At 38.1% G+C, this 115,343-nt stretch carries 112 protein-coding genes, 1 tRNA gene, 1 riboswitch and 2 other annotated features (2 of these 116 running past the window's edge); of the genes, 15 read left to right on the top strand and 98 right to left on the bottom strand.

What is annotated here, in order from left to right:
• The 13 genes from M2919_RS01145 to M2919_RS01085 all read right to left on the bottom strand — a co-directional run.
• On the bottom strand, positions 1–313 hold the beginning of the coding sequence (locus M2919_RS01145) for a P-II family nitrogen regulator (RefSeq protein ID WP_023605805.1). 344 nt of this gene lie to the left of the window's left edge; the window shows 313 of its 657 coding nt (coding positions 1–313); its start codon is at positions 311–313; its stop codon lies beyond the left edge, outside the window.
• Positions 313–1,791, bottom strand: coding sequence for a DUF1538 domain-containing protein (locus M2919_RS01140; RefSeq protein ID WP_248848968.1), 1,479 nt, complete (start codon positions 1,789–1,791; stop codon positions 313–315). Before M2919_RS01140 ends, M2919_RS01145 begins: the two co-directional genes overlap by 1 nt.
• Before the next feature lie 167 nt (positions 1,792–1,958).
• The gene (locus M2919_RS01135) at positions 1,959–4,271 is read right to left on the bottom strand and encodes a DNA translocase FtsK (RefSeq protein WP_248848967.1); all 2,313 of its coding nucleotides are present in this window, start codon (positions 4,269–4,271) and stop codon (positions 1,959–1,961) included.
• 85 nt (positions 4,272–4,356) lie between these two features.
• The gene (locus M2919_RS01130) at positions 4,357–6,447 is read right to left on the bottom strand and encodes a DNA topoisomerase 3 (protein WP_248848966.1); all 2,091 of its coding nucleotides are present in this window, start codon (positions 6,445–6,447) and stop codon (positions 4,357–4,359) included.
• On the bottom strand, positions 6,377–6,754 hold the full coding sequence (locus M2919_RS01125) for a DUF1033 family protein (protein WP_248848965.1): 378 nt from the start codon (positions 6,752–6,754) through the stop codon (positions 6,377–6,379). The genes M2919_RS01130 and M2919_RS01125 overlap by 71 nt, the downstream gene beginning before the upstream one ends.
• 160 nt (positions 6,755–6,914) lie before the next feature.
• Complete coding sequence (locus tag M2919_RS01120; protein ID WP_202584715.1) at positions 6,915–7,736, bottom strand: MetQ/NlpA family ABC transporter substrate-binding protein; 822 nt, start codon at positions 7,734–7,736, stop codon at positions 6,915–6,917.
• A gap of 15 nt (positions 7,737–7,751) precedes the next feature.
• Positions 7,752–8,444 (bottom strand): methionine ABC transporter permease, encoded by a 693-nt coding sequence (locus M2919_RS01115; RefSeq protein WP_023605800.1) that lies wholly within the window; start codon positions 8,442–8,444, stop codon positions 7,752–7,754.
• Entirely contained in the window at positions 8,431–9,468 is a 1,038-nt protein-coding gene (locus M2919_RS01110; RefSeq protein WP_248848964.1) for a methionine ABC transporter ATP-binding protein, read from the bottom strand. Before M2919_RS01110 ends, M2919_RS01115 begins: the two co-directional genes overlap by 14 nt.
• Before the next feature lie 57 nt (positions 9,469–9,525).
• Positions 9,526–9,776, bottom strand: a binding site (T-box leader).
• A 50-nt stretch (positions 9,777–9,826) separates the two neighbouring features.
• Complete coding sequence (locus tag M2919_RS01105) at positions 9,827–10,156, bottom strand: glycine cleavage system H family protein (protein ID WP_023605798.1); 330 nt, start codon at positions 10,154–10,156, stop codon at positions 9,827–9,829.
• 12 nt (positions 10,157–10,168) lie between these two features.
• A complete protein-coding gene (locus tag M2919_RS01100; protein ID WP_248848963.1) occupies positions 10,169–10,519 on the bottom strand; it encodes an arsenate reductase family protein in 351 nt (116 codons plus the stop codon).
• 19 nt (positions 10,520–10,538) lie between these two features.
• Entirely contained in the window at positions 10,539–11,720 is a 1,182-nt protein-coding gene (locus tag M2919_RS01095; protein WP_248848962.1) for an FtsW/RodA/SpoVE family cell cycle protein, read from the bottom strand.
• Positions 11,721–11,820: 100 nt separating this feature from the next.
• Positions 11,821–12,417, bottom strand: a complete 597-nt coding sequence (locus M2919_RS01090) for a hypothetical protein (protein ID WP_248848961.1) — start codon at positions 12,415–12,417, stop codon at positions 11,821–11,823.
• Positions 12,418–12,419: 2 nt separating this feature from the next.
• A complete protein-coding gene (locus M2919_RS01085; protein WP_248848960.1) occupies positions 12,420–12,845 on the bottom strand; it encodes a hypothetical protein in 426 nt (141 codons plus the stop codon).
• A gap of 151 nt (positions 12,846–12,996) precedes the next feature.
• On the opposite strand from M2919_RS01085, the gene M2919_RS01080 reads away from it, so the two are divergent.
• Positions 12,997–13,227, top strand: a complete 231-nt coding sequence (locus M2919_RS01080) for a hypothetical protein (RefSeq protein WP_126761598.1) — start codon at positions 12,997–12,999, stop codon at positions 13,225–13,227.
• Positions 13,228–13,254: 27 nt separating this feature from the next.
• Here M2919_RS01080 and upp read toward each other — a convergent pair whose 3' ends face one another.
• From upp to alr, 19 genes are all read right to left on the bottom strand, one after another.
• Positions 13,255–13,884, bottom strand: a complete 630-nt coding sequence (gene upp / locus M2919_RS01075; protein WP_126761596.1) for a uracil phosphoribosyltransferase — start codon at positions 13,882–13,884, stop codon at positions 13,255–13,257.
• 75 nt (positions 13,885–13,959) lie between these two features.
• Positions 13,960–15,198 carry a serine hydroxymethyltransferase gene (gene glyA, locus M2919_RS01070; RefSeq protein ID WP_248848959.1) on the bottom strand — a complete coding sequence of 413 codons (1,239 nt, stop codon included), beginning with the start codon at positions 15,196–15,198 and terminating at the stop codon, positions 13,960–13,962.
• A gap of 39 nt (positions 15,199–15,237) precedes the next feature.
• Positions 15,238–16,278, bottom strand: a complete 1,041-nt coding sequence (locus tag M2919_RS01065) for an L-threonylcarbamoyladenylate synthase (protein WP_248848958.1) — start codon at positions 16,276–16,278, stop codon at positions 15,238–15,240.
• Positions 16,278–17,138, bottom strand: coding sequence for a peptide chain release factor N(5)-glutamine methyltransferase (gene prmC, locus M2919_RS01060; RefSeq protein WP_248848957.1), 861 nt, complete (start codon positions 17,136–17,138; stop codon positions 16,278–16,280). The genes M2919_RS01065 and prmC overlap by 1 nt, the downstream gene beginning before the upstream one ends.
• Positions 17,131–18,204, bottom strand: a complete 1,074-nt coding sequence (gene prfA, locus M2919_RS01055) for a peptide chain release factor 1 (protein ID WP_023605788.1) — start codon at positions 18,202–18,204, stop codon at positions 17,131–17,133. The genes prmC and prfA overlap by 8 nt, the downstream gene beginning before the upstream one ends.
• Before the next feature lie 59 nt (positions 18,205–18,263).
• On the bottom strand, positions 18,264–18,833 hold the full coding sequence (locus M2919_RS01050) for a thymidine kinase (RefSeq protein WP_248848956.1): 570 nt from the start codon (positions 18,831–18,833) through the stop codon (positions 18,264–18,266).
• 137 nt (positions 18,834–18,970) lie between these two features.
• On the bottom strand, positions 18,971–19,660 hold the full coding sequence (locus tag M2919_RS01045) for an N-acetylmannosamine-6-phosphate 2-epimerase (protein ID WP_248848955.1): 690 nt from the start codon (positions 19,658–19,660) through the stop codon (positions 18,971–18,973).
• A gap of 2 nt (positions 19,661–19,662) precedes the next feature.
• A complete protein-coding gene (locus tag M2919_RS01040; RefSeq protein WP_222318062.1) occupies positions 19,663–21,195 on the bottom strand; it encodes a PTS transporter subunit EIIC in 1,533 nt (510 codons plus the stop codon).
• A gap of 101 nt (positions 21,196–21,296) precedes the next feature.
• Positions 21,297–22,040 carry a tRNA (guanosine(37)-N1)-methyltransferase TrmD gene (trmD, locus tag M2919_RS01035; RefSeq protein ID WP_247595644.1) on the bottom strand — a complete coding sequence of 248 codons (744 nt, stop codon included), beginning with the start codon at positions 22,038–22,040 and terminating at the stop codon, positions 21,297–21,299.
• Positions 22,027–22,551 carry a ribosome maturation factor RimM gene (gene rimM, locus M2919_RS01030; protein WP_126761579.1) on the bottom strand — a complete coding sequence of 175 codons (525 nt, stop codon included), beginning with the start codon at positions 22,549–22,551 and terminating at the stop codon, positions 22,027–22,029. Before rimM ends, trmD begins: the two co-directional genes overlap by 14 nt.
• Positions 22,552–22,650: 99 nt before the next feature.
• A complete protein-coding gene (locus M2919_RS01025) occupies positions 22,651–22,890 on the bottom strand; it encodes a KH domain-containing protein (RefSeq protein WP_023605782.1) in 240 nt (79 codons plus the stop codon).
• 13 nt (positions 22,891–22,903) lie between these two features.
• Entirely contained in the window at positions 22,904–23,179 is a 276-nt protein-coding gene (rpsP, locus tag M2919_RS01020) for a 30S ribosomal protein S16 (protein WP_023605781.1), read from the bottom strand.
• A gap of 96 nt (positions 23,180–23,275) precedes the next feature.
• Positions 23,276–24,712: a signal recognition particle protein gene (gene ffh / locus M2919_RS01015; protein ID WP_126761577.1), complete on the bottom strand. Its 1,437-nt coding sequence runs from the start codon at positions 24,710–24,712 to the stop codon at positions 23,276–23,278.
• Between the two features lie 13 nt (positions 24,713–24,725).
• Positions 24,726–25,064: a putative DNA-binding protein gene (locus M2919_RS01010; protein WP_023605779.1), complete on the bottom strand. Its 339-nt coding sequence runs from the start codon at positions 25,062–25,064 to the stop codon at positions 24,726–24,728.
• A complete protein-coding gene (locus M2919_RS01005) occupies positions 25,054–25,707 on the bottom strand; it encodes an NUDIX hydrolase (RefSeq protein ID WP_248848954.1) in 654 nt (217 codons plus the stop codon). Before M2919_RS01005 ends, M2919_RS01010 begins: the two co-directional genes overlap by 11 nt.
• Positions 25,708–25,936: 229 nt before the next feature.
• Entirely contained in the window at positions 25,937–27,112 is a 1,176-nt protein-coding gene (locus tag M2919_RS01000) for an aminotransferase class I/II-fold pyridoxal phosphate-dependent enzyme (RefSeq protein WP_248849458.1), read from the bottom strand.
• An 83-nt stretch (positions 27,113–27,195) separates the two neighbouring features.
• Entirely contained in the window at positions 27,196–29,676 is a 2,481-nt protein-coding gene (parC, locus tag M2919_RS00995) for a DNA topoisomerase IV subunit A (RefSeq protein ID WP_248848953.1), read from the bottom strand.
• Positions 29,676–31,715, bottom strand: coding sequence for a DNA topoisomerase IV subunit B (parE, locus tag M2919_RS00990; RefSeq protein ID WP_248848952.1), 2,040 nt, complete (start codon positions 31,713–31,715; stop codon positions 29,676–29,678). Before parE ends, parC begins: the two co-directional genes overlap by 1 nt.
• Positions 31,716–31,913: 198 nt before the next feature.
• Positions 31,914–33,026: an alanine racemase gene (alr, locus tag M2919_RS00985; protein ID WP_248848951.1), complete on the bottom strand. Its 1,113-nt coding sequence runs from the start codon at positions 33,024–33,026 to the stop codon at positions 31,914–31,916.
• Positions 33,027–33,185: 159 nt separating this feature from the next.
• Here alr and plsY point away from each other — a divergent pair, with 159 nt between their 5' ends.
• Positions 33,186–33,812, top strand: coding sequence for a glycerol-3-phosphate 1-O-acyltransferase PlsY (gene plsY, locus M2919_RS00980; protein WP_023605773.1), 627 nt, complete (start codon positions 33,186–33,188; stop codon positions 33,810–33,812).
• Between the two features lie 80 nt (positions 33,813–33,892).
• Complete coding sequence (gene ald / locus M2919_RS00975; RefSeq protein ID WP_126761567.1) at positions 33,893–35,011, top strand: alanine dehydrogenase; 1,119 nt, start codon at positions 33,893–33,895, stop codon at positions 35,009–35,011.
• 35 nt (positions 35,012–35,046) lie between these two features.
• Here ald and M2919_RS00970 read toward each other — a convergent pair whose 3' ends face one another.
• From M2919_RS00970 to xerC, 5 genes are read right to left on the bottom strand one after another with little or no spacing between them, the layout of a single operon-like run.
• Complete coding sequence (locus M2919_RS00970) at positions 35,047–35,922, bottom strand: aldose 1-epimerase family protein (RefSeq protein WP_248848950.1); 876 nt, start codon at positions 35,920–35,922, stop codon at positions 35,047–35,049.
• A gap of 16 nt (positions 35,923–35,938) precedes the next feature.
• Entirely contained in the window at positions 35,939–36,733 is a 795-nt protein-coding gene (codY, locus tag M2919_RS00965; protein WP_126761563.1) for a GTP-sensing pleiotropic transcriptional regulator CodY, read from the bottom strand.
• Between the two features lie 23 nt (positions 36,734–36,756).
• Positions 36,757–38,148 carry an ATP-dependent protease ATPase subunit HslU gene (hslU, locus tag M2919_RS00960; protein WP_248848949.1) on the bottom strand — a complete coding sequence of 464 codons (1,392 nt, stop codon included), beginning with the start codon at positions 38,146–38,148 and terminating at the stop codon, positions 36,757–36,759.
• 19 nt (positions 38,149–38,167) lie between these two features.
• The gene (gene hslV / locus M2919_RS00955) at positions 38,168–38,716 is read right to left on the bottom strand and encodes an ATP-dependent protease subunit HslV (protein ID WP_023605768.1); all 549 of its coding nucleotides are present in this window, start codon (positions 38,714–38,716) and stop codon (positions 38,168–38,170) included.
• A 30-nt stretch (positions 38,717–38,746) separates the two neighbouring features.
• Positions 38,747–39,637, bottom strand: a complete 891-nt coding sequence (gene xerC / locus M2919_RS00950; protein ID WP_248848948.1) for a tyrosine recombinase XerC — start codon at positions 39,635–39,637, stop codon at positions 38,747–38,749.
• A gap of 170 nt (positions 39,638–39,807) precedes the next feature.
• On the opposite strand from xerC, the gene M2919_RS00945 reads away from it, so the two are divergent.
• Complete coding sequence (locus M2919_RS00945; RefSeq protein ID WP_248848947.1) at positions 39,808–41,007, top strand: GNAT family N-acetyltransferase; 1,200 nt, start codon at positions 39,808–39,810, stop codon at positions 41,005–41,007.
• Between the two features lie 37 nt (positions 41,008–41,044).
• On the opposite strand, the gene trmFO is transcribed toward M2919_RS00945, so the two are convergent.
• From trmFO to dnaE, 10 genes are all read right to left on the bottom strand, one after another.
• Positions 41,045–42,355, bottom strand: a complete 1,311-nt coding sequence (trmFO, locus tag M2919_RS00940) for an FADH(2)-oxidizing methylenetetrahydrofolate--tRNA-(uracil(54)-C(5))-methyltransferase TrmFO (RefSeq protein ID WP_248849457.1) — start codon at positions 42,353–42,355, stop codon at positions 41,045–41,047.
• Between the two features lie 19 nt (positions 42,356–42,374).
• Positions 42,375–44,453, bottom strand: coding sequence for a type I DNA topoisomerase (topA, locus tag M2919_RS00935; RefSeq protein WP_248848946.1), 2,079 nt, complete (start codon positions 44,451–44,453; stop codon positions 42,375–42,377).
• A gap of 120 nt (positions 44,454–44,573) precedes the next feature.
• Positions 44,574–45,455, bottom strand: a complete 882-nt coding sequence (gene dprA / locus M2919_RS00930) for a DNA-processing protein DprA (protein WP_248848945.1) — start codon at positions 45,453–45,455, stop codon at positions 44,574–44,576.
• Between the two features lie 57 nt (positions 45,456–45,512).
• Positions 45,513–46,280: a ribonuclease HII gene (locus tag M2919_RS00925; RefSeq protein WP_248848944.1), complete on the bottom strand. Its 768-nt coding sequence runs from the start codon at positions 46,278–46,280 to the stop codon at positions 45,513–45,515.
• Positions 46,273–47,130, bottom strand: coding sequence for a ribosome biogenesis GTPase YlqF (gene ylqF / locus M2919_RS00920; protein WP_248848943.1), 858 nt, complete (start codon positions 47,128–47,130; stop codon positions 46,273–46,275). The genes M2919_RS00925 and ylqF overlap by 8 nt, the downstream gene beginning before the upstream one ends.
• A 106-nt stretch (positions 47,131–47,236) precedes the next feature.
• Positions 47,237–47,776: a signal peptidase I gene (lepB, locus tag M2919_RS00915; protein WP_023605760.1), complete on the bottom strand. Its 540-nt coding sequence runs from the start codon at positions 47,774–47,776 to the stop codon at positions 47,237–47,239.
• A 4-nt stretch (positions 47,777–47,780) separates the two neighbouring features.
• Positions 47,781–49,235 (bottom strand): S41 family peptidase, encoded by a 1,455-nt coding sequence (locus tag M2919_RS00910; RefSeq protein WP_248848942.1) that lies wholly within the window; start codon positions 49,233–49,235, stop codon positions 47,781–47,783.
• A 141-nt stretch (positions 49,236–49,376) separates the two neighbouring features.
• Positions 49,377–51,137 carry a pyruvate kinase gene (pyk, locus tag M2919_RS00905; RefSeq protein ID WP_248848941.1) on the bottom strand — a complete coding sequence of 587 codons (1,761 nt, stop codon included), beginning with the start codon at positions 51,135–51,137 and terminating at the stop codon, positions 49,377–49,379.
• A 53-nt stretch (positions 51,138–51,190) separates the two neighbouring features.
• A complete protein-coding gene (gene pfkA / locus M2919_RS00900) occupies positions 51,191–52,153 on the bottom strand; it encodes a 6-phosphofructokinase (RefSeq protein WP_126761542.1) in 963 nt (320 codons plus the stop codon).
• A 143-nt stretch (positions 52,154–52,296) separates the two neighbouring features.
• Complete coding sequence (gene dnaE, locus M2919_RS00895) at positions 52,297–55,623, bottom strand: DNA polymerase III subunit alpha (RefSeq protein WP_248848940.1); 3,327 nt, start codon at positions 55,621–55,623, stop codon at positions 52,297–52,299.
• 132 nt (positions 55,624–55,755) lie between these two features.
• Here dnaE and M2919_RS00890 point away from each other — a divergent pair, with 132 nt between their 5' ends.
• The gene (locus M2919_RS00890) at positions 55,756–55,938 is read left to right on the top strand and encodes a DUF2929 family protein (RefSeq protein ID WP_126761538.1); all 183 of its coding nucleotides are present in this window, start codon (positions 55,756–55,758) and stop codon (positions 55,936–55,938) included.
• Positions 55,939–55,973: 35 nt separating this feature from the next.
• On the opposite strand, the gene M2919_RS00885 is transcribed toward M2919_RS00890, so the two are convergent.
• From M2919_RS00885 to M2919_RS00840, 10 genes are all read right to left on the bottom strand, one after another.
• Positions 55,974–57,191 carry a multidrug efflux MFS transporter gene (locus M2919_RS00885; RefSeq protein ID WP_222318084.1) on the bottom strand — a complete coding sequence of 406 codons (1,218 nt, stop codon included), beginning with the start codon at positions 57,189–57,191 and terminating at the stop codon, positions 55,974–55,976.
• 124 nt (positions 57,192–57,315) lie between these two features.
• Positions 57,316–58,734 (bottom strand): glycoside hydrolase family 1 protein, encoded by a 1,419-nt coding sequence (locus M2919_RS00880; RefSeq protein ID WP_248848939.1) that lies wholly within the window; start codon positions 58,732–58,734, stop codon positions 57,316–57,318.
• A 161-nt stretch (positions 58,735–58,895) separates the two neighbouring features.
• Positions 58,896–59,744, bottom strand: a complete 849-nt coding sequence (locus M2919_RS00875) for a DegV family protein (protein WP_248848938.1) — start codon at positions 59,742–59,744, stop codon at positions 58,896–58,898.
• A gap of 84 nt (positions 59,745–59,828) precedes the next feature.
• On the bottom strand, positions 59,829–60,779 hold the full coding sequence (locus M2919_RS00870; RefSeq protein ID WP_248848937.1) for an LCP family protein: 951 nt from the start codon (positions 60,777–60,779) through the stop codon (positions 59,829–59,831).
• A gap of 61 nt (positions 60,780–60,840) precedes the next feature.
• A complete protein-coding gene (locus M2919_RS00865; protein ID WP_248848936.1) occupies positions 60,841–61,359 on the bottom strand; it encodes a shikimate kinase in 519 nt (172 codons plus the stop codon).
• Positions 61,356–62,636 (bottom strand): 3-phosphoshikimate 1-carboxyvinyltransferase, encoded by a 1,281-nt coding sequence (gene aroA / locus M2919_RS00860; RefSeq protein ID WP_248848935.1) that lies wholly within the window; start codon positions 62,634–62,636, stop codon positions 61,356–61,358. The genes M2919_RS00865 and aroA overlap by 4 nt, the downstream gene beginning before the upstream one ends.
• 7 nt (positions 62,637–62,643) lie before the next feature.
• Positions 62,644–63,819 (bottom strand): chorismate synthase, encoded by a 1,176-nt coding sequence (aroC, locus tag M2919_RS00855; protein ID WP_248848934.1) that lies wholly within the window; start codon positions 63,817–63,819, stop codon positions 62,644–62,646.
• A gap of 1 nt (position 63,820) precedes the next feature.
• The gene (aroB, locus tag M2919_RS00850; RefSeq protein WP_248848933.1) at positions 63,821–64,903 is read right to left on the bottom strand and encodes a 3-dehydroquinate synthase; all 1,083 of its coding nucleotides are present in this window, start codon (positions 64,901–64,903) and stop codon (positions 63,821–63,823) included.
• A gap of 12 nt (positions 64,904–64,915) precedes the next feature.
• Positions 64,916–65,926: a 3-deoxy-7-phosphoheptulonate synthase gene (aroF, locus tag M2919_RS00845; RefSeq protein ID WP_248848932.1), complete on the bottom strand. Its 1,011-nt coding sequence runs from the start codon at positions 65,924–65,926 to the stop codon at positions 64,916–64,918.
• Positions 65,916–66,803, bottom strand: a complete 888-nt coding sequence (locus M2919_RS00840; RefSeq protein WP_248848931.1) for a shikimate dehydrogenase — start codon at positions 66,801–66,803, stop codon at positions 65,916–65,918. The genes aroF and M2919_RS00840 overlap by 11 nt, the downstream gene beginning before the upstream one ends.
• A 354-nt stretch (positions 66,804–67,157) precedes the next feature.
• Here M2919_RS00840 and M2919_RS00835 point away from each other — a divergent pair, with 354 nt between their 5' ends.
• Positions 67,158–68,219, top strand: a complete 1,062-nt coding sequence (locus M2919_RS00835) for a YdcF family protein (protein ID WP_248848930.1) — start codon at positions 67,158–67,160, stop codon at positions 68,217–68,219.
• Between the two features lie 78 nt (positions 68,220–68,297).
• Positions 68,298–68,370 (top strand) — tRNA-Thr (locus tag M2919_RS00830).
• A 41-nt stretch (positions 68,371–68,411) separates the two neighbouring features.
• Here M2919_RS00830 and M2919_RS00825 read toward each other — a convergent pair.
• The 9 genes from M2919_RS00825 to M2919_RS00785 all read right to left on the bottom strand — a co-directional run bounded on the left by M2919_RS00825 (position 68,412) and on the right by M2919_RS00785 (position 75,979).
• Entirely contained in the window at positions 68,412–69,254 is an 843-nt protein-coding gene (locus M2919_RS00825) for a bifunctional 5,10-methylenetetrahydrofolate dehydrogenase/5,10-methenyltetrahydrofolate cyclohydrolase (RefSeq protein WP_248848929.1), read from the bottom strand.
• Positions 69,244–69,828, bottom strand: coding sequence for a 5-formyltetrahydrofolate cyclo-ligase (locus M2919_RS00820; protein WP_248848927.1), 585 nt, complete (start codon positions 69,826–69,828; stop codon positions 69,244–69,246). The genes M2919_RS00825 and M2919_RS00820 overlap by 11 nt, the downstream gene beginning before the upstream one ends.
• Positions 69,829–69,842: 14 nt before the next feature.
• Positions 69,843–70,478, bottom strand: a complete 636-nt coding sequence (locus tag M2919_RS00815) for a cyclodeaminase/cyclohydrolase family protein (protein WP_248848925.1) — start codon at positions 70,476–70,478, stop codon at positions 69,843–69,845.
• Positions 70,479–70,539: 61 nt separating this feature from the next.
• Positions 70,540–71,979 carry an aminomethyl-transferring glycine dehydrogenase subunit GcvPB gene (gene gcvPB / locus M2919_RS00810; protein WP_248848923.1) on the bottom strand — a complete coding sequence of 480 codons (1,440 nt, stop codon included), beginning with the start codon at positions 71,977–71,979 and terminating at the stop codon, positions 70,540–70,542.
• A complete protein-coding gene (gcvPA, locus tag M2919_RS00805) occupies positions 71,976–73,295 on the bottom strand; it encodes an aminomethyl-transferring glycine dehydrogenase subunit GcvPA (RefSeq protein WP_248848922.1) in 1,320 nt (439 codons plus the stop codon). Before gcvPA ends, gcvPB begins: the two co-directional genes overlap by 4 nt.
• A 2-nt stretch (positions 73,296–73,297) precedes the next feature.
• A complete protein-coding gene (gene gcvH, locus M2919_RS00800) occupies positions 73,298–73,684 on the bottom strand; it encodes a glycine cleavage system protein GcvH (protein ID WP_311864584.1) in 387 nt (128 codons plus the stop codon).
• A 27-nt stretch (positions 73,685–73,711) separates the two neighbouring features.
• On the bottom strand, positions 73,712–74,788 hold the full coding sequence (gene gcvT / locus M2919_RS00795) for a glycine cleavage system aminomethyltransferase GcvT (protein WP_248848921.1): 1,077 nt from the start codon (positions 74,786–74,788) through the stop codon (positions 73,712–73,714).
• 112 nt (positions 74,789–74,900) lie between these two features.
• Positions 74,901–75,512 carry a YtxH domain-containing protein gene (locus M2919_RS00790; RefSeq protein ID WP_248848919.1) on the bottom strand — a complete coding sequence of 204 codons (612 nt, stop codon included), beginning with the start codon at positions 75,510–75,512 and terminating at the stop codon, positions 74,901–74,903.
• 26 nt (positions 75,513–75,538) lie between these two features.
• Positions 75,539–75,979: a DUF948 domain-containing protein gene (locus M2919_RS00785; protein WP_126761497.1), complete on the bottom strand. Its 441-nt coding sequence runs from the start codon at positions 75,977–75,979 to the stop codon at positions 75,539–75,541.
• Positions 75,980–76,098: 119 nt separating this feature from the next.
• Between M2919_RS00785 and M2919_RS00780 the strand changes: the two genes are divergently transcribed.
• From M2919_RS00780 to citG, 4 genes are all read left to right on the top strand, one after another.
• Positions 76,099–77,004, top strand: coding sequence for a mechanosensitive ion channel family protein (locus M2919_RS00780; RefSeq protein WP_248848916.1), 906 nt, complete (start codon positions 76,099–76,101; stop codon positions 77,002–77,004).
• A 155-nt stretch (positions 77,005–77,159) separates the two neighbouring features.
• The gene (locus M2919_RS00775) at positions 77,160–78,248 is read left to right on the top strand and encodes a M42 family metallopeptidase (RefSeq protein ID WP_248848914.1); all 1,089 of its coding nucleotides are present in this window, start codon (positions 77,160–77,162) and stop codon (positions 78,246–78,248) included.
• Between the two features lie 90 nt (positions 78,249–78,338).
• On the top strand, positions 78,339–79,619 hold the full coding sequence (locus tag M2919_RS00770) for a purine/pyrimidine permease (protein ID WP_126761491.1): 1,281 nt from the start codon (positions 78,339–78,341) through the stop codon (positions 79,617–79,619).
• A 56-nt stretch (positions 79,620–79,675) separates the two neighbouring features.
• Positions 79,676–80,590, top strand: coding sequence for a triphosphoribosyl-dephospho-CoA synthase CitG (gene citG / locus M2919_RS00765; RefSeq protein WP_248848913.1), 915 nt, complete (start codon positions 79,676–79,678; stop codon positions 80,588–80,590).
• Positions 80,591–80,620: 30 nt separating this feature from the next.
• Here citG and M2919_RS00760 read toward each other — a convergent pair whose 3' ends face one another.
• The 5 genes from M2919_RS00760 to M2919_RS00740 are packed head-to-tail and all read right to left on the bottom strand — an operon-like array spanning position 80,621 to position 85,772.
• Positions 80,621–81,241, bottom strand: a complete 621-nt coding sequence (locus M2919_RS00760; protein ID WP_248848911.1) for a malonate decarboxylase holo-ACP synthase — start codon at positions 81,239–81,241, stop codon at positions 80,621–80,623.
• The gene (mdcD, locus tag M2919_RS00755) at positions 81,235–82,908 is read right to left on the bottom strand and encodes a biotin-independent malonate decarboxylase subunit beta (RefSeq protein ID WP_248849455.1); all 1,674 of its coding nucleotides are present in this window, start codon (positions 82,906–82,908) and stop codon (positions 81,235–81,237) included. The genes M2919_RS00760 and mdcD overlap by 7 nt, the downstream gene beginning before the upstream one ends.
• Positions 82,898–83,200, bottom strand: a complete 303-nt coding sequence (locus tag M2919_RS00750; protein WP_126761485.1) for a malonate decarboxylase subunit delta — start codon at positions 83,198–83,200, stop codon at positions 82,898–82,900. The genes mdcD and M2919_RS00750 overlap by 11 nt, the downstream gene beginning before the upstream one ends.
• 15 nt (positions 83,201–83,215) lie before the next feature.
• Positions 83,216–84,859, bottom strand: a complete 1,644-nt coding sequence (mdcA, locus tag M2919_RS00745) for a malonate decarboxylase subunit alpha (RefSeq protein WP_248848909.1) — start codon at positions 84,857–84,859, stop codon at positions 83,216–83,218.
• 1 nt (position 84,860) lies between these two features.
• On the bottom strand, positions 84,861–85,772 hold the full coding sequence (locus tag M2919_RS00740) for an ACP S-malonyltransferase (RefSeq protein WP_248848908.1): 912 nt from the start codon (positions 85,770–85,772) through the stop codon (positions 84,861–84,863).
• 129 nt (positions 85,773–85,901) lie between these two features.
• On the opposite strand from M2919_RS00740, the gene M2919_RS00735 reads away from it, so the two are divergent.
• Positions 85,902–86,795: a LysR family transcriptional regulator gene (locus M2919_RS00735; protein WP_222318187.1), complete on the top strand. Its 894-nt coding sequence runs from the start codon at positions 85,902–85,904 to the stop codon at positions 86,793–86,795.
• 205 nt (positions 86,796–87,000) lie between these two features.
• Here the strand turns inward: M2919_RS00735 and M2919_RS00730 are convergent, their stop codons facing one another.
• The 16 genes from M2919_RS00730 to M2919_RS00655 all read right to left on the bottom strand — a co-directional run bounded on the left by M2919_RS00730 (position 87,001) and on the right by M2919_RS00655 (position 102,818).
• Positions 87,001–87,387: an OsmC family protein gene (locus M2919_RS00730; RefSeq protein ID WP_126761477.1), complete on the bottom strand. Its 387-nt coding sequence runs from the start codon at positions 87,385–87,387 to the stop codon at positions 87,001–87,003.
• Between the two features lies 1 nt (position 87,388).
• Entirely contained in the window at positions 87,389–88,276 is an 888-nt protein-coding gene (locus tag M2919_RS00725) for an ATP-binding cassette domain-containing protein (RefSeq protein WP_248848907.1), read from the bottom strand.
• Positions 88,277–88,278: 2 nt separating this feature from the next.
• The gene (locus M2919_RS00720) at positions 88,279–89,172 is read right to left on the bottom strand and encodes an ABC transporter ATP-binding protein (protein ID WP_420857189.1); all 894 of its coding nucleotides are present in this window, start codon (positions 89,170–89,172) and stop codon (positions 88,279–88,281) included.
• A gap of 2 nt (positions 89,173–89,174) precedes the next feature.
• On the bottom strand, positions 89,175–90,005 hold the full coding sequence (locus M2919_RS00715; protein ID WP_248848905.1) for an ABC transporter permease: 831 nt from the start codon (positions 90,003–90,005) through the stop codon (positions 89,175–89,177).
• Positions 90,005–90,964, bottom strand: coding sequence for an ABC transporter permease (locus M2919_RS00710; RefSeq protein ID WP_248848904.1), 960 nt, complete (start codon positions 90,962–90,964; stop codon positions 90,005–90,007). The genes M2919_RS00715 and M2919_RS00710 overlap by 1 nt, the downstream gene beginning before the upstream one ends.
• A gap of 69 nt (positions 90,965–91,033) precedes the next feature.
• Positions 91,034–92,548: an ABC transporter substrate-binding protein gene (locus M2919_RS00705; RefSeq protein ID WP_248849453.1), complete on the bottom strand. Its 1,515-nt coding sequence runs from the start codon at positions 92,546–92,548 to the stop codon at positions 91,034–91,036.
• A gap of 166 nt (positions 92,549–92,714) precedes the next feature.
• Positions 92,715–93,848 carry an N-acetyldiaminopimelate deacetylase gene (locus M2919_RS00700; RefSeq protein WP_248848902.1) on the bottom strand — a complete coding sequence of 378 codons (1,134 nt, stop codon included), beginning with the start codon at positions 93,846–93,848 and terminating at the stop codon, positions 92,715–92,717.
• A 71-nt stretch (positions 93,849–93,919) separates the two neighbouring features.
• Positions 93,920–94,378: a cyclic-di-AMP-binding protein CbpB gene (cbpB, locus tag M2919_RS00695; protein WP_248848901.1), complete on the bottom strand. Its 459-nt coding sequence runs from the start codon at positions 94,376–94,378 to the stop codon at positions 93,920–93,922.
• Positions 94,379–94,401: 23 nt separating this feature from the next.
• A complete protein-coding gene (locus M2919_RS00690) occupies positions 94,402–94,917 on the bottom strand; it encodes a metallophosphoesterase (protein WP_202584761.1) in 516 nt (171 codons plus the stop codon).
• 1 nt (position 94,918) lies between these two features.
• A complete protein-coding gene (rph, locus tag M2919_RS00685) occupies positions 94,919–96,265 on the bottom strand; it encodes a ribonuclease PH (protein WP_248848899.1) in 1,347 nt (448 codons plus the stop codon).
• Between the two features lie 21 nt (positions 96,266–96,286).
• Entirely contained in the window at positions 96,287–97,099 is an 813-nt protein-coding gene (gene racE, locus M2919_RS00680) for a glutamate racemase (RefSeq protein WP_248848897.1), read from the bottom strand.
• A 171-nt stretch (positions 97,100–97,270) separates the two neighbouring features.
• Entirely contained in the window at positions 97,271–99,685 is a 2,415-nt protein-coding gene (gene pheT, locus M2919_RS00675; protein WP_248848895.1) for a phenylalanine--tRNA ligase subunit beta, read from the bottom strand.
• A gap of 1 nt (position 99,686) precedes the next feature.
• A complete protein-coding gene (gene pheS / locus M2919_RS00670; protein ID WP_023605605.1) occupies positions 99,687–100,739 on the bottom strand; it encodes a phenylalanine--tRNA ligase subunit alpha in 1,053 nt (350 codons plus the stop codon).
• 55 nt (positions 100,740–100,794) lie between these two features.
• Positions 100,795–101,005, bottom strand: a binding site (T-box leader).
• A 34-nt stretch (positions 101,006–101,039) separates the two neighbouring features.
• Positions 101,040–101,378, bottom strand: a complete 339-nt coding sequence (locus M2919_RS00665) for a winged helix-turn-helix transcriptional regulator (RefSeq protein ID WP_248849452.1) — start codon at positions 101,376–101,378, stop codon at positions 101,040–101,042.
• 88 nt (positions 101,379–101,466) lie between these two features.
• Positions 101,467–101,958: an HD domain-containing protein gene (locus tag M2919_RS00660; RefSeq protein WP_023605607.1), complete on the bottom strand. Its 492-nt coding sequence runs from the start codon at positions 101,956–101,958 to the stop codon at positions 101,467–101,469.
• Positions 101,959–102,056: 98 nt separating this feature from the next.
• Complete coding sequence (locus M2919_RS00655) at positions 102,057–102,818, bottom strand: TrmH family RNA methyltransferase (protein WP_248848893.1); 762 nt, start codon at positions 102,816–102,818, stop codon at positions 102,057–102,059.
• Between the two features lie 108 nt (positions 102,819–102,926).
• Here M2919_RS00655 and M2919_RS00650 point away from each other — a divergent pair, with 108 nt between their 5' ends.
• From M2919_RS00650 to M2919_RS00640, 3 genes are all read left to right on the top strand, one after another.
• Positions 102,927–103,202 carry an acylphosphatase gene (locus tag M2919_RS00650; protein ID WP_126761451.1) on the top strand — a complete coding sequence of 92 codons (276 nt, stop codon included), beginning with the start codon at positions 102,927–102,929 and terminating at the stop codon, positions 103,200–103,202.
• Positions 103,203–103,296: 94 nt separating this feature from the next.
• Positions 103,297–104,247, top strand: a complete 951-nt coding sequence (yidC, locus tag M2919_RS00645; protein WP_126761449.1) for a membrane protein insertase YidC — start codon at positions 103,297–103,299, stop codon at positions 104,245–104,247.
• A 95-nt stretch (positions 104,248–104,342) separates the two neighbouring features.
• Positions 104,343–104,519, top strand: a riboswitch (M-box (ykoK) riboswitch).
• A 291-nt stretch (positions 104,520–104,810) separates the two neighbouring features.
• Complete coding sequence (locus tag M2919_RS00640) at positions 104,811–105,254, top strand: GNAT family N-acetyltransferase (protein WP_248848891.1); 444 nt, start codon at positions 104,811–104,813, stop codon at positions 105,252–105,254.
• A gap of 42 nt (positions 105,255–105,296) precedes the next feature.
• On the opposite strand, the gene M2919_RS00635 is transcribed toward M2919_RS00640, so the two are convergent.
• The 11 genes from M2919_RS00635 to polA all read right to left on the bottom strand — a co-directional run.
• Positions 105,297–106,784, bottom strand: a complete 1,488-nt coding sequence (locus M2919_RS00635; RefSeq protein ID WP_222318247.1) for a HAMP domain-containing histidine kinase — start codon at positions 106,782–106,784, stop codon at positions 105,297–105,299.
• Complete coding sequence (locus M2919_RS00630; protein ID WP_023605613.1) at positions 106,784–107,470, bottom strand: response regulator transcription factor; 687 nt, start codon at positions 107,468–107,470, stop codon at positions 106,784–106,786. Before M2919_RS00630 ends, M2919_RS00635 begins: the two co-directional genes overlap by 1 nt.
• 112 nt (positions 107,471–107,582) lie before the next feature.
• Complete coding sequence (gndA, locus tag M2919_RS00625) at positions 107,583–109,001, bottom strand: NADP-dependent phosphogluconate dehydrogenase (RefSeq protein ID WP_126761445.1); 1,419 nt, start codon at positions 108,999–109,001, stop codon at positions 107,583–107,585.
• Between the two features lie 153 nt (positions 109,002–109,154).
• The gene (gene rpmF / locus M2919_RS00620) at positions 109,155–109,325 is read right to left on the bottom strand and encodes a 50S ribosomal protein L32 (RefSeq protein WP_023605615.1); all 171 of its coding nucleotides are present in this window, start codon (positions 109,323–109,325) and stop codon (positions 109,155–109,157) included.
• Between the two features lie 57 nt (positions 109,326–109,382).
• Complete coding sequence (locus tag M2919_RS00615) at positions 109,383–109,949, bottom strand: YceD family protein (protein ID WP_222318265.1); 567 nt, start codon at positions 109,947–109,949, stop codon at positions 109,383–109,385.
• Between the two features lie 101 nt (positions 109,950–110,050).
• The gene (dnaI, locus tag M2919_RS00610) at positions 110,051–110,980 is read right to left on the bottom strand and encodes a primosomal protein DnaI (RefSeq protein WP_126761441.1); all 930 of its coding nucleotides are present in this window, start codon (positions 110,978–110,980) and stop codon (positions 110,051–110,053) included.
• Positions 110,980–112,386: a replication initiation and membrane attachment family protein gene (locus M2919_RS00605; protein WP_248848889.1), complete on the bottom strand. Its 1,407-nt coding sequence runs from the start codon at positions 112,384–112,386 to the stop codon at positions 110,980–110,982. The genes dnaI and M2919_RS00605 overlap by 1 nt, the downstream gene beginning before the upstream one ends.
• A gap of 12 nt (positions 112,387–112,398) precedes the next feature.
• Positions 112,399–112,887, bottom strand: coding sequence for a transcriptional regulator NrdR (nrdR, locus tag M2919_RS00600; protein ID WP_126761437.1), 489 nt, complete (start codon positions 112,885–112,887; stop codon positions 112,399–112,401).
• Positions 112,888–112,979: 92 nt separating this feature from the next.
• Positions 112,980–113,585, bottom strand: coding sequence for a dephospho-CoA kinase (gene coaE, locus M2919_RS00595; protein WP_248848887.1), 606 nt, complete (start codon positions 113,583–113,585; stop codon positions 112,980–112,982).
• A gap of 17 nt (positions 113,586–113,602) precedes the next feature.
• Positions 113,603–114,430, bottom strand: a complete 828-nt coding sequence (gene mutM, locus M2919_RS00590; RefSeq protein WP_248848885.1) for a DNA-formamidopyrimidine glycosylase — start codon at positions 114,428–114,430, stop codon at positions 113,603–113,605.
• A 67-nt stretch (positions 114,431–114,497) separates the two neighbouring features.
• Positions 114,498–115,343, bottom strand: partial view of a DNA polymerase I gene (polA, locus tag M2919_RS00585; RefSeq protein WP_248848883.1) — the 3' portion only. Its footprint extends 1,809 nt past the window's final position; the window shows 846 of its 2,655 coding nt (coding positions 1,810–2,655); its start codon lies beyond the right edge, outside the window; the stop codon is at positions 114,498–114,500.

Genomic DNA, 115,343 nt, shown 5'->3' with positions numbered 1-115,343 from the left:
CCTTTTTTTCTTCATAATGAAGTCCAACATATTGTCCAATTCCCATTGTAAAACAAATACCTTGTCCTTTTTTATCTAATTTTAAGCATTTCCTCAAATCTTCAATTGTTTCTCTCACACATTCTTCTTTACCAATGGTTAAAACAAGCTCTTTTTTTACATCGGTCAAGGCTAATAATTTTAATAGCTTATCATTGACAGCTCCTTTTCCATAGAAAATAGTGCCCCCAGTTATGCCATGTTTTCTTGCGATTTTTAACACTTTACTGCCTTTTCCTACATCAACAATCGTTGTTAATAATAAACTTGCCATTATAGCCCCTCCTTACGTGATTTCATTTTAAAGACTATCCCTAATAATTGCAAGGCAATCAATGGCGTCATAGCAACCATTGCAATAATACCAAATCCGTCTACTAGAACATCTGCATTTGGCATTGCTTCAGCTACTCCCATTGCAAAAGATAAAATAAATGTGGCTGTCATCGGTCCTGACGCCACTCCTCCTGAGTCAAACGCAATCCCAACAAATAATTCTGGGACTAAAAAGGTTATCATTAATGATATCATGTAGCCCGGTAATAAGAAATGCCAAAGTTCCAAATGATCACTCATTATTCGAATCACAGATAACGACACTGACAAGCCTACTCCAATCGACAAAGCCAGTAAGACTAATGGACGGCGCACATAACCGTTCGTAACTTCTTCTATTTGATGCGTTAACACGTGTACAGCTGGCTCAGCTAAAATCGTCACAACACCAAATATAAAACCAATCAAGACGGTAAAAGTTGAGCTGTGTTGAGTGGCAATCGTTTGGCCAATAATTTTTCCTACGTCCATAAAACCAGCATTGACACCCGTTAGGAATAATACTAATCCAACAAACGTATAAATCAGACCGACGATAATGCGGCGAATAATTTCAGCATGGGCTTTTAAATAAAGGATTTGATATAAAAAGAAGAAAAACACAATAGGAAGTAAGGCTAGCACGATTTCTTTACTTACCGTAAGTAAAATACTGAAGTAAACACGGAAAATATGTGTCGACTGAATACTCGTATCGCCTAGCGAACCGGATAAATCTCCGGGTTGTGTCACGATGCTATAAAGCAAGACTGAAAAAATCACTCCTGCCGATGCTAATCCAAGCAAACCAAAACTATCTTCTTCAGCTGATTCACTATCTCTTTTCAAACTCGCAACACCTACTGCTAGCGCTAAGATAAACGGAACAGTCATCGCGCCAGTAGTGGAACCAGAAGCATCAAACGCAATCGCGTGAAACTCAAAAGAAGAAAAAATAGCAGCTACTAAAATGAGAAGATACGTAATAATAAACGTCATCCTTAGTTTAATATTCTTGATAATGCGTACCAGTCCAACCATAACCATAAACGCTAAGCCAATCGAGACAACAACTACCAGATTCATTTTATCAATAACGCCACTCGTCACTTCCATTACTTGTCCAGCTAATATATGTAAATCGGGTTCTGCCACTGATATGGAAAAACCTAGGATTAATGACGCTATGACAACAATCGATAACTTATTTGATCTAGCAAGGCCTTTCCCCATATAAATCCCTATCGGTGTAATCCCAATATCGACACCAAGCAAGAAAATTGTTAGACCTAGTATCAGACTCACAGAACCTAAGATAAAACGACCAAATACCGGTCCTTCTAACGGCACTATAGTAAAGTGAAGGATAACAACCAATAAGCTAATTGGCAGTACCGACATCACCACATCTTTAAATTTAGACTTTAATACACTCAAAGCATTCCCTCTTTCGTCTTATAGATTTTTGTTCCTCTCTATTGAAATTCACAAGCTACTTAATAGTATAACATACCTTAATCAAAACCTTTATTAACTTACCTATAAAAAACACAGTAGATAGACAGTAAACGAAATATCGTCTTCCATCTCTACTGTGTTTAATTTTATTCTGTTTCTTCTATTTCGATACTGCTAATCAAAACTTTACGAGGCTTACTACCTTCAGAAGGGCCTACAATACCGTTAGCTTCTAGTTCATCAATGAGTCGTGCTGCACGGTTATAACCAACTCTGAATCGACGTTGTATCATTGAAATACTTGCGGATTCCATCTCAGTCACCATCTCGACGACCTCTTGATAAAGTTCATCTTGAGACTCAGCTGGATTAGTCGTTGTCACCTCATCAGACGGCATCATATTTTCTTGATAATCTGCACCTTGCTGTTCTGTAACAAAAGAGACAATTTTCTCCACTTCTGAATCTGAAATAAAAGCTCCTTGAACCCGGGTAGGTTTGTTTTGACCCATTGGTAAGAATAACATGTCACCACGTCCGAGAAGTTTTTCAGCACCATTACTATCAATAATTGTTCGTGAATCCGTTCCACTTGATACAGCAAACGCGATACGTGAGGGAACATTGGCTTTGATAATCCCAGTGATAACATCCACACTTGGACGTTGTGTCGCTAAAATCATATGAATCCCAGCTGCACGCGCCATTTGAGCTAGCCGAATAATCGCATCCTCAACTTCATTACTCGCCACCATCATTAAGTCTGCTAACTCATCTACAATAACGACAATATATGGCAAAACAGGGCGGTTTTCACCATCTTCCAAATTATGTTGACGGACCATATCATTATAGCCCCCCATATTTCGCACACCACTCGCCGCAAAAAGTTCGTAACGACGCTCCATTTCTTCTACAACTTTTTGTAACGCTTGAGCAGCTTTTCTTGGATTTGTAACGACGGGGGTTAGTAAGTGAGGAATCCCGTTGTAGACATTTAACTCCACCATTTTTGGATCAATCATCATTAGTTTGACTTCATGCGGTTTCGCTCTCATCAGTAAACTTGTGATTATCCCATTGATACAAACCGATTTCCCGCTCCCAGTCGAACCCGCAATTAATAAGTGTGGCATCTTTCCTAGATTCGCTGAAATCACTTGCCCAGAAATATCTCGTCCTAACGGTACTTCTAATAGATGATTATCTTCAGCTGATTGCGACTCAATAATATCTCGAAAAGAAACCGTACTAACCGTATTGTTTGGTACTTCAATACCAATCAAAGATTTTCCAGGAATCGGCGCTTCCATACGAATATCTTTTGCCGCAAGAGCCAATGCCAAATCATCAGTTAAGCCAACAATGCGACTGACTTTGACCCCTACTGCGGGTTGTATTTCATATTTCGTTACCGCCGGTCCTAAACTCGCACGAACGACTTTAGCGTCCACGCCAAAACTTTGAAACGTTTGTTGTAAAATCTCAACATTTTTCTCAATCGAATCATACTCTGCACTTTGGTCGGTTAAAGGAATATCATTGAGCAATGCTGACGGTGGCAAATGATAGTCGAGATTTTCAGTTTCACCAGCTAGTTCAAATTCGACTAGCTCATTTTCTACTTCTTCTTCCTGTGCAATCTCTAGTTGTTTTTCTTCTTCTTGATAACGCTCTTGATAGCTATCTATCTCTAAAACGGTTTGTTCAGGCTCAACAGCAGATTCCGTCTCAGCTTCATCAACAAAGGTTTCTGAAAATTTTTCCTGAACTTTATTTAACATCGAAGGTGATTTTGTTTTTTTATCACGTTCAGTCGGAGCATCTGTTGTTTTTTGTTGACGCTTTGTTTTGAGTTTTTGGATAGACGTCTGACCTTTTTCCTTTATCTTACTTAAAGCGGCTAAGATTTGACTGGACTGAATATCAAATAACAAAATAGCCCCTGCTATCCATCCAATCACGCTTAAAATATACGTTCCTACTTGAGCCACTAAAAAATGTGTGACCGTATACAACGTAGCGCCAATCAGACCTGCTCCTACTGTTTGTTCTATCGTGTTAGCGCGAATATCTGTCAGCAATTTTTGAAACGTTAAACTAATAATATGCGTTTCTTCAGATATATGCCCTCTAAACCACCAAGCATGAATAAATAATAGCGAACTTAAATAAATAACCAGTATGCCATAAAAAATCTTGGGTCGTTTCAGTGAGACTTCTTTGCCCATTATCATAATGATAAAACCATAGAACATTAAGAAAATGCCCATAACTGGAAAGGTATTTCCTACTAAGAAACGTAGAACATTAGCGATTAGTATACCTAGAAATCCTAATTTAAAAATAGCTAATAAGCCGATAATAATAAAAACAAAGCCGATACCTAGATACATCAAACGTTCATCTTGCGCTTGCTGTTTTTTGGTACGCTTTTTTCTCGTTTTTTTCTTTGCCATTTTCATCCTCCTTGACGTTTCTTATTATACACTATTTTGAAGAAACACGTGACATCAAAAAAAACAGAACCACAATCGGCTCTGTCTATTTTTCTTTTTCCATTGCTTGTCGCAAAGCGATAGCTAACGGACTTTCTTCTGCTTCTGCTTCTGCTTCTTGATTATACTTCTTCATTAGCTTACGTTCTTCATGTTTTGTCATTTTCTTTCGACGTTCTTTTTTGCCTGTCATTTTTTCAGTAATCGCACAGTGCTTACATTTGAAAAAGGCACCGTTTTTACCTTCTAAAATTTCCATTTTTTTATGACACTGAGGACAGCGTTTATTCGACACTTTAGGGTCTTTACGTCGCGAATAATCACATTCTACATTTGAACAAACATAAATCATCCCATTACGTGTACGTTTTTCTCGCAATGGTTCTTGGCACTCTGGACATTTTTTAGTCGTCAGTGCAAAATCAGTATATTTTTTCTCACTTTGCTTAATCTCTTTTACCAGTTGCGTCGTTTCTTTTTCAATGTCTCGGATAAATTCCGTACGTTTCAACGTTCCAGCGGCAATTTTTTCAAGTGCTTGCTCCCAATGACTTGTCAGTTCGGGTGTAACAAGTGACGGATTCACTAATTCTAGTAATTGTTTACCTTTAGGCGTCACTTGTAAACGTGAGCGTTCGCGTAGCATTAATTCCGATTGAATTAATCGTTCAATTATTTCTGCTCGCGTGGCTGGTGTTCCTAAATTATGTTTCTCCATATGACTCAGTAACATAGATTCCGTTAAAGGTGATGGAGGTGTCGTCACTTTAGCTTCCGTCGTAATATCAAAAGGAATTGTCGCCCCTTTTTTCCATGAAGCTGTCAAATGCCCTTCTTTCTCATCTCGTCGCCAACCTAACTCTTCATAAAAACTCTCTTCAAATTTTCCTGAATACGTTCCTAATTGATAACTATAACGTTGCGTTTTTTTGACACTTGGCGGGAAAAACAAGCCTAAAAACCGCTCAACAATCAGTAAATAAATGCGTTGTTCGTCATTATCTAATTTTTCTGCACGTGCTAATTGCTCAGTCGGTATTAATCCGTGATGATCGGTTACTTTACGGTCTTGGAAAACCGCTCTATTTTTAACCGTCGCTCCTTGTTTTAAAGCTTCTTTTCCTTTCGCTGGAAGATAATGCGTAACCGCTTGTAAGCGGTCTTTCATCGTCGCTTCAATATCTTGCGTTAAGTGTTTAGAATCCGTTCTTGGATAGCTGACAATTTTATGACGCTCATACAATCCTTGCAAGATATTTAGTGTTTTCTTCGCTGAATAACCAAAGCGTTGGTTTGCTACTTGTTGCAATTCAGTTAAGTCGTACGGGAGCGGAGACCATTCTTTACGACGCTTCTCTTCGACATTTGTGATAGTTAAACTTTCATTTTTAACAGCATTTTCTACTTTCTCTGCCTCTTCTTGCGAACGAAACGACAAAACGTTATCTTTTAAAGTCAAGCGAGAGCTTAATCCACCTGACACGACTTTCAACTCAAAATAATTAACTGGACGAAAGGTTTCTATTTTTCTTTCTTGTTTTCTCACCATCGCAAGCGTCGGCGTTTGCACGCGACCCGCTGACAAGCTGTCTTCATATTTGACCGTTAAAGCACGACTGACATTTAGACCTACCAACCAGTCCGCTTGAGAACGAGCTAAAGCTGATTCATATAACGCGTCAAATTCTTGTGAAGGGCGTAGTTTTCTAAAGCCGTCTTTTATGGCCTTATCTGTTTGAGAAGAAATCCACAAACGCTTAACCGGACCCTGATACCGCGCATATTCTAAAATCCAACGCGCCACTAATTCACCCTCACGTCCAGCGTCAGTTGCAATGACAACTTCCTTAATATCCGAGCGTTTCAATAATTTTGAAATACTTTGCAGCTGTCCACGTGTTTTTGGTAGTGGTTTTATCCCAGATTTTTTTGGAATCATCGGCAACGTTTCCATGCTCCAAGTCTTCCACTCTGGATGATAATCTTCGGGCATTTTTAATGTTAATAAATGACCTAACGCCCACGTGATAATCACATTTGGCCCTTCTAAATACGTTTTAGTTGTTTTATTCGTTCCCAGTACCTTGCCTAAATCGCGGGCAACACTTGGTTTTTCCGCTATAATAAGTTGTTTCATTAATTTCTATCCCATCCATCGTTATTTTTTTTCCATTCTTTAATAGTAGCAAGCCTTTATACTGTTGTAAATCCTCATCGCAATCTTCACAAAATAAAAGGTCGCCTTCCTTCCAAAAAGCGGCTAAAAAATAATCTTTTTCTTTTTTCATTGGATATTCACGTTCGTGTTTTTGATAGAGAGCGTGATAGTGCGTGTGCGCTGTTAAAAAATCAGAGAACTCGCTACAATCCACTATATCTTGTTCCCAATCCTCAAAAAACCACCATGGCTCACTATCTCCATACATTTCGATTACTTGATACATTCCCTATCACCTTCGTTTTTTATAGTATTACAAGTGTAGGCTTTTTTCTAAATAAGTTCAACTCTTCTACTTGTGATAAAACGCCCATTATCCTTAATGCCGTTATCAAAAAATCATTCAAGTAAGAACTTGAATGATTTTTGATAATTAAATGATGATTTTATTTTGAAACAGGTTTAATTTTTCCGTTCCATTTGTCTTCAATCCATTTTTGTGTTTCAGGATCTTGCAACGCTTTTAACAACGCATTGACTCTTGGATCATTTTCATCTTCTTTACGGACGGCTAAGATATTAGCATAAGGTGAATTATCTTGCTCAACAAGCACCGCATCTTTTTCAGGAGTTAAACCCACACCTTCAGCAAAGTTTGCATTAATTGCAATCAAATCAGCTTCATCATTTTGATACGCAGCCGCTAACAATTCTGGATTGACATTATTTTTGAATACCAGATTTTTTGGATTTTCTTCAATATCTTCAAATGTTGCTGTTAGCAAATCTGTTCCTTCTTTAACTTTGACTAAGCCTGCTTCTTGTAAAATAGTAATAATACGTCCCCAATCTGATTCTGAGTTACTCGCAATAATAGTCGCACCGTCTTTTAGTTCTTTTACATCTTTAATACGTTGCGAATAAAGTCCCATTAATTCAATATGAATAGGGGCTTTATTGACAAAGTCATAGCCATTTTCTTTCACTGTCAAATTAAAGAATGGAATATGTTGAAAATAGTTCGCATCAATCTCTTTTTCAGCTAAACTTTTATTCGGCAAGACATAATCTTCAAAAGTCACAATTTCTAAGTCGATACCTTCCTCAGCTAATTTGGGTTTCACATGCTCTAAAATTTCAGCATGTGGCGTTGGTGACGCACCTACTTTTAATACAGAATCCGAAGAAGTCTCTTCTTTTTTACCACATGCAGCAAGACTTAATACAACCCCTAATACCACGACAAAACTCCACCATTTTTTCTTCATTTTCATCCCTCTTTCTTATGAACGTTTATCTACTTTCTTAACTAACCAATCACCTAAATATTGAATCATAAAAACTAAGACTAAGATTAAAATGGTTGCGAACATCGTTACCGTCATATTTTGTCGCGAGTAACCTTGATAGTATGCAAGTCCACCTAATCCACCAGCACCAATAGCACCCGCCATAGCGGTAAAGCCAATCATCGTAATCGTTGTCACAGTTATTCCTGAAATCAAAGCGGGCTTACTTTCCGGAATTAAAACTTTGGTAATAATTTGAACTGTCGAAGCCCCCATAGATTCTGCCGCTTCTAAAACACCCTGATCAACTTCCCTTAAGGCTATTTCAACCATTCTTCCATAAAACGGTGCAGCTGAAATTACCAATGCGGGAATCGCAGCTTGCGTTCCTAAAAATGTCCCTAATAAAGCTTTTGTAAAAGGAATAATCAGAATCATCAAAATAATAAATGGAATTGAGCGGCACACGCTACTCACAATCGACACAACTTGATACATGATTTTATGTCCTAACGTATCTTTACGATTTAAATAAAAAAGGAGTAAACCAATAGTAAACCCAATTAAAATAACCAAAATCATCGAGATGACTGTCATATAAAGTGTTTCTTTCGTTGCTTGTAAAAAATCAATCTCTTTAACTTTTTCAAAGTTGAAGTACGTTTCCATAAAACTACTCGTTTTCATCGTTGGCCACCTCCACTTTTACGCCTTGTTCGTTTAAAAATTCTAGCGCACTTACAACCGCTTCGTCTGGACCTACCATCTCTACAATCAAGGTCCCAACTGAGCCTTCATGGACTGCTTGTATTTGACCTTGAATGACATTAAGTATCACATCATGGTGTTTAATCACTTGTGAGATTAATGGCTGTTGGGATTTATCACCAGTAAACGTCAGTTGCACCAACTTCCCATCTTTGAAAGATTGTGCCAATTCTTGTAAGTTTTCCTTGTCTAATGAAATGCCTGGTAATGTTTCTTTTTGAACAAAACGCTTCGTTACAGCATCTTTGGGTTGAGAAAAAACATCTAAGACGGAGCCGGATTCTACAATCTGCCCTGCTTCCATTACAGCGACATGATGACAAATCTTACGAATTACATGCATTTCATGAGTAATCATGACAATCGTAATACCCAACTCTTCATTTACTTGTTTTAATAGCTCTAATACTTCGTCCGTCGTTTGAGGGTCTAGTGCGCTAGTTGCCTCATCACAAAGTAGAATCTCTGGGTCATTAGCTAACGCTCGAGCTATCCCTACACGTTGTTTTTGCCCACCAGAGAGTTCACTTGGATAGGCATTTTCCTTACCTGTTAGACCAACAAGTTCAATGAGCTTTTTTGCCTTCGCTTCACGTTCTTCTTTATTTTTATGACTTAATTCTAATGGCAGCTGAATATTCTCCAAGACTGTTCGTGACCATAATAAATTAAAATGTTGGAAAATCATGCCGACTTTCTTTCTAAATGCTTTTAAATCATTTTTACCTAGTTCATTAATGACTTGATTATTAATAATGACTTCACCTGTCGTCGGTAATTCCAACCCATTTAGCAAGCGAATTAACGTACTCTTACCTGCACCCGAATAGCCTATCAAACCATATATATCACCTTGTTTTACTTGAAAATCGATATTTTTTAACGCATGAACCGTTCCTTTTTTTGTTTTAAACTCTTTATTAACTGTTCGTAACTGTATCATGTTGAACCCCCTCCTTCTCAGCTTTGAGTGCATAAAAAAAGTCCTTGTGTCAAACGACACAAGGACGAAACGTATAGTTCGTGTTACCACCTTTGTTTATCATAATCTTACAATTATGACCTCTATCGGTACGCATTAAAAAAATGTTATACCGAGACACGATAACGGGTGTCACCGTCATAGACTTGCGAAGTGCTCATCTATCATGCTCCAAGACCATCTTCCATCTGTATCTCACGATCTGCTTTCACCTAACCAGACTCTCTAAACGTGCCGTTCAAATGTACTCTTCTTTTCAAAGCATTGTTTGCTATTTAAAGTAATTGCATTATAGCAAGCGGTTTTTAGCTTGTCAAGTTTATAATGCTTCAAAGTCTTTCTTGTCAACACCATTTAAAACCATAAGCCAAGCAAAATCTTCATTTTTAGCATTGGCGACAGTTGGGTCGTCTAATGCCTCTTCATTAATTGCTGCCACAGTCCCAGCAAGTGGTGTTAATAATTCTGTTACGGTCTTATCCGATTCAACGTCTGCAAATGACTCGTTGACTTCAAGCTCTTCTCCAACGCGCGGTAAACTTAAGAAACTAATCGTCCCTAAATCATCTTGCCCGCGATTGGTTAAGCCAATACGATAACCTTCATCTTCTTGTTTAATCCAAAAATATTTTCCAACTAATTTTTTCATTTTATTCGACTCCTATTTTAATTGCTCATATTCAGATTCTTTAAATCCAAGTATGACTTTTCCATTATGAATGATTAATGGTCGCTTGATTAGCATACCATTTTGACTCAAGCGTTCTGCGGCTTCTTCAACAGACATGCCATCGATTTTATCTTTTAAGCCTTCTTTGCGGTACACTTGACCACTCGTATTAAAATAACGACGTAGTGGTAAATCGTTGTTGTTAATCCACTCTACAAATTGCTCTTTTGTAGGAGGTTTCTCAACCATATCTATGATATCATACTCAATTCCTTCTTGGTCTAACCAAGCTTTTGCTTTTAAACATGTTGAACAACGTTTGTACCAGTAATAAGTAATCATCTAAAATCTCCTTTATTTGTTATCGTTGTAATTTTATATAATCATCTTGTTGAAACCTCATCGAAAGCATTAGGCCTATCCCTATCATATTACCTAAGAGTGAAGACCCTCCCTGACTTATGAAAGGCAACGGAATCCCTGTCAATGGTAATAAACCAATATTAGCCCCAATATTTTCAAACACATGAAACAAAATCATCATAATAATTCCTGTCGCGATATACGCATAAAATTCATTGTTTGTATCAAAACATACACGAATCATTTGATAAATTAAAATAAAATACGTAAAAATAACAAAAACACTTCCGATGAATCCGAAATTCTCCGCAATGACCGTGAAAATCATGTCAGATTCACGAACGGGAACATACACTTCCGAAACATTGAATCCTTTACCGAAAAGGCCCCCAGATCCTATTGCAATCAAGGCCTGTGCTTGTTGCATAGATTTTCCTGCTGTATCATGAAAAGGATCTAACCATGAGTCTATCCGGGCAAACTGATACTGTTTGACCCCAACCACATCGTATAAAAACTGACGCCCATTTTCAGACAACATTAAGTAGATAATCCCTGATCCAAGTGCTATAAAAACAATGACTGTGGGTACGATAATACGCCACGAAATACCTGACATTAAAAACACGCCACCTAAAATAGCGACGAAGACAAGCATCGTTCCTAAGTCTTGTTGTAATTTCAATAGGATGGCAACAGGTACTGTTACTAAAAATAATTTACCAATCAAAATACCGTCATTTTTTAAAGTATGACTATTTTCACTGTTATGCTTGGTTACGATATAAGCTAGCATTAATATGTAAGCTATTTTCATTAACTCTGAAGGTTGAAAGGAAAGAGGCCCTAAATTAAACCAGTTTTTTGACCCCGTGCTATTGTATAGGTTTTTATCGTAAAACTTTAATAGTATCGTCATGATAAACAGACCAAAACCATAAAAATAAGGCGTCGCTTTCCATAACATTTTGGAACTAAATTGCATGACAACGATTATCGCAACAGCTCCTAATAAAAGCCAAAGCATTTGTTTTAACATTAGTGTCAAAACATTAGGATTTAGCGGGTCATTGACTAATGATACATACAATGATAACAAACCAACCAATGATAAAATAAAAACAGGAAGTATAATACCATAGTCAATTCGACTATCAAAAGTTTTTAATTTATTATTCATCTCATCGCTCATTTCTTCTAAATATCTCTTATTATCATACGTCAATCTACTATAAGTTGCTAGCATTTTATCGTGAGCTTAAAGAAAACTAATAAAACAACTAGGAATTAACTGACCAGTAAAATAAATAACTAAAATCAGAGTGATACCATAAATTTTTAGGTTTAAAAGTATTTAAACTAGCTTCGTACTTAACCGACCACGCTTTATTTTGCTCTTGTATCTCTTTCGTCAACGGGTTTAAAAGCCAGTCATATCTGTCTTTATCTGAACAAATGACCACTTCCTCGAGGTCTTCGCCCTCTAATAAAGCCATTACTTGTTGTTTAATATCAGCGTACGTTGGCTCACGCCACTGGTTTAAAGGCAAAACGAGCCATTGTTCTGTCGCTTTAGATTCTGCCACTAATAGTTTTTGCCAATCTTCCGCCTGTTTGTTACCTTCAATCACCAAAAGTTTAACCTGTTCAATAGGCGTATTCTCTCTCTCTTTGTGTTTAAAATAGATAAAATCATCAGTTTGTATTCGAGTCAACACAAGGTGTTTATTCACTTCAATTTTTTCTTCTTTAAGAACTGAATCTTCTCCATATTGAAACTGTTCTAATCGAATATACGGTGTAAAAAAATATAGCATGAGAGAAAAAGTGACTAGTGACGTCGTAACAATTAGGCTATTTTGCCAAATTTCTTTCATAATTATTTATCCTCTTCTTCTACCTTTTTTAATAAAAAACCAAAATCATGGTCAGCATGCCACAATACCACTTGCGAATCATTTTCCCATTCAAGGTCGTAGTGTAACGAGCCTTCTTGTTTTATTTGCTCTTGAAGTGCTTTCTTTGAATCTGCAAAATACAGGCGATCCGCTTTCACTTGGTAGTACGCTTTGGTGCCCGATGTTTCATGTTCACTCGTTCTAAACATTTTTCCGTTCTCATCAAAAGTCATCAAGCCATCTGATTTTTCTTCTGCCACTCCTTCATTTATTAAAGATAGCTCCCACTTTCCTATCAGTGCTTGATTATCTTTATTTTTAGCTTCTGCTTGTCTTGATGCTTGACAGCCTGTTAAAAAGAAGAGAGTGCCTATTAATAGTATCATCGTTAGTTTTAACTTTTTCATGTCTTCACCTCCATGCTATTTTACTATATTCTAAAATCTACGTCTAATCGACTCTCTTCATAAAACGTCCTAATTCGATTTTTATTAATAAATGTGCTATACTATTATTATATATGTCGTCCTATATGTTTTTAAGAAAGGTTGAGAGGCTATGTTTAGACCGACAAAAAAAGCAGTTAGTGAAGAAGGAGTAGCTTTTACTCCAGAGACACCCGTTACCTTTGTTCATGATGGTGAAGTCGAATCAGGTACGGTATTTAAACAACTCACCAACTCCGCAATCATCGAAATTGATGAAACCGAAGATAATGATGATTTAATGTTTCAAAGTGAAGGAAAATTAGTAGTAAGTTATGACGACTTACACATAAAAAAAGATTAGTCCCACAAAGACTAATCTTTTTTGTTGTTATTTTGTCCCGAATAATCGGTCACCAGCATCTCCTAGACCTGGGAAAATGTAGCCATTTTCGTCTAGTTTTTCGTCAAGTCCTGCAGTGATAATATCAACATCTGGATGAGCTTCTTGTAGTGCTTTTACCCCTTCAGGAGCGGCCACAAGACAAACGAATTTAATGTTTGTTCCCCCGCGTTTTTTAAGCGCATCAACTGCTAAGATAGCAGAACCACCAGTAGCAAGCATTGGATCCACAACTAGTAATTGACGTGTGCTAATATCTGAAGGTAACTTAACAAAATATTCAACTGGCTCTAGAGAATCATGATCACGATACATCCCAATATGACCAACTTTTGCTGCTGGAATTAATTCGAGCATGCCGTCAACCATTCCAATTCCTGCTCTTAAGATAGGAATAATTGCTACCTTTTTACCTGTTAACACGTGCTGTGTTGTTTTACCCATCGGTGTTTCAATCTCAACCGGCTCTAAAGGCATATCACGTGATACTTCATACGCCATTAACATAGCAATTTCATTAACAACTTCTCGAAATACTTTTGTCCCACAATTTTTATCGCGAATGATTGTTAATTTGTGTTGGATCAATGGATGATCCATGACTTGAAATTTTCCCATAATGATTCTCCTTTTCGTTTTTATCCTTATCTATTGTAAAGCATTCTACTTAAAATAACTACCCTAATTCCCGATTTATTTATAAAGTGGGAATTTTTCAGAAATAGCGCGCACTTCTTTTTCAATATTAGATAAAACACCTTCATCTTTAGGGTGCATTAGTGCTTGGTCGATTAATTCCGCCACACGTCTCGCATTCGCTTCTTTAAAGCCACGGGTCGTAATAGCAGGCGTCCCTATGCGAATACCACTCGTTTGGAAAGGACTTAATACTTCAAACGGAATAGTATTTTTGTTGACAGTCATATGAACACTGTCTAGGATAGCTTCCGCTTCTTTTCCTGTCAGTTTGTATTCAGAAACATCAATTAGGAGTAAGTGATTATCAACATCGCCACTAATCAATCGTGCTTTTTCTGAGCGATTAAAGACTTGAGCCATCGCTTTTGCATTAGCAATCACTTGTTTTTGATAATCAACAAACGTATCATCTAGTGCTTCATGGAAAGCAACAGCTTTTGCGGCAATCACATGTTCAAGTGGGCCACCTTGTAAACCAGGGAAAATAGCACTATTTATTTTTTTAGAAAGTGCCTCATCATTTGTTAAGATTAAGCCTCCACGAGGGCCACGCAAAGTTTTATGCGTTGTCGTTGTAACAACATCTGCATAAGGGACTGGATTTTGATGTAACCCAGCTGCAACTAGTCCCGCAATATGTGCCATGTCGACCATCAGTTTAGCTCCGACTTCATCTGCAATGGTACGGAATTTCGCAAAATCAATTTCACGACCATACGCACTTGCTCCAGCTATAATAAGGGCAGGTTTTACTTCACGTGCTTTAATGCGAACGACTTCATAGTCAATCACTTCAGTAACAGGGTCAACCCCATAAGGCACAAACTGATACGTCTTTCCACTAAAGTTCACTGGCGAACCGTGCGTTAAATGTCCCCCATGCGTTAAATCCATTCCTAAAACGGTATCCCCTGGTTGAATTAACGCCATATAAGCTGCGGCATTTGCTTGAGAGCCTGAATGGGGCTGAACATTGGCAAATTTTGCACCGAATAATTCTTTAGCACGATCGATAGCCAATTGCTCGATAACATCCACATATTCGCATCCGCCATAGTAACGTTTATTCGGATAGCCTTCAGCGTATTTGTTTGTTAAAATACTTCCCTGTGCAGCCATTACCGCCTCCGAAACAAAGTTTTCAGATGCAATTAATTCAATATTACGTTGTTGACGTTTTTTTTCATTTGCAATGGCTTGCCATAACATCGGATCTTTTTCTTTAAAACTCATATTATCGCCCTCTTTCTTGACTTTCTTTAGCTAATTGTATCACATTTTTTCATTTTCCTGTGGCCATTCATTAAAATATTGATAACTTGCTGCCTTTTTCAACCGATTCATATAGGCGACACCCTCATGTTCTTCTGGCATCATCTCAGCTAATATCACATCTAACTTTGGCTCTATTTCATCCAAGTCACGTAACCCAGCATACAGATGACTTAAAGCGGTGGAAACAGAATCTCTATTTCCCAGTGAGAACCAAACAATCTTGTTTTTATCAAGCGATTCGTATATCGAAGCCGTCGCCAAAAGCCCTACATTTAAAGGAGTTGTTTGTAACCATTCTTTAACGCTTGGCCAATCTTCTGAAGCTACCATGACGACTTGAGTATCAGGGGCGTAGTGTTTATACTTCATTCCCGGAGCTTTGGGAGCTGCTTCTTGATTTTTTAAATGCGTATCTTCTACAACTTCAGGTACCAATGGTTTTAACATTTCTAAAGTAATCGCACCTGGACGAAGTATCGTTGGAACGTCACTGCTCAAATCTAAAACAGTTGATTCAACTCCTACTCGTGTGGCGCCATCGTCGACGACACCTGCAATTTTTCCTTGTAAGTCATGTAAAACATGCTCGGCTGTCGTAGGACTTGGCTTACCTGATGTATTCGCACTAGGCCCAACAAGTGGTCGACCTGTTGCTTCTATCAATGCTAAGGTTACCTCGTTATCAGGCATACGAAAAGCCACTGTTTCCATACCGCCCGTCACTTCTTTTCCTAAAGCGTTCGGTTTTAATTTAAAAATAAGTGTGAGTGGCCCCGGCCAAAACTCTTGCATCAAAAGTGATGCTACTGGCGGCACACTCTCGGTATAATGTAACACCTCTTCAGGACTTGCTATATGTACAATCAAAGGATTATCACTTGGACGTCCTTTAGCCGTGTAAACAGACTTCACAGCTGAAGAATTTGTCGCATCCGCCCCTAACCCATAAACCGTTTCAGTTGGGAACGCGACAAGTTTTCCCGCTCTAAGAGCCTCCGCTGCCACGACTAGTTGACTTTTATCCCATTTTACTGACATTACTCTGCCTTCTTTCTATTCCAACTCATTTCAATCATGCGGTCTTGACCCGCCATATCAGGATAGCCTTTCACTTCACTATCCGGCCACTTTTTTTTCACATCTGCGATGAGCTGTGTTTGTTGTAGATAGCCGTGTTCTAAAAAAAGCGCACCTTTTTCTCCCATAACACGAGGCAATTCATTAAACAACTGATGATATATCGCGTAGCCCTCATTTTCAGCAAACAACGCGGTAGTCGGCTCATGTTTCCGAACACTTTCATCCATCACAGACCACTCACTATTTGCAATATAGGGTGGGTTAGAAATGACAATATCCGCTTTTCCTTGAAAAGATTGTAACAAATCACTTTCAATAAACACCACATCTAACTGTAACTTTTCAGCATTTTGTTTTGCCACATTCAACGCAGTTTTACTAATGTCCAATCCGATTACATGCCAATGGGGGCGGTGACGTTTTAACGCCAAAGCTATCGCTCCCGTTCCTGTTCCAACATCCACTACGGTCAGTTCTTCCTTCGTATTTGGAAAGCGTTCTAAACAAAGCGCGACTAATTCTTCTGTTTCTGGACGAGGAATCAGCGTATCTTCCGTCACGATTAACCGTTCTCCATAAAAATCACATTCCCCAATAATATATTGAGCAGGATAGTCCTGCTCAACACGTTTTAAATCGTGCTCAAGCTGACAAATAGCTTGTTTAGGCATGGGTTGACGTAAATGTATAAGTAAATCAGTTTGTGTCCATTGTTGACGTTCTCGTATTAAATAGGCTGCAATATGTGTGTCTTTCCCACACTTTTCTAAAAAAGAAGAAGCCCAATTTAGGACTTCTCCATACGTACGATTAACCATTTTGCATATTCTCCAGTTTTTGCGTTTGATCATAAATAATCAACGCATCTACAATATCATCCAATTCTCCTGAAAGAATTCGATCTAATTGCTGAATTGTGAGACCTATGCGATGATCGGTCACACGATTTTGTGGGAAATTATACGTTCTAATACGTTCAGAACGGTCACCCGTCCCGATCGCTGATTTACGATTGGCATCGTATTCACTTTGTGCCTCTTGTTGAATTTTATCATAGACACGTGCACGTAACACTTGCATCGCTTTTTCTCTATTTTGTAACTGTGAACGTTGGTCTTGCATAGCAACCACTATTCCCGTTGGCTCATGAGTCAAACGAACGGCCGATGCCGTCTTGTTAACGTGCTGACCTCCTGCACCACTTGCATGATAGATGTCGACACGAATATCTTTATCATCTAAATCAATCTCAACGTCTTCAGCCTCTGGCAATACGACTACCGTAGCAGTCGATGTATGTACGCGCCCTTGAGATTCTGTTGAAGGGACACGTTGCACACGATGAGCACCGTTTTCATATTTTAATTTAGAGTAAACATTCTCTCCTGAAATCATGACGATAACTTCTTTATAGCCACCAATCCCCGTAATATTTGCTTCCATTACCTCAAAGCGCCAACCTTGGCTCTGTGCATAGCTTTGATACATCTCAAAAAGGTCGCCAGCAAACAACGCAGCTTCATCGCCACCCGCAGCTCCTCGAATTTCCATAATGATATTTTTATCATCATTCGGGTCTTTCGGTAACAATAATATTTTCATTTTTTCTTCTAGTTCTTCTTTTTCATCTTTTAATTCATGAAGCTCTTCTTTAGCCATTTCCGCCATATCGTCTTCAAGGTTTTCTGATAACAACTCTTCAGCGTCTGCAATTCCTTGTACGACTTCTTTATAACGACGATAAACAGCAACTGTTTCACGCGTATTCGCTTCTTCTTTTGATAACTCCATAAAACGTTTGTTGTCGGTTACGACTGTTGGGTCACTTAGTAACTCCCCTAACTCTTCGTAACGGTCTTCTACTGCTTGTAACTGATCAAACATATCATTACTCCTTTATCTACTTGATTTCCTCTTTGTTTTTGTCACATGATGATGAAACGCTACAATTTAGGATCCTTGTAATGCTTACGACAAACAGGAAAATAAGCTTCATTCCCACCAATTTGAATCTGCTCGCCTGCATAAACAGGTTTGCCATCTGAAATACGTAGATTCATAATGGCTTTACGATGACAAAACCAACAAATTGTTTTTAATTCTTCAATCTTATCTGCATATAATAATAAATATTTCGAGCCTTCAAATAATTCATTCATAAAGTCATTTTTCAACCCAAACGCCATGACTGGAATATCTAGCTCATCCACAATTTCTGCTAATTGTTCCACATGATGCTTTTCTAAAAACTGTGCTTCATCAATTAACACACAGTAAGGTTTAAAATCTAACTGTTTAATATATTCAAACACATTGGTTTCGCTAAAGATAGGCGTTGCTTGACGGTCCAATCCAATTCGACTTGCCACCGTTCCAATCCCATCACGTGTATCTAAACCACTTGTCATTAACACGACCGGTTTATTCTGCTCTTCATAGTTATGTGCTACTTTTAAAATTTCAATGGATTTCCCACTATTCATCGCACCGTATCTAAAAAACAATTGAGCCACTTAACATCACTCTTTCACAGTTTCTACTCAAATTAGTATACTTGATATTTAAAAAAATTGCATCCTCTAAGAGACGTTATTTTTAAATTCATTCAAAATAAAAAAGACACTCGTTAAGAGTATCTTTTATTTATCAACTAGTTATCGACGCTTTCGACCGCTTGAGCAAAATCTTTCGCAATTAATTGTGGACGCGTAATGGCACTGCCCACTACAACCGCATGAACACCTAACTCTATCACTCGTTTAGCTTGAGCAGGCGTCTTAATATTGCCTTCTGCGATGACGGGTGTTGAAACACGGTTTAAAATAGTTTTAAGTTTTTCAAAATCATTGGCATGAAGAACCATACCTTGTGACTCTGCTGTATAGCCCATTAATGTCGTCGACAAACAATCAAAGCCTAATCTTTCTGCTTCAAATACTTCTTCCACTGTCGCACAATCCGCCATTAAGACCATGTCTGGATAAGTCGAGCGAATTTCATTGATAAACTCACTTAATGTCTGACCATTTGGACGGAGTCGGTTTGTAGCATCTAAAGCGACCATATCGCAACCTGACGCATGTAACTCATGTATTTCTTTCATGGTGGCTGTTATAAATACATCCGAATCTTCATAATCACGTTTTACAATCCCAATAACGGGTAGGTCGACTTGCTTCTTAATTTCGATAATATCTTCTTTACTATTCGCGCGAATTCCAACCGCACCGGCTTGTTTTGCAGCCACTGCCATTCTTCCCATGATAAAAGAACTGTGTAAAGGTTCATCTGGAAGAGCTTGACAAGAAACAACCAAGCCATTTTTTATTTTATTTAACATATTTATTCCCCCAGTATTTCTTCTACTTCGTTTTTAATAATTGTTACACTTGGTCCATAAATTACTTGGATACCATTGCCTTTTTTAACCAAACCTTTACTACCAGTCTCCTGTAACTCCTCATCCAATACTTTATCACTATTTTTAACTGTCACACGCAAACGAGTAGCACAGCAGTCAACATTCTCAATATTTTGACGACCACCTAAAGCGTGAATAATTTTTTCTCCTCTTTCTGTACCTTTATAGCTATTTTCTACTGACATTTTTTCTTCTCGACCAGGAGTTTTAAAATTAAACTTTCTGATTAAAAAACTAAACGTCACATAATATAAGAAAAACCAGACTATTCCTACTGGAATAACATACAACCAGTGAGTTTTATCTTGACCTTGTAAAATACCAAATAAAATAAAATCAATAAAGCCACCTGAGAAAGTTTGACCGATTGTAATTTTTAAAATATGAGCCATCATGAATGCAAGTCCATCAAAAACGGCATGAACGACATACAACGGAAAGGCGATAAATAGAAAAGAAAACTCTAGTGGTTCTGTAATACCAGTTAAAAATGACGTTAATGCAGCCGATAACATTAAACCTCCTACAATCTTCTTATTCTCTGGTTTTGCAGTGCGATAAATAGCAAATGCTGCCCCTATTAATCCAAACATCATCGTAATAAAACGCCCTGACATAAAACGAGATGTTCCTTCAAAAAATTGACTTGTATTAGGATCTGCTAACTGTGCAAAGAAAATGTTTTGCGTTCCTTGGACCAACTGCCCACCAACTTCTAAACTTCCGCCCAAAGCAGTTTGCCAAAAAGGCAAATAAAAAATATGATGTAAGCCTAATGGCCCCAACATTCTCAATATAAATCCATAAAAGAATGTGCCTATATAACCGGTTCCATTAACAATATTTCCCATGCCAAATATCAAACTCTGTAACAACGGCCAAACATAAAACATAATTAAACCTAAAACAACAGCTGAGAAAGCTGTAATAATTGGAACAAATCTAGAGCCACCAAAAAAACCTAAAATAGTCGGTAATTCTGTTTTGTTAAAACGGTTATGTAGCATTGCTGTCATAATACCTACTATAATACCACCAAATACACCGGATTCTAATGTTTGAATCCCCATCGTCATTCCTTGTCCAACAGATGCCAAGTTATCTGTTGCTAGTGTATTAGTTAAAATAAGAATAGCGTTAATTGTCGCATTCATTACTAAATATCCAATAAGAGAAGCTAATCCTGCTGTTCCCTTATCTGATTTAGCTAAGCCAACTGCTACTCCAATAGCAAAAATTATTGGTAAATTAGCAAAAACAATACTCCCTGCTGAACTCATAACTGTGAACACTGCTTGCAACCATGAAATATCTAACATTGGATAAGCTTGAACAGTATTCGGATTAGATAAAGCACCACCTATCCCTAATAATAACCCAGCTGCTGGTAACACAGCGATTGGCAACATAAATGATTTACCAAATTGTTGCGCTTGTTCAAAAAACCTTTTCATTAAAAAACCCCCTATAAGATAATTATTACCGTTATATATTAACATTAATAATTATTTTCGTAAAGCGGTTTTAAAAAAACAAGTGAGAATCTCACTTGTTTTTAAAACTCTTTTTCGTTTTTAATTTCAGCTAAATATTTTTCCATGGTGGGTGTTAATTCAAGTGTTTCCAACATATCTGGACGTCGCAAATAAGTACGTCGTAACGATTCTTTTAAGCGCCACTCTTCTATCTTTTGATGATGACCATTTAATAAGACCTCTGGTACCTTCATCCCTTCATATTCTGCTGGTCGTGTATAATGGGGATGTTCGAGTAAGCCTGTCGAATGTGAGTCAGTTACAGCCGACTCCGCGTTTCCTAAGACATCCGGTAATAATCGAACCGTAGCATCAATCATGGTCATTGCGGCTAATTCACCACCAGTTAAAACATAATCGCCAATAGAAACTTCGTCTGTCACTAAAGAGCGAATACGCTCATCATACCCTTCATAATGCCCACAAATAAAAACTAAATGCTCTTCCTTAGAAAAGTCTTCAGCTAAAGCTTGGTCAAACTTTTGTCCCGCAGGATCTAACAAAATAATGCGTTTCTGTGTTGTCGGATGTTGCGCATCTATTGCTTTTAAACCATCCGCTATCGGTTGAACTTTTAATAGCATGCCTGCTCCACCACCATATGGATAGTCATCGACCTGTTGATGTTTATTGGTAGAGAAGTCACGAAAATTATGAACAGTCATCTCCACTAGCTCTTTTGCCTGTGCCTTACCTAAAATCGATTCATTTAGCGGTCCTTCAAACATTTTCGGAAAAAGCGTCAACACATCAATCTTCATCATCTACCAACCCTTCTGGCAAGCTGACATCAATTCGTTGTGTTGTGACATCGACATTTAATACCACTGATTCAATATACGGAATTAAAATATCCTTTCCTTTAGGTACTTGGATAACCCACACATCATTAGCTCCCGGTGATAATATTTCTTTCACTTTCCCTAGTAAACCACGCGTTTCATCATAGACATCACATCCAATGATTTCATGATAATAAAATTCATGGTCGTCTAACTCTTGCGTATCCTCTTTAGCAACTTTTAAAATACCGTCACGATAAATTTCTACATCATTGATTGACGGATGGCCTTCAAAACTTAGCAAAACAAAATTTTTATGAACACGATAACTCGCAATCGTCAATGGCTTTACTAACTCATTGTTTTGAAATAAGTATAACGTATTGCCTTTTTTATAACGCTCTTCTGGAAAATCTGTGCGCGATATAACGCGAACTTCTCCTTTGATTCCTTGTGTGTTAACTATTTTCCCGACATTTAAATATTCTGTCATAAATTCACATCCTTCAATTTCATCGATGATGTTATTGTATCACGTTTATAGCGACCTCGCACACAAACAAAAAAGACATTAAGAGTCACCTCTTAATGTCTAATCGACAATGTTTAAACGCACGCGCTTGGCTCCGTCTAATCTCACAGAATAAACAATCGTACGAATCGCTTTTGCCACTCGCCCCTGTTTACCAATCACGCGACCTACATCGTCAGGGTGTACGGTCAAATTATATTCTAGAAAGTCATCAGACTCTTCTATTTCTAATTCAATCGCTTCAGGATAACTGACTAACGGACGGACAATGGTTAAAACCAAATCTTTCACATCTGTCATTTTTCAGCCCACCTTATTTTTTTTCAAATTTAGCCTCATGATGTTTTTGCATGATGCCTTCTTTTGATAAAATGTTACGAACTGTATCTGAAGGTTGTGCCCCTTTAGCTAACCAGTCTAAAATAACATCTTCTTTAATGCTAACTTTTGCAGGCTCTTCAGTTGGACTGTATGTACCTACAACTTCGATATAACGGCCATCACGTGGAGAACGTGAATCTGCTACTACCATACGATAAAATGGGTTTTTCTTAGATCCCATACGTTTTAAACGAATTTTAACTGACATATTATGTCACCTCCATCAATTTGATCACGAAAATAAGTTTACCACTATTCAAAAGAGATGTAAAGTGTTTTTTCTTTACAGCTCTATTTTTTTATTTTATTTACGTTTTTTCTTTTGTCTTAAAGCTTTTTTCTTCGCATTTCGTTGTTTTCGAGCCATTTGGTTGAGTGCCATTTTGCCCATTTTACCTTTCATGCCACCGCCTAGCATTTGGTCCATACCTGCTGGCATTTTACCATTCGTCATTTGTTGCATCATTTTGCGAGATTCTTTAAATTGTTTTATCATGCGGTTCACTTCTATCACACTGTTACCTGATCCGGCTGCAATACGACGACGACGACTCGGGTTTAGTAAGTCTGGATTCTCACGCTCTGCGGGTGTCATGGAATAAACCATTGCCTTTTTACGTTCGACATCTTTCGGATCGACTTGAATTTGGTCAATTCCCGGAACATTCGACATACCTGGAATCATCTTTAGTAAATCTTCTAATGGTCCCATACCCATGACTTGATCTAATTGCTCGATAAAGTCATTAAAGTCAAACGTATTCTCTTTCATTTTCTTTGCAAGTTCTTCTGCTTTTTCAGCGTCGTACTCTTGCTGAGCTTTTTCAATTAAAGTAAGCATGTCTCCCATACCTAGAATACGACTAGACATTCTATCTGGGTGGAACACTTCGATATCAGTTAGTTTTTCACCCGTCCCGATAAATTTAATTGGTTTGCCTGTTACAGCACGAATGGATAGCGCCGCACCACCTCGGGTATCACCGTCAAGTTTTGTGACAACAACCCCTGTAATATCTAGCTGTTCATTAAAACTTTGAGCGACATTCACGGCATCTTGTCCAGTCATCGCATCAACAACTAATAAGATTTCATCTGGCTGGGCTAACGATTTAATCTCTTGAAGCTCGTTCATCAATACATCGTCAATATGTAAACGTCCTGCCGTATCAATGAACACATAGTCATTTTTATTTTCACGCGCTTGGGCTAACCCTTGACGTACAATTTCTACAGGACTGACATCCGTTCCCATTTCAAAGACTGGGATATCCAGTTGTTGTCCGATGACTTTCAATTGGTCGATTGCAGCTGGACGATACACGTCACCTGCGATTAATAATGGACGGGCTTTCTCATTTTTTTTCAAGAAGCCTGCTAGTTTTCCAACAAATGTCGTTTTACCAGCACCTTGTAAACCAGACATCATGACAATCGTTGGAATTTTGGGTGATTTATTTAGTGGTACAGCTTCAGAGCCTAAAGTCTCTGTTAACTCTTCATCCACAATTTTGACAATTTGTTGTGTCGAAGTTAAACTCTCAAGCACTTCTTCACCTAGCGCCCGGTCGCTCACACGTTTAGTAAAGTCCTTGACGACTTTGAAGTTTACGTCGGCTTCTAGTAAGGCCAAACGTATTTCACGCATCATTTCTTTTATATCTGCTTCCGTAATTTTTCCTTTACGTTTTAAATTTTTCATTGTCGCTTGTAAGCGATCTGTTAAACTTTCAAAAGCCATAATGTCTACCCCTTTATTCTTCTATTTCTTGTAATTCTTTAATCCAGTTGGCTAACATATCCTCTTCTGGATATGTATCTTTTAGATAGTCTTTCATTTTTTCTAAAAGCGATTCTCGCATAATATAATTAGAATATAAGTGCAACTTTTTTTCATACGCTTCTAGTATTTTTTCTGTACGCTTTATATTATCATAGACTGCTTGTCGACTCACGTTAAATTCTTCGGCAATTTCACCTAAAGAAAAATCATCGGCATAGTATAATTCCATATAATTCATTTGTTTTTCAGTTAAAAGGGTGGAATAAAACTCAAATAACGCATTCATACGATTAGTTTTCTCAATGTTCATGTTTGACGCCCCTTTCTCGCGCTTGTTTTTGGTTTAATTTTTCGATTAAACTGTGGTAGTAACTCGGAGCATCTATACACATTCGAGACCGTCTGAGTATTTTCTTAGTCGGTATCTTGTTGCCTTTTTCTTGCCGGTAACCTTTTACTTCAGTCGCGTAATTTGATTGATTTACCACTTTCGTTAGTTCTGAGAGTGAGCACCAGTATAACCCTTCTACTTCTTCCTCTTGTAAAAAAGTCGCTTCCATTTCTTTCGGAGATAAAAGATAGAGATAAACATGACTAAACTCATTATCTATCCAATCCTCTAATTTGTATGAAATGGGATAAACCATGAGTGGTTCTAAGTCAGACCACATTAGAGATAAGCCTAGTTCTTCCTTTACTTCTCTAAGACCATCCTCAATCGTTTCATTAAATTGAATATGCCCAGATGCCGTCATATCAAATTGGTTAGGAAAGTCCTGTTTCTTTTGACTTCGCTGTTGCAATAACAACTCTAACTCTCCTCGATCATTATAATGATAGCCCCAAAAATGAAAAGTTTGATGCCAATCTCCATCTCGATGAACCGCTGCCCGTGATTTTTTTCCGATTACTTGTTGCTGACTATCACAAATAGCGAGATATTCTTCTTGCATATCTTCACGTCCTTTGTATTAAAAAGCAGTGCCACGTTATTATACCATATTTCTAATAAATTTAAATTGTCATTCTAAACAGTATGTGCTATAATTCCGTTATGCGATGAGGCGACACGCATTCCTTTTTATAGGAATGCCCCTTTACCATTAAGTGTTTTGTGGAAGACACGGTAAAGGTTTGGAGAAAAAGCTCATTACCTATGAATAGGTAATGAGCTTTTTCATTTTATAAATAGAGTTTTTCATTTAAAAAACGGCTCAACCGATTCATCGCATAGCGTAACGTTTCGACATCAGCAGCGTAGCTAATGCGCACGTACCCTTCTCCTCCCGGACCAAAAGCAGAACCAGCAATTACTGCCAATTTCGCACGCTCTGCCAAGCGTTCACAAAACTCATTATCATCTAGACCTAACTCTTCAGGAATTTTGGCAAAAACATAGAAAGCTCCATTTGGTTTTGCGACTTCCATATTCAAGCTAGCCAAAGCGTCACATACAATATCGCGGCGTATTTGATAAGCTTGGCGCATCTCTTCAGTTGCATCCATAGCTTCTCTCAGAGCAACTTCACTCGCCACTTGCAACATCGTGGGCGTAGACGTCACTAAAAACTGATGCGTCTTACGAATTTCTGTCGTGATATATGCAGGGGCGCAGACAAATCCTACTCGCCACCCTGTCATAGCATGGGATTTAGACAGACCTTGAACGACTATCGTTTGCTCGGGTAGAAAACGGGCAATTGAAATATGCTCAACATCGTAAATTAATTCCGCATAGATTTCATCAGCGATGACAAACACATCATGTTTTCTTAATACACGTGCCAACGCTGCTAATTCTTCCTCCGTATAGGTAACCCCAGTTGGATTGCTCGGATAATTTAAAACAATTGCTTTAATCCGTTCACCATGAGTAGCAAACGCAGCTTCTAACTGTTCAGCACTTAGCACAAAATCAGTGGATGACGTATCAAGATGAATCGCTTCCGCCCCCGCCATTGTCACGACGGGTTCATAACCCGGAAAAGTGGGTGTCGGAATCAAGACACAGTCACCCGGGTTTAAAACAGTCAGAAGTGCAGCTGCGTACCCTTCTGTCGCCCCAATTGTCACTGTGATTTCTGTGTCTGCATCATAAGATAACTGATGTCGTGCTGACATAAAATCAGCAATAGTTTCTCGCAGATTAAGTGTGCCTGCATTATGGGTATAGTGCGAATAATCTAAATCAATCGCAGATTTTGCTGCTTCTTTAACCGCTTTTGGTGTTGCAAAATCTGGCTCACCTAGCGTTAATTTGATAATTCCAGGAATCTGACTTACAGCTTGATCAAATGAACGAATTGGTGAAGGCATAATGCGATTAAGGTTATCATTAAAGTTGTTTTCTAATCTCATTTTCATCTTGTTCACTCCTTTTCATCATTTTATCATAAAAACACCTTAACCGCTCCTATTATTGAGCGATTAAGGTGTTAATTTTAGCCATTATTTATTGCTGAAGAATGACTATCTAATAAATCAGACAAGCGTTGTTGCGCATGGACACGTACTACTGCTCCTTCTTTAGATTCATCTAAAGCAAATGACCCATTTGATGTACGGTCACTTATCGGATAGTCTAACGACTTAACTGTATGCTGAGTTCCTTTTTGTGTAAGTAAAATCATCTCGTCATCACTTTCAGATTCTTTTAAATAAACTAAGCGATGAGGATTTTTCTTAAGCTCACGAATAACCATGATTCCACGTTTAGCACGACTCAACGGGCTAATCTCCTGTGCTAGCATCCGTTTCACCGCTCCACGTTGTGTCACTAAGGTAATCGGCGTATCCCCTTCTGAATATACTAATAGCCCATTGATAATGTAATCATCCTCTTTTAGATTCATCGAAATAACACCTGCGGCGCGTGGCCCAACCGTATTGACTTCCTCTAACGCATATCTTAAACCAAATCCACGATGACTCACTAGGAAAACATCTAATCCTATCGGCTCTTGCACTTGATAGACGTTGACAATTTCATCGGCTTCTTTTAAATTCATACACATTGTCGGGCGTGTCTTATACGTCCGCCATGGTGCAAACTCTTTGATTTTCGTCTGTTTTATCATACCATTACGGCTAATAAAGACAAAGGTCTCCTCTGCCATCTTCTCTTCATAAGGGAAGACAGCAATGATTTCCTCATCCGAGGTAATGCCTGTTAGAGATTGAGAGATATGTTCCCCTACATCTTTCCACCTTAATTCAGGCAACTCATGAACAGGTCGATAGAGCATATTCCCTTTTGACGTGACAAAAAGTAATTGTTCTAACGTATGATGTTGCGCTGCATAAACCACATAGTCAGACTCTTTCATTCCAATTTCTTCTGCAGCTGATGCACTGTAAGAACGCGTGCTACTACGTTTCCAATAGCCTTCGCGCGTCACACTAACTACAACATCTTCTTGCGCAACTAAAACTTCTGTTTCCACGACAATCTCTTCAATTTCTTTTTCGATTTTTGTTAAACGTGGCGTCGCATATTGTTTTTTTATTTCACGCAATTCTTTTTTTATCACGCGATTCAAAGCATGACTATCGGATAGAACATTGGTTAACGTCTCGATTTCTTCCGCTAATTCTTTCGCTTCTTTTTGTAACGCTGTAATATCGGTATTAGTTAAGCGATATAATTGTAAAGAAACGATTGCTTCTGCTTGTTGTTCTGTAAATTGATACGCGGCCATTAAGTTTAGCTTCGCATCTTTCTTATCTTTACTTTGACGAATCGTGGCAATCACTTGGTCGAGAATCGAGAGAGCTTTCATTAATCCTTCAACAATATGTTGTCTTCTCTGAGCGCGTTTTAATTCAAACTGAGAGCGTCTTGTGACAACATCTTGACGATGATTAACATATGCTAATAAAATATCGCGTAATGATACTTGCTTCGGACGTTGATTGTCAATGGCGACCATATTAAAGTTATAATTAACTTGTAAATCTGTATTCTTATATAAGTAGTTAAGAATACCTTCTGCATTTGCATCCTTACGCAATTCGATGACGACTCTTAAACCCGTACGGTCAGATTCATCTCTGACTTCCGAAATCCCTTCGACCTTTTTATTTAAGCGCATTTCGTCCATTTTTTTAACTAATACCGCTTTATTGACTTCATACGGCAACTCCGTAATGACAATCTGTTGACGACCACCTTTAATATCTTCAATGGCTGCTTTCGAGCGAAGTACAACACGGCCTTTACCTTTTTCATAAGCATTTTTCAATTCTTTTTGCCCTTGTAAAATGCCTCCTGTTGGAAAATCAGGTCCTTTGATAAACTCGTTTAATTTTTCAAGTGACGCATTAGGATGGTCCACTAAATATACTGTCCCGTCAATCACTTCTCCTAAATTATGCGGTGGTATTTCGGTTGCATAACCAGCTGAAATACCAGTCGAACCGTTGACTAATAAGTTAGGATAGCGCGCTGGTAAAACAGTCGGTTCTTTTTCAGTATCATCAAAGTTCCATACTAAGTCGACTGTTTCTTTTTCAATATCAGATAACAACTCGTTGCTTAACTGAGAAAGCCGTGCTTCTGTATAACGCATTGCAGCAGGTGGATCACCATCCATACTCCCATTATTACCGTGCATCTCAACTAAGATATTTCGCAATTTCCAATCTTGGCTCATCCTAACCATGGCTTCATAAATACTGATATCTCCATGTGGATGATAATTCCCCATAATATTTCCGACGGCTTTGGCAGATTTTCGAAATGCTTTATCGTGAGTATTACCGTCTTGATGCATCGCATATAATATCCGACGTTGTACCGGTTTTAATCCATCGCGAATATCGGGTAATGCTCGCTCTTGAATAATATATTTGGAATAACGACCAAAACGGTCTCCCATAACATCTTTAAGTGCCAATTCCTGTATAGATTGATTACGTCCCATTATTCTTCTCCACCTTCATCCATTGTTTCCTCAAACAAGCTAATTGCGGTTGCAGTTTCAAGGGAATGTTTTTCTTGGGCTTCTTCTAAAATACTTCCACTTTCTTCTAGGGTAAAGGCGACGTTGTTTTCTATCCAACGACGACGTTTATCCACTTTATCGCCCATTAACGTGGACACGATTTTTTCGTTACTACCAGATTCACCATCTTCTTCATCCAGTGTCACACGGATTAACGTCCGCGATTCAGGATTCATCGTTGTTTCCCAAAGTTGTGTCGCGTCCATTTCACCTAGACCTTTGTAGCGTTGTAACGTATATCCTTTACCGACATCTTGTGTCACTGTTTCTAGCTCGTCATCTGTCCAGGCATACGCAATCTTCTCGTTCTTCCCTCGTCCTTTAGACACTTTATAAAGAGGAGGTAACGCAATATAGACACGTCCCGCTTCAACTAACGGTGTCATAAAACGATAAAAGAATGTTAATAACAATGTTTGGATATGCGCACCATCTGTATCCGCATCGGTCATAATAATAATCTTGTCATAGTTACAATCTTCTAAAGTAAAATCAGCGCCATAACCTGCACCAATCGTATGAATCATCGTATTAATCTCTTCGTTTTTCAAAATATCTTCTAGCTTGGCTTTTTCTGTGTTAATGACTTTACCACGTAACGGTAACACCGCTTGGAAACGACGGTCCCTTCCTTGCTTAGCTGAACCTCCAGCAGAATCCCCCTCCACTAAATAAAGTTCGTTTTTCTTAGGATTTCGTGATTGTGCAGGTGTCAGTTTTCCTGAAAGCAACGCATCGGTTTTCTTTCGTTTTTTCCCATTACGACTATCTTCACGCGCTTTTCGTGCCGCGTCTCGCGCTTCACGTGCTTTGATAGCTTTTCTAATAAGCATATCACTAATGTCACTATGTTCTTGTAAATAAAAACCAAATTGCTCACTAACGAGCGATTCTACAGCCGTTCTTGCGGGGACAGTCACTAATTTTACCTTTGTTTGACTTTCAAATTGCAAAATATTTTCTGGAATTCTAACAGAAATAATCGCCGTCAGTCCTTCACGAAAATCATTTCCATCTAGGTTTTTATCTTTTTCTTTTAAAAGTCCCGTTCGTTTAGCGTATTCATTAAAACTTTTTGTCATCGCGGTTTTCATACCCATTTCGTGTGTCCCGCCATCTTTTGTCCGAACACTATTTACAAAAGATAAAATATTTTCAGAGTAGCCGTCATTATATTGAAAAGCAAATTCAATCTCAATGTCATCACGTTCACCACTAAAGTAAACCACTGGCGTCAAGTCATCTTTTTCTTCATTCAAATACTCGATAAACTCTTTAATACCTTCTTCATAGTGAAAAACATCTTCCACCACTTCTTCAGAACGCTCATCTCGTAGGGTAATTTTTAAACCTTTTAATAAGAAAGCTGACTCTCGCAAGCGTTCCGCTAAGACATGATAAGAAAAATTAGTCGTAGTAAAAATACTTGCGTCTGGTAAAAATCGAATGGTGGTCCCATTTTTTTCTTTCGTCTTCCCCATTTTTTTAAGTGTTCCATCTGGTTTTCCACCATTTTTAAAACGTTGCTCATATACAACGCCATCTCTAACGATGGTCACGTCTAGCCATTCAGAAAGCGCGTTAACCACACTGGCTCCTACACCGTGCAATCCACCTGACGTTTTATAGCCGCCTTGTCCAAACTTCCCACCTGCGTGAAGAATGGTAAAGATAACTTGTACTGTTGGAACGCCTGATTGATGCATCCCAATCGGCATCCCTCTTCCATAGTCTTTGACACCGATACTGCCATCTTTATAAATCGTGACATCAATTTGATTACCGTAGCCAGCCAACGCTTCATCTACTGAGTTATCAACTATTTCATACACTAAATGATGAAGTCCGCGCGTGTCATTTGATCCAATATACATTCCTGGACGTTTTCTTACCGCATCTAATCCCTCTAAGACTTGAATAGAGGCGTCATTATATTCATTTTGTACTTTTTTTGGCATGGTTGAGACTCCTTATATTGCAATATTCGCATAACTTATCGAAACATATGTTCCGTTTCTATTCTTTTATATCATACGCTAAAAATTATTTTTTGCAAAATCCATTGTGAATAATAGCATATTTTAATTCAATTTGACTAGTGAAAATACGATAAAAGTAAAAAACAGTTCAGTGATGAACTGTTTTTTTACGACGGCTTATTGATAGACTCTTGGTATACGTTCACTTAATAAACACAAAACTTCATAATTAATCGTTCCTAAATACTCGGCAATCGCAGTGGGAGAAATTCTTTCGGAAACTTCACTGTTGATTAAAGAAACCGCTGTGCCTTCTGGCAAGTAATATGGAAGTTTAACCATGCACTGATCCATACAAACGCGACCAATTATTTCACATGGCTGATTATCTATCATCACGATATAACCTTGCATTGCTCTTACCCATCCGTCAGCATAACCAATCGGTAGTGTTCCAATCCAATCCCCTGGTTTCGCTGAGTATGTCGCGCCATAACTTATCGACGTCTTTTCTTGAACTTGCTTAACATGTACTAATTCCGTTTCTAATTTTAAAGCGGGAAGTAATGGATGCGGCAAAGACAAGCTAGTGCCTGACGGATTTAAGCCATACATCCCAATTCCATAACGAATAATCGTTGTTGGTAAATCATCATGCCATATAGCAGTGGCACTGTTAGCACAGTGGACGTGCTGAGGAAGTTCTTCAAAACACTCGAGTAGTTGTTTAAATCTTGTGACTTGATGATTAAAATAGTCCTCATTCTCACTATCAGCCGTGGCAAAATGAGTGAAAACACCTTCTAAACTTAAGTAAGGAGAAGCCTTGACCACTTCTAACAATGTTTTTAATTCCTCACGCTCTCTGACTCCTATCCGTCCCATCCCAGTATCTAATTTAAGGTGAAAACGTAAGGTCACTTGAGATGTTTCAAGCACGGGTAAACTTGTTTCCAACCATTTAAGACTTGGCACTGTTAAAATGATATTATAATTAACGGCTAAAGTAATATCTCTGACATCCGTCACACCTAATACTAAAATAGGCGCCTCAATACCACTTTTTCTTAATGCTATAGCCTCATCTAAAATAGCCACACATAAGCCTGTCGCCCCTACTTCTAAAGCGGCTTTTGAGACAGCTTCAGCTCCATGACCATAGCCATTTGCTTTTACCACAGCATATATTTCCTGATTGTCTTTTAGTTGCTCTCGCTCATGCTGTATATTTTGTTTAATTGCGTCCAAATTAACGATAATTCGTGTGGGACGATGTGAGCCTATCGCCATACTAACCATTCCTTCCCGAACTGAGTAACCCTTTCATCACATAGTTAGTTTAACATACCGTTGAAAAAAAGTTAATCCGTCTTGAGATGGATTAGATTGTCGCTAGATGTTATTCATGATAAAATAAAACACACTAATGTACAGAAAGGACTTATTCCAATGACTCTCGTCGTTTTATTATTTGCTTACTTATTAGGATCCATTCCTTCAGGTGTTTGGATTGGCAAAGCTTTTTATCAAAAGGATATTCGCCAGTTTGGAAGTGGTAACTCTGGTACAACGAATACATTTCGTGTGTTAGGTAAAAAAGCCGGTCTCATGGTCTTATTCATGGATATTCTAAAAGGGACTCTAGCAACATATTTACCTCTTTTCTTTCACTTAAGTATTAATCCATTATGGGCTGGTCTAGCCGCTATCTTAGGCCATACCTTTCCGATTTTTGCTCATTTTAAAGGAGGAAAAGCCGTTGCAACCAGCGCTGGTATGTTATTAGCCTACTCACCTATTTTCTTTTTATATTCAGCTTCTATTTTTGTGATTACGCTTTTAATCACCAGCACTGTTAGTTTGACAAGCATGATTGCTGCCGTACTCATTACTTTGTCAACTATTTTTATTCCAAATATTGCTCCTGCTATCTTAGCGCATAAAGACCCTCTACTTATTAGCTTAGCAATAGTCATTACACTTTTTATTATTTTAAGACACCGTGAAAACATCAAACGGATTATAAATGGGACGGAAAGTCGTGTTCCTTTTGGTTTACGTAGCAGCAAAAAATAAAAAAATCAAGGTATTATTTTTAACTCATCTTTTTTCATGTTACAATTAAATGGTAGTTAAATAGAAAAGGTGGTTAAAATATGATTATCGGAATACCGAAAGAAATTCTCGATAATGAAAATCGAGTAGCTCTGACACCTGTTGGCGTTGAAGCATTTCTTAAACAAGGACATGAAGTACGTGTAGAAAAAAATGCTGGTGAAGGTTCTGGTTTTACAGATGACGCATATGAAGCAGCTGGTGCGATTTTATCAGATGACCCTGCTTTCGTCTGGCAAGCTGACATGGTCATGAAAGTAAAGGAACCAAAGCCAAGTGAATATCACTATTTCCGTGAAAATCTTATTCTCTTTACTTATTTACATTTAGCTCCAGCCACAGAATTAACACAAGCGTTAATCGATGCCAAAGTAACAGCGATTGCTTACGAAACTATTCAATTAGAAGATCGCTCACTTCCTTTACTTATACCGATGAGTGAAATCGCTGGTCGTATGAGCGTGCAAATTGGTGCTCAGCTTTTAGAAAAGTCAAAAGGGGGCAAAGGGATTCTTTTAGCCGGTATTCCTGGTGTTAAGAAAGGTAACGTCGTCATTATAGGTGGCGGAAATGTTGGGACGAATGCTGCTAAAATCGCTATTGGTTTAGGCGCAAATGTTACCATTTTAGATGTTAACCAAAAACGTTTAGCCGAACTTGATGCGTTGTTTGGGAATGAAATACAGACACTAATTTCAAATGCGCATAATATTGCTGAAACAGTAAAAACAGCAGATGTTGTCATCGGTACCGTTTTAATTCCCGGTGCTAAAGCCCCTACCCTTGTAACAGAAGAAATGGTCGCAAGTATGGGAGAAGGTTCTGTCATCGTAGACGTCGCTGTCGACCAAGGTGGTATTTTTGAAACGATTGACCACGTGACCTCTCATAGCAATCCAACTTACGTTCGTCATGGTGTCATTCACTATGCCGTACCTAATATGCCTGGTAATGTCGCACGTACTTCTACGATTGCTTTAACAAATGCAACACTTCCATATGCGATGCAAATGGCGACGCATGATTTAAATGATGTCTTACGTCAGACTCCTTCTTTACAAAAAGGCGTTAATATTTATCAAGGTGTTCTTACTAATGAACAAATCGCCGCAGCTCAAAATAGAAAATTTCAACAACTTGCCAAACTGATTGGTGAGTAATAAAAAGAGCGATACCTTTTAGGTACCGCTCTTTTTTAATCTAAACGAATCGTATAGGAATTAACTTGTGAAGCTTGAGGTGTCAAGCGTTGAATTCCTTTCTTCTCTTCTAAATTTCCATTGCTCGTAACCGTATCCGCGATACCTTGCCAAGGTTCTATACAAACAAAAGGGGCCTCTTTTGGATAAGGACTCCAAATACCAACAAAATCCATATTATCAAACATAACGGTCACAGCACGGTCCGTTTTATCTGAGCGGATGCTAAAACTATTTTCGCCAGTCGTTTGATAAATGAGAGCATCTTGTTTAAATAATTCACGTTGAATCGCGATTCGTGTATTAGTTTGACCTAGCGTTACGGCGTCTTCATCAACATATGCACCTTGCAAAGGTAATAATAGACGTGACTTCATCGGATAGAAATCTAAATAATAATCAGCAAAGCTTCCTTGTCCATCTATCGGCACATTAAAAGCAGGATGTCCGCCAACAGAGTAAAACATTTCCGTTTCACCTTCATTTGTCACATGGTATGAACATATTAGCTGGTTTTGTTCTAAACGGTATTCAATCTCGAGTTTAAATCGAAAAGGATAGACGGCTAACGTTTCTTCATCCGCGCTTAATGAAAAACGGATAAACTCATCTCCAACCTCAGTCACTTGAAATTCTTTATCACGTGCAAAACCATGTTGACTCATGTGGTACGTCTGTCCTTGATAATGATAACTATCATCTTTTAAACGACCGACAATTGGGAATAATACGGGGGCATGACGTCCCCAATACGTCGCATCACCCGACCATAAATACTCGATATCTAAATCACGACGTTTTAGACTGGTTAATTCTGCTCCTTCTGTCTTAAATGTCGCTATCACCCATTGATTTTGAATGCTGTAACTCACTGGTTAAACACACTCCTTATACGCTTTGTTTGGCTAATTCTTCTTGCAAACGCGGATTAATAATTTTTAAATATGTTCCCTTCATACCTAACGAACGTGATTCGATAACACCTGCTGATTCTAATTTTCTCAACGCATTGACAATCACAGAACGCGTAATGCCTATTTCATCTGCAACACTCGAAGCCGTAATACGTCCCTCATCATGATTGCCTAACTTTTCAATAATCGCTTTAACTGCAACCAATTCACTATAAGACAAGCTGTTAATCGCCATTTGCACGGCTGTCGTTTCACGTATATCATTTTCAATCGAACGTGAACGTTCATAAAGTATTTGCATACCAACAACAGTGGCACTATACTCCGCTAAAATCAAATCATCCGCTCCAAAGCGCTCTGAAATTCTCCCTAGAATAATCGTGCCTAATCGTTCACCCGCACCAAATATCGGAATAATTGACGTAGCCGATTCAGGATATTCATCACTAAATTCTTTAGGAAAGACTGTTTTATCATCGCTCATTGGAATATTGACTTCTGTTTTTGGTAGTCTTGATACTTCTTGAGTATAGTCGAGTGGAAACTGACGTGAATCTACCATATTTTTAACGCGTTGATTATTCACATCATGTTCGACATGATATCCTAGCACGCTACCATTTTTATCAATAATATAGGTATTGGCATCAAGCGTATCGCCTAAAATAGCTGCCATTTGATTGTACGGCAGTTCTAACTCTTCTTTAAAACTATTTTTTTGTTGTAATAACTCATTAATTTTACGAGTTTTTTCAAGTAAATTTTCCATAGATGACTCCTTATCTTGGCATATTATAAAATATAACGTGATAAATCTTCGTCTTTCACTATGTCTCCTAATTTTTCATTTACATAATTTTCAGTAATCATAATGTCACCCATATCCATATCGCCCGCTTCAAATAATAAATCTTCCAATAGACGTTCTAAGATAGTATGAAGACGGCGTGCACCGATGTTATCTGTTTCACTGTTTACTTTATAAGCAATATCCGCTAAGCGTTCAATGGACTCTTTGGTAAAGGTTACCGAGATATTTTCTGTTTCAAGTAAAGCACGATATTGTTTTATTAAGGCATTTTCCGGTTCTGTTAAGATGAGAACGAAATCTTCTGCCGTTAAATCATCAAGCTCAACACGAATTGGGAAACGACCTTGTAACTCTGGTATCAAATCACTTGGTTTACTTAAATGGAAAGCCCCTGAAGCAATAAATAAGATATGGTCGGTTGCAATGGTACCGTATTTTGTATTAACTTGCGATCCTTCTACGATTGGTAAGATGTCTCGTTGAACGCCTTCACGGGACACTTCACCAGATTGTTGTGATTTTGACGTAATTTTGTCAATCTCATCGATAAAAATAATACCACTATTAGCTGCTAATTTAATTGCTTCACTATGAATATCCGCTTTATTGACAAGTTTTTCAGATTCTTGTTGAATTAAAATATCACGCGCCTCTTTGACTGTCACCGTGCGTTTGATTTTTTTCTTAGGTGTTAGGGCATTGAGTGTGTCACCTAAATCAATTCCCATTTGTTCTAAACCGTTATTCATACTAGGCATTTTCATTGAAGGCTCTTCAATTTCAATCGTCACTTCTCGATTTTCCAATAACCCTTTATCTAACTGATCTTTTACTGTTCGACGATTTGTTTTAATCGTTTCATTGACTTCTTCTTTTTCTTCTTCCGGCGCTTGTTGGAAACTATTCATCATTTGCATCATCATTTCCATTTGATTGCGCGCTTGTTTTTGCTCTTTCTTAATGCCTGGCACTAAAATTTTAACTAATTGGTCGTTAGCTGCTTTACGTGCTCGATGGTATACCCGATCGTGCTGCTCTTTTTCCACGATACGGATACTGGCTTCTACTAAATCACGTACCATTGATTCAACATCACGGCCGACATAACCTACTTCTGTAAATTTGGTTGCTTCGACTTTTACAAAAGGAGCGTTCACAATACGCGCCAGACGACGGGCAATTTCTGTTTTACCAACACCCGTTGGTCCAATCATTAACATATTTTTAGGTGTGACTTCTCGTTGCATCTCTTCATCTAAAAGCATGCGGCGGTATCGATTACGTAAAGCCACAGCTACGGCTTTTTTTGCTTTGTTTTGACCGATAATATATTGGTCTAATTCTGCTACTATTTCTTTTGGTGTTTTACTCATGGTTTACACATCCTACCTTTTATAATTCTTCTACGATAATATTATGATTTGTATAGACACAAATGTCGCCAGCCACATGAAGCGCTTCTCGAGCAATATCGCCCGCAGTTAAATTCTCGTGACCATGACGTTTCATGGCGCGTGCTGCAGCTAAAGCATAGTTGCCACCTGATCCAATGGCTAAAATGCCGTCATCTGGAGCGATAACTTCGCCTGTCCCAGAAACAACCAACATCTCTTTATCATTCATCACGATTAACATCGCTTCCAATTTTTGCATCATTTTATCTTGACGCCATTCCATTGCTAATTCAACAGCTGCACGGGTTAAATTCCCTTTAAATTCATTCAATTTTGCTTCAAATTTATTTTCTAAATTAAACGCATCGGCTACACTTCCTGCAAATCCAACGACGACTTGGTCGTGATAGATTTTTCGTACTTTCTTGGCAGTCCCTTTCATGACAACCGATTCTCCCATTGTTACTTGACCGTCACCAGCCATTGCAAATTTTCCGTCTTTTTCTACAGCACAAATGGTCGTAGAATGAAATGTCGTATATCCCATAATCGTTACCTCTTTCATTAATAATCAGTTTTAAGCACGTGGGTGAAAATGACGATACGTGCTCTGTAAATTTTCTGTCGTCACATGTGCGTAAATTTGTGTTGACGACAGACTTTCGTGTCCTAAAAGTTCTTGGACAGTTCGCATATCTGCTCCATTATTTAGCAAATGCGTTGCAAAAGTATGGCGCAACATATGTGGATGTATGTCGGATGTTAACGTCGTTTTTTTTACCAGTTCTTTATAAATATACCTTACACCGTTGGTTGTTAATGGTTGGCCTTTCGCATTCACGAATAAGTAAGAATGTTCTGCCTTCTTCATTAACTGCGGACGTGCATGATTAATGTATTGCTGAACTGCTTCACTGGCATAGTGCCCAAAAGGAACGTAACGCTCTTTATTTCCTTTCCCATGCACAAGTAAAATATCCGTCGTCGTATCTATATCAGATAGACGAATACCGGTCGCTTCAGATACACGGATGCCCGTTGCATACATTAATTCTAATAGCGCACAGTTACGATAATCTAAAGCGCGGTCGCCAGCATAGACAACATCAAATAACTGTGTCATTTCTTTTTCATAATAGAAACGTGGCAATTTTTGATTTTTTTGCCTAATTTGCACGTATGTAACAGGATTTTCCTCAACTTTATTTTGAGAAAGTAAGAATTGATAGAAACTTCTTAAACTTGAAAGCTTGCGACTAATAGACGAACGACTGTAACCTTTATCATATAAATAAGACAGATAGATACGTAAGTCTTGATAATCAACGTTTAAGTAATTGGACTCACCTGATTCGCTTAAAAAAGAAGCATAGTCATTTAGATCTCCTTGATAAGCTAAAATGGTCTTTTCTGAAAATTGACGTGTATGTTGTAAGTCCGCTAAAAAACTTATGACATCTTCTTCCACATTTTCCCACCTCTACTTTCTACAAAATTAATGTATCACATCGTGATTTTGAATACAAACGAATAGTCAGAATTTAACTAATAATTGCAAAATTAGACACAATTTCTTCAAAAATTTCCAGAGTAATTGAGATATGTTATAATAAGCTTTATCAAAAAGGAGGAAATACGATGATTCGACGACTCTCTTCAGAGGCTGATATTCAAGCCATGTATGAATTATCGTCATATGCTTTCAAAGGTTTTACACCGGAATCATTTGACGACCAAACATATCGATTATTTCAAGAAAAAGCACTACAAGCGCATAATTATGGTTTTTTTATGCATCAAAATTTAGTGAGCAAAATAATGAGTTTTCCTTTTACAGTCAATGTTTACGATAAAGAGTATCGTATGGGAGGCATTGGAAATGTCGCAAGCTATCCAGAAGCTCGAGGGCAAGGTGCAATTCGCCAGCTTTTTACTAGCTTGTTCGATGACTATCGCGAAAATAACACTGTTTTGTCATATTTAGCGCCTTTTTCACATCATTTTTACCGAAAATTTGGTTATGCTACAGCCATGGATGAAGAAACGTGTACCATTCAAGGGAGTGACTTACCAACATTTCCAATGGATGATTGCCATAGCATTTCACGATTTTCCGTGAAAAATAATGACATATTAGAAGATTTAAAACGTATTTATAAAAAAACACTAGCGACTGAACATGGCAGTCTTCAACGAGACGACTGGTGGTGGCAATATCAAGTTAACAAGTATCCCAATCGACATGTCGCGCTGCTAAGCGTTGATGGACAAGCAGCGACATCTTACTTAATATACGAGATGAATGCAAGTCAGTTAACATTTAACGTGATTGAGATGGCTAGTTCATCCATCGATGAACTAAAATCATTGTGCTCATTTATCAAATCACATATTTCAAGCTATCATACGTTTATCTTTAAGCACGGTTTAACAAATGACTTGAGTTTTTTATTACAAGAGCCGGGAAGTGTCAAACGTCAGTTAGAAACAAGTATGATGATTCGCATCGTTTTATTTCAATCTTTTATCGAATCGTTCCCACTTGCTTTAATCGGCCCGAATCAAACACTAACGATTTATGTTGAAGATAAGTTTTGTGAGTGGAATCACGGTAATTGGGAAATCACGCGTGAAAACAACCAACACGTTTGTCGCAAAATCGATTCATCGCAAGACACTGATTTATCAGGTTCTATTGAAACTTGGACACAATTACTGTTCAACTATAAATCAGCTCAACAATTGCATGTCTCAGGCAATTTAATCGGAGACATTCAGCACCTAGACTTTTTAAATATGACCAATCAACCACAACCCTATATTTATGATTATTTCTAAAAAAAGAGAGCCTTTTCTAAAGGCTCTCTTTTTAGCACTAATCCAGTTCTTGCTTAATCATCTCAATGTGGGCTAACGCTCGTTGCGCTAGCTGCTCATTTCTCTCTTTTTTATCACGAATTCGCTCAGGTAGGTCTGCAATAATGCCAAAATTGACATTCATCGGTTGAAAATGTTTAGCGTCCGTATGCGTGATGTAGTACGCTAAAGCCCCCATTGCTGTTTCACGAGGAAAAATTAATGGTGCTTTTTCCTGCGCCAAACGTGCCGCATTAAGGCCTGCTAAAAGACCACTCGCAGCACTTTCGACATAACCTTCAACGCCTGTCATTTGCCCTGCAAAGAACAAACGCTCATCCCCCTGTGCTTGATAAGTCGGCAGTAATAATTCTGGCGAGTTCATAAAAGTATTACGATGCATCACACCATAACGCACGATTTCTGCATTTTCTAAACCAGGTATCATCTGAATAATCCGTTTTTGTTCGCCCCATTTTAAATGCGTTTGAAAGCCAACAATATTGTATAATGAGCCAGCAGCATTATCTTGACGCAATTGCACGACTGCGTAGGGACGTTTACCTGTTTTAGGATCTTCAAGCCCTACTGGTTTCATTGGTCCAAATAACATGGTTTTTTCACCACGATTAGCCATTACTTCTATTGGCATACAGCCCTCAAAATATGTTTCTTTTTCAAAACTATTTAAAGGCGCAACTTCTGCTTCTACCAGTGCCTCACGAAACGCATAAAATTCTTCTTTGCTCATCGGACAATTTAAATACGCCGCTTCCCCTTTATCGTAGCGGGATTTCAAATAAACCTTGTCCATATCAATCGATGATTTTTCAATGATCGGCGCAGCAGCGTCATAAAAGTATAAGCCTTCTGAATCGGTCATCTCCACAATCGATTTTGCTAAAGACTCAGATGTTAATGGACCTGTCGCAATCACAGTAATACCATCAGCAGGAATTTCTGTTATCTCTTCATTAACCACTGTAATGTTAGGATGATTTTTTAACTGCTTAGTCACTTCAGCTGAAAACAAATGACGGTCGACAGCCAAGGCGCCGCCTGCTGGAACCTCATGTTTGGCAGCTGCCGACATAATCAGTGAATTAAATTGACGCATTTCTTCTTTTAATACGCCAACTGCATTCCCTAGTCCTTTAGCACGAAAAGAATTTGAGCATACTAGTTCAGCAAACTGCTCCGTATGATGTGCTGGCGAGCTCTTTTTCGGTCGCATCTCATACAGCGTTACTTTAACTCCCGCATTTGCTGCTTGCCAAGCCGCTTCACTCCCTGCTAAACCAGCTCCAATTATTGTCACATGTTTTTCCATCATTCCACCTCGGTTACTATTATTTTTGAATATCTTCTTTATAATCACATTCACTACATTGTACGCGTTTGCCACCTTTTACTTTCTTTTCAACTAAGTAATGCTGACATTTTGGACAAGGACGCGCAATTGGTTTATCCCATGACGTAAACTCGCACTCTGGGTAACGACTACATCCATAGAAAATACGATTCTTCTTCGTCTTACGTTCAATTACTTCCCCTTCGTGACATGTCGGACATTTCATGCCGATTTCTTTCACAATTGGCTTTGTATTACGACACTCAGGGAAATTACTACACGCATAAAATTTTCCATAACGGCCTAATTTAATGACCATCGGATGTCCGCAAAGTTCACAATCAAATCCAGCGGGCTCATCTTTAATCTGTATTTTTTCCATTTCCACTTCAGCTTTGGCCAATTCTTTTTCAAACGGCTGGTAGAAACGGTCAATCACTGTCACCCAGTCGACTTGAGCTTCAGCAATTTTATCTAAATCTGCTTCCATTTCAGCAGTAAAGGTCATGTCCACAATCTGAGGGAAAAACTCCACAATCAGCGCATTAACAATTTCACCGAGCTCTGTTGGTTCAAAACGCTTTTGTACGAGCTTAACATAATAACGGCGTTGAATTGTTTCAAGTGTCGGTGCATAAGTTGACGGACGACCGACTCCGTTTTCTTCCAGTGTTCGAATCAGTGTTGCTTCACTATAACGAGCTGGTGGTTGCGTAAAGTGCTGTTTAGGTTCTAAATCAACTACTTTAACACTCTCACCTTTTTCCAAATCTGGCAGGATATTTTCTTTTTCCTCTTTGCCGTCATCTTTACCTTCAACATACACTTTCATAAAACCTTGGAACTTCACTTTTGAACCGTTAGCAACAAATACGACTCCGTTTTGTTCTAAAGTCACTCGCATCGTATCTAAAATCGCCGGTTTCATCCGACTCGCCACCGTTCGTGCCCAAATCAAGCTATATAGTCTGAATTGGTCTTTATCTAAGTACGATTTTATTGAATCTGGTGTTCGCATGATGCTAGAAGGTCGAATTGCTTCATGGGCATCCTGTGCGCCACTTTCTTTTTTCGTTGTGGTCGTCATGCCCAATGAGTATTCCGCCCCATAGGTTTCAAGAATAAAGCGATGAGCTTCTTCTTTCGCAACATCTGACAAACGAGTCGAATCTGTACGCATGTAGGTAATAAGACCAACTGTTCCTTGTTTGCCAAGCGAAATACCTTCGTATAATTGTTGCGCAACCATCATCGTTTTGCGTGTTCTAAAATTCAACTTACGAGCAGCTTCTTGTTGTAAGCTACTTGTAGTAAACGGTTTTGCTGGATTACGTTTACGTTCTTTTTTCGTGATAGACGTTACTTCATATTGATCATTGGTCAATCGTTGCGTAATCGCCTTAACATCTTCTTCATTATCAAGAGCTTGTTTTTTTCCATCCACGCCATAGAAACTCGCACGGAATTTTTTGCGAGATTTAATAAAATCACCTGATATACTCCAGTACTCTTGCGGTACGAATGCATTAATTTCCGCTTCCCGGTCTAAAATCATTTTTAAAGCGACCGATTGAACACGTCCAGCACTCAATCCTTTTTTGACTTTCTTCCATAATAACGGACTAATCGAGTAACCTACTAAGCGGTCTAAAATTCGACGAGCTTGTTGAGCGTCCACTAAATCTAAATTAATTTGACGTGGTTCTTTAAAGGCTTGTTTGACAGCATCTTTCGTAATCTCATTAAAAACCACACGATTTTTATCTTCTAAATCCAAATCTAACAAATGTGCTAAGTGCCACGCAATGGCTTCCCCTTCTCTATCCGGGTCACTTGCTAGATAAACTTTTTCCGCTTTTTTTGCATGTTTCTTTAAATCTTTAATTATCGGCCCTTTGCCTCGAATCGAAATGTAATCAGGTTCATAATTATTTTCAATATCAATCCCCATTCGACTTTTCGGTAGATCTCTTAAATGACCGACACTTGCGACGACCTTATAATTTCGTCCAAGATATTTTTCAATTGTCTTTGCTTTAGCTGGTGATTCTACAATCACCAAATATTTGTATGCCATGACTTTGTTACCACCTTTTACATTTTAGCAGCACATTTATCTAAAATTTCTTTTTATTTAGGAATCGTAGATAATCTTATGCTATTCGATGATGGTTTGTCAATGATTGTCCATTTTTGTTTAAAAATAATTTTGCATTTCTTCTATTATATGTTGCGGACGATAGACACATTTTGCTCCCTCTTGAATAATTTTCAAACAGCCCAATGAGTGTTCTTGCAAGCAACTACCAGGTACAGCAAAAACATCTCGCCCTTCATTTAAAGCACATTCTGCCGTTATAAACGTGCCACTACGTTCTTTTGCTTCAATAATACAAATACCATGACTGATACCAGCAATTATCCGATTGCGCGCAGGAAAATGATGTTTTAACGGTTTTGTCCCTTGACGATATTCACTTATCAGTAAATGCTCGTTAGCAACTTGCTCTTGCAACAATTGATTTTCTCTAGGGTAGTAACAATCTAAGCCACATCCAATCACACCAATGGTACTGCCGCCATTTTCTAAGCACGTCCGATGAGCGATACTATCAATGCCACGCGCTAGTCCACTCACAATAACCATATCTTCTCTGATAAGTTCTGGAACCAAGTTTTCAACAACACGTTTACCATAAACTGTACAGTCCCTAGCCCCAATTATAGCAAGGTTTGTTCTTCTTAATAACGATAAATCGCCTTGATAGAACAAACCCAGTGGCGGGTTGTATATCTCTAAAAGACGTTTTGGATAATCCGAATGAAAAAGTGAGATAAAATGATCATCGGCAAACTTTTCTTGAAAAACATCCAAATGTTCTTTGAGTGAGTGAATACTTGCAATAAAATTCGCGCGGTAACGCGTTCCAACCTTCCCAATTTCTTGTAATTCCAGCGTACTGGCTGATAAGAAACTCGCTAAATCATAATGTGCATAAAGTCGCAGTAACCCTTTATTTCCAATACCTTTCAAATGTTTTAAAATATAAGCCAAAAATTCATGTTCGATATATTCCATAAAAAAACTCCTTCCTCTCTATAACGTATATACGCAAAAAGAAAGGAAGGATACTGTTTATATCATATTTTTAATTGGAGCAAATGTTCGGCGATGAATAGGCGTGATGCCGTATTTTTCAATTCCTTCAAGATGGTGACGCGTTCCATACCCTACATTATGTTCAAAATCATATCCAGGATATGCTTGTCCATACTGACGCATCAAATCATCACGATATTCTTTTGCGACCACGCTTGCCGCAGCAACACTCAAACTTTTCTGATCGCCTTTAATAATTGCTTCCTGTCTGATAGATAACTGCTCAATCGTCATCGCATCGATAAGTAAACAATCAGGTTGCCGTTTTAGATTCTCCACCGCTTTAGCCATTGCTACTTTACTCGCTTGGTAAATATTGATCCGGTCAATTTCATCTGCCTCAACGACACCGATTCCTATTGAAATAGCTTGTTCTTTAATCGCTGCTAAAAGAGTTTTTCTTTTTTGTTCACTCAATTGTTTAGAATCATTTAACCCTAATAAGTTAACGTCTGGTGGTAAAATAACCGCTGCTGCTACCACTGGTCCAGCTAAAGGGCCTCTACCCACCTCATCAATACCCGCCACATAATGAAAGCCTTCTGCTAAATACTGACGCTCATACGTCAACATCTCTTCATGCTTTAATCGTCGCTCTTCATCTTTAGCTAAACGGTTAAAATAGCTTTTTAATGCTTGTTGGACGCCTTTACGTTTGTCTTGTTGAAATATAGCTACTTCTTCTTCCGTTGGTATCTCGGCTAATCTTTTTTTGATTTGGGCAATCGTTAACGTTTTACTCATCTTCATGCTCCCAATTTTCAACTCGGTCGAGAGTTAACCGGCCCAACTGGCCATTTCTGATTTCTTGCACAATCATCTCGCTCGCTCGCTCGTAATCATCTCGGAACCCACGTTTTTGGGTAATAGTCATCAGCTGTGCGACAGCATCTTCTGCTAACTGCTCATCAGTTAACTGATAACGCGCTTGTAATTGTTGTGGATAGTATTCATTAAAGAAACGAATCGCATATAGCGCAATATCATCCAGATGCAATAGATTGTCTTTAATCGCTCCCGTTAAAGCTAACTTTTTACCAATCTCTTCATCTTCAAATTTTGGCCATAAAATACCTGGTGTATCAAGTAACTCTAGCTCATTACCTACTTTTAACCACTGTTGCCCTTTTGTAACTCCCGGCCTATTTCCAGTCTTGGCAATATTTTTGCGCACGAGACGATTCATTAACGTTGATTTTCCAACATTCGGAATACCGATAATCATGGCACGGATAGGTTGTGGTTTCATACCACGAGCAACTTGTCGCTCTCTTTTTTCTTTGAGTAACATTTGCGAAACTGACGTAATTTGCTTGATTCCTTTACCTTCTTTGGCATTTATAATAATACTCTCGTGTCCTTCTTCCTTAAAATAACGTTGCCACTTCATTGTTTCTTCGTGATCTGCTAAATCCCCTTTATTTAAAATAACTAAACGTGGCTTATGCTGCACAATTTCATCCATCATCGGATTTCGGCTGGATAATGGTAAACGCGCATCTACTAATTCAAAAACGATATCGATATATTTTAATTTTTCAGTCACTTCTCGACGAGCTTTCGCCATATGACCTGGAAACCATTGAATTGTCATACTGAAACTCCTTTATTCTTTTTCTTCATTGTAACATATAACTTTGTTTGATAAGTTTTGAAAAGAAAAAATCCTGTTATTTTAAACAGGATTTTTCTTTAGCTATCTACATCCATTTTATATGTGAAAATGGGTAGTATACAAATCGTGCTTTGCCAATAATCGTCGATTCTTTTACTTCCCCAAACGAACGACTATCTTTACTCAAGCGTCGATTATCGCCAAGTACAAAATAAGCATCCTCACTTAACGTCTTCTGTTCTAATAATTCTTCACTATCAAAATTTGTCGTATACTGATTGCTATTTCGCTTAATTTTGGCTTGACCTAAAAAAGGTTCGTCTATTTTTTTATCATTAATATATAATTGATCATCGAGATAGGCTATATGCTCTCCTGGCAAACCAATAACACGTTTTATATAAATATTATGGTCAGGTGCTTCAAAAATAATCACATCAAAACGCTTGATTTCAGATATTTTTTCATAAACCAAAAAGTCATTTGGATGCAACGTTTGCTCCATGGAGTTACCTTCCACTTTCATAGGAATTAAGATAAAACCACGAATGATAAAAACCGTTACCAATGCGACTACCACCAGTTTTAACCAATAAATAAGTTTCTCTTTAGTGATATTATGCATCTGATTATTCACCCTTCTCACTTGATGATAACAGTGTTTCAATAGCTTTATCATATTGCGGATCGTTATCTTTTAATTTTTGAATCACTGCCATTTCAATCGCATTTATCGTATCACGATTGGCAATGCCCGTTACGCTCAAATCATGCTCTTCTTGGAAACGTGTTACAGCTTCTTGGGTAGCTGCATCAAACACTTCGCTCTCTTGACTAACCTCATAATCTAATCCAGCTAACATGCCATTTAATAGCAAAACTTGCTTCCCTTCAGCACCAAATTGATAGGAATTTTCTTTATCCATTGGATTTAAATAAGCGTAAAATGGATAGCGACTTTCAATGGTCGGTTTCAATCCCTTTTTGTGAATCCAATTCCCTTTAGGTGTTAACCATTTGTTCGTCGTCAGCTTTAATTCACTTTCGTCTGTAATAGGTTGAATACTTTGCATAGTTCCTTTTCCAAAAGTCTTCGTTCCTATTACTGGCATCTGGGCTGCTTCTTTAATCGCCGCTGCAAATATCTCAGAAGCACTAGCACTTTGCTCATCCACTAATACCACAACAGGCTCTTTCACTTTATGGCCATTGTCTAGCTTTTTATCCGCTTTGATCTCTTCTTTTTCACCATTTTTGTTTTCGATTTGTAAAATAGTCTGACCGTCTTCAACAAACATGCTTGCCATTGACAAGACAGCTGTCAGTAAACCACCTGGATTTTTTCTCATATCAATAATATAAGAGTTTGCTCCTTGTTTTTTCAAGTCAACCAAAGCTTTTTCAAAATCCGCAGCTGTGTTTTCACTAAATGTCGTCACTTGAATATAACCAACTGTTGGCTGTTCACTGTCGATATGAGCAAAAACAGATTCTACTGGAATTTTATCTCGGGTTAAAATCACATCAAAAACATCCGCATCACGTTGAATCGTTAACGTCACGTCCGTCCCTTTTTTCCCGCGTATTTTTTTTACTACGTCTGTTAATTCTTCATCTTTTGTTTCTTTTCCATCTATTTTTAAGATTAAATCATTCGCTCTTAATTGCTTTTTCTCAGCTGGTGTATCAGCGATAGGTGGTTCCGCAATCATTGGCACACCGTCTTTAATCGTCATAACGGCTCCAATCCCTTCAAAACTTCCAGAAATAGTATCATCAAGCGATTGTTTTTCTGCACCAGAATAGTATTCTGTATACGGATCATCTAGGGCATTGGTCATTCCTTTTATAGCACCTTCAGATAACTCTTTAGGCGACACTTTTCCAACATACTGGCTCATAATCTTTTGATAGGTCATCGCGACTTCCCCTAAGTCCCCACCAATCTCATTTAAAATTGCTTCTTGACGCTTTCTCGAAATGATTTGATAACTCGCTACCGTTGAAACTAACGCAACAATTAAGACCGTCACAACTAAAATAATCACATGACGTTTGAAGGAAATTTGCTTCTCTTCTTTCATGGCTATCCCTCCTATTTGACCTCACTCATAATTCTTTTATTCTATCATCTCTTTCTTAAAATAGAAAGTGACACTCTGACAATGATAGAAAAAAGCTAGGAGAAACTAAGTTCTTCCTAGCTTTTGATTTCCAATTATCGATTAATGAGAAATAGCTGTTTCACCTAAGTAGATGTCGCCACGTTTTGCATCAATCGTAATTAAAGTATCATCTTCAATAATTTCTGTTGCATTTTCAGCTCCAACCACAACTGGAATTTCTTTTGCAATTCCAACGACTGCAGCATGAGATGTTAAGCCGCCTTCTTCGACGACTAACGCACTTGCTAATTCAATAGCTGGCATATAATCTTTATCTGTTGTTTTCACAACTAAAATACAACCTTTTTCGGCTTTGCGCACTGCTTCTTCTGCTGTTTTTGCGACAACAGAGTTTGCAACAACTGATGTATCACCGATTCCTTGACCTTCTAAAAGTTTTGAACCGATAAATTGAATCTTCATCAAGTTTGTAGAACCGCGTTCACCAACTGGAACCCCTGCTGTAATGATAATCATGTCGCCTTCTTTTGCAAATCCACGATCTTTTGCAATTTCTGTTGCCATGTTAAACATTTCATCAGTCGATTCTGGTTTTTCTGTTACAACTGGGAAAACACCCCAAGTTAACGCCAAGCCGCGTGCTTTACGCTCATCAAATGTAATCGCAACAATATGAGATTTTGGACGATATTTTGATATCATCTTAGCCGTATAGCCTGACTCTGTTGCAGCCACAATTGTTTTAACGCCTAAGTTACGTGCCGTATGTCCTACAGATTGACCAATAGCTTCTGTCATATCAGATTGGCTATATTTTTTAAGGGCAAAAGCATCTTGATCGACAAGCGCTTCTTCTGTACGAACTGCAATACGCGCCATTGTTTCTACCGCTTCAACTGGGTAATCCCCTGCTGCTGTTTCACCAGACAACATAATAGCATCTGTACCGTCGTAAATCGCATTAGCGACGTCACTTGCTTCCGCACGTGTTGGGCGAGGGTTATGTTGCATAGAATCTAGCATTTGTGTTGCTGTAATAACTGGTTTACCTAATTGATTACATTTTTTGATTAATTCTTTTTGTGCGACAGGTACTTCTTCAGCTGGAATTTCTACTCCTAAGTCACCACGAGCAACCATTAAGCCATCTGAGATTTTTAAGATGCTGTCAATATTGTCAACACCTTCTTGGTTTTCAATTTTTGAAATAATTTGAATATGTGTAGCATTTTCCTGTTCTAAAATTTCAGTAATTTCCAACACATCGCTAGGACGTCGTACGAAACTTGCAGCGATATAGTCGATATCTTGTGAAATACCAAAGCGAATATCTGCTTCATCTTTCTCTGTAATACCTGGTAAGTTAATAGAGGCGCCTGGGACGTTAACCCCTTTTTTATTTTTTAATACACCTTCATTTAGAACTTTTGTCACGATTTCGCCATTCTCGTAGTCTAATTCTAAAATCTCTAAATCTACTAATCCGTCATCTAGTAAAATATGACCGCCAACTTCAACATCGTTGATTAGCTCAGGATAGCTAATTGAAAAACGCTCGTGATTTCCTAGGACTTGTGTCATAGAAACTCGAATCGTATCACCAGAATGTAAAGCAACCGCTCCATTTTCCATATCATGTGTACGAATTTCTGGACCTTTCGTATCTAAAAGAATCGCGACACGCTTGCCTGTTAATTTTTCAGCTTCACGAATATTTTTGATGCGGTTACCGTGTTCTTCAAAATCTCCATGTGAGAAGTTTAATCGACAAACGTTCATCCCTGCATTCATCAAGGCTGATAAAGTTTCAATTGATTCACTTGCTGGACCTATCGTACATACAATTTTCGTTTTTTTCATTATTAACGCTCCCATTTATGTATATTTAAAATCATTAATGATTGTCTGACTAATTAAAATGAAATTTCTTTATTGATTTGATATAGAGATAAATCAGGTTTATGTTTGCCGTTTTCTAAGGTATCAATAATATCGTTGGCAACAACTTGATTATCTTGCATACCGATACACAAGCCGCCTTTTCCTTGTTTTAACAGTTCAACTGCTTCCCAGCCGAATTTACTTGCTAACACACGGTCTCGCGCTGTTGGTGAACCGCCACGAACGACATGTCCTAAGACAGACACGCGTGCATGGAAATCTCCATGTTCTGATAATTTCTCTGCGAAGTCATGACCTTTCATGACACCTTCCGCTAAAATAATCAGACAGTGTTTTTTACCACGGTCACGTCCGTCTTGTACACGTTTGGCTACATCTGCCATATCAAACTCTTTTTCTGGAATAATAATATCATCCGCACCACCAGCAAGTCCTGCCCACAATGCGATATCGCCTGCGTCTCTTCCCATTACTTCAATAATGAATGTTCGAACATGGGAAGTGGCTGTATCACGAATTCTATCGACTGACTCCAATACTGTGTTAATCGCTGTATCAAAACCAATTGTAAAATCTGTTCCTGGAATATCATTATCAATAGTTCCTGGGATACCAATCGCAGGGAAACCATGCTTAGTTAATGCTAAAGCACCATGGTATGAACCATCTCCACCAATAACAACTAAACCGTCGATTTCAAATTTCTTAAGTTGTTCAATCCCTTTTAATTGTCCTTCAACTGTTGCAAATTCAGGGTAACGAGCTGAATATAAGAATGTTCCACCACGTTGTACAATATCTCCTACATCTGATATTTCAAGTTTTCTAATATCTCCGGCAACTAAACCTGCATAGCCATAATTGACACCAAAGACTTCAATGCCGTCATGAATAGCTTTTCGTGTGACTGCACGAATAGCAGCGTTCATTCCTGGTGCGTCTCCGCCACTTGTTAAAATTGCAATACGTTTCATCCAGTTTTCACCTCATATTTATTATACGCAATATACTTAAAGTTATTTTTACTTTAAATCTATTTCCACTCAATATTCTACCATTTTTTTCTGAAAAAGTCTTTGAAAATGAGAATAAAATTGAAAATAATCACACACTACCTTTATCGGAAGACTACATTTGTTTCTCCTAGAATATAGGATAACTCTTTTTTGGTCACTTGAGTATCGGAAACCCAAAATTCGTCACTTAATACAAATTTTTGGTCACTTTGTTCGACATAAATGATGATGGGCGTAATGCCACTATGTCTTTTAGCAATCGCTTTGATTGCCGCTAAGTCTTCCTTCTCATTATGTCCTTTTTCTATTTTCAGATAACATATTTGTTTTCCTATTTTTTCATCAAATGCTGTGGCTAGCTGTATTTCTGACGCAAGCACTTGCTTTTCTTGATTGTAGCGACTTTCTTCTACTTTTCCTTGAACAAGAATCACTCTATTTTCTTCTAGTGATTTTCGTTCTTTTCGATAAAGCTGTGGAAAAACAGTCAGTGAAATTTCTCCGGTTTCATCACTCACGGTCACAAACGCCATAAATTCCCCCTTTTTCGTTTTAATTTGACGAACTTGCTTAATATAACCTAACAACCTAACAGGCTTCCCAATTTCAATATCACTTATAGAGACGCACTGTTGCATCATTTTTAACACACGATATTCTTTAACCGGATGTCCAGATAAATAAACACCCACTAGCGCCTCTTCTTGCGCTAATTTTTCAGATAAATCATAGTCAGCTACTCGTTCTTTTTTAAGCGTCATCATCTCCAATAAATCCAGACTACCGCCACTTATCAAGATATTTTTCAAATGGCTCTCTAAATCGACCACTAACTGACGTCTGTTTTGATGAAGTTTGTCAAATGCTCCTACCTGTATTAAAGGTAGAATATAGTCCTCCTTTAGCCACTTATTATCAATTCTAAGAAGAAAATTATCTAAACTAGTAAAAGGACCATGAGCGCGACGTTCTTCCACAATATTTTGAATAAAGTCACGGCGAATACCTTTAAGACTACCAAAACCAAAGCGAATCGTGTTTTTTTTTAAGGTAAAACGAGCGAAACTCTCATTAATATCAGGCCCTACTACTTTTACTCCCGCTTTTCTTGCATCTTGAATATAGAGAATAACTTTTTGGTTATTATTTCTAACAGAAGACAGCAAAGAGACATAAAAACACGCAGGATAATGCACCTTAAAATAGGCCATTTGATATCCAACAAATGAATAGGCCATAGCATGTGAACGGTTAAACCCGTAATTAGCAAACTTTTCAATATATTGATAGACGGTCTCTGCTGTTTGGCTTGAATAGCCTTGGCGAGTGGCACCTGTGATAAACGCTTGTCTTTGCTCGATCATAGTATGTTTGATTTTTTTACTAATCGCTCGTTGTAAAATATCGGCCTGGCCAAGAGAAAAGCCCGCCATTTTTGATGCGACTTGCATAACTTGCTCTTGATAAATCATTACCCCATAAGTTACATCTAAAATGTCTTTTAAACTGTCATCTGGATACTCTATTGGTAGCAAACCATGCTTTCGTTTAACAAACAAATCGATATTTTCCATCGGACCAGGTCGATATAACGCATTAACAGCGGCAATGTCTTCAATCGAAGTGGGTTGAACTTGCCTTAAGACATGACGAATACCATTTGATTCAAACTGAAAGACACCGACCGTTTCTCCTTTTTGAAATAAAGCTAGCGTTTTAGGATCGTTCATCGGAATCTGATGATGATTAATCTCTTGACGATAGTGATAGCGAATATGTTGCATTGTTTCATCTAAAATCGATAAATTTCTAAGACCTAAAAAATCCATTTTTAATAAACCAACAGCCTCAACATCATGCATTGTAAACTGAGTTAAAGGAATTTCCTGACTCCCTGCCATCAATGGGACAAACTTTGTTAAAGGCTTATCACTAATAACGACCCCGGCTGCATGAGTGGACACATGACGAGGTAGACCTTCTAACACACGAGCGATTTCATATAATTGTTGATTGCGACCAGAAGTCGCGACTAGCTCTCGCAATTCTTTGGACTGCGTGTACGCCTCGTCTAACGTGATTTTTAATGTGTTAGGAACCGCATTTGCCCATTGGTTCGCTTCGTTTTGGCTCAAGCCAAACACGCGTGCAACATCTCGTAAGACCATTTTAGCCGCCATCGTTCCAAATGTGGCAATCTGCGCCACATGATTCGCTCCGTATCGCTGATAGACGTATGCCAACACCTCATCTCGGCGATTATCAGGAATATCTAAATCAATATCTGGCATAGTATGTCTTTCCGGATTTAAAAAACGCTCAAAAAGCAAACCGTATTGAATCGGGTCGACATCGGTTATTCCTAATACATAAGAAACAAGTGACCCTGCTGCTGAACCACGACCGGCGCCCGTAACAATCTTTTCTCGTCTGGTAAACGCCATGACATCCCAAACAATTAAGAAATAATCATCAAAGCCCATTTGATGAATAATGGTTAACTCTTTTTCTAAACGCTCCTCATAAACAGCTAAATCTCCTGAAACACGTTCAGGTAAAAACTGGTAGCAAAGTTTTCTAAGATAACTAGCAGCGTTATCCGTCGTTGGTACGTCAAAATGTGGTAATAAAGATTGATGCAGTTCTAACGTGACATTACATTCGGCAACAATCGTTTTTAAACAATCTAAAACATGTTTGCCAAATAACTGCTCATAAGTTTGCGCAAAAATCGTCCCCTCTGTTAAATAGTAAGGACCATTTTTTTCCAATTCATCCCATTGTAAAGTATTCCCGTTTTGAATACTATCCATTACTTCTACAGCCATATGATGTTCTGGTAACAAATAGCGATGCAAAGGTAAAGGAACAGTATTTAAACGTTCGTTATGATAAAAAGAGAGTAACGCTTCGCTTGACTCACGTGATTGATATAGTGCCAACCCACCATAAATATCCTTTGAAGGCACTTTCTTTTTCAACTGACTTAACCATGTTTGAGCCTGCTTGATGTCACCTTTTTCAACCAGAAAACTAATTTCTGACCCTTCAGGAGGAAGTAAGACAATCATTTCTTCAAAATCATCCATGTATTCATACACAGTTGAAACTGATTCGGATAGTTGAATTTTAGAAGATAAACGCATTAAATTTTGATAGCCATGTTGATTTTTTGCCAGAAGCACGATATCAAATGTTTCAGAACTTGACATCCCAGATGGATACCGTAATGTCATACCGTAGAGCGGCTTTACCTCATACTTCTCACACGCTTTCTTTAAATCCAACATACCGTGCATGACATTGATATCTGTCAATGCAACAGCTTGATATCCTTTTTCACTTGCCTGTGCCACATAGCGCTCAATCTCAATCGTACTTTGAAGTAACGAATAGGCTGAAAATGTTTGTAAAGAAGCTAGCACCATTTCATCACTCCTTATTGTTATTATCATTATTATATCATGAACCCGTTCTATATGTCTGAGATAGTTCTTTCATCTCTTTCTTTTCTTTTAAAGAGGATTGTGCTAAAATTATCTTGAAAAGAGGTGGCTTAAATGCGATTTGTAACAGTACTTATCTGGTCTCTGATTATGGGACAAATGATTGCTTATCTTGGAGCCGCACTAGGCGGTTCTCATTTCACTCCATTCGCAGCGTTAATTGGCTCATTCGTTTTAGCCCTAGCTGTCTTTATTTTAGGTGAAACATCACAACCAAAAAAAACCACGACAAAATAAAAAATCGCTATCTAGCGATTTTTTATTTTGTCGTATTATTTATTTTCAAGACGTGAGAAACTCTTTTTCCCAATCGTGCCTCTAAAATTTACATAGGAAACTAATAAGTTAAATAAAATAAACATTCCCGTTACAATAAAGACTGCACGATAACTAAACGCCATAGCAACGGTAGAGCCTACAAGCGGTCCCATCACTTGCCCCATATTTTGTGAGACTTGGTTATAAGCAAACACACGACTGACGCCTTCTCGAGGTGTCACTTTGCTAATAATCGAGTTAATGGATGGCATCAAGGCACCGGTCGAAAAGCCCATTAGAAAACGTAACATGCCGAGTTGAAAAGGGGTCTGCACGAGCGACATGGGTAAGATACATAGCATAAATGCTAAAAGCCCTAACATTAAAACATTATGATTACCATAACGATCTCCAAGTTTTCCTAAAAATGGCGATGCAATAAACGCTGACACACCTGCCACTGACACAATCATACCACTAATTAATAGAATATTTGGTTGATTACCGCCAATCTCTGTAATAAATACCGTTAGAATCGGACTGATACTTGTAATTCCTAATTGTAAGATAAACGTTGTAATAAACAAACCAAATAATAACGACGGTCGCTCCATATTTTTAAAGAGTTCTTTAGTTGGCGTGACATTTTCTTTTTTTACTGGTACAAAATCTTCTTTGATATAAACTATGGTAAGAATTAAAGAGATGAGCAGAATACCTCCAGTAATTAAGAAAACATTACGTATACCAAATGTCTGCGCTAAAAAACCACCCATTAAGGGGCCAATTAAGTTACCTGCTACTGCACCAGTAGAAAGTGTTCCCAACGCCCAACCATTTTTTTCCGGTGGGACTTGAGAAGCAATCATCGCCGTGGCATTCGGAATATAGCCTGATAAAACTCCAGTAAACGTACGCATGATTAATAAGGTGTACACATCTTGAACAAAAGCTAAAGCGCCCATTGTAATCGTCATACCTGCTGCCGCTCGAATCATCATGAGTTTACGCCCACGACGATCAGCTAAATTTCCCCAAATTGGCGCAAAAATAGCTGCTGCCAAAGCCGTAACACTGATTGCCAATCCAGCATAAAAATCAGCACGATCTTTAGGGGCTCCCAATTCCCGTATATATACAGGTATAAAAGGCATAACAAGGCTAAAACTTGCTCCTGTGAAAAAACAACCAATCCATGCAATATATAAATTTCTTTTCCAATCCAATTTCATCAAATCGCTCCAATAATAGATAGTAGCTAATATTATACACCTACTTGCAATGAAAGAACACTAATCAGATATTAAATAACAATAAACACCAATAGATGATGTCATCTATTGGTGTTTATATCAGTTAGGATAAACCATTTTCTTTAATTACACGTTTATACCAATCAAATGATTTTTTCTTAGAGCGATTTAAAGTGCCGTTTCCTTCATCGTCTAAGTCAACATAAATAAAACCGTAACGTTTAGACATTTCTCCTGTTGAAGCACTAACAAGGTCAATACATCCCCATGGCGTATAGGCAAATAAATCCACACCATCTTTTTCAATTGCTAAATACATTTGCTCGATATGTTCCTTTAGATATTCGATACGATAATCGTCTTGAATATTTCCGTCTTCATCCACCACGTCAACAGCACCTAAACCATTTTCAGAGATATAAAGAGGCACATTATAACGTTGATACAAATCATTTAACGCTATTCTCAAACCGACAGGATCGATTTCCCATCCCCATTCGCTTTCTTTTAAATACGGATTTTTTGTTCCACTAAAAAAGTTACCATGCGATTTTTCTAATTCAGGATTTCGACTATGAACAGCTGACATATAGTAACTAAATGATAAATAATCTACAGGATGTTGTTCAATAAGTGATAAATCTTCTTCTGTCATATTGATTGTGATACCCTGCTCCTCAAAGAATTTTAAAGCATAGGTTGGATAGCTTCCTCGAACTTGAACATCATTACAGAAATAATTAAATAGACGGTTTTTAATATCACGTTCCATCACTGTATCCGGATGGCAATCATACGCGTACATTGTGGCATAAATACTCATACATCCCACTTTTAATTCAGGATTTAATTCATGAGCAATTTTAGTCGCCATAGCACTTGCTACAAACTGATGATGTAATGCTTGGAAGTTTTCTTCCATTGTGGCATTACGCATTGCCGTACTAAAAAATGAACCAAATACACCTGTATTAATTTCATTAAATGTCATCCAATATTTCACTTTATTATGATAACGCGTTAAAATCGTACGAGCGTAACGCTCAAAGAAAGTAATAAGTTGGCGATTTTTCCATCCTCCATATTCTTTAACTAAATGTAAAGGTGTTTCATAATGTGACATCGTGATAGTGGGTTCAATACCATATTTTAACAGTTCATCTATCACATCATCGTAAAATTTTAACCCTTCTTCATTAGGCTCTAATTCATCTCCATTTGGAAAAATTCTTGCCCACGATATAGACATACGAAATGTTTTAAATCCCATTTCAGCAAACAAAGCAATATCTTCTTTATAACGATGGTAAAAGTCTATCCCTTGATGGTTAGGATAGCGATATTGGTCGTGATCAATCTCAAGAGGAAAATCCCCTGACATCAACAAGGATAAACGTTCTTTTCCTCCTGGTGAGATGTCGGCAATCGTTAGGCCTTTCCCCCCTTTTCTATAAGCGCCTTCCATCTGATTAGCAGCGGTTGCACCGCCCCATAAGAAATTCTTGGGAAATGTTTTTTTCATTATTATTTTCCTTTCCATTCGTTTTTATACGATTATTAATTGAACAATCGTCATATAAATATTACCCTTTTATTATATATCAATATAATAAATAACAAAAGAAAAAACTAACCTTTAATGTAATAGGTTAGTTTTCAAAATAAATATCATATAATAGCATTTTACTTAGGCGCCCAGGCAAAGCCAATCGCTTTTTCCCCTAGGTGCGTCCCGATAACCGGCCCAAAATACCCTATCTCAACCTCTATACCAGGTATTTTTTCTTCTAATTGTGCTTTTTCTAATAAAGCGACTGATTCATTATTCGCATGAATCAAGTAATATTGGTAGTCGCCTTTTTCCTTTTTAATGTGCTTTGCGACAATATCTTCTGCTCGATGAAAAGCCTTTTTTGATGAACGAATCTTTTCAGATAAAACAATATCACCATCATCAAAAGTTAAAATCGGTTTTATTTTTAATAAACTTCCAATCAGTGCCGCTCCATTACGTAAGCGTCCGCCTCGAACAAGGTTATTTAAATCATCAACAATTAAAAAAGCACGCGTTCCTTCGCGAATGTACTCAAGCTTCTCTAGGATGTCGTCGATAGGTTGATTCGTTTGACTCATTTCTAACGCGACTTCTACCATGTGTCCCATCGGCATGCTGGTTATCTTCGAATCAAAAGGTACCACTTCAATCGTCTCAATTCCCGGTGCCATTGAAATCAGATTATTAATAAAACCTGATATACCTGAAGATAAATGAATACAAATCACTCGGTCGTATCCTTTTTCCCCGAGAGAATTTAAGATTTCTAAATACTCACCTATTGAAGGTTGTGACGTGGTGGGAAATTCCTTGCTATTATTAAGCAACGTATAATAATCGTTGGCATCAATATCAATGCCTTCATTATAAATTTTACCATCTAAAATAACTGGAATCGGCACGACATAGACATCAGGATGTTGCTTTATTTCGTCCGACAGAAATGCGGTACTATCTGTAACTATTGCCGTCTTCATATAATAAACTCCTCTTTTTTACTCATTACGTTCGGATAAATTATATCACATTTGTTTTTTCAAATAAATGTTTATTCCTTATCCTTACAGAAAGTCATCCAATGCTTGTAAATTTTGTTCTTGGTTAAATTCGACTACGCTGCCGATGTCATCATAATCTTGGAATGAAAAACTTCCTTCAACAGGGACTGATAGTTTTTCTAAGGATTTATTTTTACTTAAAATAAAGTCCTTGACAATCGTCGGATAGACATTTGCTTTCAGATTGGTACTAGCATATCCTTGTGCCATACCTATTGTTTCTGGGACGTGGGCAATATTTTTTAAAGAAAGACCTTGATGCATCATAGCGGTTAAGACTTGTTGTTGTCTCCTAACACGTCCAAAATCTCCTTCTTCATCCATACGAAAACGAGCATAAGCTAACGCTTCTTCACCAGTTAATTGTTGATTTCCTTGTCTTAATTCAATCCCGTCAACTTCGATATCTTTTTCTACGTTTATTTTTAGACCGTTGGTTAATAAAGTATCAACAATTTTAGGAAAAGATTCAAAACTCATCACAACATAATATTGACTTGTCACACCAAAATTAAGCTTTAACGTTTCTCTGACTAATTCAGGACCACCATATGCGTACGCTGCATTGAGTTTATTCCATCCGTATCCTGGAATTTCCACAAATAAATCACGCATAAACGATACCATTTTGGGTGTACGTGATTTTTGATCGTAACGAGCTAGTACAATCGTATCTGCTCTACCTAAATCACTCCCGCGCGAATCACTTCCGAGTAACAACACATTTAAGCCACCCTTAGGACTTTTTTCCCCATTAAATGCAACAGGTGGTAAGGTTTCAATCTTATCATCATGTTGTGCTGTTCGTGCTCCTTTTTTATATTCATACATAAAAAAAGCTGTCGATAGTATTAAAATGAGTAAAAGAAATTTAGCAATAGTTTGAGCGATACTCATTTTTTGCCCAGTTACCTTTTTATGAGGTTTGTTTTCATGTCGTGACATACGTGACATGTTCTCACTCCTTTATTGTTGCGTATTTTCTTTATTGTACACTAAAATCGCTAAAATTGACTCAGACGAAGGTCTTATCTTTCAAAAAAAGAATAATTTGTTCGGCAAGTATTTTGGGTGACTCATTACTATAAATAAACCAGTTATCCGTTACCTCGTAATAGTAAGCGAGACGATGACTATAAAGTGATAAGATATCTGCAGGAGTTTGTTGTTTAAGCAAAGGACGTGTGGCTTGTACGTCTTTATTATTTAGACGTCTCATTAGATAGGCCTCCTCTAATTCTAATCCAATAACATTCTGAAGTTTTTTTAACAAATTACGTGAAGCGTTATGCGTCACTATTCCCCCACCTGTCGCAATGACTACTGGTTTATCTTGCCAGTGTTTCAAAGCTTGGTACTCACATTGCCTAAAATACGATTCTCCTTTTTCATCAAATAACGTGCTAATTGATTGTTTCTCTTGTTTTTCTATCCATTCATCTAAATCGATAAACGGTCGTTGTAACATTTTTGCTAACTCTTGACCAATCGTACTTTTTCCCACTGCCATAAAGCCTATCAATATAATACTCATGTCAACACCTCAGTAACATTATCTAGGTCATTAAAAAAATCAGGATAAGAAATATTAATGGCTTCTTTTTCTTCAATTTCTATCGTTTCAGATGTTAACAACTGAGCAACAGCTAGCATCATCCCAATACGATGATCTCCACAACTCGAGACTACCCCACCATGAAGTGGAGTCGGTCCTTTCACTACCATGCCGTCTTCTGTAGAGATGATATTAGCTCCTAAACGTTGCAACATCGTCACCGTTGCATCAATCCGATTCGTTTCTTTGACTTTCAACTCACTAGCATCCGCAATAATCGTTTCCCCATGAGCTTGCGTTGCCATTAAAGCAATAATTGGGATTTCATCTATCAATGTGGGAATCAACTCCCCCTTGATAATCGTACCAGTCAAGCGTGTATGGCGTACTTTAAGTGTGCCCATACCTACTTCTTCATCCACTATCTGATACGTTCCCCCCATTTTTTCAATCACTGTTAATAACCCAGTACGAGTCGGATTTAATCCAATCTGACGTAAGATAAGTTCGCTACCTGGTAAAATTAAACTAGCAACAATAAAAAACGCTGCCGATGAAAAATCTCCTGGAATGTTGAGGGTCGTTCCTTTTAATGACTGAGGCCCTTCGATTCGAATTTGTTTATCAGCGACTTTCAAACATCCACCAAATAGTGGTAACATTTCTTCCGTGTGATTACGCGACGCTATAGGCTCCTCGATAACTGAAAGACCCTCTGCTTGTAATGCCGCTAAAATCAAGGCTGATTTCACCTGTGCACTGGGAATAGGCATGCGATAAAAAAGTGGTCGAAGTGTGTCGACGCCTTTTAATGTAATAGGCGCACATCCTTGTTTTGCTAAGCTTTTCCAGCCAATTCCCATTGAACTTAGTGGTTCTAACACGCGAGCCATCGGACGATTATTTAACGACTCATCTCCTGTTAAGGTATAGTCTTTAGCTTGACCAGCTAACATTCCCCACCCTAATCGCATAGTAGTCCCTGAGTTTCCGACATCAATAGGCGCTTTTACAGTTTGAAACTTCTTATACCCTTTACTTTTCACCCATGTAATTTTTCCTGATTGTGTCACCTCAACTCCTAGTGAACGGCAAAGATGAATACTAGATTGAACATCTTCCGCCGTTAACAATCCTTCAATTTCCGTACATCCTTCTGCCATAGCACCTAATAACAACGCGCGATGTGAGATAGACTTATCACCTGGAACTTTTATTGTTCCTTTTATTCGTTTGGAAAATTTACTATCTGTCATCTCTCACTCACTCCTTTTTTAAATAATGATGATGACGTACGTTGGCTTCTTCCATCGCTTTTTTGACTTGCGTCATTGTATCATTACTATATTGAGATAAAATTGCTTGTGCTAAAACAGTAGCAACCACGCTTTCTGCTACTACACTCGCCGCAGGTACGGCACACGCATCTGACCGTTCAACGGTTGCTTTATAGGCTTCTTTTGTTTCAATATCCACACTATTTAAAGGACGATAAAGTGTTGGGATAGGCTTCATGACCGTTTTGATGGTTAAAGGCATACCATTTGTCATTCCCCCTTCTAAACCACCAAGATGATTACTTCCACGATAGAAACCATTCGCCTCATCCCAATAAATTTCATCCATCACCTGACTGCCAGGTTGATGCGCTAATAAAAAGCCGTCGCCAAACTCTACGCCTTTAAATGCATTGATACTCATTAACGCACCTGCAAGCTGTCCGTCTAGTTTACGATCCCAGTGTACATAACTCCCAATACCTGCTGGCACTCCATAAACTTTTATCTCTATTTTACCGCCTAGCGTATCACCCGCTTGTTTCGCTTCGTCAATAACATGCATCATTTCGGTTGACGCTTGTTCATCTACACAAAAAACCGGTGACATCTGAGCTTTTTTTATGTCACTAACTCCCAAGTCTTTGGGATATGTAGCCATAACCGGCCCTATGGCTACAACATGGCTTAACACTTCAATATTCAACTGCGATAGAAACTGCTTAGCAATAGCACCCACTGCAACACGCATGGCTGTTTCACGAGCAGAAGAACGTTCGAGAACATTTCGTAAATCAGCATGCTGATACTTCATACCACCAGCTAAATCAGCATGTCCTGGACGAGGTTTAGTAACACGACGTTTCTTTTTTTCCATATCGGATACAGGCTCAATCCCCATAACTGATTGCCAATTATCATAGTCTTTATTCAGCAATTGCAACGTTATAGGCGAGCCAAGCGTATAACCATGACGCACTCCTGATAATACATTGACCCGATCAGATTCTATCTTCATTCGATTGCCACGACCATAACCTTGCTGTCGTCGCCATAATTCGTGATTGATTGCTTCTACATCTATCGCCATTCCAGCAGGCATTCCTTCAATGATAGTCGTCAAGGCTTGCCCGTGTGATTCTCCAGCGGTTAAAAAACGCATATTAGTTCTCTCCTATCGATTTGATAAACTTACTATAAAAATCAGTCAGCGTGTCTGTCAAAATTTGCCCGTTGCCTATCGTTTCTAGAGCGACCCATTTAATTTCCTGACCATGACGCTTCTTATCTAGCTTAAGCGCTTGCCACAAAGTGACAGAATCTATCTCATCCGGTAAAGTAACTGGTAAATGGAACTGTTGCAAGACTTGACGCATGCGTGTTTCTAATACTCTGGTTTGTTCTGAGGAAGTTTGTAACGATAAAATCAGCATCATACCTATCGCAACGGCTTCACCATGAAAGTACTTTTCATAATGTGTCACTTGTTCTAAAGCATGACCAAATGTATGACCAAAGTTCAACAAATGCCTAATGCCAGTGTCTTTTTCATCCTGCTCGACAATTTGTGCCTTCAATTGACAGCTACGATAAATCCAATGGGTAAAGTCAGTGCCTGTCGCGGTATCAAGACATGACTTTTCTAACTCTCTCCACAAAGAGACATCCATAAGTGCTGCTATTTTTATAACTTCTGCCATACCGCTTGCAAGTTGACGTTGTGGAAGGGTTTCAAGAAACATGGTATCTATCCATACCCCATTTGGTTGATAAAAAGAGCCCACAATATTTTTAGCAGAAGGTAAATTAATGGCTGTCTTACCTCCGACACTACTATCAACTTGAGCGAGTAATGTAGTTGGCACTTGTAGCCAGTCAATGCCTCTCATATAAATAGACGCAACAAAACCAGTCAAATCACCTACCACACCTCCGCCGAGTGCGATAAGCCCGTCATGTTTTGAAAAAGATTCGGACGCTAGAAATGTCAAAAGATTTAGAGCATTCTCAGGACTTTTATTTTCTTCTCCTGAAGGAAAAACAAATGATCTACACGTGTACCCTTTAGCAGTTAATGTCGTCATTATAGGTTCCAGATAATATCGACTGACTTCACTGTCACTGACAATGCCAATTTTTTTAGATAACGGCCAGTTTTCATGAACCCAATCTGCAAATGAATCTAGCGCATGCTGTTTAAAAACAATCGTATAAGAATGATGAGGCAATGTAATGTCTATTTTCATTAGAATTCTCCTTTACATTTCTAACGTTTGATTCAGTGCATGAAGCTGTTTAATTTGATGTGACATATTGAGATAGGCTTTCTCATCTAGTGATTGACGACCGTCTGACAGTGCCTTTTCTGGTTCTGGATGAACCTCGACGATTACCCCATGAGCTCCTGCTACCACGCTTGCTTTAGCGACACTTGTTACATACTCTGATTTACCGATACCATGACTCGGGTCGGCAATAATTGGAAAATGCGTTAATTGTTTCATCATCGCTACCGCATTAATATCAAAAGTATTACGTGTCCAAGGTTCGAAGGTTCGAATACCCCGTTCCACAAATAACAATTGATGATTACCTCGACTCACTATATATTCTCCGGCATTTAGCCACTCTTCAATCGTACTTGCCATTCCCCTTTTTAACGCAACTGGCTTACTACTACGTCCAACAGCTTCTAACAACCGATAGTTTTGCATGTTTCTAGCACCAATTTGTAAAATATCCGTATAATGCTCGACTAGCTGAAGATTTTTTTCATCCATAACTTCAGTAATCATGGCCAAATCATAATAATCAGCAGCTTCTCGCATCCAAATTAAACCTTGCTCGCCCAATCCTTGAAATGTATATGGAGAGGTACGAGGTTTAAAAGCACCGCCACGCAATACGTGAGCCCCACCTTTTTTTGCAATTTCCGCTGCTTCAAAGATTTGCTCACGACTTTCTACCGCGCAAGGACCCGCCATAATCGTTAAATTCGTACCACCTATCATATGATGTTTCGTTTGGATAATTGTATCATTAGGATGTCCTTCGCGACTCGTCAGCAAACCTGGCCCTTTGATTTTCTCCACACAATCAAACGGAACTTCTTGCTTGAAAGCATCTAGTTGATGCTCTAATAAATGAACGACGAGCTGTATAGGCTGACGAGCTTTATCAAAAATAAACGGTATCTCATGCCGACGAAAATATCTTTCATAGCGTAATAAGTCATCTTCAGTTACATCGTTAGGTAATTTAATTATCATTTTCTTCTTCTCCTGACAAGGTTACTAACAACCTCTTATATATTTCATTGACAGGCATTGCTTTTCCCGTCCATAATTCAAAAGAAACTGCCGCTTGATGAACGAGCATCCCTAAACCATTGAATGTTTGACACCCCATATTGCGCGCTTGTCTCATTAGTGGCGTCACAAGCGGATAATAAATAATATCAATGACCGTATGCTCCGCTCGTAACTTCGCTTGAGTGGCAAGTGGAGAGGAAGTCGCCTGTGCTCCCATTCCAACATTGGTGGTATTTACTAATATCACATTTTTTTCTAATAGATAATTTAAAGCATTTATATCCTCAAAGTCATAGACAGAAATAGCAACTCCCAGGTGCTGACTAAGTTGTTTCATTTGAGCAACCGTAGTGGCAAATGTTTCATTATTCCGTTTAAACACATGAATCGCAGAGACTTTTTGTAACGCAAGTTGTGTCACAATCGCTTGCGCTGCCCCACCGGCTCCCAATATCACTACTTCTTTCCTGTGATAATCAATCGATTCTGCTTCTAAAAAAGAAACAAACCCTATGCCATCCGTATTATGACCGATCAACTTTCCATCACTTAAGACTACAGTATTAACCGCTTGAGTTAACTCAGCTTCTTCTGACAAACTATCTAAATAAGGAATCACCGCTCTTTTATAAGGCATTGAAATGTTGACACCGTACATCTCCCAAATTTTAATCATACATAGTGCTTCTCTTAAATTATCAGCTTCTGTTTCAAGCGATACATAGACACCGTTCACATTCAGTAATTGAAACGATGTATTATGAATAAACGGTGATAAACTGTGTTTAATCGGCTTTGCAATAATCCCTGCCAATCGTGTTTCCCCATTAATCACTATCTCTCGACTCCTTTTCATATAAAAAACGCCTACTTGGTAAGACCAAAGTAAGCGTGTCATGATAATCACAAACTTTTGAGCGCTAATTATTATTACAAACCCGCGCGATAACGTAACTCAGATGTGGCATACTCACCCATTCACGTTAAAAATCAAAAGATTTCCAACATGTTCTAACCCCTAATATGTGATAATTTTCTCTTTAAATAATTACTTTAAGTATAGGTTTTAGCCTCGTTAAAGTCAAGTTGTCTTCGCTCGTCTTTTTACACACGACGATTCTTTTTTAAAGTAGCGTCTAATGCAGAAGTTTGCTACACTAATATTTGATACTAAACGAGGAGGTTTTTTATGGACAACACTGTCACTCTTTGGCTTATTTTCTTAACAATTGTTCTACCGGGCATTGGTTTTGCTTATTATTTATTAAAAAAGCCAACCAGTCTTTGGACCGGGTTTTATTTCACTATCATTTTAACATCTGGTGGCATTGCGCTAATTTTATTTCTAGAACAAGTTAATACGACTCTTGCCTTTATTCTTGCTGTACCACTGGGTATTCTACTACTACTTGTGTTACTTTTTGGTATTTATGCCATGATTATTGCCTTGTTTTGGAATGAACGTGTTTTATTAAAATATGAGCGCCCTTCACTTGCGAACTTTTTACCGCTCATTGTAGCAACAGGACTCCTGTTTTTACAAATTTTATTTTTCTTAGCGCCTCGCTATTTGAAAAACCACTGGTTGCTCGCGCTGTTTAGCTATGTTAATACGCTTGCTCTATACTTTATGGGAATTTTCATCATGTTTACTCTTACAGCTTTTCTATACAATAAAGTCCCAATTCGTGGAAAAATCGATTATATCATTATTTTAGGGGCAGGGTTAAATAAAGATAAAGTGACACCACTCCTTGCATCTCGTATAGAAGCAGGCATCAAACTTTATCATCGTTTAGAAGAGAAAAAACAACAACCTACAATTATTGTTTCCGGTGGACAAGGTCCTGATGAGTTAATTTCAGAAGGAGAAGCGATGGCAGCTTATATTCACACGCATCACCCAGATGTCACACGGGTTTTAATTGAAAATGAGTCCACAAATACTCAACAAAATATTGCACTATCTGAAAAAGTAGCACAAAAAGCTGACGGTATTGATAGCTTTAAATCAAATAAAATCGTCATTGCAACAAATAATTATCACCTGTTACGTGCAGGAAAACTGGCTGCATACCAAGGAATCAATGCACAAGGGATCGGCGCGAAAACGAGATGGTTTTATCTTCCAACTGCGTTCATTCGCGAGTATATCGGCTATCTCGTCATGACTAAAGGTACGCATATTAAAGTAAGTGCTACCCTATTTATCTTATTTTTCTTATTTAATTTCCTTACATGGATGTTTTAACAGCTAAAAGATAGAAAATTTATTTTTCTATCTTTTTTGCTCTTTACAAATAAAATTTTAGGAGTAAAATAGAAATATGCCGACTTAGCTCAGTAGGTAGAGCAACGCACTCGTAACGCGTAGGTCACAGGTTCGATTCCTGCAGTCGGCATTCAAAAAACACGGTAGAATTTAGATTCTACCGTGTTTTTTTTAGCTTTGCTTTTTTGCAGATTCGACAGCATGTGCTACTAATATAGCGTTAGTAACTGTTCCTACGCCGCCAGGAACTGGTGTAATTGCTTTGCATTTTGGCTGGACGTCCTTAAAGTTGACATCGCCAACTAAACGACCATTCTCATCCACATTGATCCCTACATCAATAACAATCGCACCTTCTTTTATGTGATCAGATGTTATCAAGCCAGCTTGACCAGCGGCTGCAATCACAATGTCCGCCCGTTTCGTTTCTGAAACTAAATCTTTTGTACGCGTATGGCAAACCGTTACTGTTGCTCCTCTTCTTGTTAGGTAATGGGCAAGAGGTCGTCCTACGACTTCACCAAAACCGACAATCGTGACTCGCTTACCAGCACACTCTTCTTTTATCTCATCAAGAATTAGCAAACAAGCTTCTGCAGTACATGGTCCAAAAGTTTCGTGTTGTCCAAGATAGACATTGCCTATATTTTCCAATCCGATACAATCAATATCTTTTAATGGGTGAATATGATGTTTTATATGTTCATCGGATAAAGAAGCTGGAAGTGGTTTTAACACCAAAATTCCCGTCACATCTTCACTATCATTTATAACATCAAAAGCTTTATCCCACTTTTCTTGTGTGACATTGGGAGCAAATGCATGACAAGTCACGGTAATGTGGGAACGCTCAAATAGCCGTACAGCTGAACGTTCATATGCTAATTGACTTGAATCCTCTCCGACACGCATGATTGCCACGTGAGGTTTTTTCGTAAGAACTGGCACCTCTCTCTCTATTTTTTCATAAATAGGAGTTGCTATCTCTTTTCCCTGAATAATATTATCTTTCAAACCCATTCTCCTTACATAAGATTATTTCATCTTCTGTTACCACTGTATCGATGATGATATCATGTTTCTCACGAGGGACTTGTTCCACTAATAGACTCTTTCGAACTGGCATGACTGTTTTGAACATCTCTTTTTTAAGAAAACGATCGTAATACCCACCCCCAAATCCAATACGATAACCGTATCGGTCAGCGACTACGTTAGGAACTATGACTAAATCTATTTCTTTTAAAGGAAGAGCGTCATGCGTTTCATCAGGCTCTAAAATCCCCATCTTTTTCACGGATAACTGTTTTAATGATGTAATTTCAACAGCATCCATTACTCCATTTCCCACAACTCTCGGCACAGCAATTCTCTTTCCAGCCATCAGCCACCTATCAATCCAAATACGCGTATTTATTTCAAAGTTCTGACCGACGTAAATAAAAATAACCGATGCGGATTGAAAACTCGTTAATTTTTCGACTTGTTTTAACAATGCCTCATCACTTTTTTGACGTAGCGATGGCGTCAAGTGATTCATTTTTACTAATCCTACTTCGCGATAACGCGATTTTTCAGCTTGTTTCACCCTCGTTCACCCTCTTAATTTGAAAGCTTGTCAACGACTTGTTTAAACACTCTGTTTCCTTGTTCATCGACTTTTTTAAGGAGCGTCGACATATCTGCTGCAAGCTTATCTTTTTCCTGAGAAGACGTCATCATTTTAATATTAATACGGACATTTAACGAGGCACTTTCCACAGCTGCTTTTAAGAAGCTAACCCCTACTCCAACATCACTTAAAACTAATGGACTTCCTTTTTCTACCAACTCTTCATGTATATCCAAAACGTCACTGCTTATTTTCATGATTTCTAAAGGTACTTCGCAAGCTGTTAAAAGCGCTTTTTGCATCACTCGGTTCTTTTCACTTTTTTCTGCTTCTGTCGTTTCAGGCAAACCATATGCCTTAGACAAGGGTAAAAATTGAATCGCATCCTCTGTGACTAGTTCTTCTAGACGCGTCTGCTTTGCTTGTAAGTCAGATAGAATGCGCTTGTAATCCGACTGAAATCTAGCATACTTCTTTTTATTTTGAGTTAAATGGACCACCATTTGACCTAACGCCGTCCCTAATGCCGCTACTAAGCTAGAAGCACCTCCGCCACCTGGAGCGGGTTTATCTGAAGCCAAATCTGCTAAAAAATCACGGCTTGATTGATTTAACATATCATTCATTGAAACATCTCCTTTCAAAAATAGGATAATGACCATGGTCATTATCCTATTCTACCGTTTTTTATTCGTTTTTAAAAGCGTATCTCAAAATTGGATGTCTAGCTGCTTTTACTTCATCCACACGTTTAATCGTAGTATGATGTGGCGCACTTAAAAGTTCATCCGGTTCTTTTAACGCTCGCTCGTGTAAAGCACGGTATAAAGTAATAATCTCGTCTAATGTCTCTTTCGTTTCTGTTTCTGTTGGCTCTAACATTAAAGCTTCAGGTACCGTCATTGGAAAATACATCGTGGGTGGATGAACATCATAGTCCAGTAAGCTTTTTGAAAAGTCTAAAGCACTGACGCCTGTCTCTTTTTTCAAATCTTTTAATGAGATAACAAACTCGTGCATACACAACCCGTCATACGGGATTTCAAAAGTATCTTTTAATGATGCTCGCAAATAATTCGCATTTAAAACGGCCGTCATGGCGGCTTCTTTCATGCCGTCACTACCTAATGTTTTAACGTATGTAAGTGCTCGAACCATCACTAAAAAGTGTCCGTAAAATGCTTTGACGCGACCGATACTTTTCTGCGATTGATGCCAAACCTTCATCTCATCAGCGACAACAGGATAATCTGTCGGTAAAAAGTCAAATAACACTTCTTTACAGCCAATAGGACCCGAACCAGGGCCGCCGCCTCCATGAGGTGTTGAAAAGGTTTTGTGAATATTTAAATGAACGACGTCAAACCCCATATCACCCGGCCGTAGAACTCCCATGATTGGATTTAAGTTAGCGCCGTCATAGTAATTCAAGCCGCCTGCTTTATGAATCAGTGACGTGATTTCTAAAATATTTGGCTCGAAAATGCCCAATGTATTAGGATTAGTTAGCATTAGACCTGCCGTATCGTCTCCAATAACTGCTTTTAATGCCTCTAAATCAACACAGCCTTTTTCATTACTTGGAACGTTGACAGTTTCAAACCCCACCATCGAAGCACTAGCAGGATTAGTTCCATGTGCTGAATCAGGAATGATGATCTTCGTGCGCTTTGTATCTCCTCGTGACACATGATAGGCTTTAATCATTAATAGGGCCGTTAACTCACCATGGGCTCCTGCAGCTGGTTGAAATGTCATATGATCCATCCCAGTTACTTCACAGAGTGTTTTTTCGAGTTCTGTAAAAACAGATAAAGCTCCCTGTACGGTCTCAAGTGGTTGTAACGGATGAATATCTGTAAATCCTTTTAATCCTGCCATTTCATCGTTTAGTTTCGGATTATATTTCATTGTACAAGACCCTAGAGGATAAAAACCATCATTAACCCCATGCGTTTCTTTCGCTAAAGCCGTATAGTGACGACTAATTTCAGGTTGAGAAACCTCTGGTAAACGCGGAGATATGACACGTTGATGTTCTTCTGGAACAGTCGCTGTTGGAACATCAAGCTTAGGCAAAATGTCATTAAAACGGCCTTCGAAACTCCTTTCAAAGATTAACTTCATGCGACAACCTCCTTAATCGCTGTGACGAGTGCATCAATAGCTTCTTTAGTATTGACTTCTGTCGCACACCATAAAATATTTTCACCAACAGGTAAACCAGCTAAAATATCATGCGCTTCTAACTGATGAACTAAAGTTTGAGCTTCTATCGGAGTTGTCATCAAGAATTCATTAAAATAGTCACCTGAATATACCAGATCAAATCCAGGAATAGTCGCCAACTGTTCAGCGAGATAGTGAGCTTTCGCGTGACTTTGACGAGCAACTTCCGTTAGACCTTGCACGCCCATGACAGACATATAAATAGAAGCGGTTAACGCACAATGCGCTTGGTTAGAACAAATGTTAGACTGTGCTTTTTCACGACGTATATGTTGCTCACGTGCTTGCAAAGTCAAGACAAACGCACGTTTTCCCGCTTCGTCTTCCGTCTGTCCAACAATTCGACCTGGTAACTGACGAATACGGCGAGTTGTCGTCGCCATAAATCCTAAATAAGGACCACCGAAAGACAAAGGTATTCCTAAACTTTGGCCTTCTCCGACAGCAATATCGGCACCATACTCACGTGCAGATTTTAATATCATACTTGCAATGGGTTTAACCCCAAGTATGTAATGGGCACCGACTTCATGTACGATTTCACCAATACGCTCTGCCGGCTCTAACATACCGTAAAAGTTAGGATGTTCAACATAAACACCCGCCACTTCTTTACTCATCATTTCTTCTAGTTTTGTCAAATCGGTCACACCGTTTTGAGTTGGAACTGTGCGTAACGTGACACCCATCCCTGTGGCATACGTTAGCATCGTTTCTTTAACCATTGGATGAATTGAGTCACTTATCAACACGACTTTCTTGCGACGATCAACAACCATATTCATTGCTTCTGCTGCTGCTGTGGCTCCGTCATAAACAGAGGCGTTCGCTACATCCATCCCCGTCAATTCACAAATCATCGTTTGAAATTCAAAAATCGATTGCAATACACCTTGACTGATTTCGGCCTGATAGGGTGTATAAGCTGTTAAAAACTCTTCTTTACTCGCAATTTGTCGAACTAAGGCCGGAATATAATGCCGGTACGCACCCGCCCCACGATACACATCATGAAAGACGTGGTTTTGCTCAGCTAATTTTGATATCGCTTGGCTAACTTCCAATTCTGATTGACCGTCTGGAAGGTTTAATGAAGTTTGTTTCATCTCAACTGGAACATCTTGATATAGGTCTTCTAGCTTTTCAACACCGATTGTTTTTAACATTTCTTGTCGTTCTGCCTCTGTATGGCTGACATATTTTCCTTTCGACATTCTTATGCCTCCTCTGCAATTAAATTTTCATAAGCCTCTTTCTGCAAAAGATTTTCTTGAATGTCGCTGACTTCTTCAATTTTAAATAACCACTGATCATAAGGTGCTTCGTTGACAAGTTCTGGCTGGTCTAATAACGCTTCATTGACTTCTACCACTTTTCCTGATACAGGTGAATAAATATCTGAAACTGATTTAACTGATTCAATATCCGCTAAACTATCTCCGGTGTTTACGACATCACCTATTTCTGGTAAGCCAACAAAAACAATATCTCCTAACTGATCCTGTGCAAAGTCAGTTATCCCCACTGTCGCCACTTTTTTATCTTCTGAGAAGGCAACCCATTCATGTTCCTCTGTGTAAAATAGTTTTTCTGGTACATTCATTATAAATTTCTCCTCTCTATTTATCTATTAAACAAAAGGAAGCGCTACCACTTCGACTTCTATTTCTCTCCCTCGAACACTTGCCATAAACCGTGTCCCAACATCTGCAACATCACATAAAACAGTCGCCATTGCAATACTATAACCTAAGGTAGGGGAATGAGTACCTGATGTGACCACTCCAACTTCCTTTTTATCCTGTGTTAAAACAGCGCCCTCGCGTACAATGCCTCTTCCAATTACTTTTAATCCAACTCGCGTTTGATTTATTGGTAGACTTTCAACTAATGCTTCTTTTCCAATGAATGATTCTTTTTTCATCTTTATAGCAAAATCAACATTTGCTTCTGTTGCCGGACGTTCTGGTGTTAACTCGTGTCCGTATAAAGGCAACCCTGCTTCTAATCTTAGAGTGTCTCGCGCTCCAAGTCCACATGGTAATAGACCTTTCTCTTTACCTACCGCTAATAAGTCTGTCCACAAACGAACGACCACATCGCTTGAACAATATAGTTCATAGCCGTCTTCACCTGTATATCCCGTCGTCGATACGGTAAATATGCCATATTCAGACGTCTCAACCATCGTAAACTTGAATTTTTTACTTGGTAAATCTTCTGATGATAGTAATTGACTTAATATGTCGTGTGACTTTGGTCCTTGCAAAGCTAAAATCGCTGTTTCGTCCGATAAATTCTCTAAAACAGAGTCAGCCGCTAAATATTCACGAATCCATTGTTCATCCGACTCTCGATTACTAGCGTTGATAATCAATCGATAATGATCTTCATAGCAATAAACGATAAAGTCATCGAGGACACCGCCATTCTCTTGACACATCAACGTGTAGCGAACATCCCCAGACTTCATACTAGCAAAATCATTGGTTCCTATTTTCTGAAGTGTCTCAAGTGCGCCTTTCCCTGATAATTTAAGCGTTCCCATGTGTGAAACATCGAATAACCCGGCATAGTTACGAACTGCCTGATGCTCTTTAATTACACCAGATTCTTTATATTGAATCGGCATGGAGAACCCTGCAAACGGCACCATCTTGGCATTTAATGCTACATGAGTCTGATACAAAGGTGTTTTTTGTTCCACGTCATATCACATCCTATCTTTTTTTGTCACTTTAATTTTATCACAAAATTTATATAAAAAGGGACTTTTTTTACAAGAAAAAAGACGCTCAATAGCGAGCGCCTTTTATTTATTATTTTTCTTCGTCTTCATCTGTTGCTTCAATGACTTCATCAGCAGCTTCTTCTGCTTTATCTTGTAAATCATCTACTTTGTCCTCAGCTACGTCTTCTGCATCTAAAACAATATCTTCCATTTTATCCGCACTATCTAAAGCTTTATCCTCAACAGTTCCGACCACATCTTCAACCTTATCAGCCATAGCATGTGCTCCTTTAACAAGGCTATCACCTGCGTTAGCGATACCGTCTAACGTTTTATCTTCAACTTCTTTAAATTTATCAGAAATATCTAAGTCTACATCAATATCGGAAATATTTTGCTTAAAATCTTGAGCCATATCGTTTGTTTGATTACGGAATTTATTTAATTGTTCATCCGTCATTTGCTTAGCTTTATCGACAGATGATTCTGTTTTAGAAATGGCCATGTCTGTGAAATCTTGTCCTTTTTCAACAGCGTAATCTGCATAATCAAGTACACGTTGTTTCAACTCATCTGCTTTGTCCATTAAATCGTCGCGTGTTTCTTTACCTGCTTTTGGTGCTAATAACAAAGCTGCCGCTGCTGCCGCTGCTCCACCGATAATTGCGCCTAGTAAAAAGCCGTCTGATTTTTTTGCCATAATATATTTCCTCCTCTAAGTGATTACTATTTCATAAAATTTAACGCATTTTTAGTTAATCTTGAAATAACTGAAGCTTTTGCCACATTTGTTCCAATTGCACCTAGCTTTGTTGCGGCATTTCGACTGGATTGATTTAAGTCAGAAACACTTTCTCCCAATTCAGCTGCGGCATTGAATAAAGGATCAATTGTTGCTACTTTATGATTCACATCTTCTAACAATTCGTTACTCCTTAGCAACAAATCTTCCACTTGATGCGTTAAAACGCTGACATCTTTTGTCAAAACTTGAATCGTCGTATTTGTTTCTTTTAGTATCGACTGAGCTTCGTCAATAGTTTGATTGGTTTTTTCAATCGTTACCTTGACTTTTGGCAGTATCATAACTGTTGCAATCACTATCACCAATACTAAGATGACAAAAGCAATTGCCGCAATAAGTGCTGCCACTTCTGTACCTGACATTGACATCCCTCATTTCTATAACGTTAGTGTAATATAATTTTATCATTGATAACGCAATTACTCAACTAATCTCCCTTTTTATGCATAATAAAGTCTGTTACAATAAATAATAGAAAGGAATGAATCACATGCAAACTACTTCGACAACTGGCGATTTACCAATCGCAGCGGAAACCACAAAACAATTAAATGCTTTCGCCCGATATTGGCGTTCTATTAATTGGGACCATGTTTTTTCTTTACTGCTAAATAAACTATTTTCGATTCTTATCGCCTCGCTGGTACTAGGACTTTTTTATCGTGTTGGCAATAAAATCATTCGAAATTCTTTTGAAAAGTATAAACAAAAAGATAATTACAGTGAAAACCGAGTTCAAACCCTGTACTCATTAGTCAGTAACATTTTTCAATATACACTTTTCTTCATATACGCCTATGCATTACTATCTATTATTGGTATCCCAGTCTCTTCTTTACTAGCTGGAGCAGGAATTGCAGGGGTAGCAATAGGGTTAGGGGCACAAGGTTTTATTAACGATTTTATTACAGGTTTTTTTATCATATTGGAAAAACAAATCGAAGTCGGAGATTTTGTTGAAATCGATGCCTTTCAAGGAACTGTTCAAAGTGTTGGTTTACGTACGACACAAATCAAAGGTGTTGACGGTGCTATTCATTTTATACCAAATCGGACGATACTCGTTATCAGTAATCTTTCTAAAGCAAATCGACTTGTTGCAATTCAACTACGCGTTGCACCGGATACGAATATCGAGTATATGAAGCAACTTATCACAGATGTTAACGAAGTCATGGTACCTCTTTATCCAGATATTAAGACGCCACCGGAAATTGTTGGTTTGATAGATTTAGGAAATGGCAACCTTGCTTTAAAAATTATTATGTACACGCGAAATGGCTCCCAAATCAAAATTCAATCGGATTTCCTAGAGGCTTATTTAACGAAATTATCTGAAAATGGTATTGCCGTGCCTCAAACGCCACTTATTCTAACACCTAAATAAAGGTATTCCTTGAAAACACTTACTTTATTGAGCAGACGCGGTCTGCTCTTTTTTATTCATAACCTTTTAGTTATCAAATCGTGCTAATTAGCTATTTTATTTCCTTTTCGTTCTTTTGTATACTTTATATGAACAAATAAGAAAGGGTGAATAAAATGAAAGAAAAGTTACGCAATCAGTTGAAAACGCTCAGCCAAATTAATGGAGGTTCTGGTCAAGAACAACTCGTTATCAAGGAAATCCTTAGTCAAATTGAGCCTTTTGCTGATGAAGTAAGTGTCGACGTAAAAGGAAATATTATTGCCGTTAAAAAAGGACATAAAGAAGGGCCTAACGTCATGCTTGCCGCACATACCGATGAGATTGGATTAGTCGTTAAAAATATTTTACCTAACGGCTTTATCCTATTTGAAAAAATTGGCGGTGTTCCAGATAACCTATTACCTGGACGTAAAGTAATGGTTGGTAAAAACAATATCCCTGGTGTTATTGGTAATAAACCTGGACACTTACAATCTCCACAAGAAGCTTCTACCGTTAAACCTGCTAGTCAATGCTATGTTGACGTTGCCATGTTCTCTCGCAAAGAAGTAGAAGCAGCTGGTATTCGTATTGGCGACCAAATTATTTGGACAAGTGACTTCATGGAGATGCACAATAAAGACTTTATCGCAACAAAAGCTATCGATGACCGCTTATGCTGCTCAATCGTCTTAGAATTATTTAAAAATATTAAAGCTGAAGATTTTGCGGGTACTTTATACGGCGTCTTTACCGTACAAGAAGAAGTTGGTCTTTATGGTGCTGAAACTGCTGCTTTCAGAGTTCCTGCAGATTACGCTATCGCACTTGATACTATCCCATGTGGAGATACGCCTGATGTCAACACTGAAGTTGAATTACCAATCCGTTTAAATCAAGGTCCTGGTCTTTCAGTAGCCGATGGTGTTGGTATTCGATTCTTCAGCTTTATCCATCCAGCAGTTCGTCGTATTATTGAAGAAAAAGCAAATAAACTAGATGTTTCATTACAAGAAGTAGCGATTGTTAGTGGTGGTTATACAACAGATTCAGCTGCTTTAACTCACACAAATGGGGGTATTCCAGTTGCAACATTAGCAGTTCCTCGTCGTTACTCTCATTCACCAGTTGAATTAATGAGCTTAAATGACGCTGTCGACGTCTACAACATTGTTGAAGCTGTCGTAAAAGATAATGAAAATGCTAAAATTTCCTTTATCTAATTTACAATTTTAGTTACCTGAGTCATATCCTTTTCTAATAAAATGAACAGGGTATGACTTTATTTGATTAAATAAGGAGTGTCGTAAATAATGAAAAAAATACTATCCTCATTTCAGTGGATGATTTTTATTTTAATGGGAAGCATTGTTATTCCTGTTGCCGTAGCCGCTACGCTAGGTCTCGATCAACATGATGCAATGGAATTTGTTAGTCGTACACTATTAACACTAGGTATCGCAGGGATTTTACAAGCGATTGCTGGACACCATTTACCAATACAAGAAGGACCTGCGGGGGTTTGGTGGGGTGTTTACACTTTATACGCTGGTATTGGACCTTTAATGTTTGGTTCTATGACCAAAACTCTACAAGTATTAAGTTTTAGTTTTATCTTAAGCGGTATTATCTTTATTTTGTTTGTTGTTTTCAAACTGGTTGATAAAATTTCAGCGTTATTTACCCCAACTGTTATTGGTATTTACTTGATTTTACTTGTTGTTCAACTCTCAGGAGCATTTTTAACCAGTTTAGCAGGCATTACCGCCGACCATCCTTCTATCAATCTAAGCGTCGTGATCTTATCTCTTGTGACAATCGCTATTGCATTTATTTGTATGTCGATTCCCTCTTTAAAAATGTATGCAACACTTATTTCTGTATTAGTCGGTTGGACATTGTTTAAGCTCTTTAATTTAGCACCTTCTGTTGCAAAAGTCGACAGTATCTTTGCTTTACCAAAACTATTTCCTTTCGGCATGCCGATATTTGATGGTAGTATGATTATTAGTACATTATTCTTAACCCTATTGCTTTTAACTAATTTACTTGCTAGTATCAAAGCGGTAGAATTAGTCTTTGTTAAACTAGGAGAACAACCAACAAATCGTTTGTCTCAAGCATCATTTGTAGCAGGTCTAATGCACATGTTAGCAGGTGTTTTCAGTAGTATCCCTCCTGTGCCAATTTCTGGCTCTGCTTCATTCATTGAACAAACAAAAGGGACAGATAAAAAGCCTTTTATATTAGGTAACATTCTTATTATTTTAATTAGTCTATCCCCTGTTCTCACATCATTTTTCGCCGCTCTACCAACCGCTGTTGGATATGCTGCACTCGTTCCTACTTTTGGTTTAGGTACGATTACAATTGCTATGGATCAAATTAAAAACGCACCAGCTACTGTTAAAACGAACTTCAATATCGCTGTTAGCTGGTTTGTAGGTATTGGTATTATGTTCTTACCTAAAACTGCCTTTGACGGTTTTCCAGCAGTTTTAACAGCTATTTTTAGTAATGGTTTAATTGTAGGAACGATTATCGCGATAATTTTAGAACAAATTGCAATGAAAAAACACCCTATTGCATCTTAATTTAAAAAAGGTAAGCGTTAAGCTTACCTTTTTTCATTACATATAAGGAGTCTATCATGGTTAAACATCAAACTTTATTAGCAAAACGAATTGCCAAAATTGCTGTGGCATCATTAAAAAAAGAAGTCTCACTAGCACCTAAGCCTGGCTTAGTTGATAAATATGATACTGGCGCACATGACGATATGGATTATGCGCTCTTTTTAAAAAGTGCAGATGCTTTGTATGATTATTTTTATCAGACAGCAATCCTCTCCTATCAATCAAAAGAGCCTTTACCTAAACTATTTAAATCAGTTAGAAAATTAGGCTTAGCTGCCGAAAACGAAATGCTAGCAGCGACTAATGGTATCAATACACATAAAGGTGCTATTTTTTCATTTGGATTGATGATTAGTGCTATTACCTATTATTTAAGCCAAAAAAAATACTTAGTTTGTTTAACCTTAACTCAAGAAGATTGGCATATCATTTCAAACTATATAAAAGAAATGATTGAAGAAGACATGCAAAATGATTTTAAAAAAATAATAGAGAAAAAAAGAAAAGGTGCCGCTTTATCAAATGGAGAAAAACTCTATATTGAGCATGGTATTAGTGGAATTCGAGGAGTCGCTCTATCAGGTTACGATATTCTCTTTAAAGAAGTGCTACCCTTTCGTCAAGCAATACCTAATAATTCAGATACTTATCAAAATTTACTTACATTATTATTTTTAATGAGTCGGTTGGAAGATAGCAATATTTTGCATCGTGGTGGCTTTGACGGATTAACATGGATTCAACATTACGCTACTTGTTTATTAGAAGATACTGATATCATAGATGAAGCAATCTTAATTGAGCGTATAGAATCTTTTAATGAAGCATGTGTAAAACGTTCTCTTAGTCCTGGTGGCTCAGCTGATCTGCTCGCTCTCGTCATTTTTTTAGATGATTTGGAAAGCTGTCTAACCCATTCATTTATATAAAAAAGCCGCGCAATAATTTGCACGGCTTTTTTACCATCCTTCTTTTGTCAATATCGGACCTTGTATCGTCTTCATCAAAAAGGTTTCGGATGTAGCATATTCTTTCAATGAAAAACCACCTTTAGAAGTTATCACTTGGCAATCAGGGATTTCATTTTTAAAACTTAAATTAGTAAGCATCGTTTTAGCTTCTGATTGACTAAACGGTTCATCTGCATACCAAATCAAATCTAAATCGCTTGTTTCTTTAACAGTACAAATACCTGTTGCTAATTCAAATCCTAAACTTCCTCCTATTCCAATATGATTTTCGCATAGAAATGGATAAATAGCCTGATAGTGTTGCACGACAAAATAATGCTGATGATGACTGCAAATATTCTTTTGAAAGTGTGTGTCTAACAACTCAAATGGTTGAATATGTTGCTCGACTGCTTTAACAGGTAGCCAACATGCAAATCGTTGTCTCCTATCTATCCCTCGTAAACCGATAGGCAATAATTCGTCATGCAAAGAAGCTCGACGACAAACAGCAGTGAGTCGCGGCTTGTTTAACAAAGCTGCGACCCAATCTGGTGTTTCTTCATGGATGACCAACGCTGTACTTGCAAATACAACGAGGTCATGTGGTTGAATGTTTATTTTTACCATTGTTTTCTAACCATTTCACGTACTTGGCGTGTTGCAACACGGCCATATGATTTAGCTTGTTCCGTTTCATAGCGGAATGATAAATCTGTTGGTGCATTCTCGGTACTAGCAATCGCTTTTAACATGACATCTTGCATTTTTTCAACATCTGTTTCAGATACGCGATCTGCTTCAATACCATCAACCAAAGCAAAAAGTGCTCCAAGTTTTTCAAAGTTCTTAATGTCATAAGCCATTGCTGGAATTTTCTTAGTAGCTTCTTCAACCTCTTCCAAGTTTCTATTGGTCACACGTGCTGCACTTTCTTTCGACATTGCTTGAACATTAATTTGCTCGTCATTTAGAGCAATTAATCGGTTGCATTGTAAACCATGTGCTAAGAAAGCACCTGAAATAGCATTTCCGACAATTAACCCGACAACAGGATGTCCAGCTTGGCGGGCACGTGCATAAAACTCAGCACTTGATGCTAATGCCATGTGGATACCGATAAGCTCTTCATTATAACCATAAGCTTGACTTGGTACGTCTATAATTGCAATGATTGGTCGTTTTTCTTTCTTATCTTTATCTTCTGCTATCACTTGTTCTAACACTTTTGATACAACAAAGCCTTCCACTAGACCTGCTTCGCCATTTCTCACACGGTAGAAACGATTGTTATCATTTGTTGTAATAGTGACAAAAGTCATAGGACGCTTGTTAATCTCAACTGTTTTAGATAAAACTGTTGGAAAATCTGACGTTGGTTGTTTCATTCCTGTCAATCCAGCGAACCATTTATATCCACGAGTATTATTTAAACGTTGATCCCCTTCATAAGCTTCTTTAACTTTAAACTCTTTCTCATTATTAGCCTCATAATCTGCTATATATTTTTCAGGTGTTAATTTTTCAGAAGCATCCATTTGTGATAAGTAGTTTAAGAAGAGATTAGCTTTTTCTGTACGTTTACTATCTTTTTTATTTACGATAGCCGTAATGATGGCTTCACGAATCACTTCTACATCATCTTTAACTAATTCATCAATGACACCTGTCGCCACGCGTTGTCTTGCCCCAATTGTATCCCAAGTGAGCGCCTTATCACTTGCATCAAACTCTCTGACACCCGCTTCTTGTTCAATCACTTCTGGTCCATTTAAACCAACACGAGCCTTATTTGTAGCAATCAAATATGACATTAGTGCAGACGTAATACTCATACCACCGAATGAACCTACCAGTCCAGGAACAAGTCCGATAACAGGCACATATTTTTTAAGCGCTACAATCATATTTCCAATTTCAGAAATAGATAGTAAGCCATAATTCGCTTCTTGCAGACGAACACCACCAGTATCTAGAATAATTACAGGATACACTGGATGACCTTCTTTATTTTCTTCAAGAGCCATCTCTAAGGCCATCGCAATTTTGGCACCGGCAACTTCCCCGATACCGCCTCCTTGGAATTTTCCCTCAATACTTACGATTAAGACGTCTTTATCTTGCATTTTACCTCTAACAAGTACCACACCATCATCAAATGAAGGGACAATTCCTTGTGGTTCCAGATGAGGTGACTTCACACGATAAAATGGGTCCAAAATTTCTTTTCCTTCATGTTTATCTAGTAATTGAAACGCTCGTTCTCTAGCTCGTAATTCTACAAAACTATTTCTCAACATCGTAAATCCCCTCCAATGCCTGTGTAAGTCTTAAAAACACCACACCAGGTGTCGCACCAAAATCGTTAATTTCAATTGCAGCTTGAATCGGATAACGTTCGAAGAAACGATTCAAAACATTTTCCCAAACGGGAGCAAATCCATCACTACCGGTGATAACTGAAACAGTTGTCTCATCATGATCGATTGGGTTAACGAGAACTTCTAAATCACCTGAAGCAACTACCCCAACATGTTTTCTTTTTTTAATTGGTTCTTTAGTTTTGTAGGTAAATGATAATTTTTCCATGTTTTCCACCCTTTCTTATGACCATGAACGGAATTTTGCAGGCGGTTGATATAAACCACCAGACCATTCAACTAAATCATTAATTGATTGTGCTGCTAATAAACTACGTTTTGCTTCTGTACGTTTAATATTTAAGTCTTCTGGTAACGCGACAATGCCTCGCTCACGTAGAGACATCAACTCTTGACGGTCACTCTTCATACCTAAATCTGAAACCCCAGCAATGGCTGAAAGTGCTAAGCGACGTTCACTTGGACTGGTTGTTTTATATAGGTAAGCGATACCTTCTTCCGTCACAATATGTGTAGTGTCTTCTCCGTAAATCATTACTGGCGTATTAGCTAATTTCGATGTTTTAGCCACACTGACTGCATCTAATTCATTTACAAAAACTGGTTTTTTATTCGCACCATATGTTTCAACCATTTGCACGACAAGTTTTTTACCTCTAGCTAATTCGCTCTCAGGGTTTTTCAGCGCACTCCAAGCAGGTGTTGCGTGACGACGACCACCTGGATTATGTCCCATGTTAGGAGCTCCACCAAATCCTGATAAACGTCCGCCGGTTACGGTAGAAGAATTTCCAAATTGATCAATCTGTAAAGTAGAACCGATAAACATATCAATCGCATATTGTCCTGCTACTTGACATAATGCACGATTACTACGCATCGTACCGTCTTGTCCCACAAAGAAAATATCCGGACGAGCTGCGATATATTTCTCCATTCCGACTTCGCCACCAAAGCTATGAATACTCTCAACCCAACCACTTTCAATAGCAGGAATCATCGTTGGGTGTGGGTTTAATACCCAGTTTTTGGCAATTTTTCCTTTAAGTCCTAATTTTTCACCATATGTAGGTAATAATAACTCAATGGCAGCAGTGTTAAATCCAATACCGTGATTAAGCGATTTTACTTCATGCTTTTGATAGATACCTTTTAAAGCCATCATCGCCATCAATATATGTAACTCGGAAATTTCTTGAGGGTCACGAGTAAATAACGCTTCTAATTGATATGGTGTATCTGCTTTAACCACAACATCCACCCAAGAACTTGGAATATCGACTCTTGGCAATTCTTTAACCACTTCATTGACTTGAACGATAACAATACCATCTTTAAATGCTGTTGCTTCAACGATAGTAGGTGTTTCTTCTGTATTAAATCCTGTATATAAATTTCCTTGTTCATCCGCTTTATCAGCTGCAACTAACGCAACATTTGGAATTAAATCGACAAAGAGTCGACCATATAACTCTAAATAAGTATGGATATCTCCAATTTTTAGTGTGCCAGCTTCTAACATTTGTGAAACGCGGACGCTTTGAGCACCAGCATAAGAAAAGTCAATTTTTTCTGCTATTTTTTGATCAAACAAATCTAAATGCTCTGGTCTAGAAATACTTGACATAATCATATGAAGTCGGTTCACTTTTTCTGGAGACACTTTGACTAAATTTTGAGAAAGAAAACTTGCTTGTTTTTGATTATCTCCTTCTAGTACCACTTTATCGCCTGATGTAATCAATGTTTCTAACACTGATATTATATTCTTAGAATCAATAAATTTTCCGTCCATTAAATGTTGAACTTGATTCATTTTTTGTTGCTTGGCATCTCGATTTTTTGTCCAACTTTTTACTTTCTCCATTTTAATACTTCTTCCTTTCTTTATTTAATACATATAAAGCATCGTCCACTCCCAATTTCGATACGTTAATGACTTTTAGCGAATCATCTTGAGCTTGAATGAGCTTAGTTAATGTTTCACCCGGGCCAATGTCCACAGCTAAATCCATACGATTTTCTAAAGCAATCTTACTCATGATATCCCACTTCACAGGTGAAGCGACTCCTTCGATTAAATCTTTTTTAACGTCTTTCGCTAGATTAGTCCCTAATCCCGTATGATTCATGAAGTAAAGACAGTTAGGGTCCTTTATTGTCACTTGCTCTAATGCTAAAGCCAGTGCATCCCGAACGCCTGACATCAAAGGACAATGTGACGGAGTCGGAACGGCTAATAAAATCGCTTTGCTAGCACCCGACTGTGAAGCTGATTTGATAACACGATTGAGTGCGTTAATATGTCCTGATATCGTAAATTGTTGAGGGGCATTTTCATTTGACAAGTAGACGGGTTCTTCTGATGTCGTCGCTGCTTCCACAATGGGTACCAGCTCATTTTTTAATAAACCAACGACTGCTGCCATCCCATAACTATCAGGATAAGCTTCCGCCATCAATCGGCTTCTTAAGTGTACCAGTTTAATCGCATCTTCAAATGATAAACTGCCCGCTATGACAGCGGCTGAGAAAGACCCAATCGAGTGTCCAGCAACATTGCTAGGAGTAAATCCTTCCGCTAAAATCTTTCGCGCCTCAGAGACTTGTTTTAATAACAAGCCTAGTTGGATACCAATCGTAGACCGATATTGTTCGTTTGTATCCGTCATATGAACACCTGTTAATCTTTCTACTAATTGTTTATCTTCAGCAGATACTTCTGATAACATGCCTTCAAACTGAGAGCCTTGTCCTGGAAACATCATGAAACACTTCATAGCTATTTCCTCCCTTTTATGTACTTGAAAAAAACCTCTCTTTCATTTATAGTAGTATACTGAACGAGAAAAATCTAATAAATTTTATTGCCCTATCCATAACCAAAACTATATGAATGGAGGCCTTTTATGCGTTTAATTCAACTTGAATATTTTATTAAAGCAGCTCAATTAGAAAATATAACACTTGCTGCCAACGAACTTTTTATCTCTCAACCTGCCTTAAGTAAACAAATTTCACAATTAGAAGATGAACTTGGTGCCCCTTTGTTCATCAAAGACGGTAGAAGAATCAAACTCAGCCCATACGGTAAACGTTTCTTGCCTTATGTCGAAGAATCCCTCAATCAATTGAAATCAGGTATCTCAGAAGTTGAGCAAATGAAATTTCATTTACAAAATAGTATTGCAATACACCTAAGTGTTTGTTCAATGTGGATACCAGAATTTATCCAGTCTTTTCATCAACACGATCCCTCTCTCTTTTTCTCTATTAGCCAACATCGTCAGCACGAACCTGCCTATGATTATTTAATAACATCTGAGTTAAACCAAGAGGATAACTTTATCCCCTTATTTGAGGAGCCATTAATGTTAGCTGTTCCAAAAGATCATCCGTTAGCCGCTCAAGAATCTATCTCGATTAAAGATATCAAGCAACAAACAGTGATTGGTTTAACAAAACACAATGCTCTTCGCCAAACACTAGATAGTTATATGAAACAGCTCAATGTTAAACTAGATATCGCATATGAATGTGACGACCCTGCAACTTTAAGAGGCCTTATTACTTCTCACATTGGTATTACATTTGTCCCCGTTGTTTCATGGCACGAACTAGTCACTGATTCAATTATTTTAAAACCATTATCTGAAGGCTCTATGACCCGTACTGTTTACTTATGTTGGCACAACACCACTAAAAAGAAACCCTTTCATGATAAAATCGTGATGGATGTTACTCGCTTTTTTAAAGAAAAAGAAGCGCATGCTCATATTAAATTACCTTATACATGTCAATAAAATATACCGTGAAGAAATACCAATACTTCTTATATACTAAAAAAAAGACAGTCTTTATAAAAAGACTGTCTTTTTAACAATTTCATATACTACCTAAATATTTAGATATTTCTCTTTAATATTTCAAATCGAGTGGCTTCATCTTTCATTAAATATACTCCCACTTTTCGACGTTACCACACTCACTGTATACAGTCCTAAGATTTTATTTAAACCGTATTTGTTTTTTGATTACAATATCTTCAGATAACGATTGAATCACTGGACAGTACTCATTTACTAATGCTAAAAGACGTTCTACACGTGGCTCGTGCTCTTTCGCAACAGATAGCTCAAAGACAATCTCAATGGAAGATAAAGGTTGGCTTTTCTGTTCGCTTGAGCGTGTATAACTAGCTGTTACTTCAGAAAACTCAAATGCTATATGAGACTTAGATAAAATGGATTGTAAAACATAAGCACCACACGCAGCAACTGAAGCGACTAACATTTCTACCGGTGAATATCCCTGCTCTTTTAATAACACCCAATTTCCAGTTTCGTAGGGTAATTCAATTCCCTCTTTTCCTTGAACTAATTTAATCTCTCTCATCTTATTGCTCCTTCCATACGAAATGTTCCTCACCTATCTGTTTCCAATAACCATTATCACTCGGTCGTGCTACATTTTCAACTTGAGAAAAATCTTTTTTTAATTTAGGGTCAGCGATTGGAATCGCAGACAACAAATTCTTAGTATAGGGATGTTGTGGGTCGTTAAATAACGACTCCGTTGGACCAATCTCCACTAACTTACCTTGAAACATAACAGCAATCCGTGTTGATATATATCTTACCATAGCTAAGTCATGTGAAATAAACAAATAAGTCAAACCGTATTCTTCTTGTAACGCCATTAAGAGTGAAATAATCTGAGCTTGAATGGACACATCTAAAGCAGAAATAGCTTCATCACATACGATAAATTCTGGATGAACGGCAATCGCTCGTGCTATCCCAATTCTTTGACGTTGCCCCCCACTAAACTCGGCTGGATACTTATGAATGTCTTTCCCTTTTATTCCGACACGCTCTAACATTAACGTTGCTTGTTTTTCTGCTTCAGCGTGATTGGCAACTTCTAAAGGTTCCATCACACTTTGCAAAGCCGTACGTTGCGGATTCAATGACGAGTACGGATCTTGAAAGATGATTTGCATCTTTTGATACAATCCTTGTTTTTCTTTTTTACTAAGTTTTCTAATATCGACATCACGATAGTTGATAAGTCCCTCTGTTGGGGGAATCATTTGTAAAATCAATTTTCCTAATGTCGTTTTTCCACTTCCTGATTCTCCTACTAATCCTAATGTTTCTCCCTGTTTGATCTTTAACGAAACATCTCGAACAGCGAAAGTTGGCGTTTGATTACGTGACAGCCATTTCTCTTTAGCTGTATAACTCTTACTTACTTGTGCTACCTCTATCAACGTCTCTGTCATAATTAATGTGTCACCTCTTCCGTTAAAACATAGTGACGGTCATTTATTTTTTTCATTGAAGCGTCCTCACTATTCTCAAAAGACTGCCTATCTTTTGCCATAGAATATAAAGGTACCCCAGGAGTACTTGGAATGGCTCGCAATAGTCCTTTAGTATAAGGATGTCGCGCTTGATAAAAAATATCCTCAACCGTTCCTTCTTCAACAATGCGTCCCTGATACATCACTTTAACTTCTTCACAAATCGATGCCACTACACCAAAGTCATGTGTGACAAATAAAACTGTCAGTCCTTCTTTTAGCTGTCTTTCTTTGATGAGGGCTAATATTTGCGCTTGAATCGTGACATCCAGTGCGGTTGTTGGTTCATCTGCAATTAAAAGATCCGCATTCGTTAAGAAAGCCATGGCGATTAATACGCGCTGACGCATCCCTCCTGATAATTCATGAGGATATTGTTTCATTCTCAACGTTGGTTGACTAATTCCCACTTTTTCTAATTCTTCTACTGCTTTTTCAAACTGTTCCTGTTTAGATAGTTTAGTATGAAAACGCCGAATCACTTCTAACAAATGATAGCCAATCGTCCGAAGTGGATTTAACGAGGTCATTGGATCTTGAAAAATCATAGTTATGGATAGCGAATTATGACCTGAAAGTTTAACATCCTGATTTTGATAAATGAAAGACTGGTATGAACGCGTAGCTGTATCTGGTAATAAACCTTTGATTGATTTCATCAACATGCTTTTGCCACTCCCGGATTCTCCAACTACCCCTGTTATCTTTCCTTTTGTTACATTCAGAGAGAGATTTTTTAATATCCGAGCATTCTCTTTAGTCAAAGGATGTTGAATGGTCACATTTAAATCTCGAACTTCTAATATATTTTCCACTTCTATCCCTCCTTTACCATACTTGCTCTAATTAAATCTCCTAGTTTATTAAAAGAATAGACTGTCATCATCACAAATAAACCAGGTAATAATGCCATATGAGGCGCACGTTGCAAGCTACTTTGCGCATTTTGAAGGAGACTCCCCCAACTCGCAATAGGTGGTTGGATGCCTATGCCTAAAAAACTTAAGGCTGATTCAGTCATAATCGCTCCAGAAATACTTGTTGTCGCCGCAACAATTAAAGTAGGTAAGACTAAAGGAAAAATATGTCGGTAGATGATTTTGCTGTTTTTTTCACCAATAAACTGAGCATAAAGGACATAATCACGTTCTTTAGCAGACAGCGTTTCACCTCTGACTAATCGCGCAATATTCATCCATGAAAACCCACCGATTACAATGATGATGGTTCTTAAACCTGGCTGAAGAAACACGCTTAACACAATAACTAAAACGAGCCACGGAATCGATGATAGAATGTCAACCATACGCATTAAAAAACTATCCACTCTACCACCATAGTAGCCAGAAAGAAGACCAATACCCGTGCCAATAATCGTTGAGGTAAACATCGCTAAAACACCAACCAATAAAGATATACGGCTACCATAAATCACACGTATCAAATAGTCGCGTCCTAACTCATCGGTACCAAACCAATGAGCACGACTGGGCAATGCTGAAATATTTGATACGTCCGTTGCGTTTGGGTCAATGGGAACAAAAGGGATTAATAAAGCTAACATGAAGATGACAAACAAAAACAATAAGGCGATGCCATAACTAGGATATTTTCTTAAATTTAAACGAAAACGTTGTGACCAATTCATTAAACTTCCCCCCCTTGTTTAATTCGTGGGTCGACAAGTCGATACAAGATATCGGATAATAAATTCCCCAAAATCACAAGCGTTGCTGACAATAACATGACCGCCATAATCACTGGGTAATCTAGACTTTTCGTCGCACTCATCAGATAAGGACCTACTCCCGGCCAACCAAAAATACTCTCTGTAATAATCGCTCCCGTCACGAGCATTGGGAGAGCCAATCCAATTTGTGTCACAATCGGTATCAAAACATTTCGACTAATATGATGCATAAAAATAGATTTCTTATTCGCTCCAAAAGACTTTTGAACCATCACGTAATCTTTCGACAGCTGTTGTAAAGTCGAAGAACGAACATACCGTGTTAATTCTGGAAAAAAAGCAACAACTAAAACGAAATACGGTAAGATAAAATGTTGAAGGTAATCAAAAAGTTGACCTTCTTTACCAATTGTATGCATTCCTATAATAGGGAGCCAATTTAAGCGATAACCCACCAAATAAATCATCAACATCGCGAACCAAAAAGTGGGCGTCGCGATGCCGATTGAACAGATTGTATCAATCAAACGGTCTACCGTACGATGATGATTCGCACCCGCAACAAGACCTAAAACAATCGCGAGTCCTAAAGCCGTCAAATAGGCTGGTAAAATTAAACGAATAGTATTAGGCAAACGTGTTAAAAGTTCTTCACTAATACTTGTCTGAGTAACGAGCGATTGTCCAAAATCACCAGATAAAATCTGACGTAACCAGTAAACGTATTGTGTTAAGAACGGTTCATTTAATCCATGCTTCGCTTTTAAAATTTCGATTGTTTCTTGTGACATATTGGGCGTTGTTATCGCATCTACTGCATCAAATGGCGCAATATAAATCAAGCTAAATACAATAAAAGAAATAATCAGAAGTAATGGTATTAATTGTAAAACACGCTTAAAAATATAACGTAACATCTCTTGGCAGCTCCTTTCTTATCAATAAAAAAATAACAGAAGTGAGAACACTTCTGTTATTCTCGTTCGTTATTTAAAACTTAATTTTGACACATCTTCAAACGTATAGATTGGCACTAAGCCAGCTTCTTCCACATGTTCAATGCGTGGATTAACCATTAAGACTTTTTTACTATCTACAATGGGATACACAATCGCATCGTCCATAATTTTGACTTGTAAAGCCTCGTAAACAGATTGTCTTTTCTCTTGATCTAAAGCAACAGCACCTTCATGAAATAACTGGTCTGTCTCGTCTGAATGATATTGGAAATAATTTGCTGAGCCATACGATGCATATAACGTAGAATACAAATCAGGGTCATTCCCCATAATATAGCCTCCTAAAAACATATCGTATGCTTCACTTCCAGGTTTCTTCAATTCAGTAAATATTGCCGAACCGTCTCCTCCTTTAAGCTCTACTTGAATACCGACTTTTTGCAATTGTTGTTGAATTAAAGCGGCTTGCAACGACTGAGCAGGATCATCTGAACTAAACCCTAAATTAATACGTAAATTATTGATATTCGCTTGTTTTAACAAAGCTTTGCTTTTGGCTTCATCTTGCGAATAATCATTGACTTTATCCGTCACAAAAGGATTTTGTGGTGGCAATATAGAAACAGCATTATCAAAATAGTCTTTTGATAAATAACTGGCCAGATTCATCTCCTCACGATTTAAAGCATAGAATATCGCTTGACGAACCTCTTTTTGTGCCAACTTTTGTGAATGAGTATTAAGTCCTAGATATCCAACACGGTTTTCACTATAAACGTAAGGCTTCAAACCACTCTTCTCAATTTCCTTTACATCGTTAGGTAAAACAAACGAAGCATCTACTTCACCTTTTTGTAAGGCCACTTTGGTTGTATCGCTACTCGTTAAGATACGTAGCGTAACATTTTTAATGTTAGCAGGTTCACGGAAATAGTGTTCGTTCGCCTCAAATTGTAAGTACTCACCCCGTTTATTTTTAACAAGTCTGTACGGTCCAGTACCCACTAAATCCTGACCTAAATCAGTAACCGAAAAATCCGGTATATCTTGATACACATGTTGCGGGATGATATAAACTTCAGTCGCTATGTTATTTAAAGCTGCCGCACTCACCGTTGGTAATTCAAAACGAACTTCATAATCGTTAACTTTTACTACTTTAATCGGTTGGTCATCAACCCAAAGCCCGTCTGCTCCACCATTCTCACGTTTCGCTTTTTCAGTATACGTAAAAACCACATCATCGGCTGTAAACGGTTCGCCATCCGACCATTTAACATCTTGGCGTAAACGTGCTAGCAAAGATTTACCGTCTTCTGACGCTTCTAGACTTTCTGCTAACTCAAACTTCTGTGTACCGTCCCCTTCAATTCTAACAAGCGGCGAAAAGACCATATTCGTCACGGTTAACCCCCAACGGTCACTTACATTAATTGGATTAAGTGAACTGGGGTCTCCGCTAATAGCATATGTGAAAACGTCTGATTGAGATGACGTCGATGATGACGATGTTGTGTTCGTTTTTTTACCACATGCTGCCATTCCTCCGGCCAGCACTATCAACGCCCCTATCAAAACAAACTTATTAACTATTTTCTTCAATTGAACTCCTCCTGTATCTTTTGTTCATTTATAACAAAATGTAATACAAGTATAACGAAACGTTATATTTAGGTCAAATAAATAAACTTACCTTTTGAAAGATAAATCAAAAAGTAAGTTTAGTGGTAAAATATTCAATTAAAAAATCTAGTGTGGGCATTAAACACGCTTCATTTACTAGCATTTTTTCATGATGTAAGGGATATTCGCACTCGGCACCCATCCAAAATATTGTTCCTGGAAAATGGGCTAATAAATAACCAAAATCTTCAGCAATTAACGCTGGTGAACATTCTTCAAATTGAACAAATTGACTGTTTTTAGCTGCCTCAATGAGACGATTAGTCGTTTTTTTATCATTTATCACGGGAACGTATCCTTTTTGGTCAAGCTCAATCGTTGCGTCACAATCATAACTTATTCCTATACCTTTAACTAACGTCTTCAAACGGTTTTGTGTTAAAAGATTTAATTCGGGCGTTAACGTTCTAATAGAGCCTCTTAGTGTGACTTCGTCTGCAATGACATTCGTTGCTTCTCCGCCATGAATCGAACCAATCGTAATGACGGCTTCTTCAAGCGGATTGACATTGCGACTGACAATCGACTGGACTTGCTGAATCAACGATGCACTGGCTACAATCATATCGTTTGCTAAGTGTGGTGACGCACCGTGTCCCGATTTCCCTTTTAAACAAATCCGAAATTCACAATCTCCAGCAGCAAAACTCCCCACACGCGTACTAATCATGCCTATTGGTAAAGAAGGATTAACATGCAAGGCATAGATTTCATCCGGTTCCCATCCCTTAAAAATCTCTCGTTCTAAATAACGTTTAGCTCCTGCTTCATTTTCTTCCGCTGGTTGAAAGAAAAAGACAACATCATGTTCAATAGGATGATGGCTCAGGTAGTGTAGTAACCCTAATGCCAATGTCATATGTACGTCATGACCGCAAGCATGCATATATCCAGCGTATTCTGATGAAAACTCAACATCTGTTTGTTCTAATATAGGTAAGCCATCAATATCTGTTCGCCAAGCAACAGTATGTTTCCCGATTGTCCCTTTTACTTTAACTAATATCGCGGTTTCATCCACGCGTATTTCTAAATGTTCAGTAGGTAAATGACGAATAAACGTCATTAAATATTCATGCGTTTTGTATTCCTTTAAGCCGATTTCAGGGATTTTATGTAACGCTCTTCTAATCGAATTCAACTCTTTTTCAGTTATCACTTTATATTCCCTCCTTTAGAAAAAGACTAGAAATAGCTTCTTCTAGTCTTCGCTCTCTATTATTTATATGATTACACCGTTTTAGATACTGTCTCACACGTATGTAAAAGATGATTAACTGCTTTTAAAATAGTGCGGCGAGTAATAATTCCTAAAAAGTGCTGAGCTTCATCGGTAACCGGGATAAAGGAATGGTCAACCGAAGCATGTAATAAATATTCGATATCTTCTGGATTTGTAACAGAAAACACATCGGTGTCCATCACATCGCGAACACACTTGTGATCCAATCCATCCGTACTAATTTCAGTTAAAGCTAACATCTCATCGACAACATCGCTTAATCCGATTAGACCGACCAAACGATCTTCCTTATCTAAAACAGGAATACGGGAATATTTTACTTTTGATAAAACTAATAGCGCATGACTCAAAGGATTTTGATCCATAACGTGCGCGACTTTATCAGCTGGGATTAAAAAATGTGCTTGATTTTCTAGCAAATGTTCTTGTATTTCTTGAGCAATCATACTATGCTTCCTCTCACCATGACTTATTTCTGAAATTGACAACTTAACTCTGGTACTTTCTGATGTCCTTGGTCGTAATAATCAACTTTATACTGTGTTTGGCAACTCTCAATTATCGCATATGTTTTTATCATATAGCGACCTCGTGGTAAACGAATACTACCAGGATTTAAATATAAAATATCATCAATTTTTTCAACTCCGAGTTGATGTGTATGACCAAACAAACAAATTGTAGCATTTTGTTCTTCAGCCTCATGTGCGAGCCAGTGCAGACCAGCACGCACGCGTGATAAATGACCGTGTGTAACGTAAAAGCGTTCGTTTCCTTTTTCATACGTCACTCGTTCTGGATAGCGAGAATCAAAATCACAATTTCCTTTTACCCTCACATCAAATGATTCCCACAACTCGTCTTCAGGTGATAATTCAGAATCTCCACAATGAATCATCACATCTACTCCATCTCGCCAACGATTAATAACATCCACTAACACATCGCGATCACCATGATTATCACTGATAACTAAATATTTCATCCTAATCTGTCTCCTTCATCCAATCATCCCATTTTTTATCAAGAGCGGCTAATGCTTGTGCACGATGACTTATCTGATTCTTAGTTTCTTCATCTAATTCAGCCATTGATAGACCTAGACTTGGTACAAAAAATAATGGATCATAACCAAAACCATTATCACCACGAGGAATTGTCAAGATTTGCCCCATTACTTCACCTGATACAACGAGGCTTTCTTTATCCGGATGTGCAGCCACTAATGTGCAATGAAATTTGGCTTGGCGTTTTTCTTTCGGAACATCTGTTAACTCATGTAATAGCTTAGCATTATTTGCTGCGTCTCCGCGATTCATTCCCGCAAAACGAGCTGAATAGACTCCCGGTTGCCCGCCTAAAGCTTCTACCATCAATCCCGAATCATCTGCCAAGACTGTACATCCAAAAAGATTTGCAATCGTTTCTGCTTTTAACCGAGCATTTTCTTCAAAAGTATGACCTGTTTCTTCCACTTCTGGAATATCTGGATAGTCGTTTAAGGTTTTGATTGTTATGCCTTTTTTAGCAAACATTTTTTCAAATTCACGTGCTTTGCCTTTATTATGCGTGGCAATCAACAACTCATTTTGGTTGACTCTGTGCGTTTCTGACTGATGATTCATACTTTTATTTTGGCAAATAATTAATTCTTGAATTCCCTCTTCTGCTAAATCTAGTAAATCATTCATCTCTTGGCGAGAAAACGTTGCTTCCTCACCCGTCCCTTGTACTTCAATAAGGCGACCAGAACCTGTCATGACGACATTCATATCTACTAAAGCCGCAACATCCTCATGATAATCAAGGTCACAGACTTTCAATCCGTCTTCTAAAATGCCAACACTAATCGCCGCAACACTTTCTTTAATCGGATTGGTTAGCAAATTCCCTTTTTTCAATTCGGACGAAATAGCAAGTGATAAGGCAACAAAAGCGCCTGTAATACTTGCAGTACGTGTCCCACCATCCGCTTCAATAACGTCACAATCCACGACAATTGAACGCTCACCAAGTGCTTCTAAATCGACGACAGCACGTAAAGAACGACCTATCAGACGCTGAATTTCCATTGTACGCCCAGATAGTTTCCCTTTATGACTTTCTCGTCGATTACGGGTTTGTGTTACTCTCGGTAGCATGCTATATTCAGCTGTTACCCATCCTTTTCCAGTTCCTTTTAAAAAAGGAGGGACAGATTCTTCCACAGTCGCCGCACATAACACTTTCGTTTTCCCCATTTGTATCAATGCAGAGCCTTCTGCATAAGAAAGAATATTAGGTTGAATTTTAACCGAGCGAATCATTTGTGGCTGTCTAGCATCATGTCGCATCTCATCATCTACTTTCTATTATTAATTATCAACAATTACAACTTTTTCGACCGTCAATGACGGTAATGGTAACCAATCTTTTCCAATTTCTTCAAACATCTTAGGTGACGCAGTCGTATAAAAATGATGTTCTGGTGGAAGCGGTTGTTCATTAGCTGCAATATCAAAATAATCTAACAACATACTCACTTCTCCAACTGTTTCAGCTCCAGAATCTACAAGCGTCACATCGTCCCCCATAAAATTTTGAATTAAAGGTTTTAGTAATGGATAGTGTGTACACCCCAAAACTAAAGTATCTACCCCTTTTTGTTTTAGAGGTTTTAACGATTCTGCCACAACCATTTTAGCTAATGAACTTCGATACTGTTTACTCTCAACAAGTGGCACAAATTTCGGACAAGCGAGTTCATGCACCGCTGTTTTAGCAGACTTTTGAGCCATTGCTTGACTATATGCTAAACTTTTAACTGTCATTTCAGTTCCAATCACGCCAATACGATGTGTTTCCGTCCGCTTCAAAGCAGCACGGCTCCCTGGTAAAATAACTCCAACGACCGGTATGTCTAAGGCTGCCTTAATGTCCTCCAATGCGACAGCGGTTGCAGTATTACACGCTATCACAAGCATTTTAATATTTTTTTTCAATAAAAAACGCGTCATCTCCCACGTAAACGCTAATACCTCTTCATGTGGTCTGGGACCATAGGGACAGCGTGCTTGATCACCTAAGTAAGCGACAGATTCGTTGGGTAATTGTTTTAACGCTTCCTTGACGACCGTTAAACCGCCCACTCCTGAATCAATAAAACCAATCGGTCGATTGTCACTCATTCTATCCCTCCTACTAATCAAACATCTCATTCTCTTCTATTATATACGTTTTTAGTCGTTCTTAATACTAAAAGCACAAAACTTAATTTAAATTTATAACGAATCCTTCATGCAAAATAAAAAAGGATAGTCAAAACTATCCTTTTTCATATTAAAATGTGTTCGCAAAATTTAACGAATTTCTGCTTGATGTTCCGCTACTAATGCTTTTTCAATTTTATTCATTGCGGCATTAACCACGTCATCCACAAGGGTTTCTTCTGAGTTTTGGAAAGTCAATGAGTAGGCCATTGATTTTTTATCTAAACCTAGTTTTTCTCCTGTGAATATATCAAACAGTACGACTTCTTTCAGATAAGCACCACCGTTTTGTTTAATCGTTTCAACTAACATCTCATGTGTCACATCTTGGTGAACTAGTAGTGCAATGTCACGCGAGATAGCTGGATATTTGCTAACTTCTTCAAATTCGATACCCGGAACCTCTAATTCAAAAATCCGTGCTAAATCCAATTCAGCTAAATATGTTTCTTTGATATCATATGATTTTGCTGTTACGGGATGAACCTGTCCGACAAAACCAATCAATGTTTCTCCCACATAAATACCTGCTGTTCTTCCAGGATGCATCTCATTTAAATCAGTCAGGGCATGATAACGTACATTCATCACACCTAATATATTTAAGACACGTTCGACGACACCTTTTAAGTCATAATAGTTGACTAAGCGTTGTGTTCCTTGCCAATTTTTATCTTCTGTTAAGCCACTGATTGCTAACACTAAATGCTCGCGTTGTTCAGGTAAATCGTGATCGCCATTCGAAATAAAGGTATTGCCTATCTCATAAAATTTATTATTAAGTTGTTTACGTGCTTGGTTATAGGCAATATCATCTAACATACCACTAGCTAAACTTTGACGTAATACACTGTGGTCTACACTCATAGGAGAACTTAATGCCACGGTTGGAAGCTCTTCTAGCGTAAATTGTGTCGCTTTCTCTGGTGTAGTTAACGCATAGCTAATAACTTCAGAAAGTCCCGCTCCTTCTAGCGCATGGCGCATTTGACGTGTTAAAAATTGACGTCTAGTTAAACGTCCAGGTAACGCTTCTCCACTTGGTAAAGTTGAAGGTAAACGGTCATAACCATAGATACGTGCCACCTCTTCGACAATATCGGCTGGTATTTTTATGTCCCAACGACGTGAAGGTATATCCACTGTATATACTGTATCACTCACCGTAAATGGAAAATCTAAAGCAGTAAATATTTCAGAAACTTCGTCCTCTGACAAACTTGTTCCTAAAACACGGTTAATACAGTCAAGGGAAACCGTCACCGCCACTTCTTCGGGTGCTGTTTCGCTTCCAATAAGTTGGCCTCCAATTACCGTCCCTTCGCCTAATTCAGCAATCATCATGGCAGCATAGTCAAGGGCTTCTTCAATCGTCCCAAGGTTTATTCCTTTTTCAAAACGTGCACTTGATTCACTTCTCAAGCCATGTTTTGTTGCGGTTTTACGTGTTAAACTAGGGTCAAAACTTGCTGCTTCCAATGCTACAACAGTCGTCTTTTCAGTAATCTCAGAATCATACCCTCCCATAACACCAGCAAGTGCAACAGGCTCTCGACCATTCGTGACAACAATCGATTCCGTTCCTAATTTGCGCTCTACTTCATCTAGTGTAGTTAGCGTTTCATTTTCAAAGGCACGACGCACTAAAATTTCACGACTGCCTAGCGCTTCATAATCAAAAGCATGAAGAGGTTGTCCAAATAAAAGTAAAACATAGTTCGTCACATCGACGATATTATTGACAGGACGAATTCCCTCATGCATTAATCGACTCTCTAACCATAGTGGACTACGTTTAACTTTTACACCTTCAATCATACGCATACGATAGTTAGGCGTATCTTCTTTTGAATCAACTGTAACGGTTAGATAATCACGAATATCTTTCGATAAATCTTCTTTCAGCGTCACTTTTTCAAAATGAGGCTTCTGACGATAGATGGCCCCAACTTCATGAGCCACCCCTCTCATGCTTAACGCATCTGCACGGTTTGGCGTCACTGATAACTCGATAATCGGATCATTCATATCTAAATAAGGGAAGATACTTTCACCCGGTTTTGCTTCTTCAGGTAAGACGAAAATCCCGTCCGATTCAGTTTTTGGAATAACTTTTTCAGGAAAACCTAGCTCTTCTAAAGAACAAATCATACCTTGAGATACTTCGCCACGCATTTTACTTTTTTTGATTTTAATATTATCGACAATTCTCGCTCCAGGCAATGCCACAATCACCTTTTGCCCCGCGGCTACATTGGGTGCACCACATACAATTTGATAAAGTTCTTCTTCACCCACATCCACTTGACAAACTGATAGGTGGTCACTATTAGCATGAGGCACACACTCACGTACATCACCGACAACCAGTTTTTTCAAGCCATCTGCCGCACGATTGACTTCTTCGACTTCTATTCCTGTGCGAGATAGTTTATCTGCTAACTCATCAACAGAAACATGCTCAATGTCGATTAATTCTTGTAACCATTTATAAGATACTAACATATTAGTTTGACTCCTTTACATTAAACTGTTCAATAAATCGGTGGTCATTATGATAGAAATAACGAATATCATTCACACCATGTCTTAGCATGGCTACACGGTCTGGCCCTAAACCAAAAGCAAATCCGCTATATTTTTCTGAATCAATACCTGACATTTTAAGCACATCAGGATGAACCATACCAGCACCTAAAATCTCAATCCAACCTGACCCCTTACAGACATTACAACCTTCGCCACCACATTTAAAACAACTCACATCCACTTCAACAGAAGGTTCTGTAAACGGGAAGTAGCTAGGACGTAGACGAATTTCACGGTCTTCGCCAAACATTTTCTTTAGGAGAACTTCTAGCGTTCCTTTTAAATCTCCCATAGTAATTCCTTCATCGATAACTAAACCTTCGATTTGATGAAATTGATGACTATGCGTTGCATCGTCATTATCACGACGGAACACTTTCCCAGGACTAATCATTCGTAAAGAGCCTTGAGAGAAATCATGCTTCTCCATCGTCCGTGCTTGAACGGGTGATGTATGCGTACGTAACAGTAATTCATTAGAAATATAAAAAGAATCTTGCATATCACGAGCGGGATGATTTTTAGGAATATTCATACGCTCAAAGTTATACTCATCTTGCTCCACTTCGTAGCCTTCAATAATTTGATATCCCATACCTAAGAATATATCTTCAATTTCTTCAATCGTTTGTGTCAGAATATGCGTCGTCCCATGTACTGATGTATTTCCTGGTAGTGTCACGTCAATTGTTTCTGCTTTTAGCGCTAACGTTAATGCCTCTTGTTCAAGTATATCTTTTTTCTCTTGAATGGCATCCGCTAATTTTTCTTTTACTTGGTTAGCAAAGCTTCCTACTTTTGGACGCTCCTCTGCGGTTAAATCTTTCATCCCTCTTAAAATTTCTGTTAAGGGGCCTTTTTTCCCCAATATGTTAACACGAATATCATTGAGATGATCTAAGTTACTCACATCTTCGATTTTAGCAAGCGTTTCTTTCTTTAAATGTTCTAATTGCTCTTGTAAGTCCATGTTCATTTCCTTTCTTTTGCATTATTTTTCATATAAAAAAGACACCTCTTCCTATATCAGGAACGAGGTGTCGTGGTACCATCCTATTTTAATAACTACCGTTAGTAATTATCCTTTACTTTTTTAACGGTGGTATCACCGCCTTAGTTTTTGACTAAGGAGCTACGGAAGTGAATTTCAATCAACTCAGCTTAACTCTCTTTCAGTCATGAAGAGTCTCCCTGACAAGCCTTATCTGATTTACTTGTTTCCATTATTGCTTCTATTATTAGTCTACAAGAATCTTCAGAAAAGGTCAAATTAACTTGGTAACTTAATCCAAGTTTCAGCCCATGCTTGTATCTCTTTCATCGCTGGCTTCAAAGCGCAACCCATTTCTGTTAGACAGTACTCTACTTTCTTACTGTTACAAGAATCTTCTTGACGTTTAACAATACCGAACGTTTCAAGTTCCTTTAGTCGTTCGACTAAAACACGGTCACTAATATTCGGAATTTTATCAGCTAATTCACCAAAACGCTGTGTCCCTTCAAGCAGCAAGACATCAATAATCAGTCCATTCCAACGTTTACCAAGAATACTGAATGTTTTTTCAAACTTCGGACACATTTGAAATTCTTTTATTTCATTTACATCCATCGTTTTCATTAAATCCACCTCAATTCTTCTCTTAATTAAAGTCAAACAAAAAAGTGATAATCTTTACGACTCATCACTTCTTGACTGACTAAACCATAAAGAAAGCGGACATTTTTCGTTTAGCTCTTCTAAACACAGGCATTAAACTTTCATGTGTCGCACAGTATTTGTCAACAAACGTGACGACGAAGCTTTCTTTATATCTAGGGGGCGCAATTGTTGCTAACCACATATGTTTAATAATAATATCTCTTTCTAAATCGGATAGTTCTGTTAACTTTTCTGCATTTTTCACTGCGATACGTGGATGAACATAGGCATGTGTACCTTCATCAAACTTCGTATCTCGCCAATCGTAATAAAATAAATCGTGCAATAATCCCGCTCTAGCGGTCGCACGTGCATCACCATTTAATTTTTTAACAACTTTATAACTTATATAAGAAACGCTAATCGAATGACTCAAGCGTGTCGCATACCGATGTTGTTTGAACTCTGAAAGTTTTTGGACTTCCTCAGTTTCTAAAAGATCTTCTACTAATGACAAGTATTCTTGATCTGATTGCCAATCTAAATTCATTTCATCATTCCTTTATGTGGACCACTGCGACTTGACTACGTTCCTTATCATATCACGACTTATCTATTTTTACTAGCGTTTGATTTTAAAAAAACACGCTATTTTTTTATCGTTTCAAACAAAATAATACCTGCTGCCACTCCGACATTTAAAGACTCCGCCTTGCCGGGCATTGGTATATAGAGATTTTTTGTTGTCTTCGCCAAAAGTTCAGGCCGAATTCCTTTTCCTTCATTCCCCATAATAATCGCTAAATCATTGGTTCGCACCACCTCATAATAAGGTAACGCCGTTTCATCTAAAGCCGTGCCATAAACTGGGACTTGATGTTCATGAAACCAATCAATCGCTTGCGTTAACGCCACAGATATCACAGGCAAATGAAAATGACTTCCTTGCATAGAACGCAAAACTTTCGGTTGATAGATATCCGCTGTACCTTCTCCTATGATGACACCTTGATACCCTGCAGCATCCGCCGTGCGGACGAGCGTTCCCACATTTCCTGGATCCTGCACTTCGTCTAACAACAACCACTTTCCTGTTGCTTTATCAGGCAATTCTATATTTTTTATTGGCAATACTGCCATAATTCCTTGAGGGCTCGGCAAGTTAGATAAGCTATTAAAAACATCTTCTGATGTCACGATGAGTATAGATTCATTCAATTCCTTTTCTTTACTATGGTAGTACGCTTCTGTCACGATAATATGCTCTATTTCAACTTCAGCCTGTACCGCTTCTTCTATTAAGTGCTCTCCTTCAATAAGATAGCGACCTTGTCGTTGACGCTCCTTAGCTTTGGCTAGTTTGCGTAACTCTTTCATCTTAGGATTCTGTTTAGATGTTATAATTTCCATGTGTTATCCTCCTATCACACTGCCTGTCTATTATAACATGAAGCATGCGAATGTTAGCATGACAATTCTCTAGTCACCCTATATAATAGAAAGAAAGGAGTGATTCTGGTGAAAAAAATAAGATTAACTGTTTATGGCCGCGTTCAAGGAGTTGGTTTTCGTTATATGACTAAATTTGTCGCCGACCAATATGGAATAAAAGGACTCGTTAAAAATCAAGCGGATGGTTCCGTTTATATTGAAGCCAGTGGTAGTCCCGAAAGAATAGCGTTGTTTATTCAAAAAATAAAAGCTTCCCCTACTCCAAGCGGTCGTGTCGATGATTATGAATTAGAATATGACGATACGTTGCCAACTTACTCCTCTTTTAAGGTAACCTATTAAAGACTCTCATAAGGTTCTAACTAATCATTGAAAACTATCTCATTTTCGATTATAGTTATTCTTATGAATAAAATTTAACAAAAGGAAGAACGCAATGAAAAATATGAAAAAATGGCTAATGGCCTCAGGGTTATTCGGTCTCGCTTTAACGTTATCTGGTTGTGTCGATGTTTATAAAACAGGTCCAAATGCTGGACAACCAACTGGGAACGGTTTAATTTACAACTTTTTAGTAAAACCGATGAGTGTGATTATCAACTACTTAGTCGATATCTTTGGTAACTATGGGGTTGCTGTCATCGTTTTAACGATTATCGTCCGTCTCTTATTATTCCCATTAATGCTACATCAGACTAAAAAATCAACCTACATGTCTGAAAAAATGGCGTATCTCAAGCCACAAATGACAGCTATTCAGGAAAAATTAAAAATGGCTACTTCTCCTGAAGAACAAATGGCGGTTAATAAGGAAATGAAAGAACTCTATGCTAAATACGACGTTAGCATGTTTGGTGGTATCGGATGTTTACCTTTACTAATTCAAATGCCAATTTTTACTGCTTTATTCTTCTCAGTCAAATATCCAGTTGGCATTGATATTTCTAATGCGACATTCTTAGGTATCAACTTAAGTCAAACAAGCTTACTGCTGACTATCCTAGCAGGTTTAGCTTACTTATTACAAAGTTTTATTAGTATGATAGGTATTCCTGAAGAACAAAAGAAACAAATGAAAATGATGCTTTATATGTCACCGCTAATGATTACGTTTATTTCTTTCTCATCTCCAGCTGGAGTGACGCTATACTGGGTTGTCGGAGGACTTTTCAGTTGTTTACAATCTCTTTATACAAACTTAATCCAAAAACCAAAAATCAAAGCGGAAATTGAAGAAATGATGCGTTTAAACCCACCAGAGCCAGTTGAACCAATTAAAAATGTTACACCAACTGCTAAACCGGCTACAAAAAAAGTCAATCAACCTGCAAGAAATCGTCCACAAGGAAAAGGACGTAATGCTGGTAAGCAACAACGAAATAAATAAATGATACTTTGTGAAAAAGAACTTGAACATTCAAGTTCTTTTTTGTTTTATTGATTGTCAAACAGATAAAATCATGTTATATTTTAGCTATAACTTAATAGATTTGTTAGGCGAGGCTTCTACACAAACACAGGGTACTGCCCAGAAACGTCGAGAGACGCCAATGGGTAGAACATGAATAGTCGACATAAGGCTTTTCTGAATGTACCTAAAAATTATTACGATAATTTTTTACGTTGTATAGTGCTAAAACTCAACGATTAATCATGATTGATACTATCAACCTTACGTTGCGTTTTTCGTCATGTAAGGTTTTTTTATATTTTAAGGAGGTGGTTGTCATGGACGACGCGAATGGACCCAGTCAGTTGCACACGTATATCAAAACATATGGCAATCATCTAATGGTGGCCGTATCATAGGAGGCTAACATGAAAAAAATAATGAATGTTGTATTATCATTTATGCTCAGTCATCACCTTATCCCTATTACCAAACAGACAACGGATTTTTCGATGTTTCAGTTTTAGTTTTTAAGGTAATGTGAGAAAGGATGATAGATTATGGCAATCAAAATGAAAACAATTCAATGGCAAAGTAAAGAATATTATGAAGGCATTGCTTTACGCAATCAGCATTTGAACCAACCAAGTGGATTAACACTTATCACAGATGCGCCAATTCAAGAAGAGCTTGCCATTCATCTAGCAGCAATTATTGACCAACGCGTGGTTGGGACACTCTTTTTAGATAATACTGACCGTGAGAACACAGCACAAATCAAACAAGTCGCTGTTTCAGACGCTTATCGTGGAATGAAAATTGGCCAGTCATTAATGGCCTATGCCGAATTAATTGCACGCCAACAAGATTACGAAGAAATCTTTTTAACCGCAAGAGAATCAGCTTGGTTATTTTATGAAAAACTGGGCTATGAGTCTAGTGGCAATACATTTATTAAGTCGCAAGGCCTAATTTTAAAGCCTTATATTAAACGGCTACAATAAAAAGCCGCTTGTCCCCTAAAAGGAGACGAGCGGTTTTTTCTATTATTTAATAGGTAGTTGAATTCTAAACACTGTGCCGTGTCCTAAGACACTATCCACTTGAATGGCTCCTCGATAGTTTTCAATGAGTTCTTTCGCAATCGCTAAACCGAGTCCATTGCCGCCCTTATGACGACTTCTTGCCTTATCAACACGATAAAAGCGATTGAACACACGGTCAAGATCTTCTTCGGCAATCCCTTCCCCATAATCCTGAACGGCGATTTCTAGGGTATTCATAGTAGAAGAGACTGAAACATGAATCTCTTTACGGTCTAAAGAGTACTTAACCGCATTATCAAGTAAGATAATTAACACTTGTTCAAAATGATTTCGGTACATTTTGACTTCTTTTTCTTCAGATAAATCATCATCTAATATGAAAATAAACTCTTCGTAAAGTAAAGTAAAGTTATTGACAGTCTGATGAATGACTTCTTTTGCTAATGATGTATCATGTTTGTGTTGAAACTCTACTTGCTCAATACGTGAAAGGTCAAGCATTTCTTGTACAAGACTTTTCATCCTCGTGATTTCTTGTAGTGACGCCTCTAGCGATTCTTCTAAGATTTCAGGGTCATCTTTTCCCCAGCGATTAAGTAGCTTTAAATGCCCTTCAATTATAGCAACAGGTGTACGCAATTCATGTGATACATCTCCAACAAACTGTTGCTGTTGTTCGATAAATTTTTGCATACGATCCATCATGTCATTAAAGACTTCTGCTAAATCTCCAAATTCATCGTGACGATTCATCTCAGGAATACGCACGTCAACTTGCGGGTCATTTTTTATTTGATTGATGATTTCAGTAATTTGTTTTAATGGACGTAAGAAGTAAGTCGACAAGATAAAACCTAGTACAAAACTCACCACTAAGCCAAGTAACACTAACGTCACTAGAGTATTTAATAACTTACGTCTGACTTCATAAACGGAAGATAAATCGTAAAAAAGTTGCACGTAACCCGTTTGTTCGCCTGTTTTTTGAGAAAAAACAGGTTGATACGCGACAAACCCAGATAAGTTCCCCACTTTTTGCTCTTCTATTCTCTTACTATTACTACCAACATAAGGATAACCAGTATTTCGCGTTTCGAAAACGAGTTTTTTATCTAAATTATAAACCGATACACTTAACTCGGGTTGTGACAGTTCTGAAATAAACGTGTTCAATCGAATTAAGTTCGCTTCTAACGTTTGGTCTATCGGCTCAATACTTGGTTGTGAGTTTCCTTCACGCAAATAGTAGGTAGTATTTCGAATTGAAAGCTCATTTTGAGAAGTGCTCAAACGCTTAGTGATATGGTCTAAAGTCATCTCAATATTTTCGCGTTCTTGCTTCACTAAAATAGCAAAACTCGTTTTATAAGTCACTACTGAAAAAATCGTGACAATAACAAAAACAAAAACCGAGGTCATCAGTGTCCATTTAAAGCTAAGACCTATTTTAAAAGGCTGAGACTCCCACCATTCTTTTAAACGTTTCATTAAGATCTCATCACATACCCTGTACCGCGAACGGTTTGGATATAGCTATCTTCACCTGGCACATCAATTTTATTACGGAGATAGCGAATATAAACATCGACCACATTTGTTTCGACTTCTGTTTCATATCCCCATACCTTTTTCAAGAGAACATCACGTGATAAGACGACATTGATGTTTTCCATTAAAGTTAAGAGTAATTCATACTCGCGTTTAGTTAATTCAATCACATCATTATCTCGTCGAACAACACGATTTTCCTTTTCGATTGTTAAATTACGATAAGTTAACGTTGTTTGCTTAGTCACATTACGGTCACCTTCTATATCGATACGGCGTAATAAGGCACGTAAGCGAGCTAACAACTCTTCAATCGCAAAAGGTTTAACGATATAATCATCGGCACCATGGTCTAAACCTGATACACGGTCAATCACTGAATCACGAGCTGTCATCATAATAATGGGTGTTTCCTTCGTTTGACGAATACGACGGCAAACTTCTAAACCATTTAGCTCAGGTAGCATTAAATCTAATAAAATCGCATCCCAATCAGAGCCAAGAGCTGCTTCAAGCCCTGTACGACCATTGTGATGGACTTCTACTTCATATCCTTCATGTTTTAATTCTAACTCAACAAAACGTGCTAAGTTTTTTTCATCTTCTATGATTAAAATTTTACTCATCTTTCATATTTCCTCTCTTCGAAATATAATCTAATACTGTTAGTATTATAACGATAAAATGTGAAAAAAGCTATCATTCTAAGCAAAGAATGATAGCTTTTCCTGAAAATGATTAATTTTGATACCAGTCGTAATGGAACGTGCCTTCTTTATCTTTTCTTTGATATGTATGTGCACCAAAGTAATCACGTTGTGCTTGAATAATATTGGCAGGTAAGTCAGCACTTCGATAAGAGTCATAGTAGGCAATCGCTGAAGAAAATGTCGGGACAGGAACGCCTGCCTGAACAGCCATTGCTACTACTTCGCGGACAGACTGTTGGTAACGTTGTGTAATCTCGTTAAAGTACTCGTCTAACAAAAGATTCGTAAGTTGTGGGTCACGTTCGTAAGCATCTGTGATTTTTTGCAAGAATTTCGCACGGATGATACATCCTGCTCTAAATATCTTAGCAATCTCACCGTATTCTAAATCCCAACCATACTCTTCACTTGCCACACGTAATTGAGCAAAACCTTGTGCATAGCTCATGATTTTACTGAAGTATAGAGCTTGACGTATTTTTTCAACAAATTCTTCTTTATTTCCTTCAAATGCTGAAACTGTTGGAGCCGGAATGATTTTGCTTGCTGCGACACGTTCGTCTTTCATCGCTGAGATATAGCGAGCAAAAACCGATTCTGTAATAAGAGGCAGTGGGACACCTAAGTCTAAAGCACTCTGGCTCGTCCATTTTCCTGTTCCTTTGTTTCCAGCTGCATCCAAAATCACATCGACAATCGGTTTGCCCGTTTCTTCGTCTTTACGAGTTAGAATATCTGCCGTAATTTCCATTAAGTAGCTGTCAAGCTCACCTTTATTCCAATCGGCAAAAATTTCAGCGACTTCTTCTACTGATAAACCAAGTAGACGAGTCATAATATCATAAGATTCAGCAATTAATTGCATATCGCCGTATTCAATACCATTGTGAGCCATTTTAACGTAATGCCCTGCTCCATTAGGCCCAATATATGTTACACATGGTTGACCGTCTTCTTCCGCAATGGCAGCAATCTGTTCAAAGATAGGGGCTACTAATTCATACGCCTCTTTTTGCCCCCCAGGCATAATAGCAGGCCCTTTTAATGCCCCTTCTTCCCCACCAGATACACCTGTTCCGATGAAATTAATGCCTGAATTAGCTAATTCTTCGTTACGACGAATCGTATCTTTGTAGAACGTATTTCCTCCGTCGATTAAAATATCTCCTTTATCTAAATGAGGTAGTAGAGATTGAATCGTTAAATCAGTCGCTTTACCTGCTTGAACCATTAACATAATTTTGCGCGGTTTTTCTAATGATGCCACGAAGTCTTCAATCGTATAAGTCGCAACTAAATTTTTATCATCATGTTCTTTGATAACTTCTTCTGTACGAGCCGCTGTTCGGTTAAAAATAGAAACTGAATATCCTCTACTTTCAATATTCAATGCTAAGTTTTTTCCCATGACCGCCATACCGACGACCCCAATATTTTGTTTTGACATTGTCTTGCCTCCTGTAATTTCTAAATTGACTCTTTATTATTAAGTATAATATACCTTAATTCAGATGTGAACTAAAACAACTTTCAAACGACAAAAAAACTCATTAGACTCCATGGTTGTCTAATGAGTTTCAACATTTCTAATTAAATGTTATTAAGCTTGTACTTCTTTTCCAGCATAATGACCACATTCTGGACATACGTGGTGACTACGTTTCATCTCACCACAGTTTGAACATGTGCTCATACCAGGTACTGATAATTTATAGTGTGTACGACGTTTTGCTTTTTTTGCTTTTGAAGTTCTTCTTGCAGGTACTGCCATTTGAACTACACCTCCTTCAATACTTTTGTTAGTCAATGACTAACATCTATTCCAATCTTACCTGTTATCTGAATCGTTATTATCTAACAAAGCCGATAATTTCGCAAGACGAGGATCTAATTTAGGTTCTTCCTTTGTCGCTTCTTGTTGTTGAAGATAAGAGGCTTCTGAGATAATTTGCCAACCGTCACCAGATGGCATCTCTTTTCCACTTCTTTCTTCATCAGTGAGTATCTGTAGCGGAATGTTTAACAACGTATAATCAATAACAGATTCAACCGCATTTAGCGTGTTCGTTGTTAGTACAATCACGAGTTCATTTCCCTCGATATCGGCATCCCGTTCGTAGATTTCTGATGTCATATATCGTTCATCAATTTCAAAAGATAAAGGAATCTCTGTCGGTTCAAGTGAACGTGTCGACGGTAATGTTAGCGTGCCTTCAACCTTTAAAGACAAAAGATACTCTTCTTCATCAACAGCTAAAAAGCCTTCGACATTAAAAGGTGAGGCAGCTAGAACGCTTGCTTCTCGTTCCATCAACTCTTTTTCAATGACGATTGTTTCTTTAATCGGTAATTGTTGACCTTTAAACTTATTTAATGCTGATAATGCCCATTTCATTTTTCTCACCTCTTAAGCAACAAGAATGATTATACTAGTATTCCTATCGATTGTCAACGATTTTTCCTAGACAGATATCGACAGAAGCACACGTTATTTCTTTAGGATAAGCGACGATTCTTGCCCACCATTTTAATTTCTTTTGATAAAAAGCGCACGCGTTCCATAATACGTTTCGCTTTCAATGGTTCGTCTTCCCCTCTTTGCGTAATGCGCAAATGTTCATTTTCTAACTGTTCCATACTAAAGTTAGAGCTAAAAAATGTTGGAAGCTGCTCTTGCATACGATATTGCAAGATAACCCCTAAGACGTCATCTCGAATCCAACTACTCATCGAATCAGCTCCGATATCATCAATCATGAGAACCGGTGTCTTTTTCACCGCGTCTAGTTTTTCGCCCGTCGTATTCGTCCCAATCGCATTTTTCATTTCCACTGCAAAGGTGGGGAAATGAACAAGTGTTGTTTGATAACCACGTTCTGCGAGCTCATTGGCTATGGCCCCTAAAAGATACGTTTTCCCCACGCCAAACGATCCTTGAAAATACAAACCTGGGACAAACTGCTTACCGGCCTGCGTATAAGATTCGATAAACTTCAAACTCTCATCCAAAGCTAACATCCGTTCATTTGTCACTTCAAATTGATCAAAACTAGCATGACGTATATCTCTGGGCATATCTATCGTTGTCACTCGTTTTTTTACCTTCTCTGCCTCTTGAGCTTCAATCAGAGCTTCCGTTGGGACGTACGTGACATCGATTCCATAGCTTTGTAGCACAAGCTTTGGTTCATATCCAGGAGCAATCTGTGTCGGGTCTGATACACGAAACTTCGCTTGTTCTTGAATAAATTCATTCAAATTACTAATACTTCGGTCAATCATCTCGTCCGTTAACTGCTCTTGATGCTCGTTTAAAAATTGAGCCACTTCTGGATGTTGCAATATTTCTTGTTTAATTGCCTGAAAACGATCATTCCACTGCTGTCTACGCATAACTTCCCCCATGGCATTTCCAACATTTTCCATTAATTATCCTCCTTTCTTGTCTTATTTTTCATGGCACGCAGTCGTTCATTAATTTGCGCTAACGTTTCATTTGAAACAGGTGTTTCTTGCTGTTCTTGATTTACCCACTTCGGCAAAGATTCTTTGCGTGATGAATGAACCACTTGATTATTTTTAGAATAATTTTTGCGTTTCGTAGTCGGCTTACTTACCATATCTTTAACTTTATCAATCGCCATTTCCGGTGTTTTAATACCCGTTTGAGCCCAATCATTGGCAATTTTATTGGCGTATTTTGATTCAAGGACAGGATTATTTTGTATCACCAAGCAATAATGCACTAAAATATTAATAACACTATTGGATAAAGGCGTTTGATTGACTAGATTTCGAATAACCCATCGCTCATCTTCTGAAACAAAACCTTGTTTTTGTTGTTTAATATCTTCTAAAAACACCATAGGATACAATGTTTCGCTGATCATGATGACTTGGCGTTCTCCCTCAGTATATCCTTGTTTTTCTAGTTGGTTGTAGCGCTTCATTAATTGCTCTTTTTCTGTTAAAGATGCTTCTTCTATTTTCGTAGAAACCGTACTTTTTTTAATAGCAGGTGCCTGTCGTTTAACAATTAATCGTTGTAAACGAGACAAATCAACCTGATTGGTTTCAAAATTAACACTCGCTTCGACAAATGTCTTCATCGTCAACTCATTCAGACCGTATAGCTGATGCAAGCTGAGAATCATCGGTTTTAGTTGCTCTGTCACGTGACGCTCATCTAGCTTTAAGGACGCAATGAGTTGATTGAAAAATTGCCAATCAAATGACGAAATCATTGTCGCTTGTGTTTGTTGAAGCGACTCTTCAGGCTCTATCATGCCTTCTGGTACTTCATAGGCTAATACGCGTTCGTGATTCACTTGATAGACATTCACAAAAGATTCTGTTACCTCTTTAAAATTATCTCGTGATTCTTCGATTACTTGATAGTAACGAGATAGAGTATTAAAACGACGCTCTCCGATTTTTTCTAATAGAAGTGTTGCAAGTAACGGATCTTGTAAAATTTTTATCGCACTGAGTGGTGGCTGCAACTGATAGCGCCATTCACGTTTATCTTTTTCTTCTAATTGATACACTTTCAATAGACCGATTCCCTCTAATTTTTGACGACCGAGATAAAACTGTTGTAAATCTATATCTAACTGATTTAAAATATCGGCATGTAAAAAATAGCGGTCCTTTTGGCCGACTTTATCCACGTCTAAAAACGTCGTCAAAGCGTGATATAAGGTAAAGCCTGTCATACCAATGACAGGCTGATAAAATTCGGCTAGCGTTTGATAATCTTCACGTGTTAAAGTGCCGATAAGCGTGACTGAAAAGGTATCCTTAGGATGTACATATTCCCAAGCATTTTTCATCGGCTCACACTCCTAATTCTCATCTTGATTTTCTTTTGATGATTGCGTATTCTTTTTGACAATTTCTTGCATTTCTTCAAAGAAAACTCCTACATCTTTAAATTGTCGGTACACGCTCGCAAAACGAATATAAGCAATTTCGTCTAGGTGCACTAAGCCTTCCATGACAAACTCACCTACTTGGTTAGTTGACACTTCATTTTCTCCTAATGCACGGACTTTATTTTCTACTTGATCAACCAACGCTTCCATTTGGTCAAGTGAAACGGGACGTTTTTCGGCAGAGCGAATAATCCCTCTTAAAACTTTATCGCGGTTAAATTCTTCGCGATCGCCATTTTTCTTAATGACTAATAGGGGCGTCGCTTCTATTCTTTCAAACGTTGTAAAACGGTATCCACATTTTTCACATTCTCGTCGACGACGTATCGCACGTCCTTCATCTGATGGTCGACTATCTACCACTCGTGATCCATTGTAATGGCATTTTGGACATTGCATATCCTCACCTCATTTTCTGCTGACATTATAAACAATATCATCATCTTGATACCTTTATTATAACATGAAAAAGCGGTATTGGTACAGTTGTATCATTTGAACGTTTTAAACTGTTCTATCAACCAATTCTGAACTTGTTCGTAAGTCTCAGCGATTGTTTGACTATTATCTATCACAATATCTGCACGTACTTTTTTTTCTTCAATTGGTAATTGAGAGGCAATACGGTCACGCGCTTGTTGAACAGTGAGTTCGTCTCTTTCCATTAAGCGTGCTATCTGCGTTTTTTCCGGAACATAGACGACCATAATCGCATCAAACGTGCGTTGATAATCCGCCTCATATAATAAAGGAATGTCAAACACAATCAGCGGCACCCTTTCATTTTCCCATTTTTCTTTTGCCATCATCATTTTTTGATGAATTTCTTGATGTAAAATCTGATTTAACATTTCTCGTTTATCTTCATCTTTAAAAATTATTTCTCCTAGCTTTTTTCGATTTAACGAACCATCTTCTAGAAGAATCTCTGTGCCAAAAGTTTTAACGATTTCTGCAAGGCCGTCTGTCCCTGGCTCGACAACTTCACGAGCTATTACATCGGCATCCACTACTGGAATATCATGTTGACGAAAAAAACGTGACACAGTTGATTTCCCTGTTGCAATGCCCCCAGTTAATCCTAACGTATAGGTCATCTTTTACTTCCTTCTTTCTAATGAAGTATTTGACACTTCGGACAAAAATGTGTCCCTCTCTGTGCCACTTTTATTTTCTTGATAGGTGTTTGACATCGGTCACAAGCCTGCCCCGTCTGTCCATAAACTTTAAGCGCTACTTGAAATTTTCCCGCTTCCCCCAGAGCATTTTTATACGTTCGAATCGTCGTCCCACCTGCTGCTACGGCTCGCGCTAGCACTTCAATTATCGCACCGTGTAAGACTTCTATCTCAACTTTTGTCAACGTATTAGCTGGTTGTTCTGGATGAATACGTGCTTGATATAAGGCTTCATCTACGTATATATTTCCCAACCCAGTAACAAGATGCTGATCTAATAATAGTGGCTTAATCGCTTTTACACGTCGCCCTAGCTGTTCTTCAAAAACAGTAAGGTTAAAATCAGGTAACACTGGTTCTGGACCTAGTTTTTTAATCCCACGATATTCTTCTGCTTGGTGCTTGTCGATAAGCGCCATCCGACCAAATTTTCTGACATCTAAATAGCGCAATTCCGTGCCATCATTAAAATGAAACACCACATGCGTATGTTTCATTAACGGGTCATCAGATTGATGAAATTCATACTTTCCTTCCATTCTTAAATGAGAAATCAAATCGAAGTGTGTCAAACGAATAATTAAAAACTTGCCTCTTCTTAAAATAGCTTCGATTGACTCACCTATTAATGCTAGTTTAAATTTTTCAATATCGGTTGTTTCTATAATTTTAGGCCACATCACGCTCACAGACTCAATCGTTTTATTGACAACTAACTGTTCTAAGCCTGTTCTGACAGATTCTACCTCTGGTAATTCTGGCATGTTTCATACCTCTTTCTCTTATATAATAGGAAAAGAGAAAGTAACTATCTCACTTTCTCTTCCTTTATTATTTTGCATCGTACCATGTATCGCCATAGCTACTGTCCGCTCTTAAAGGCACACGTAATGTCGTAATAGTTTCCATAACGTCGGTCACCAGTTTTTCAAGAGCTGGTATCTCGTCAGCGGGCGCTTCAAAGACAAGCTCATCATGAACTTGTAATAACATCGTAGCTTGTAGGCCTTCTGCTTCTATTCGCTTATCTAACTCAATCATGGCCAATTTCAAGATATCGGCAGCACTTCCTTGAATAGGCGTATTAATCGCAGTACGTTCTGCGAAAGAGCGAATATTAAAGTTACGGGCATTAATGTCTGGTAAGAAACGACGACGATGCCACAACGTTTCCACATAACCTTTATCTTTCGCTTCTCTCACAATGTCTTCCATATAAGTTTTAACGCCTGGATATTTCTCAAAGTAAGTATCGATAAAGTGTTTCGCTTCTTTTCGTGTAATACCTAAATTTTGAGATAAACCATAATCACTAATTCCGTAAACAACCCCAAAATTCACTGCTTTAGCTTGGCGACGTAAATTACCATCCACTGTCGCTGTCTCATCTAAGCCAAATACACGACGAGCTGTACTCGCGTGAATATCTTGATCTTCAACAAAGGCTTGAATCAAATGTTCATCTTCACTTATATGAGCAAGCACGCGCAACTCAATTTGAGAGTAATCCGATGCGTAGATTTTCCATCCTTCTTTACGCGGAACAAATGCTTGACGAATTTTACGTCCTTCTTCTAATCGAACGGGAATATTTTGTAGGTTAGGATCGACTGAACTTAATCGACCCGTCTGTGTTAACGTTTGAACATATCGCGTATGAATTTTTTGGTCACCCGG

The organism is Vagococcus lutrae (assembly GCF_023299185.1).
GTDB classification, from domain to species: domain Bacteria; phylum Bacillota; class Bacilli; order Lactobacillales; family Vagococcaceae; genus Vagococcus_A; species Vagococcus_A lutrae.
Note: the sequence above shows the minus strand (reverse complement) of the source record. Positions and strands in the feature narration are given on the sequence as shown.

Bases quoted from the DNA above. Each gene is read 5' to 3' on its own strand.
- M2919_RS01120 (WP_202584715.1), bottom strand. From the start codon at position 7,736: ATGAAGAAAAAATGGTGGAGTTTTGTCGTGGTATTAGGGGTTGTATTA.
- M2919_RS00705 (WP_248849453.1), bottom strand. From the start codon at position 92,548: ATGGCAGCATGTGGTAAAAAAACGAACACAACATCGTCATCATCGACG.
- trmFO (WP_248849457.1), bottom strand. From the start codon at position 42,355: ATGGAAAAACATGTGACAATAATTGGAGCTGGTTTAGCAGGGAGTGAA.
- plsY (WP_023605773.1), top strand. From the start codon at position 33,186: ATGACTCTCGTCGTTTTATTATTTGCTTACTTATTAGGATCCATTCCT.
- alr (WP_248848951.1), bottom strand. From the start codon at position 33,026: ATGGCGATAGGCTCACATCGTCCCACACGAATTATCGTTAATTTGGAC.
- M2919_RS01065 (WP_248848958.1), bottom strand. From the start codon at position 16,278: ATGTCAGTAAAATGGGATAAAAGTCAACTAGTCGTGGCAGCGGAGGCT.
- M2919_RS00750 (WP_126761485.1), bottom strand. From the start codon at position 83,200: ATGGAAAAATTATCATTTACCTACAAAACTAAAGAACCAATTAAAAAA.
- M2919_RS01110 (WP_248848964.1), bottom strand. From the start codon at position 9,468: ATGATACAGTTACGAACAGTTAATAAAGAGTTTAAAACAAAAAAAGGA.
- M2919_RS00640 (WP_248848891.1), top strand. From the start codon at position 104,811: ATGGCAATCAAAATGAAAACAATTCAATGGCAAAGTAAAGAATATTAT.
- M2919_RS00925 (WP_248848944.1), bottom strand. From the start codon at position 46,280: ATGAGTAAAACGTTAACGATTGCCCAAATCAAAAAAAGATTAGCCGAG.
- M2919_RS00715 (WP_248848905.1), bottom strand. From the start codon at position 90,005: ATGAATTGGTCACAACGTTTTCGTTTAAATTTAAGAAAATATCCTAGT.
- M2919_RS01040 (WP_222318062.1), bottom strand. From the start codon at position 21,195: ATGAAAAGGTTTTTTGAACAAGCGCAACAATTTGGTAAATCATTTATG.
- yidC (WP_126761449.1), top strand. From the start codon at position 103,297: ATGAAAAATATGAAAAAATGGCTAATGGCCTCAGGGTTATTCGGTCTC.
- M2919_RS01105 (WP_023605798.1), bottom strand. From the start codon at position 10,156: ATGAAAAAATTAGTTGGAAAATATTTTTGGATTAAACAAGAAGATGAA.
- parC (WP_248848953.1), bottom strand. From the start codon at position 29,676: ATGGGACGTAATCAATCTATACAGGAATTGGCACTTAAAGATGTTATG.
- M2919_RS00910 (WP_248848942.1), bottom strand. From the start codon at position 49,235: ATGAAAGAAGAGAAGCAAATTTCCTTCAAACGTCATGTGATTATTTTA.
- ald (WP_126761567.1), top strand. From the start codon at position 33,893: ATGATTATCGGAATACCGAAAGAAATTCTCGATAATGAAAATCGAGTA.
- M2919_RS00710 (WP_248848904.1), bottom strand. From the start codon at position 90,964: ATGTTACGTTATATTTTTAAGCGTGTTTTACAATTAATACCATTACTT.
- M2919_RS00655 (WP_248848893.1), bottom strand. From the start codon at position 102,818: ATGGAAATTATAACATCTAAACAGAATCCTAAGATGAAAGAGTTACGC.
- gcvH (WP_311864584.1), bottom strand. From the start codon at position 73,684: ATGAATGTACCAGAAAAACTATTTTACACAGAGGAACATGAATGGGTT.
- M2919_RS00835 (WP_248848930.1), top strand. From the start codon at position 67,158: ATGGACAACACTGTCACTCTTTGGCTTATTTTCTTAACAATTGTTCTA.
- lepB (WP_023605760.1), bottom strand. From the start codon at position 47,776: ATGCATAATATCACTAAAGAGAAACTTATTTATTGGTTAAAACTGGTG.
- mutM (WP_248848885.1), bottom strand. From the start codon at position 114,430: ATGCCAGAATTACCAGAGGTAGAATCTGTCAGAACAGGCTTAGAACAG.
- M2919_RS00870 (WP_248848937.1), bottom strand. From the start codon at position 60,779: ATGTCACGTATGTCACGACATGAAAACAAACCTCATAAAAAGGTAACT.
- M2919_RS00815 (WP_248848925.1), bottom strand. From the start codon at position 70,478: ATGAATGATATGTTAAATCAATCAAGCCGTGATTTTTTAGCAGATTTG.
- M2919_RS00725 (WP_248848907.1), bottom strand. From the start codon at position 88,276: ATGACAGAGACGTTGATAGAGGTAGCACAAGTAAGTAAGAGTTATACA.
- M2919_RS00770 (WP_126761491.1), top strand. From the start codon at position 78,339: ATGAAAAAAATACTATCCTCATTTCAGTGGATGATTTTTATTTTAATG.
- prmC (WP_248848957.1), bottom strand. From the start codon at position 17,138: ATGGTTAATCGTACGTATGGAGAAGTCCTAAATTGGGCTTCTTCTTTT.
- dprA (WP_248848945.1), bottom strand. From the start codon at position 45,455: ATGGAATATATCGAACATGAATTTTTGGCTTATATTTTAAAACATTTG.
- M2919_RS00665 (WP_248849452.1), bottom strand. From the start codon at position 101,378: ATGGATGTAAATGAAATAAAAGAATTTCAAATGTGTCCGAAGTTTGAA.
- cbpB (WP_248848901.1), bottom strand. From the start codon at position 94,378: ATGATTGCTCAAGAAATACAAGAACATTTGCTAGAAAATCAAGCACAT.
- racE (WP_248848897.1), bottom strand. From the start codon at position 97,099: ATGAGTGACAATCGACCGATTGGTTTTATTGATTCAGGAGTGGGCGGT.
- M2919_RS00780 (WP_248848916.1), top strand. From the start codon at position 76,099: ATGAATCACATGCAAACTACTTCGACAACTGGCGATTTACCAATCGCA.
- aroB (WP_248848933.1), bottom strand. From the start codon at position 64,903: ATGAAAATAGACATTACATTGCCTCATCATTCTTATACGATTGTTTTT.
- M2919_RS00790 (WP_248848919.1), bottom strand. From the start codon at position 75,512: ATGGCAAAAAAATCAGACGGCTTTTTACTAGGCGCAATTATCGGTGGA.
- prfA (WP_023605788.1), bottom strand. From the start codon at position 18,204: ATGTTTGATCAGTTACAAGCAGTAGAAGACCGTTACGAAGAGTTAGGG.
- aroF (WP_248848932.1), bottom strand. From the start codon at position 65,926: ATGATAATTAAATTACCTAACGATGTAACTGAAGATGACTTATTACGC.
- citG (WP_248848913.1), top strand. From the start codon at position 79,676: ATGGTTAAACATCAAACTTTATTAGCAAAACGAATTGCCAAAATTGCT.
- M2919_RS00740 (WP_248848908.1), bottom strand. From the start codon at position 85,772: ATGAAGTGTTTCATGATGTTTCCAGGACAAGGCTCTCAGTTTGAAGGC.
- trmD (WP_247595644.1), bottom strand. From the start codon at position 22,040: ATGATGAAGATTGATGTGTTGACGCTTTTTCCGAAAATGTTTGAAGGA.
- pheS (WP_023605605.1), bottom strand. From the start codon at position 100,739: ATGGACTTACAAGAGCAATTAGAACATTTAAAGAAAGAAACGCTTGCT.
- M2919_RS00635 (WP_222318247.1), bottom strand. From the start codon at position 106,784: ATGAAACGTTTAAAAGAATGGTGGGAGTCTCAGCCTTTTAAAATAGGT.
- M2919_RS01135 (WP_248848967.1), bottom strand. From the start codon at position 4,271: ATGGCAAAGAAAAAAACGAGAAAAAAGCGTACCAAAAAACAGCAAGCG.
- M2919_RS01080 (WP_126761598.1), top strand. From the start codon at position 12,997: ATGTTTAGACCGACAAAAAAAGCAGTTAGTGAAGAAGGAGTAGCTTTT.
- M2919_RS00660 (WP_023605607.1), bottom strand. From the start codon at position 101,958: ATGAATTTAGATTGGCAATCAGATCAAGAATACTTGTCATTAGTAGAA.
- gcvPB (WP_248848923.1), bottom strand. From the start codon at position 71,979: ATGAAGTTAATCTTTGAAAGGAGTTTCGAAGGCCGTTTTAATGACATT.
- hslU (WP_248848949.1), bottom strand. From the start codon at position 38,148: ATGAGTAAAACACCAAAAGAAATAGTAGCAGAATTAGACCAATATATT.
- M2919_RS01000 (WP_248849458.1), bottom strand. From the start codon at position 27,112: ATGAGATTAGAAAACAACTTTAATGATAACCTTAATCGCATTATGCCT.
- M2919_RS00690 (WP_202584761.1), bottom strand. From the start codon at position 94,917: ATGAAATATTTAGTTATCAGTGATAATCATGGTGATCGCGATGTGTTA.
- rimM (WP_126761579.1), bottom strand. From the start codon at position 22,551: ATGACAGAATATTTAAATGTCGGGAAAATAGTTAACACACAAGGAATC.
- glyA (WP_248848959.1), bottom strand. From the start codon at position 15,198: ATGAGTTTTAAAGAAAAAGATCCGATGTTATGGCAAGCCATTGCAAAT.
- M2919_RS01115 (WP_023605800.1), bottom strand. From the start codon at position 8,444: ATGAAAACGAGTAGTTTTATGGAAACGTACTTCAACTTTGAAAAAGTT.
- M2919_RS00865 (WP_248848936.1), bottom strand. From the start codon at position 61,359: ATGAGTATTATATTGATAGGCTTTATGGCAGTGGGAAAAAGTACGATT.
- M2919_RS00760 (WP_248848911.1), bottom strand. From the start codon at position 81,241: ATGGTAAAAATAAACATTCAACCACATGACCTCGTTGTATTTGCAAGT.
- topA (WP_248848946.1), bottom strand. From the start codon at position 44,453: ATGGCATACAAATATTTGGTGATTGTAGAATCACCAGCTAAAGCAAAG.
- M2919_RS01085 (WP_248848960.1), bottom strand. From the start codon at position 12,845: ATGAAAAAGTTAAAACTAACGATGATACTATTAATAGGCACTCTCTTC.
- M2919_RS00945 (WP_248848947.1), top strand. From the start codon at position 39,808: ATGATTCGACGACTCTCTTCAGAGGCTGATATTCAAGCCATGTATGAA.
- pfkA (WP_126761542.1), bottom strand. From the start codon at position 52,153: ATGAAACGTATTGCAATTTTAACAAGTGGCGGAGACGCACCAGGAATG.
- M2919_RS01130 (WP_248848966.1), bottom strand. From the start codon at position 6,447: ATGAAACAACTTATTATAGCGGAAAAACCAAGTGTTGCCCGCGATTTA.
- rph (WP_248848899.1), bottom strand. From the start codon at position 96,265: ATGCGACATGATGCTAGACAGCCACAAATGATTCGCTCGGTTAAAATT.
- codY (WP_126761563.1), bottom strand. From the start codon at position 36,733: ATGGAAAATTTACTTGAAAAAACTCGTAAAATTAATGAGTTATTACAA.
- pyk (WP_248848941.1), bottom strand. From the start codon at position 51,137: ATGAAAAAAACGAAAATTGTATGTACGATAGGTCCAGCAAGTGAATCA.
- mdcA (WP_248848909.1), bottom strand. From the start codon at position 84,859: ATGGAGAAAGTAAAAAGTTGGACAAAAAATCGAGATGCCAAGCAACAA.
- M2919_RS00615 (WP_222318265.1), bottom strand. From the start codon at position 109,949: ATGAAATGGGCATTATCAGCATTAAATAAGTTTAAAGGTCAACAATTA.
- pheT (WP_248848895.1), bottom strand. From the start codon at position 99,685: ATGTTAGTATCTTATAAATGGTTACAAGAATTAATCGACATTGAGCAT.
- M2919_RS00785 (WP_126761497.1), bottom strand. From the start codon at position 75,979: ATGTCAGGTACAGAAGTGGCAGCACTTATTGCGGCAATTGCTTTTGTC.
- M2919_RS01100 (WP_248848963.1), bottom strand. From the start codon at position 10,519: ATGATTACTTATTACTGGTACAAACGTTGTTCAACATGTTTAAAAGCA.
- M2919_RS01025 (WP_023605782.1), bottom strand. From the start codon at position 22,890: ATGACAGATGTGAAAGATTTGGTTTTAACCATTGTCCGTCCGTTAGTC.
- M2919_RS00730 (WP_126761477.1), bottom strand. From the start codon at position 87,387: ATGAGAGAGATTAAATTAGTTCAAGGAAAAGAGGGAATTGAATTACCC.
- M2919_RS01090 (WP_248848961.1), bottom strand. From the start codon at position 12,417: ATGAAAGAAATTTGGCAAAATAGCCTAATTGTTACGACGTCACTAGTC.
- M2919_RS00630 (WP_023605613.1), bottom strand. From the start codon at position 107,470: ATGAGTAAAATTTTAATCATAGAAGATGAAAAAAACTTAGCACGTTTT.
- upp (WP_126761596.1), bottom strand. From the start codon at position 13,884: ATGGGAAAATTTCAAGTCATGGATCATCCATTGATCCAACACAAATTA.
- M2919_RS00890 (WP_126761538.1), top strand. From the start codon at position 55,756: ATGCGATTTGTAACAGTACTTATCTGGTCTCTGATTATGGGACAAATG.
- M2919_RS00880 (WP_248848939.1), bottom strand. From the start codon at position 58,734: ATGAAAAAAACATTTCCCAAGAATTTCTTATGGGGCGGTGCAACCGCT.
- M2919_RS01125 (WP_248848965.1), bottom strand. From the start codon at position 6,754: ATGTATCAAGTAATCGAAATGTATGGAGATAGTGAGCCATGGTGGTTT.
- M2919_RS01095 (WP_248848962.1), bottom strand. From the start codon at position 11,720: ATGAATAATAAATTAAAAACTTTTGATAGTCGAATTGACTATGGTATT.
- coaE (WP_248848887.1), bottom strand. From the start codon at position 113,585: ATGACCTATACGTTAGGATTAACTGGGGGCATTGCAACAGGGAAATCA.
- dnaI (WP_126761441.1), bottom strand. From the start codon at position 110,980: ATGGAAAATGTTGGAAATGCCATGGGGGAAGTTATGCGTAGACAGCAG.
- M2919_RS01005 (WP_248848954.1), bottom strand. From the start codon at position 25,707: ATGCAAGAAGAATATCTCGCTATTTGTGATAGTCAGCAACAAGTAATC.
- nrdR (WP_126761437.1), bottom strand. From the start codon at position 112,887: ATGCAATGTCCAAAATGCCATTACAATGGATCACGAGTGGTAGATAGT.
- ylqF (WP_248848943.1), bottom strand. From the start codon at position 47,130: ATGACAATTCAATGGTTTCCAGGTCATATGGCGAAAGCTCGTCGAGAA.
- hslV (WP_023605768.1), bottom strand. From the start codon at position 38,716: ATGGGATATACGACATTTCATTCTACGACCATTTGTGCTGTAGAAAAA.
- M2919_RS00605 (WP_248848889.1), bottom strand. From the start codon at position 112,386: ATGAAAAATGCTTGGGAATATGTACATCCTAAGGATACCTTTTCAGTC.
- gcvPA (WP_248848922.1), bottom strand. From the start codon at position 73,295: ATGTCGAAAGGAAAATATGTCAGCCATACAGAGGCAGAACGACAAGAA.
- aroA (WP_248848935.1), bottom strand. From the start codon at position 62,636: ATGACAGATAGTAAATTTTCCAAACGAATAAAAGGAACAATAAAAGTT.
- M2919_RS00735 (WP_222318187.1), top strand. From the start codon at position 85,902: ATGCGTTTAATTCAACTTGAATATTTTATTAAAGCAGCTCAATTAGAA.
- M2919_RS01045 (WP_248848955.1), bottom strand. From the start codon at position 19,660: ATGTTAAATAAAATAAAAAATGGCTTGGTTGTTTCTTGTCAAGCTCTT.
- dnaE (WP_248848940.1), bottom strand. From the start codon at position 55,623: ATGGTGCTAGCTTCTTTACAAACATTTTCAGCCTATTCGTTACTTCAA.
- aroC (WP_248848934.1), bottom strand. From the start codon at position 63,819: ATGCGTTTTTTAACCGCTGGAGAATCACACGGGCAAGCCTTGACGACT.
- M2919_RS01010 (WP_023605779.1), bottom strand. From the start codon at position 25,064: ATGAACATTGAGAAAACTAATCGTATGAATGCGTTATTTGAGTTTTAT.
- M2919_RS00875 (WP_248848938.1), bottom strand. From the start codon at position 59,744: ATGAAGACGGCAATAGTTACAGATAGTACCGCATTTCTGTCGGACGAA.
- gndA (WP_126761445.1), bottom strand. From the start codon at position 109,001: ATGTCAAAACAAAATATTGGGGTCGTCGGTATGGCGGTCATGGGAAAA.
- rpmF (WP_023605615.1), bottom strand. From the start codon at position 109,325: ATGGCAGTACCTGCAAGAAGAACTTCAAAAGCAAAAAAAGCAAAACGT.
- M2919_RS00885 (WP_222318084.1), bottom strand. From the start codon at position 57,191: ATGAAATTGGATTGGAAAAGAAATTTATATATTGCATGGATTGGTTGT.
- rpsP (WP_023605781.1), bottom strand. From the start codon at position 23,179: ATGTCAGTTAAAATTCGTTTAAAACGTATGGGATCTAAGAAAAACCCA.
- parE (WP_248848952.1), bottom strand. From the start codon at position 31,715: ATGCCAAAAAAAGTACAAAATGAATATAATGACGCCTCTATTCAAGTC.
- M2919_RS00775 (WP_248848914.1), top strand. From the start codon at position 77,160: ATGAAAGAAAAGTTACGCAATCAGTTGAAAACGCTCAGCCAAATTAAT.
- ffh (WP_126761577.1), bottom strand. From the start codon at position 24,712: ATGGCTTTTGAAAGTTTAACAGATCGCTTACAAGCGACAATGAAAAAT.